Origin of the sequence: Flavobacterium sp. SH_e (assembly GCF_025717045.1) — a bacterium.
GTDB lineage: Bacteria > Bacteroidota > Bacteroidia > Flavobacteriales > Flavobacteriaceae > Flavobacterium.
This window is the reverse complement of the sequence record NZ_JAOVZN010000005.1, coordinates 1-115343: the sequence shown is the minus strand read 5'-3', so window position 1 is coordinate 115343 and position 115343 is coordinate 1. Positions and strand designations below refer to the sequence as shown.

Sequence of the window (115343 nt, the reverse complement as noted above, 5' to 3'; positions counted from 1 at the left end):
AAATGCAATGAATATTTTAATACCTTAGATTTAAAAATGACATTCTTTAAACAATCTTAAATAACTAATTATATGGAAAATAATTCAAATGAAATTACGCCAAAAGTCACAGGAATTGGCGGAATTTTCTTTTTTCTTGACAATCCAAAAGAAACTAAAGATTGGTATGCCAAAAATTTAGGACTGGAAATAAACGATTGGGGTTCTGCAAGTTTTGAATCTCGAAATCTTGAAAATCCAGAACAAATCGAATCAACACAATGGTGTCCTTTTAAGAAAGGTGATGAATATTTTTCTCCATCTAAAAAAGATTTTATGGTCAATTACCGTGTCCAAAATATTGAAGGACTTGTGGTGCAATTGAAAGCAAATGGAGTTACAGTTTTAGACGATATCGAAACGTATGATTACGGAAAATTTGTTCATATAATGGATACAGAAGGCAATAAAATTGAACTTTGGGAGCCAGCTTAATGGTTAATGGTTAATGGTTGATGGTTTGGGTTGATTGAAAAAATGCAAGAAAATCGATATGTTTAAAAATATAAAAGCTCCATTTTTTTCTAATGGAGCTTTTATATTATATTTTTTCTTAATTCCAAATTTCATTCATTTCGGTCAGAATAATTGGTTTTCCTTCTGTAACCACAATCGTATGTTCGTGCTGCGCCATAAATCCGCCTTTATTTCCGACCATTGTCCAGCCGTCTTGCAACGTTTCCGCATAAGTTGAAGTTGTAGAAATAAAAGTTTCAATGGCAACAACAGAATTCTTTTTAAATCTTGTCTGATTAAAACGATCTCTATAATTTGCTATTTCGTGTGGCGCTTCGTGAAGACTTCTCCCTACTCCATGTCCAGTTAAATTCTTTATCACTTTATAGCCACGTTTTTTAGCTTCAGTTTCAATTAGAAATCCAATATCTGAAATACGAACACCACCTTTGATGTTATAAATAGCTTTGTGCAAAATATCTTTTGAAGCTTCAACTAATTTTTGATGCTCGTTTACATCAGATCCAATAACAAAAGAACCGCCGTTATCTGACCAAAAACCGCCTAATTCTGCAGAAACATCAATGTTGATTAAATCTCCCTCTTGCAAAATTCTTTTATCAGATGGAATTCCGTGACAAAATTCGTTATCCACACTTATACAAGTCCAACCTGGAAATCCGTAAGTCAAGTAAGGCGCAGATTTAGCTCCTAAATCGTTGAGGATTTGTCCCCCATAATCGTCTAATTCTTTTGTAGAAATTCCGGGCTTGGCAAATTTTCTCATTTCTTTTAGAGTAAAAGCAACAGCTTCACTCGCTTTTTTCATTCCTGCTAATTCGGCTTCTGTTGTAATGGACATAATTAAAGTTTTGCAATTAAACACTGGACTAATGTACAGTTTTTTGCTTTTAATTAATTGCTATTGTAAAAACTTTGAGAATAAAATAACTAATATATTAAAAATCTGACTTTTTTCTCTAAATTTGAAAACACCAAAACTATTAATTCAAAACCATTTGTATGTTAAAATTTCAAAGCAATCTTGTAGTTCTTTTAGGAGTATTACTGTCAATCGTGAGTTGTCAAAATGATGAAACGCCTGGAGAAGAAACTGAAGCAAATTCAAAAACTTTATTTTCTGTAGATTATAAAAGCGATCGATTTTCTGGAAATGGTAAAGTCTATATTGCTGCATATAGTAAAGATGGTAAATTACTGAATTATGGATCTTTATCAGATTCAACTAAATGGGAACTAAAAGGAAAATACAATGAGAATAAATTTGATGTTTTATATTTTAATATTTCTGAAGGAAAAACTATAAATGTGCATCATATAAAAAATATTGAAGTAGGTCAGATTTTTTCTGAAATGGGCTTAGTTGAAAAAACATATTATCCATCAAAAATTAGTAAATACAGCGTAAAGGTTGAAGATTTTGGTAATTATGCTGGCAATAACACAATAGGAGATTTCATATATATGTCTGTGCCTTACATTCGTCAACCTGGATATGCTTATTGGGGAGACTTTAATTGGGAAAAGATAGAAAATGGATATACTTATAAGACTTTTACTTGTTCAGATAATGACGATCCCGACTATCCTGAGAATGGATTTGAGCTTATTATTTTCGAAAAAGGCACAAATACGCCTTATATTAAATATATTGATTTGAAAGATAAAAAGATAGATGATCTAATTACTTTAAACAAAAGCGATTTTACAAAGGCTAAAACAAATATTTTAAAAGTTAATGCAAAAAATAGTGAATTTTGGAACACTTTTATGTACACTTATAATTCAACGCCGGGTAGAGAAGATATAATTACCTCTTTTAATGACATGTCTGAAGTTGGAGATAAAACATTTTATATAGATAGTGATGCTGTTTTACCAATGAGTTATTGGAAATTTATTTATAGCGCAAAAAAGACTTATACTTCATATTCTATTTTTTCAAACAAAGCGATTCCTTCAGAAATAGATGTTCAGCCTTTAACTGGTTTAGAAGTAACTAAAGATGGAAACGATTTTACATTAAAGCATGCTGATATTTTCTCAGGAAGAGAAATTAAAAGATCTTACATATCATTTCAAAAATACGCTCAAGATATTGCATTTTATTATAATTTTCACTTTGATGGAACTGAAAGCTCGGGATCAACAAAACTTAAGCTTTTTACACTTCCTGAAGAAGTTTTAAAAACCATTAATAATTTTGACACTACAAACAGTGTAGATTGGAAAGCTGTAAGATATAGCCAAACTTATACTGATGTTCCAAAAAACTCTGTTTTAGATTATTTAAAATACAGTTTATTGATGAATGTTGACAATATAAAGATTTCAGATGCGCAGTACTACTATGAAACTTTCAGTAAAGATTTTTAATAAAAAAAGCCTCCAAAATTGGAGGCTTTTTTATATTACCACGGGCTTTCCTCGCTTACATCTTCAATATCATTACTAAAGAATTTCCCTGTTGGTCCATTTTCGTCTAATAAAGTATGTTTTATAATGAAACTTGCAGCGCTTTCAACACTTCCTGGGCCACTATGATGATTAAAATCGGTTGCGGTATAACCTGGATCGATTGAATTTACCTTAAACGGCAAATCTTTTAATTCGTGAGCCAAAGTAACTGTAAAAGCATTTAAAGCTGTTTTTGAAGAAACATACGAAATGGCTTTTATAGCATAATATTTCCAAGTGGGATCACTATGTAACGTCAGTGAACCAAGACCAGATGTAATATTGCTAATTCTTGGGCTATCAGATTTTTTCAATAAATCAAGAAAAGTCTGCGTAACAGTGATTACTCCGAAGAAATTCGTGTCAAAAACTTTTTGAATATTTTCTATAGAAGTCGTAGAAGGATCTTGTGGAACATCTCCCAAAATTCCTGCATTATTAATTAAAATATCCAATTTACCCTGCTCCTTCTCAATTATTTCCTTTGCCGCTAAAACACTTTCTGCATTTGTAACATCAATTTGAATGGCTTGAATGTTTTGAAATCCTTTTGCTTTTAATTCTTTTACAACTTCCTCACCATTTGCAAGATTGCGAGTGCCTAAATAAACAAATAATCCTTTTTCTGAAAGCTGTTTGGCTGTTTCTAAACCAATGCTTCTATTTGCGCCTGTAATTAATACTGTTTTCATTTTCGTTTTTTTAAATTATCTGAAGCAAAGTTCTGTCGATAAAAAACAAAAACATTTGCCATATGACAAAAAGCGATTTAACGAATGTTTTTTCTAATCCTGCTTAAAGAAGATTGTGTAATTCCGAGGTAAGATGCCAAATAAGAAAGCGGAACACGATTGATTACTTTTGGAAACATTTCCATAAATGATAAATAACGAGTTGTAGCGTCTTCTGAAACGAGCGGACTTCTTCTAGCTACTTTCTGAATCAATGCTTTGGAAATTATTTTGTGCACAATTGTATCCCAACCTACAATTGTGTCGAGCAATTCCTGCCAATCGGCTTTAGAGAACACGATAATTTTGCAGTCTGTCACAGCTTGAACATAGGCAGATGAACAAATATTATTATCAAAACTTTCTAAATCTACAACCAGATTATTTTCGTCAATAAAATATTTTGTGATTTCCTCTCCTTTGTTGTTATAGTAACAAACGCGCATTATTCCGTCAACGATAAATCCAACTTCAGCAGCAATTTTTCCAGCTTCAGAAAAATATTCTTCTTTTTTGATTTCCCTTTCTTGAGCTTTAGATAAAATCAAATCAATCTGCTGTTGATTTAAATTGCCAAATTGCAATATGTAATTTACTAATTCTTTCATGCACGAAAGTTAGTCATAAGTTTTTATAGAGAATTTGTCATATGGCAAAAAAATACTTTATATATATTTATATTAGCAGACAGAAAAAGAAAAAAATGAAATTAATTCTACAGCTTCTATTTGTATTTTTTATTAATCTAGGATTTAGCCAGGATTATAGAGAAGCATCTATAATTTTTAATGACAGCAGTTCCATTCAAGGCTTTGCTGAAATTAAAGATAATGCCATTTATTTTAAAGTTAAACAAGAAGATAAAGCAGATAAATGGAGTTATGATTTTGCAAAAGGTCTAGTTTTTTCTGCTTACGGATATTCTGAAAAATATGAATATGTTGAATTTGAGCATTCAAAACCAAAGTTGCTTCAGGTTGTTGAAGAAGGAAATGTTAATCTTTATCGTGATGCTAAAATATATTTTAAAGGCGGAAATACAAATTTTGGTGCAAACAACCTCCCAACAAATACTGGCGGTAGCTGGGAAATGTCTGAAGCTTTTTATGTAAAACGTAAAACTGAATTATATGTAACAGATATTAAGTTTAGTTTTAATTTGAGAGCCAAAAAATACTTTGGGGATTGTAAAAAAGTGATAGAAAAAATCGATAATAAGAAATTTACCAAAAAGAATATCAAAGATATGGTCTTCTTCTATAATGAATATTGTGGTTCTGACGACCAATAAAATATTAAAACTACATTCCTGGCCAGTACAAAAAATTGAATTTATGACCATCAGGATCTGAAAACCCAAATGTGTAACCAACTTCAAAATTTTCTGGTTCAGAGAAAATAGTTCCGCCGATTTCTTTTATTTTTTTATACCAAAGATCGACCTCCTCTACACTATTTGCGGATAAAGAAAATATAATTTCATTTTCGTTATTAGCATCTACAAGTTTTCCTTTTACAGCATCTTCTAATCTTTTGCGAGCGAAAAAGTTAATTACAAAGTCATTTTCGCCAAAAACAAAACTGACCAATTCTTTTGTTTCCTGTCCGTTTTGTTTGAAACCCAGATCTGTATAAAACTGAATCGTTTTTTGTAAATCACGAGAAACCAAGTTGCCCCATATCATTTTAGTTTTCATAAACTTCATCTTTAATTGATTTTTATCTAAGTTAATCAATTAATTTATAAGTGATTGAACTTAATGTCTTAAAAAGCAATTCCAAACTGAAAACCAACCGTAAAACTGGCTGGATGATCATTACCAAAGCGAACTGGCAAAGGCACAGCAACATAATAACTACAGCTGTTGTTTTTAATTATAGTTTTATTAAAAACCGGTGTAAAACCATATCGGCCGTTACTTTCAAAAGCAGCTCTTCCTGCAAAAGTGTAGCCCTTTCCTAAAGCTACTAAAACCCCAGGATGAAACAATAAGCCCGTTACTTTGCTTGTTCCTTGATCGTCTTTTATATTTGGAACCATTTCAAAAGAGAATCCGATTTTTTCGTTTTTCCAAATATTGATTCCAGTAGGAAATCCAACAGCGTAATAATCTCTAAAATTTACCGTTGTCTCATCTTTATTAACCGTAACAATTGGATGCATTATACCAAAATATCCAGTTATTTTTGGATATATTGATTGGGAGAAAGCTGAGAAACTCGAGAATAATATTGTAATAAAGAAAGTGTATTTAAGAAACATTGTTTTTGCCTTTTTTGTTTATAAAAGCAAAATTAGAAGCATCTAAAACCAAAAAATAGTATCTCGTTTACCTTTTGTATTTTGTTTACTTTTTTACCTTCTTTCTATAAGAAGACGGATTCTTTCCTGTGTGAAGTTTAAAAATTCGAGTAAAATGACTTTGGTCTGAAAACCCCGTCATATAAGCTATTTCGGTTAACGTATGCGACGAATTTTCAATAAGATTGATTGCTTTTTCGATACGAAGTTTTCTAACATAGTCACCAAAATTTAAATCTTCAAAATGTTTGGAAAATTCTCGTGATAAATAGGAAGGATTTAAATCAAGTTCGCTTGAAATTTTCTTTAAATCAAAAGTAAATTGTGCATCTATTTGATCTTGAATAATATTCTTTAAATCTTTAACCCAAGAAGGCGTTTTTCCAGAAGTCTTTTTGTCTTTTAAGAACTTGCTATAAACTTCATGCAATAATTTCTCAAACGGGCTATTCTGTAAATGATTCTGCTGATACAAATGTGTTGCCCAGCTATACAAAGCATCATAAAGAATCATGCCTTTTTCTAAAAGCTCGTAATCGTCTTTAATGTTATAAGCTAACCCAGCAGAAATTGCCCAAAGTCCAGCCGATTCTTTTGCAATTTCATGTCGATCAGTGTCTGCGCCTCGTATAATTCCGGCAATAATTGAAACAGCGGGATCATTAATTTTATATTTTTTTACGATATAATCAAAAGTACATTCTTCATTGTAGTGTGTAAACTCAACATTTGGGATATCAAATGGAATTGCATCTAATTCTTTTGCTTTAGAAACTATATCATCAAAAGGAACATAAATGAACTGAGCTTCGTGGTCAACAAATTTTCTAATCAACCAAGGGCAGGCTATTCGGTCAATTTTTGGTCTTTCTCTCGTAATCCATTTCATTTTAATGCAGTTTTGGATTTGTTTTTTTTAAATAATAGCTAAGCTACATTTATTTCAGAAGCTTTCAAAAACTGATTTTTTTTTAAATGTTTAATCTGATTTAGAAGTATATAAAAACTGTTTCTGAAAGTTTTTAATTAATTGCTAAAGATCACACGATTTCCTTGTAAGGTTTTTCTATATTAGCTAAAATTAAAATATTTTAACCAAATGATCTTAGCTTTTGATACTTACTACTTTGACGATAAAGCAAAAACAATCTGTCTCGAATTTGCTGAATGGAACGAAGACAAAAACTTCAAAATTCATTCTGAAATAATTGGCAATATAGAAGAATATATTCCTGGCGAATTTTATAAAAGAGAATTGCCTTGTATTTTAAGTTTATTAAAACAAATTGATTTATCGACAATTGAAGCTATTGTCGTTGATGGATTTGTTTATTTGGATGATGAAGAGAAATACGGTTTAGGCGGTTACTTATACGAAAAACTGAATAAAAAAATTCCAATTATTGGAGTTGCCAAAACAAATTTTGCTTCTATAGAAAAAAATAAAAAAGCTTTATTTAGAGGCGACAGCAAGAAACCATTATACATCACTTCTATCGGAATTGATCTGGAAGAAGCTTATAAAAAAGTAGAAAGCATGCACGGAGAATTTAGAATGCCAACTTTGTTGAAAGAATTAGATAGGCTGACGAAAGAAAATCTTTAATTAAATTGAACTAGAAAAAACAACTTTATAATTTTATTGAAATGATTATATTTTCTACTTTAATTATACTTTTGGGCATTATGCTTATTGTAGTTTATGCAATAAAAAATAATGAAAACCCTAGTAAAAATCGTACTGTTCTTAGAAGTTACAACTTTTCAGAAGATAAAAATGAAAAAAATTTCAGAAATAACCCCGAATATCAGGAATGTTTGTTCTCCGATTATCAAGATGATAGTAATTTAATTGTTGCAATTCATTTTAATAAAAATAATAGATATATATATCAGTTACTATCAAAGGACTATTCATACCACTTAGTAATTTATGATGAACAATTTACTCTTTTAAAAGATATTAATTTGAAACTTCTGCATTCTCCTGAAGTGACTAGCAGTGCTATCTTAAATACATTTTCAGAAAATGGGGAAGATTTTGTAATATTATCCCTTATTGATAGTGATAATATCTATTATTATCATTTTAATTCTGATGGATTAAATATTTTCAAAAAACATTTTTTGAGAGCTAGAAATCAAATATTCTTGATTCATCATAAAGAAGATGAGTTTATTTCAATTTCAGATGAAGACTATACTCATAAGCCTATTAAAGCATTTTGGATAAAAGACGAAACTACTTTTGAAGCTTTATTAAGTGATGATCAACTATATCCCGAAAAAGAATGGTCTGGTTATGAATATATTGAATCAGTGACTAAAACGAATATTACGAATCAATTTGCTTTTATAGCTCATCATGCCAATTATGGAGTTCAAGGCGTTAAAATTTTTAAGTTTAATCAGTCAAAAAAGATTGATTTGATTTATGATATGGATGATCTTGATTTTAATGGCGCTTTTCATAATTTAAGTTTTAACTCAAAAGGAGATCGATTTGTAGTGTTACTTTATAACAGAGATAAATTTCAAAATGATAGTTTTTCTATTTGCGAATATTCTGTTTTAGAGAATAAAAGACCGTTAAGAGTAATTAAAACTAAATTTGCTTATTGGAAATTTGGCGCATTACATACTTTTTATATTACTGACAGATTGGTTTGCATCGTAAGAAATTCTGATATAATAATCTACAATTTAGAATTTGAAAAGTTAAAAGAAACCCTAAAAAGAGATTTTAGATCTGCCTTTTATGCTGGCAACAATGTCTTAATTTATCAATATGAAGATGAAGTTATTAGCTTGTCTTACTAAGAATTCGAAATTTTATTTAAACTTTAGTAAAATTTATTTTCTACAAAAAACTCCCGAATCTAATTGTTTGGTTTTTTTTGGTGTTTTATAATAGGTTAGCAGTGCTAAGAAAACGATTGTACTCTCTAATTTTATTCTTTAATCTTTCTGCTAAATACACGTTTCCATCTTTAAGTTCGCTATGTATAATTTCGGCTTCTTCAATATATTTTAGCTTTTTTTCGTCGTTCCAATAATATGGAGGCTCGTACAAATTGCATATTCTATCCGCCATTTTAACAGCCCAAACTTCTATTGGCTGCTGTTTAATTCTATTTAAACTGTCAAGCATTTTTTCGAGAGAATTGCTAATTTCATCACTCTTGGTTAATGCTAAAACTCCAGATGCTACTTCGTTTCCAAATAAATCATTAACTTTTTCATAATTAAATGCCGTATCTTCTATAGTATCATGAAGCATAGCGCATTTTACAGCCAAATCGGCATTCATATTTTCTGTAAATCGGCTGGCATTTAAAACTTCAAAAACAACACTTCCGATATGATTAATGTATTCTACCCTTTCGCCTTCATTGCTTCCGCCATATTTTTGTCCGTCGTGAAGTTTTGAAACTAATTGCCAAGTATTTTGAATTTCGTCTATTGACCAGTCTTTTTGCTGTTTCAAATCGTTATAATGATTTTTTGATTGATTCTAATGTATGGCTTTTAATGAAGATTTGCAAGGATTAATAATCTGTAATCAGTATTTACGGATATATTCTTGTTCGAGGCATTTTTGCTTTCAAATGCTCTAAATCTTCCTTTTTGTACACTCCTGTACCGCTAAAATTAATTTCTTTTAAGTTTTGCGGAAATAAACTAATGCTGAAATCTGTAAGTACAGTGTCTGAAAGTCCCAGAATTTTCAAGTTTTTCATTTGGTTTAATGTTTTCGGAATTCTATTTAACTTACAATTTTCAACTCTAAGCGTTTTCAATTTTTCCAATCGATATATTGAATCAGGAATTTCGGTAATATCTGTTCCTCGAAGCATTAAGTATTGTAAAGATTTAATTTCAAAAATCCATTCAGGAAAAAACTTTAGCGGAAAATTCAAAACTGAAATTTTCTTAAGTTTTTTAAGGTTTCTTATTTCAGATGGAATTTCAAAATCATCCAAATAATAAATTGAAGGATCTGCTTGCATTTCTAATACTTCCAGATTTACAAACTTTGAAAATATCTCACCCTTATCTTTCAAGTTCTGATCATAAAAATGTAAGCTTAACTTTATGCAGTTTTTAGGCTTTTTTGAAGCTTCAGCCAAAGACGAAAATTTAGTTTTTCTAAAGAAATACATGTGTCATTGTTTTATAAAAAAAGAGACCTAAAGCCTCTTTTTCTTTTTATATGTTTAAAAATTATTTCTCTTTAACTACTTTTTCTAAAGCTTTAATATGTTCATCTTTAGCTTTTAAAAGCTCAGTATTTAAACGTTTAATTTCTTCTAAAGCTTCAATCCATTTTTCTACAGGATTAACATTAAATATTGCGCCATTGCCAGTATTTAAGAATGCGCCATTATCAAAGGTATTAGAAATAATATTTATAGCCTGTTCCTCATCAAAATTCTGAAAAGCTTCTACAGGAATTCTCAAAGAATTAGAGATTTGTTTGAGCAGATTGTCTTCAATTACATCTTTCTGTTCCAGCATAGAAATTTTCTTCTGCGTCCATTCTTCTCCCAAATCATAAGCTAGAGCTTCTTGTTTTACGCCTAACATTTCTCTGAAACGTTTTACGTTTCTCCCCTGATGAATTTTCTGTTCCATAACGAATATTGATTTCTAAAGTTTCAAAGATAAAAAAAAACTCTAAAATCAAATGACTTTAGAGTTTTTTGGAAGTTTGTGGGGAGAGCAGGATTCGAACCTGCGAAGTTCACACAGCAGATTTACAGTCTGCCCTCGTTGGCCGCTTGAGTATCTCCCCAAACTTGAGTGTTGATTGTAATCCATGTGCACTCAGAAAAGCGAAAAAAAAACTTCTTAATTTCTTAAGAAGTTTCTTGTGGGCGATGAGGGGTTCGAACCCCCGACCCCCTCGGTGTAAACGAGGTGCTCTGAACCAGCTGAGCTAATCGCCCTATTTTATTAGGTTGCTATCTTTGTGATAGCGAGTGCAAATATACACTTAGAATTTGTATTTGCAAGCCTTTTTGTGAAAAAATTTGTGGGCGATGAGGGGTTCGAACCCCCGACCCCCTCGGTGTAAACGAGGTGCTCTGAACCAGCTGAGCTAATCGCCCTATTTTACTAGGCAGCTATCTTTGTGATTGCGGGTGCAAAAATACGCTTAGATTTTGTATTTGCAAGCCTTTTTAGAAAAAAAAAATAAATATTTTTTCGTGTTTTTATTTAGATAGCTATTTTTCAAACCTTTAAAAAATAAACTTTTTTTACTCTTTCTTATAATTTCGTTAAAAACCCAAATTAAAAGCTCTAATTCTTAATATTCCTTTGTAGTGAATCGACTTAGTCATACCTTTGCATACCTTAATTGTATATTCAAATGGCAAGATTTCAAGAAAATGATTTACCGAAAGCTAAATTAAACTCTAATTCTCTTCAGAAAGCTCTAAGAATTTTTAAATATTCTAAAAATCACAAATGGAAATTTTTCCTAGGTTTGGTTTTTCTATTTCTAACAAGCGCCACTGCCCTTGCCTTTCCTAAATTAATGGGAATGCTTGTTGATTGTGTTACTAATAAAGATCTCTCTAAAGCCAACGAAATAGCGCTTGGTTTAATGGGAATTTTGGTGCTTCAGGCGATTTTTTCTTTTTTCAGAATTTCATTGTTTGTGAATTTTACAGAAAACTCTCTTTCTAATATTCGTTTTGCATTATATGAAAACCTGATAAAATTACCAATGTCGTTTTATTCTCAAAAACGTGTTGGAGAGCTTAATAGTAGAATTAGTGCTGATATTTCGCAGTTACAAGATACTTTTAGCACAACAATCGCTGAATTTTTACGCCAATTTATTTTAATTATTGGGGGTTTTGTAATCTTAGGAAGCATTAGTCCAAAATTAACTTTTATGATGCTTGCAATTGTGCCAGTTGTGGCAGTTGCAGCCGTAATCTTTGGAAGATTCATTCGTAAATACGGAAAAAAAACACAAGATAAAGTAGCCGAAAGCCAAGTTATTGTTGAAGAAACATTACAAGGAATTAGCAATGTAAAAGCATTTGCTAACGAATGGTACGAAATTCAGCGTTATAAAAATAAGATTAGAGAAATTGTAAAAATCGCCATAAAAGGTGGTCAATACAGAGGTTATTTTGCTTCATTTATTATTCTATGTCTTTTTGGTTGTGTTGTTGCTGTAGTTTGGTACGGAATAACATTGACAATTAAAGGAGAAGTTGAAGGTGTTGGAGATTTAATCTCTTTTGTATTATATACTACTTTCATTGGAGCTTCTTTTGGCGGAATCGCCGAGATGTATGCACAGATTCAAAAAGCTGTTGGTGCAACTGAGCGTGTTTTCGAATTATTAGAGGAAACTCCTGAAGAAATCAATGCTAAGCCTAGACTTACTGCTATTGAGAAAATAAAAGGAAATGTTGCTTTCAAAAATGTAGCTTTTAGTTATCCTTCAAGAAAAGAAGTTCAGGTTTTAAAAGACGTTAATTTTAATGCTGAATTTGGTCAAAAAATAGCAATTGTAGGACCAAGTGGTGCCGGAAAATCTACTATTTCATCTCTTCTATTGCGTTTTTATGACATAACTTCTGGAGAAATTTTAGTTGACGGAAAAAGTATTCACGATTATGATTTAGAAGAACTTCGTGGAAATATGAGTATTGTTCCTCAGGATGTAATTTTATTTGGAGGAACAATTAGAGAAAACATTGCTTACGGAAACCCAAATGCTAGCGAAGAAGAAATCATTGCAGCTGCAAAACAAGCAAATGCATTCAATTTTGTAGATAGTTTTCCAGAGAAATTCGAAACTTTGGTTGGAGAACGTGGAGTTAAACTTTCAGGCGGACAGCGCCAGCGTATTGCGATTGCTAGAGCTTTGCTTAAAAACCCAAGTATTTTAATCTTAGACGAAGCAACTTCTTCTTTAGATAGTGAAAGCGAAAAACTGGTTCAAGAAGCTTTAGAAGTTTTAATGGAAGGAAGAACAAGCATTATTATTGCTCACAGGCTATCTACAATTAGAAACGCAGATAAAATTTTGGTCTTGGATAATGGTAAAATTTCTGAAGAAGGAACACACCAAGAACTAATTAACTTAGAAAATGGAATTTATAAAAACTTAAGCAATTTACAATTTAGTAATTCTTAAAAATTTACAATTAAATATAATTAAACACAAAAAAGCTCCAATTTTAAGATTGGAGCTTTTTTGTGTGACAAACAGTTCTTGATATTGTAAACATTCACAATTTACAATTCAGAATTAACAATTAATTTATTTCCCTTTTCTACGTTTACGTTCTGCTTTAATCATAGATAATTCACGGCTTGTTTGACCCGCAACAGAAGTATTTTCTTCTGCACGACGAATTAAATATGGCATAACATCTTTTACTGGTCCGAAAGGCAAATATTTCGCAACATTATAGCCGTTTTCAGCTAAGTTGTAACTAATATTATCGCTCATTCCATATAATTGCCCGAACCATATTCTGTTATCGTTTTTAGCGATACCTCTCTTCTCCATCATTTCCATCAATTTATAGGAGCTCAATTCATTGTGAGTTCCTGCAAAAATGGCCATTTTATCAATATGATCTAACATATATTGCACAGCATTATCATAGTTTATGTCTGTAGCTTCTTTAGAAACGCAAATTGGAGAAACATAACCTTTTTCTTCAGCTCTTTTGTTTTCTTTCTCCATGTAAGCACCACGAACCAATTTCATTCCGATATAGAAACCTTCTGTTTTGGCTACTTCATGAAGTTTTTTTAAATAATCTAAACGATCCCAACGATACATCTGTAAAGTGTTAAAGACAATTGCTTTTTCTTTATTGTATTTACGCATCATATCGGTAACCAAATCATCTGCTGCATCTTGCATCCAGCTTTCTTCACCATCAATCAATAAAGCAACATCTTTTTTATGAGCTTCACTACAAACTTTATCAAAACGAGCTACTACTCTATCCCATTCTGCTTGTTCTGCAGGAGTAAAAGCTTGTTTTTCTCCTAATTTTTCGTATAATTCAAAACGCCCTAAACCAGTTGGCTTAAATACTGCGAATGGAATTGCAAGACGTTCTTTTGCAAAATCTACTGTTCGCAGTGTCATTTCCAAAGCTGCATCAAATTGCTCTTCTTCTTCTTTCCCTTCAACAGAATAATCCAAAACAGACGAAACTCCTTTTGTAAACATTTTGTCTACAACAGTAAGGCAATCATTTTCGTTTACACCACCGCAAAAGTGATCAAAAACAGTTGCACGAATTAATCCTTCTACTGGTAAATGAGCTTTAATCGCAAAATTAGTTACAGCAGTTCCAATTCTTACCAAAGGCTCGCTGTCAATCATTTTGAAAAGGAAATAAGCTCTATCAAGTTCTGTATCACTTTTAAGTGAAAATGCAACCTGAGTGTTATCGAATATCTTTTCCATTAAATTTATTTTTTATGCAAATATAGAGAGTGTTTTGAATATTGTTTACTAAAGAGCACCATATTTTTATATATCTTTAATAGGATGTATAAAAATGTAGCTTTACGAAGTAAATGTTTTACTATAGCACACTTTAAACACTTAAAAACAATTACTCGGATTTTTAAAACAAATTAGAACAGAAGTTTGAGGTTTATTTAGTTTAAAATACTTTATTTTTGCGCTTTCAATTAACTAAAGAATTATGCGATCTATTCAAGCCAACAATTATCTTGTGCATTTCAACCAGAATGCTTACGAAGCTTTAAATAAACATTTAAGAGAAAATAAATATTCTAATATATTTATAATTGTAGACGATCAAACCAATGAATATTGTTTGTCTAAATTTATTCCTCTTGTTGAAACTGATTTAGCAATTGAAATTATAGAATTTGAAGCTGGAGAAGCAAATAAGAATATTGAAACTTGTATTGAGATCTGGAATATTTTGACAGAACTTGGTGCCGATAGAAAATCTCTTATTATTAATTTAGGAGGAGGTGTTGTTACTGATTTAGGTGGTTTTGTGGCTTCTACATTTAAAAGAGGTGTAGATTTTATCAATATCCCAACTACTTTATTATCTATGGTTGATGCTTCTGTTGGAGGAAAGACAGGAGTCGATCTAGGAAATCTTAAAAATCAGATTGGAGTTATCAATGTGCCGCAAATGGTACTAATTGATACAAAATATTTAGAAACTTTGCCACAAACTGAAATGCGTTCAGGTTTAGCAGAAATGCTAAAACATGGTTTAATATATGATGCACCATATTGGAGACAGTTTTCAGATTTAAAATCAATTGTTTTTGATGAATTAGATCAATTAATTTATCGATCAGTAGAAATTAAAAATGAAATTGTGATTCAAGATCCAACGGAGAAAAATATCCGTAAAGCATTAAACTTTGGGCATACGCTAGGTCACGCTATTGAAGGATACTTTCTAGAAAGCGAAGAAAAAACAACTTTACTGCACGGAGAAGCTATTGCGGTCGGAATGATCTTAGAAAGTTATATTTCGCTTCAAAAAGGTTTAATTTCTCAGGAAGAATACAGAGAAATCAAAACCATAATTAAAGGTATTTATGAGGATATAATTTTTGAAGAAAATGACATCGATCCGATCTTAGAATTGTTAATTCACGACAAAAAAAATGAATACGGTTTAATTCAATTTGCATTAATTGAAGGAATCGGAAAAATAAAAATTAACCAATCCGTTGAAAATAAATTGATTCTAGAAGCGTTTCAAGATTATAAATCTTAAACTTTTTTTAATCAAAACCATTGCATTTGGTATATATTATTTTTTACATTTGCCCCATGAAAACAAACAATCAGCAAAGGCAATTTAGCTCTTACAGAAACAGACTCAACAGTTCTTTATTAAGAATGTTGAACCGTTTTTATAATAGTAAAAGCCCATTTTGCTTTGATGTTTTCCAATGTACAAAAGCCGAGCACGAAAAACTGCCAATTATATTTGCCAATATTAGAGTTTGAATTAGGATTTAGCACCGAAAATTTCTAAATTACAATTAAATTACAATCTCTAAAACGTTGACAAATAAATGAATACGAAATATTCTGATCTAATAAACCAAACATACTACTTTCCGCAAGAGGAATTTAAATTAAACAAAGACAACTTATTGTTTCACAACATCGATTTGATGAAATTGGTTGAACAATATGGCACACCGTTAAAGTTTACTTATTTACCTCAGATTTCTGAAAACATCAATAAAGCAAAAGCATGGTTCAGAAAGGCAATGGAAAAGAACAAATACGACGCAAAATACTACTATTGTTATTGTACAAAAAGCTCTCATTTTGAATATATCATGAATGAAGCTTTCAAGAATAATATTCATATAGAGACATCGTCTGCTTTTGATGTTAATATTGTTGAGAATTTATTGGAAAACGGTAAAATCAACAAAAGCACGTATGTAATTTGTAATGGTTTTAAAAGAGACGAATACATTACCAATATTGCTAGATTAATCAATAACGGACATAAAAATACTATTCCAATTATTGATAATTACGAAGAGTTAGATTTACTTCAGGCAGAAATTAAAGGGAAATTCAAAATTGGAATCCGTATTGCTGCCGAAGAAGAACCTAAATTTGAGTTCTATACTTCTAGATTAGGTATTGGATACAAAAACATAGTTTCTTTCTATAAAAAACAAATTCAGGAAAATGATAAATTAGAGCTAAAAATGCTTCACTTCTTTATCAATACTGGAATTAATGATACATCATACTACTGGAACGAGCTTGTAAAATGTATTAAAGTTTACATTGCTCTTAAAAAAGAGTGCCCTACTCTAGACGGTCTTAATATTGGTGGTGGTTTCCCAATTAAAAACTCACTTGCCTTTGAATATGATTATCAATATATGATTGATGAAATTATCAATCAAATTAAAATTGCTTGTGAAGAAGCCGAAGTAGATGTTCCAAATATTTTTACGGAATTTGGGTCATTTACAGTAGGTGAAAGCGGTGGTGCAATCTATCAGATTTTGTATCAAAAACAACAAAATGATAGAGAAAAATGGAATATGATTGATTCATCTTTCATTACCACTTTACCAGATACTTGGGCTATAAACAAACGTTTTATCATGCTGGCTATCAATCGCTGGAATGATACTTACGAACGGGTTCTGTTAGGAGGTCTTACTTGTGATAGTGACGATTATTACAATTCTGAACAAAACATGAACGCCATTTATTTACCTAAATACAACAAAGAGAAGCCTTTATATATCGGATTCTTTAATACTGGCGCTTATCAAGAAACAATTGGAGGATACGGCGGTCTGCACCACTGTTTGATTCCGCAGCCTAAACACATTTTAATTGATCGTGACGAAAACGGAATTCTGGCAACTGAAGTATTCTCGGAACAACAAACTTCAGACGATGTTTTAAAGATTTTAGGCTACAAAAAAAAGTTGTAAAAAAACGGCAGATTAAGTAAAAGAAATATCTTTAAAATTCTTAATTTGCATTAACATCCAAAAAGGTTAAACTTTTTAATTCAAAAAAAAACAAAAAAAATGAAAGGACCAATCAGTCAGTTTATTGAAAAACATTATTTGCATTTTAACTCTGCTTCATTAGTAGACGCTGCAAAAGCATACGAGCAGCAGTTAGCTGATGGTGCAAAGATGCTTGTAAGTATGGCTGGCGCAATGAGTACAGCAGAAATTGGTAAAATTTTTGCAGAAGTAATCAGACAAGACAAAGTGCATATTATTTCATGTACTGGAGCAAATCTAGAAGAAGATATCATGAATTTAGTGGCTCATTCTCACTACGAAAGAGTTCCTAATTACCGTGATTTAACACCAGAAGATGAGTGGGCTTTATTAGAAAGGGGATTAAATCGTGTTACAGACACTTGTATTCCTGAGCATGAAGCTTTCCGTCGTTTACAAAAACATATTTACAAAATTTGGAAAGATGCTGACGATAAAGGAGAACGTTACTTCCCACACGAATTTATGTACAAAATGTTGTTGTCTGGCGTTTTAGAAGAGTACTATGAAATTGATTTAAAAGATAGCTGGATGTATGCAGCTGCAGAGAAAAATTTACCGATCATCGTTCCAGGATGGGAAGATAGTACAATGGGAAATATCTTTGCTTCATACGTAATTAAAGGTGAATTGAAAGCATCTACCATGAAATCTGGAATTGAATACATGACTTTCCTTGCAGATTGGTATTCAAAAAACAGCTCTAAAGGAATTGGATTCTTCCAAATCGGTGGTGGTATTGCTGGTGACTTCCCTATCTGTGTAGTTCCAATGCTATATCAAGATATGGAAATGCACGATGTACCATTTTGGAGCTATTTCTGCCAAATTTCAGATTCAACAACTAGTTATGGTTCTTATTCTGGGGCAGTTCCAAATGAAAAAATCACTTGGGGTAAATTAGACATCAAAACCCCAAAATTTATTATTGAATCGGACGCTACAATTGTTGCTCCGTTAATTTTTGCATATTTATTAGATTTATAGAATAATTTATGAAAAGAGTTATAGTAGACTACGCCAAACTTACCAACGAAATTTTAAACCTTTTGGTAGAAAAATTTCCTGATGGTTATGATGATTCGGATGTAATCCGTTTTAGAAATGCTAAAAACGAATTGGTTGAAGCTGTTGAAGTTCGTACTGAAGACACAATTTATTTGGTGAAAATTAGTACTAAACTTGCCGACAGAATTGAAAACTACGATGAAGATGATGATTTAGATGTTGATGTAGATGCAATTGCACCAGTTAAAGGTATAGATTTAGATGATGATATTAGCAACGACGATGATGAAGATGATGATAATCTAGACAAACCTGATAACGATGGTGGTGATGACGATGATGACGATGACGATGATGACAAAGCCGACACTGATTATGATGAAGAGGAAGATGATGAAGATTAATTCATTTTCTTTAAAATAAGTAAAAGGAACTCGATTTGGGTTCCTTTTTTTTATATTTCAATTTAAAGTTTAAACGAAATTTATATTTTTGTATTTGTAAGATTATTTTTACTATTACTATCAAAAATTATATGCCTATGACTACAGAAATTTTACATACTACATTAAAAGAAAATTTTGGTTTTGAAAAGTTTAGACCCAACCAAGAATCTATTATTAATACAGTATTAGCAGGACAGGATGCCCTAGCTATTATGCCAACTGGTGGCGGTAAATCGGTCTGCTTTCAGCTTCCGGCCTTAATCTTACCAGGAATTACCATAGTGATCTCTCCTCTTATTGCATTAATGAAAGATCAAGTTGACAGTTTAAAAACTAACGGAATTTCTGCTTGCTATATAAATAGTTCACAATCGGCACAAGAACAGCAATACTATATAGAAAATTTAAAGTCTAATACCTTCAAACTGGTTTATATTGCACCTGAAAGCCTTTCGTATCTTGAAGTTGCATTTAACGAATTAACTATTAGCTTAATAGCGATTGATGAAGCTCATTGTATTTCTTCATGGGGACATGATTTCAGACCAGCATATACTAATTTAGGTTATTTAAAAAGTCGCTTCCCTTCCACTCCAATTTTAGCATTGACTGCAACGGCTGACAAAGCAACTCGTACAGACATAACAAAACAACTGAACTTACAAAAACCAAAGACTTTCATTGCTTCTTTTGATCGTAAAAATTTGAGTCTAGAAGTTCGCCCAGCTCTAGATCGTGTAAAACAAATAATTGATTTTATTGAAAATAAACCGAATGAATCTGGAATAATTTATTGTCTAAGCAGAAAAACTACTGAAGAACTAGCTGAAAAATTAAAGAAAAGCGGAATTACAGCGAAAGCTTATCATGCTGGTTTAGATAATAACACACGTGCTAAAACTCAAGATCAATTTATAAATGACGATTGTCAGGTTGTTTGCGCAACAATTGCTTTTGGAATGGGAATTGACAAATCGAATGTTCGTTGGGTAATTCATTATAATCTTCCAAAAAATATTGAAGGATATTATCAGGAAATTGGACGTGCGGGTCGAGATGGTCTTCCTGCAGAAACTGTTCTTTTTGAAAGTTATGCAGATGTGATTCAATTGCAGAAATTTGCTTCTGAAGGACTAAACTCAGACATTCAGCTTGCAAAATTGGATCGTATGAAACAATATGCCGATGCAGTGAGCTGTCGAAGAAAAATTTTATTATCGTATTTCGGAGAATTAGTAACTGAAAATTGCGGTAACTGCGATATTTGCAAAAATCCTCCAACTTTTTTCGATGGTACGATTCTCGCGCAAAAAGCACTGTCGGCGATTACGCGATTAAAAGAATCTGAACCGTTGGCTGTAATTGTAGATTTTTTAAGAGGCTCGAGAAACGCCTATATCTACGAAAAAAATTATCAAGAGCTAAAAACGTATGGAATTGGTGCTGATGTTTCTTGGTATGACTGGAATCAATATCTTATTCAGCTTATTAATTTAGGTTACTGCGAAATTGCCTTTCATCAGCATAATAAAATTCTTCTTACTCCTTTTGCAAAGAAAGTTTTATTTGAAGGAGAAAAAGTAAAACTGACGACTGTTGTTAAGAAAATAATTGATAAGAACGAAACCAAAGAGGCAAAACCAAAAGCAGCTAAAAATTCTTTATTCGAAACACTTCGCAAATTACGCTATGAAATTGCACAGAAAGAAGAAGTTCCTGCTTATGTTATTTTTAGTGATGCTTCATTAAGACAAATGGAAGTTTTAAGACCAATGACAGATGAAGATTTCCTTGCGGTTGAAGGTGTGGGTAAAGCCAAATTGGAAAAATATGGTTCTGAGTTCATTAATGCAATTGTAGAATTCCAAAGAAATAAATCGGTTGTAAAAAAAGAGAAAAAAGACAATACCTATAAAAAAACATTAGAATTATTTCAAAATGGACTTTCTGTACAGGAAATCGCTGAACAGCGAAATTTAGGTAAAACCACAATCATTTCACATTTGGCTAAATTATATGTTGACGGAAATGATATTGATTTAAATCAGTTTGTTTCTGAAGAAGAAATTCTTAAAATCGAAAAAGCACAGATAGAATTAGAAAATCCAAATGCATTAAGACCTTACTTTGATTATTTTGAAGAAAAAATGTCTTATGATAAAATTCGGTTTGGTTTGGCTTTTTTGGAAAGAAAGAATCAAAAGGTATAAAAAGAAAGACTTCAGCTTCGCTCAGTCTGACATTTGACATTTAAAACCAGTATTGTCAGACTGAGCGAAGTCGAAGCCCACGTTTTCCGAAATGCTAAAATTGTATACAATAGTAAACCCGACAGATTTTTAAAATCTGTCGGGTTTATTTATGTTTAAAAATGTAAGCTTTTACAAATACCTTTCTTCAAAAACTTTCTGATGATGTTTTTGATGTCCAATCATAACAAAACCTAAGGCGCGAACTGAAATTGGGTTATTTGAAGCAGTCCCAATACGTTTAAGCTGTTCTTGAGACAAGCTTTTATAAAACAATAAAGTTGAGTGCCTTACAGCTGAAAATTCAGTAAGTAAGTCTTGAATACTTCTATTATTTGAGTCTGTATTATCAGCGTAATCATTTTCTTCAAAACTTGGCAAAGGCGTTTTATCGTTTCTTGAGAAACGTAAAGCACGATAGGCAAAAATTCTCTCGGTATCTATTACGTGCTGAATAATATCTTTAATTGTCCACTTTCCTTCTGCATAACGATAATCAAATTTATCCATCGGAATATTTTGAACAAATCGAATGAATTCATGAAGAGAAATTTCTAATTCTTCAATTAAAATTCCGTCGCCAGCTGCTTTTATATAAGTGCCAAAGTGACCTGAATATTCATTTTCTAATAATTCTGCTGCTCTCATTTCATTTATTTTTTAAGCTGAATTTCTACTTGCATTCGTATTTCCAAATAAAGATCTTGTTACGATTTTCTCGTACACTTTTACTAATTCTTCGTCAGGAGCTTCTTCTTTATTCAACTCGTTGATCCTCAATAACGCATATTGCTGAATTGTCAATAAAGGTAAAACTATACGTTCTCTAATCTGAATTGAAGCAATACCGTCAGGATAATTTTCCATTAAAGTTTTATGATCAGCGATTTTTAATAAAAGACGTTTTGTTTCTGAAAACTCGTCATAAATAATCTGCCAGAATTCACCAAACTCAGGATCTTTTCTCATATAAGCTGTCAATGGCAAAAATGATTTAGCCAATGACATCATACTATTTTCAAGCAAAGTTTTGAAAAACAATGAATTGTGATACAAATTACTCACTTTATCCCATTGTCCTGTTTCTTCAAAATGTTTTAAAGCCGATCCCACACCAAAGAAACCTGGAACGTTTTGTTTTAACTGGCTCCATGAGCCAACAAATGGAATTGCTCTTAAATCAGCAAAATCTAATGATTCTGATTTACTTCTTTTTGAAGGTCGGCTTCCAATATTAGTTTTAGAATAATATTTCAGCGTACTCATTTTTTCTAAGTACGGAATAAACTTTGGATGATTTTTGAAGCTTAAGTATTTCTCATAACCTAAATTCGCTAAATCCGTTAAGATTTGAGTTTCATCAGCTGTTAATTCATTTTTCTCTTTACTAAATACTTGATTTGTAACACCAGCACTCAATAAGTTTTCAATATTATAACGACAAGAGTCTAAAGTCCCAAAATTAGAGCTAATAGTCTGACCTTGAACTGTTATTTGAATCTCATTGTTTTCAATTTTTGGACCTAAAGAAGCATAGAACTTATGTGTTTTTCCACCGCCACGAGCTGGAGGTCCACCACGTCCATCAAAGAAAATTGCTTTAATTCCGTATTCTCTAGAAATTTTAGTCAACGAAATTTTAGCTTGATAAATACTCCAGTTAGCCATTAAATAACCGCCATCTTTTGTTCCATCAGAGAATCCAAGCATAATTGTCTGTTTGTTTCCTCTTGCTTTCAAATGCTTAGAATATTCTGGATTTGTATACAATTGCTCCATAATAGAATGGGCATTTTGTAGATCGTCTACAGATTCAAAAAGCGGAATAATATCAACAGTTGGATTTTCCCAATTATTCAAACGAATCATTGCAAAAGTTTCCATCACGTTCAGTGCGCTTTCGTTATTACTAATAATATAACGATTAGCACCTTCTTCACCATTATTTTGCTGAATGGTTTTAATTGCTTGAATTGATTCTAAAGTATATCTAGTAATTTCATTTTCGAAATCACTTGGGTTTAAATTTCCTTTTACTTTCGATAAAACATCAATTTTTTCATTTTCTGTCAATTCGAAATAATTTTTCGGAAAAACTTCTGAACCAGAGTTCAAATAATAATTCACAACATCTTTGAAAACTGCATTATGAATTTTGCTATTTTGGCGAATATCTAAAGTCGCAAAATGGAATCCGAAAAGGTTAATTTTTACTAAAAGAGCTTCCAATTCATCTAAGTATAAAGACTGATGCTTTTCAATAATTATAGCTCGGATCTTATTTAATTGCGTCAATAATTCATCTAAAGTGATGAAAATATCACCTTTAGAATAAAATACAGAACGGTAAAGTTTATTTTCAAGTTCAGCTACTAAAGTATCTACACCTGAGAAAGTTAACTTACGTTTCAGATTTCTCATTTCTACATAATAACACTTTAAAATAGAAGTACGCAAACGGTCTGCAACTTTAAGAGTAATATCTGTAGTTACGAAAGGATTACCGTCACGGTCACCTCCTGGCCAGAAACCTAACTTGATTAATTGATTCTGAATTGGATTTCCATCTAGAATATTTTTTTGAAGGTAATGTACAATCTCTCCAGCTGTAGCATAAAATACATTTTCTAAGTACCAAATCAAACTGACTGCTTCATCATAGGGATTTGGTTTCTCTTTCTGAATAAAAGGGGTTTTTCCTAATTGAGCCAGTAATTGTTTTATTTGAAGTAGATTGTTTTGACGAATAGCTTCTGTCAAATCATTTATAATACCTAATACGGGGCCAGGATAAAACTGAGTTGGATGTGCTGTTAAAACAGTGCGAACATTGAAGTTTTCTAGAAATTCACTTAGTTCGTCATCTTTTTCTTTAGCATCCGATTTTTCTTTGATATCTCTTAAAGACCCACGTCCTTCCATGTTATTAACTTCTGGAAAAGCGGCATCTTCAATGGCGTCAAATAATACGATTTGGCGTTCTATATATTGAATAAATCGAAACATAAGGTCGATTTTTTCCGCCTCAGAAGTATTACTTAAAAATTTATTAGAGAAAAAATCAACAATTTCTTTTGGTGTTTCCTGTTTTTTAAAGCCTGTTTCGCAAGTTTCTGTAAATAAAGGAAGTAAAACTCCTGTATTATCTATAGAATCAAAAGGCAATGTTATGAAAACACTATTATAAATGTGATATTTTGAAAGAACGTCTTGATTAAAACGTTCAATTTTTGGCAACGTATACATAAAATCGTGTTATAGTTGGTTGGTTAATTAGTCATAAAAAAACCCCAAGAATAAACTTGAGGTTATATTTTAATATAGCATTCAAGAAAAGTTCTTACATATTTTTGAAAATAGTATGCATCAAACGCTTCTTATCGTTAATACTTTCCTCTAATGAGATCATTGTTTCTGTTCTGTAAACACCTTCAATATCGTCGATCATGAAGATAACTTCTTTCGCGTGTTTAGTATCTTTTGCTCTAATTTTGCAAAAGATGTTGAATTTTCCTGTAGTAACAGAAGCTACAGTTACGAATGGAATTTGATTGATTCTTTCTAATACAAATTTAGTTTGAGATGTATTATTAAGGAAAACCCCAACATAAGCAATAAATGAATAACCTAATTTATCGTAGTCTAAGGCTAATGAAGACCCCATGATAATACCGGCATCCTCCATCTTTTTTACTCTAACGTGTACTGTACCAGCAGATATCAATAGTTTTTTTGCAATGTCAGTAAACGGAACTCTCGTATTGTCTATTAACATATCTAAAATCTGGTGATCTACTTCATCTAAACGAAATTTACTCATAATTGTTTAATTAATATTACTAATTGCTATTACAAAGTATAAAATTATATATAAAAAACAACAAATTCACATAAAAATTAACTTTTTATTAATCCGTTAACAAATTTAACATTTTTATTTAAATAAAAATTTGCTTTCTGACCCGTTTTTGGAAAATTTTGGAAATCGTCCGAATATTCGGCTCCTTTTGCGTCGTATTCATAATGACCAAAATAATTTTCCAACTCGCCTACTTCAACTATATAAGCGTTAAAATGAATCTTATTTTCGATTAATTCTTCTTTGTATTGAGCGACAAAATTCGTAATAATTTCGATACCATCATAATTTATTTTGACATTTTTATACATAAAATCATAAAAAACCACGTTATTTTGTGAAATATTCAAATATTCACCAAATCTATTATCAACTAAATCGTTTTCGGAAATTAGTTTAAAGCTCAAAATTAACGCGAAAAATATGTATTTACGGGTAATTTCTCTTTCATAGTCCCCTGGATAATGACCAGCCTCAAATAAAATCGTAGGAACTCCTAAAAATTGAAAAGTGTCTCCAATACAATTAATATTGAAAGAATCATCAAAACGCCCAACTTGACCAGGAATATATTTTTGAAGCTCTTCATTTATTCCTGCAATTATATTTATTGCTTTCTGTCTCACCTCATTAACATCTCTTTCTTCATTATAAGATGGTGCTAAAAATGAAACAGTTGCTGGTTTTCCTGTAGTTCCTGCTCCAAATATAGTACGCTGATCATGAAGATTAAAACAAAAATCTGGCTTAAAAGTTTCGAAAACTTGTCTTAAAACATTGCTTTCCGGCTGTGTTAAATCTTGAGAATCTCTATTTAAATCAATTTCATTTGCATTTGCACGAGTATAGAGCCTAGCGCCATCTGGATTTAGAATTGGAATAGAATAAAATGTGAAGTTGTTAAGCAATTGTTTTGCTAAATCTGTATCGTCATTTAATAAATTAATGAAATCAAATAAAGCTTTTGTTGTTGTACTTTCATTTCCATGCATTTGTGACCAAAGATATACGCGTCTTTTTCCTGTACCAATTTGATAACTATATATAGGTTCGCCCAAAACAGATTTACCAATAACTTGCACTTGGTTGTCTGTATTTAGTTTATCTAAAAGAGGCTGAATATGGTCTAAAGTCAGATATCTTCCAGATATTGAGTTTTCTTTGTATTGTATAAAAAGTTGTTCTAAATTCATTGCGTTTTCGATTAGTTTACAAAAGTAAATATCTTTATTTTTACAATTGTAAACTACTAAAAAAGTACAGAATTTAAAATTGTAAACATTATTTTAAAGATTTTATTAGTTAAATGCATAACTCATTTCAATACAACCATTTAATTATATTATTATGTATTAAGCAATTCTTTTTCAACTCTTTAATGGTTATCATCTAATATATAAATTTAACATAAAAGTATACTATACTTAAAATTGAAACATTAAAACTGTACCGTATTATTTTTTTGTTTACATTTGTAAATACACTATTTTAAAACAAGAATTTACAATGGTAAACATAGATGATTTTGTAAAAAGACTTGAAACGGTATTAGATTATTATGGTTTAAATGCCTCTGCATTTGCCGATAAAATTGGTGTACAGCGTTCTAGTATGTCTCATCTTTTATCCGGAAGAAACAAGCCAAGTTTAGATTTTGTAATGAAAATTCTAGAAGTTTTTCCAGATGTAGACTTATATTGGATTTTGATAGGAAGAGGAAATTTTCCTAAAAATAATGATGACGAAATTCAAGAAAATTTAAAAGACTTAACTCCTATTCCATCTAATGAAAATTCTGGAGAAGATTTATTTTCAACTGCAGAAATAAACGAAGAAGGAAAAAGAGAAATAAAAAAATCATCGCTTCCAAAAAATGTAAATTTTAGTTTAGAAGACGATGATATTGATAAAATTGTGTTTTTCTATAAAAATGGCACTTTTAAAGCCTACTCTCCTTGATGCAAAAATTAGCGCATATTCGAATCTTTATCCAGAAAATTTTCAAATACGCGATTCTCACGCGTTTGGAAAAATTCTCAGAAATTACAGTTTTACACCATTTTCAGGGATTTTGCCTAAAACTCCTTGATAATGTTTTTTCAAGATTTCAAAATCGGCTTCATAATTTCCAGTTGGATAAAATGGTTTCCCAAGATTTACCTCTTTTTTACCCCAATCAAAAGCTACGGGAACGATTGGCACATTCGCTTTAAGCGCTATAAAATAAAATCCAGTTTTAATTTCCTTCACTTCTTTTCTAGTTCCTTCTGGCGCAACAGCCAAACGGAAGATTTCCTTTCTATTAAAAATAGCCGCAATAGAATCTACTTTGTTCAGTCCACCAGAACGATCTAAAGGTTCGCCTCCAACATTTCTAAAATAATAACCAAAAGGAAAACGAAATAATTCCTTCTTTCCTACCCAATTCATTTGCAGTCCAGAGATTCCTCGCGTAAAAAGTCCTATATAAAAATCGTGATTGCTTGTATGAGGCATCACCATAAGTATACATTTTTTCACTTCAGCATTTTCTATTCCTACTATTTTCCAGCCCATTAGCTTAAAAAATATGAATTTGTACAATAGTTTTTTCATTAAAAATTTAATATTTGGTGCAAATTAAAGATTTAATGGTAAATTTGAGTAAAAGCATTCAAAATGATTCGAAAATTTTTCAGTTATATAATCCCAATAAAAATATTTAAAAAGAAATCAGCCAGAAGTAAAATGATCGAAGTCACTTGGGCAAATGGAGAACTAGTTTTGGATACTGAAAACACAAATTATTCATACGGAAGTTTACAGCGCATATTAAGATACGGACTTCGAAATATCGGTTACAACAAAATTTTAGAAATGGAACACATTTTATTACTAGGAGTTGCCGGCGGAAGTGTTGTTAAAACATTAGTAAACGAAATAGAATATAACGGAAAAATAACGGGTGTAGAAATAGACCCAGATATGATTCAGGTTGCAAATGAGTATTTTAACCTTAATCAAATAAAACAATTAAAAGTTGTTATAGACGATGCATTTGAATTTGTTTTAAAAACAAAAGACAAATACGATCTCATAATAATTGATATTTTTGAAGATACTCATATGCCAAATTTTTTGTTCGAAAAGTTTTTTGTAGATAGAATATGTACTCTTTTAAAAGATGATGGTGTTGTATTGTTTAATACGATGATTTTAGATGAAGCGCACAATGTTAGAAATAGAAAATATATTTCTGAAGTAAATCCGAAAATGTTTAAAACCAAAATGTTGCCTCGCATTGAAGTTCACAACGAATTAATAATTATAAATAAAGTAGCTTAAATTTCATGAAACCCCTAACCTCCATTTTAAATGCCTTACCACCTACTAAAGTTATTGATGAAACAATTAGTATTTCAGAATATACTCCGTTAAATCTATCGGTTTCAAATCAAGATCTAATGAATTCTAAATTAGATACTTCTGAAGATTTTGAAAAGTACATTTCGAATTACCTAAAAGAAAACAATGCCAAAGTTGCTTTTGGCGGTTATATTGAAGGACGTTTTTTATACCAAAGAAGCCCCATTTTTTTGAACGCTACAAAACCTGAACGAAATATTCATATTGGTTTAGATTTATGGGCAGAAGCTGGAACAATAGTTCTTGCTGCATTAGACGGCAAAGTGCATAGCTTTAAAAACAATATTGGTTTAGGTGATTACGGCCCAACTATAATATTAGAGCATGAAGTGGAAAATGAGAAATTTTATACTTTATACGGACATTTATCGTTAGAAAGTATAGAGAATTTAAATATCGGAGACCATTTTAAAAAGGGCGAAAAGATTGCAACTTTAGGAAATGCCTCAGTCAATGGAGATTATGCACCCCATGTCCATTTTCAAATCATCCATAAAATAGAGGATTACTGGGGAGATTATCCTGGTGTCTGCAATACAAAAGACCTAAATTTTTACATTGAAAATTGTCCCGATCCTAACTTATTATTAAAAATTACTTAAATAGTTATGAAGAAAGCAGGATTGATTATATGTTTGTTAATATTATTATTAATTGGATGTAAATCGAAAACAGTAAGTAGAGATACAGAAGATTTAAAAATAAAAAAAGTTTCTGGAGCAGAAGTAAATGCAAATCAGCAGCGTAAAGCGTACGATTTAGGAAAGAGAGTTTTAGAAACGTGTAATACTTCAAAATTTAAACCTTTTAATGAAACTGAAGTAACTAAATCGGTTATGGAAAACACTACGGAAGAACGTTTAACCAAAACCTGCCAAAGATTTAGACAGTATTACGGAAGTTTTATAGATTTAAAATTAGATGGAGTGTACAAAACCAAACATGAAGTCATTTACCGCTACCACGCATTCTACAGTAAAAAAGTTGCCAATAAGGAATTGCGAATTTTTGTAAATGAAGACAATCTCATTTCTGCCATAAAATCAATGGATTGGGATGAAAAATTTGACGCCAAATTAGCCGATCAATAAATACTATATATATGAATTTTAAACTACCACTACTTCTGTTATTATTTATTTCAACTTTTGCTTCAGCACAGCAAACTATAAGTGTAAAAGGTTCAGCTCCTTATCCAGCGACACAAGAATATACTTTTATATGCGAAAAATATGCTTACTCCGGCGAAATCAATGTTCAAATAGCTAAAACGGAAAAAGGAGGTGTTTTAAAACTAACCGTTTCTACAGCAAGTGACAAAGCAAAAATTGCTGGTGGCGTTTATGTCGATTTGACAAATGCTGATGTTATTGCATGTACAGATAAAAATGTAAAAGAATCTGCAGATGGAAAAACAACTGCTTACTATTATTTTACACCTGCAGAATGGCTGAAGCTTAAAAAGACAGATATTTATGCAATAAGATTCATAATTGCTGGTGGACCAGATATTTCAGGAAATCTAACAGGGCACTTTACAGCTTATAGTAAAGTGAAATATTTCTCAACAGCATTTGACAAGTCTAAAAAAACATTTGATACAGCTAAAGAAATTAGTGTTTTATAATGATTTTTTAATCTAATAAATCTTATATTTAACATAAATATTTTTTTATGAACGCAAATGAAGCCTTAATCACAAAGTTTTATACCGCTTTCGCTAACGCTGATGCAAAAACGATGAGCGAATGTTATCATCCAAAAGTTCATTTTATTGATCCCGCTTTTGGTTTATTAAAAGAAAAACAGGTTTCAAAAATGTGGGAAATGCTGCTTTTAAAAAGTAAAGGAAATTTAAAAATTGAATTTTTCAATGTAAAAGCAGATGATTCAACTGGTTCTGCAAATTGGACGGCTACTTATAATTTTAGTAAAACCAACAGAAAAGTGATCAATAAAATAAGCGCCGAATTTGTTTTTCAAGATGGCCTAATTATCAAGCATACAGACAATTTTGATGTATGGAAATGGTCAAAGCAAGCCTTTGGAACAACAGGTTATTTACTTGGCTGGACAGGATTTTTCCAGAAAAAAATACAGACTCAGGCTTTATTATCACTTCAAAAGTTTCAAGAAACCAAATAATATCCTTAAGTTGAAAACCCCTAATTACATTAAAGTATAAAAGGGTTTACAATTTAATATCCGCCTTTTGCCCGATTATAATTATTTGTTGCTCATTGTTTTGTACTAAAGTGTCAATTCAAAATACTGATGAAAGAAATCGTACACAAAAAATTAAATCAATTACAGGCAACTGCAATCTGCGGAAACGATATTAGTTCTTCTTGTCTATACGTTTCAGCTTTAACCATATTATATGCTGGCCAATATGCTTGGATTTCACTTTTAATTGTTGCTGTTGTATTATTTCTTTTCAGAAAAATTTATGGTGAAGTTGTTGGAGCAATTCCTTTAAATGGAGGTGCTTACAATGTTTTATTAAACACTTCTACTAAACGTTTAGCTTCTTTAGCCGCAACTTTAACAGTTTTGTCATACATGGCAACTGCTGTAATCTCGGCATCCGAAGGAATGCACTATTTGCACGGAATATTTGACGGACTAAATGTTACAATTGCAACTGTCGTCGTTTTAGTTTTATTTACTGGATTAGCCATTTTAGGAATTGGAGAATCTGCTTTTGTCGCCGTTATCATTTTCATGACTCATATTGCGACTTTGACCTTGTTGGTTTTAGCATCAGTATGGTTTGTATTAATGAATGGCTTAGATATTTTTTATATCAATTGGCAAACTCCAATAACTTCTGGAAGTATTAGAACAGCACTTTTCTTAGGATTCTCTGCCGCAATGCTCGGAATATCTGGTTTTGAAAGTTCTGCCAATTTTGTCGAAGAACAAGAACATGGCGTTTTTCCTAAAACACTCCGAAACATGTGGGGAATTGTTAGCTTCTTCAATCCCATAATTGCTATTTTATTGATTAGTGTAATTCCGTTAACTGAAGTTGGAGAAAATAAAGAATCACTTTTAGCTTATTTAGGGCAAACAACTGGCGGAGCATGGCTTGCTTGGCTAATTTCTATTGATGCTGTTATGGTACTTTGTGGAGCAGTTTTAACTTCATTTGTTGGTGTTTCGGGACTTTTAAACCGAATGACATTAGATCGAATTCTACCAAATTATTTTCTTAAACAAAATAAAAGAGGTTCTCATTACAGAATCGTTATAAGCTTTTTAATTCTCTGTATTTCAGTTCTTTTCGCAACAAACGGACATCTAGAATCATTGGCTGGAGTTTATACTTTTTCATTCTTAGCTGTAATGGCACTTTTTGGAATTGGAAACTTACTTCTTAAATACAAACGCAGAAAACTTCCAAGACCTGAACGCGCTCGAGGAATTGCCGTCGTTCTTGCAGTAACTTTTGTTATTACAGCTTTTATCGGGAACATGCATCTTAACATCAATTCGTTTTACACATTCTTGCAATATCTTATTCCAGCTTTAATTTTTATTGGTATCATGCTAAACCGTGTGTTTTTAATCCGATTATTGATTGAAGCTTTAGAATATTTTTACCAGCCATTACGAAAAATGGTGATTATAAGTAACCGTTATCTTCAAAATTTAAGTTCAGAAATCAATTCGCAAGAGTTTGTCTTCTTTACTAAAGGTGACGATATCACTATCTTGAACAAAGTCCTGCAATATGTTGAAGACAATGAAACAACCAAAAAACTTAAAATAGTTCACGTAAAAAGTGATACTGTAAATAACGAAGGGCTCAAAAAAGACTTAGAAGTTTTAGACCGTGCTTACGACGGTTTAGATATTGAATATATAGAAATTGAAGGAACATTTGGTCCAGAAATTATAGACGAACTTTCTCAAAAATGGAAAATCCCTAAAAACTTTATGTTCATAGGGTCTCCAGGAAATAGATTTTCATACCGAGTTGCAGATCTAGGAGGCGTCAGATTGATAATGTAATTTTTTAGAAGCAGACGAATTCGTGTTTTCATGAACACTCGTCCCGCTATCCGTTTCAATCTTTTGCGCCGAACCCCGGCACAAAAGGATTTCCACTTCTATCGGGGCTAGACTAGAAATATCATTTTCATAAAAGAACAAAATTAATTGTCTTAGAAGTCCTTTGTCAAAGTTTAAAACTTTGACAAAGGTCCATACGTAAAATTGACAAACCCGACAGATTTGAAAACCTGTCGGGTTTAATAATTTATCTTTGTCAAATTTTAAATTTTGAAAAAAATCTTTTAAAAGCAAGCTTTGCGATCTCAACAGGAACTAATATTTAGCTCAAAAAAACTTCCAAAACGCCGCGAATCCTTTGAGAACTCTGCGTTAAGAAAACAATCAAAAGTTAAGACTTAAACCAACTCTCAACTAATTCATCTTCAAAAGAATTCGCATCTTTATGAATAAACTCATTACGGTTTTTATCATAAGAATAATCCAAAGCCCATTCTTTATGATTTGCCGCTAATTCTTTTATGCTGTTACAAACAAAAGCAATTTCTTTATCTGTAGTCGTTGGGTGAATAGACATTCTAATCCATCCTGGTTTTTTGATCAAATCACCAATTGTAATTTCATTTACCAATTTATTAGAAGTTTCTTGATCAACATGCAATAAATAATGGCCGTAAGTTCCTGCACAGCTGCATCCTCCTCTAGTCTGAATTCCAAAACGATCGTTTAAGATTTTAACTCCTAAATTAAAATGAAGATCATCAATAAAAAACGAAATTACACCAAGACGCTCTTTGTGCTGTCCTGCTAAAATTTTAATATTATCAATTGGATCTAATTCAGAGAAAACATAATCTACAATTTCGTGTTCACGCTGCATAATGTTTTCAATCCCCATTTCTTCTTTCAATTCAATGGCAAGAGCAGTTTTTATAACCTGAAGAAAACCAGGCGTTCCGCCATCTTCACGATCTTCAATATTATCAATATATTTATGTTCTCCCCAAGGATTTGTCCAGCTTACTGTTCCTCCGCCTGGGCAATCTGGAATCATATTATTGTATAGCTTTTTATTAAAAATCAAAACCCCAGAAGTTCCTGGACCGCCCAAAAATTTATGAGGCGACATAAAAACAGCGTCTAAATAAGCTTCTGGATCAGCAGGATGCATATCAATTTCAACATAAGGTCCTGAACAAGCAAAATCAACAAAACAAACACCATTATATTGATGCATTAATTTTGCCGCTTCATGAAAAGGAGTTCTTAATCCCGTAACATTCGAACAAGCAGTAATAGAAGCAATTTTCAACGTTCTATCCTTATATTTTTCCAATAAAACTTCCAGATTCTCTAAGTTAAAAAGCCCTTTTTCGCAAGACGGAATAATCTCTACATCTGCAATAGTTTCTAACCAAGAAGTTTGATTAGAATGATGTTCCATGTGTGAAATAAAAACAATTGGCTTTTTCTCAGCAGGAACATTGGTGAAACTTTTTAAGTTTTCAGGGATTTTCAATCCTAAAATACGCTGGAATTTATTGATAACTCCAGTCATTCCGGTTCCATCTGTAATTAAAACATCATCATTGCTTGCATTTGCATGACGCTTAATAATATGTCTTGCATGATGATATGCTTTTGTCATTGCAGTACCTGAGACAGTAGTTTCAGTATGAGTATTGGCAACAAACGGTCCAAATTGATTTAAGAGTTTCTCTTCAATCGGGCGATACAATCTTCCGCTGGCAGTCCAGTCAGTGTAAATAATTGATTTTCTGCCATAAGGAGAGGTAAATTCTTGATTTATTCCGACAATATTCTGCCTAAATTCCTGAAAATAAGTTTCCAGTGTCATGGTACTATTTTTGCTATTCATTAGTTGTGCCTTGTGTTGGATTGCAAATATATAGTTTTTTTATAAAATTGCGAATTTATCAATAGTAAACTTCAAACACTATATTACTGTTTAGTATTTTTAGTTAAAAGAACTTTTTTTTTAATAAATTATCATAATATCCTATCGAATTAATAGGCATTAAACTTATAGAAAGTAATTACTTATGGGAAATTTATCAGTTGCTACTTTTGGTGGCGGATGTTTTTGGTGTATTGAAGCTGTAATTCAGCGTTTAAAAGGTGTAGAATCAATAAAATCGGGTTATTCAGACGGGTTTATCAAAAATCCAGCTTATCGCGAAGTTTGTACTGGAAGAACAGGACATGCAGAAGTGATTCAAGTGACATTTAACCCTGACATAATTTCATATCATGACTTAATTTTCATTTTCATGACAAGTCATGATCCAACAACTCTAAACCGTCAAGGTGGCGACAGTGGAACACAATATCGTTCTATTATTTTGTATCATAACGATGAACAAAAAGAAATTGCTGAGAAAGTATTTGAAGAGGTACAGCCAGCTTATGCAGATCCAATTGTAACACAATTAAAACCTTTTGAAGTTTTTTACGAGGCAGAAGATTATCATCAAAACTATTATAATGAAAATCAAGAAGCTGGATATTGTCAAGTTGTAATTGATCCAAAAATCCAAAAACTTAAAAAAATGTATGCCGACATGTTAATTGACTAATTTTAAGTTTGACACAAATTATACAGATTAAAAAGATTTTATTTATTGTCTATTTGCTACCAATTACTCGAATTCTCACGAATGTTATTTTAACTAAACCTAAAAATTAGTGGAGACTTGTGTTATTCGTGGCAAACAAAAAAATCCATTAATCTGTGTAATCTGTGGCAAAAAAGAAAAATCAACAAAATGAAAAATCTTAAAATAAATAATCGCTTTACAGCAGAATTACCAGCAGATCCAGACTTGGCAAATGAAGTTCGTCAGGTTAAAAATACGCTATTTTCATACGTAAATCCGATTAAACCTTCAAATCCTAAACTAATTCACGCTTCTGAAGAAGTTGCTGAACTAGTTGGCATTAACAAAGATGAAATTCAATCAGAAGAATTTCTAAATACTTTTTCTGGAAAAGAAGTTCTTCCAGAAACTCAACCATTTGCCATGTGTTATGCTGGCCATCAATTTGGAAATTGGGCAGGACAATTAGGTGACGGCCGCGCCATTAATTTAACGGAAGTTGAAAACAATAATCAGTTTTATACCCTTCAATTAAAAGGTGCCGGTAAAACGCCATATTCTAGAACAGCAGATGGTTTAGCTGTTTTGCGCTCTTCTATTAGAGAATATTTATGTGCTGAAGCCATGTATAATTTAGGAGTTCCCACTACCCGATCACTTTCGCTTATTCTTTCTGGAGATCAGGTTTTAAGAGATATTTTATATAACGGAAATCCTGCTTATGAAAAAGGCGCAATTGTTTGTCGAGTTGCGCCTTCATTTATTCGTTTTGGAAGTTTTGAAATGTTGACGGCGAGAAACGAGCTAAAAAACCTTAAACAATTTGTAGAGTTTACAATTCAGCATTATTTCCCTGAAATTAAAGGCGAACCAAAAGAGCAATATTTACAGTTCTTCCAAAAAGTTGCAGATACAACTCGAGAAATGATTTTGCATTGGCAACGTGTCGGATTTGTTCATGGTGTAATGAATACAGATAATATGTCGATTCATGGAATCACGATTGATTATGGTCCATATGGCTGGCTGGAAAATTATGATCCAGATTGGACGCCAAATACAACTGACAGTCAAAATAGAAGATATCGTTTCGGAAATCAGCCTCAGGTTGCACAGTGGAATTTGTTTCAATTGGCAAATGCGCTTTATCCTTTAGTTAATGAAGCTGCACCTTTAGAAAAAATTCTAGATACATTTATCAATGATTATGAAAATGATTACAAATCAATGTTTTTAAGCAAATTAGGGATATTTACTTCAAGTGAAGCTGATGATAAAATCATTAAAGGTTTAGAAGAAATTCTGCAATTATCAGAAACCGATATGACGATATTTTTTAGAAATCTTAGTAAAATTAAAAAAGATGATTCTGTAGAACAAGCATTCGAAAAAATAGAATTTTCATTTTATATTCCTGAGGAAATAAGAGAAAATATTTTAGATGCTTGGCAAAAATGGTTCACAGTTTATTTGAAAAGACTAAACACCGAAACACTTTCAGATGAAGAAAGAGCTTCAAAAATGAATCAAATTAATCCAAAATATGTATTGCGAAATTATATGGCTCAATTAGCCATTGATGCTGCGGATAAAGAAGATTATTCTCTAGTTGATGAATTATTTCAACTTTTGAAAAATCCATACGATGAACAGCCAGGATCTGAAAAATGGTTTGCAAAACGCCCAGAATGGGCAAGAACTAAAGTTGGCTGTTCGATGCTTTCTTGTAGTTCTTAATTTTTTTTGCCACAGATTAAAAAGATTTCAATGATTAATCCTTTTGAACCCTTTAATCTGTGGCAAACTTTTTTTATTTAGAGCTAATATAATCCATAATTAGATTAGCATGAATTCTCGAGTTTTCAATAAACCATTTATGCGTCTGCATTCCTCCACACACAACACCAGCGAGAAATAAACCTTCAATATTCGTTTCCATCGTTTCTGGATTGTAAGACGGAATTTTTAATTCATCCTCAGAAAGCTTAATTCCCATTTTTTGAAGAAAATTTAAATCTGGTTTGTAGCCAGTTAAGGCTAGGACGAAATCATTTTCAATCGTAATTTTTCCGTCTGGAGTTTCAATTTCTACTTCGTCTTCTCGAATTTCAGTAATATTTGATTGAAAAAAAGCTTTAATACTTCCTTCGGCAATACGATTTTCAATATCAGGTTTTACCCAATATTTAACACGGCTATTGATTTCGTTTTTACGAATTACCATTGTTACATCTGCTCCTTTTCGCCAGCATTCTAAAGCCGCATCTACAGAAGAATTATTAGCCCCAACAATCAAAACTTTTCTAAAAGCATATTCGTGTGCTTCTTTGTAATAATGTCGAACTTTTGGAAGATTTTCCCCTAAAACACCCATTTCAATTGGGATATCATAGAAACCTGTTGCAACTATAACATTCTTAGATTCGTAATTTTGTTTATCGGTAGTGATTTTGAAAATTCCGTTATTTTTCTGAACATCAGTTACTTTTTCAAATAAATTAATATTGAATTTAAAGTAACGATGAATATTTCTATAGTATTCCAAAGCCTCTTGACGTCCAGGTTTTGGTGCTAAACAATTAAACGGAATTTCACCAATTTCTAATCTTTCTGCAGTAGAGAAAAAGGTCATGTAAAGAGGATAATTAAAAATACTATTTACAATCGCGCCTTTTTCTATAATTAAATATTTTAATTTCTTCTTTTCGGCTTCTATTGCACAGGCAAGACCAATTGGACCGCCACCAACAATAATAAGGTCATATATTTCTTCTGTCATTTTATTTTTGCCAGTCTTTAAAAGGATTTTTACTTAAATAGGCGTTATAGTATCTCTCGTCGTTTGTAACTTCTTCACCAAGCCATTCTGGTTTTTCAAAAGCTTCGTCTTCCGAATTTAATTCGATTTCAGCCATAACTAAGCCTTCGTTTTCTCCATAAAATTCATCAACCTCAAATACGTGATCACCAGATTTTATTTCATAACGAGTTTTTTCAATTTTACCTTTTTCGCACAATTTCAATAATTCCTGAGCTTCATCTAGCGGAATTTCATTTTCCCATTCAAAACGGGACATACCACCACTATGGCTAATTCCTTTGATTGTGATAAAGCCTTTATGTCCTTTAATTCTAACCCTAACTGTACGCTCAGGAGCAGAACTCAAGTAACCCTGAGCGATCTTATTTTGAGCAAAAGCTTGATTCTTGAAGTCGTTAGATTTTACAAGAAATTTTCTTTCTATTTCGACCATATTAAATGTACATTATTTTTTATGCAAGTTACTCATTTTAATCAAGCTACTGAAATTATAGAAAATCAAAAATTTGTTAATTGATCACAATACAAACAAATTTAAAATATTAAAATAACTGATTATTAACACATTACACATTGTTATTTTAACTAAATTTGATAAAATCTTAATTTCATCATCTATGTCTAAAAAAGCACTCTATCTATTAGGCATTGCTGTAACGATTATTTTAGGTACTTTTTTATATCTAAAATTTTGCTGCAACTGCTGTGAGAAAACAACAACGGATGATACTCCAAAAACAGCTTCCCCTACTGTTCAAGAGCCCAATTTTGTTCCGTTTGTATTAAATGGCTCGGGAATTGAATATCGTACAAATGATAATCTCAAGTTCCTCAAAAACAGCGCAAGGCTTATTATGCCTGTAAGTGACTCGATTACAACTGGTATAGACAAATTAAAAGCATTTTTGCAAGCAAATCCTAAGCAGAAATTAACGATTACTGGTTATGCAACCTCTGATGAAACAAATTCAACTACTTTTGAAAATTTAGGTTTAGCAAGAGCGAATGATATCAGAAATTATTTTGTTTCAAAAGGAATACCTGAAAGTCAGTTTGATACAAAAGGAGAAATTTTAGATAAATGGAAAATGAACGCAGATACTCTTCTAGGACCTGCAGATTATTCATTTGAAACTGTCGATTCTACTTCTACTGCAAATGATGAATGGAACGCATTAAAGACTAAAATTAATGCAGATCCTCTGATTCTCCATTTCAATACAAATCAATCCCGACAAACATTAAGCGATACCGAGAAACAAAAAGTTGCTGATATTGCTAAATATATTGAAAATGTAAAAGATGCTGTAGTTCTAGTTGTCGGTCATTCTGATAATGTTGGAAATCGTGATTCTAATATTGTTCTAGGCCAAAAAAGAGCCGAATTCTCTAAAGATTATCTTTCTAAAAACGGAATTGATAGTGCCAAAATTGAAACAAACTCTAAAGGTCCAGACGATCCAATTGGTGATAATAGTACTCCAGAAGGGAAAGCAGAAAACCGAAGAACAGTAATTACAATCAAATAATTAATCAAAAATATACGATCATGAATATACCTTGTATCTTAATACCAATACTAGTTGGCTTAATTTGTGGAATTTTGGGTTACTTACTAGGAAAAATGAACTCAAGAAATGATGATTCACTTTCAGCATCGCTTCAAGCCGATTTAGACGCGTGCAAAGCTAATACGCGAAATTTAAATGCAAGAATCTCTACCTTAGAAGCTGATCTTGCAGCAAAACCTAAAGCAACAGCACAATCATTTACTGCTACAGCTCCTGTAATTATTCCTTTTGATGCGGCATTGGCTGAAAATGTATTAGGCAAAAAAATAAAAGAAAATGATTTGAAAATAGTTGAAGGAATTGGCCCTAAAATCGAAGCTTTATTTAATGACGCAGGAATAAAAACTTGGCACGAACTATCTCTAACTTCAACAGAAAGACTGCAATCTATCCTAGATGCTGGTGGCGAAAACTTCGCTATGCATAACCCGAGTACATGGGCTAAACAAGCATCAATGGCTTATCAAGGAAAATGGAAAGAATTAAAAGACTGGCAGGATAATCTTTTGGGAGGGAAAGAGTAAAAAAAAGGTTCAAAGGTACAAAGTTGCAAAGGATCAGAGGTTTTCTGCTTTGCTCTCTTATACCTTTGAACCTTTGTTACTTTGTACCTTTGGCAACTCAAAAAATGGATTCCCATTCTTTTGAGTTACTATACCATAAGTGTCCATTTTTTACTTCTAGCGGACAATCTATATTATTAGTATATAATGCTCCAGTTCCTAAACCTTGTGGCATATCTGAATTTAAAGTATATGTCCATTGCGCAATAGCATTTAAACCAATATTACTTTCTAACGCTGATGTAATCCACCAGCCTATATTATACCTTTCTGCTAAAGTGATCCATTCTTGAGTACCTTTAAAACCACCAATAAAACTTGGTTTTAAAATAATGTACTGAGGCATAATTTCTTGAAGTAATTTTTCTTTTTCGTCGAATGAAAATACACCAATTAATTCTTCGTCTAAAGCAATAGGAAAAGGTGTTTGTTTACACAATTCGGCCATTTCTAAAATATTACCTTTTTTAATAGGCTGCTCTATACTATGAAGCTGAAATTGATCTAATTGATTCAGTTTATCTAAAGCTTCTAATGAAGAAAAAGCACCGTTTGCATCAACTCTAATTTCGATTTGCTCTGCCGAAAAATGACTTCTAATAAATTGCAATAATTCCAGTTCCTTATCGAAATCAATAGCTCCAATTTTAAGTTTTATACAGTTAAAACCATCTGCTAATTTTTCTTCGATTTGCTGTTTCATAAAAGCAGATTCGCCCATCCAAACTAATCCGTTTATCGCAATTGATTTTAAATTATGTGTAAAATCTGAAGGAAATAAAAGATATGGATTCTTGCTCTTAAGAGATAAAAAAGCCATTTCAATTCCGAATTGGATTGAAGGAAATTCTAATAAGGCGTTCCAAAGTGCAGCTTCTCCTAAATGAATATTATCGCAAGCCCATTTTAGTTTTTCTTCATAATCTGCGCGGTCATCTGCGCTTAAGCCACGCAGTATACCGCACTCTCCTATTCCTCTTTTGCTGTTTTCTTCCAAGATTATAAACCAAGTTTCTTTCTCGGTCATAATTCCTCTGGAAGTTCCAGACGGACGTTTAAATTCTAGTAAATATTTATGATAAGATGCTTTCATTTTTTAAGATACTAAGGTGCTAAGATACTGAGGTGCTAAGCTTAAAAAAAACTTCGAGAAGCACTCCATATCTAAGAATCTTAATTGTATAATTTTAAGATTTTTTCAAAATCTTTCGATGGCAAACCTGCTTTTTCAAATGCGGCAAAATCTAATTTGGTTTTTGCAACCCAACTTAAACTGTCCGTTACATTTTGAGTCTGATATTTTTTGTAAATCGCCTTAGCTGCACTGTAATCATCACTTACCAAATACGTATGTGCTAAATTTAATTTGACTAATAATTCTGTGTCGTCCAATTTTTCGCCTTCTTGAAGCGCTTTTAAGGCTTTTGCATATTGTTTGGTCAAAATATAGCAGTATCCAAGTGAACTATAATCTAATGCCGTTGCTTTTCCTTCGTTTACAATTGTATTTAATTGCGGAATTGCTTCGTTATACTTTTGAGCTTTAATTAAAGAGGCAACTTGTGTTCTTAAATCATTGAATACATTTTTAGAAATATCAGCATCTTTGTAGCAGCTGTTTCCAAAATCTTTGTACACTTTTGTTTTTTCTACAGCCAATAATTTTTGAAACTCATCATAGCGATATTGCTTCATGATTTTGTTTAAGATACAAACGCAAAAATCATCAGAATTGGCCATTTTTTGTGCCATTGTAGAAGTTTTGCACAAACTTATGATTTCGTTTTTGTTATCTTGATTCCAACCTCGGTTCAATTTTGTATCTACCCAAGGCACAACTTCTAAGACTACTTTTTGACTTAATAGCCAGTTTTTGCTTTCGAAGCCAAACCAAATCGTGCTAATATTCTCTTTTAAACAAGATGATTTATTGACAGATAATCTTTTAGCATCTTTGCTTACAGGCTCTGCCTGAGAATAGCAAGCTTGATCAATTTTGCCATCTGCTACATATTTCTTAGCGTTTTCGTTGGATGTGAAAATTGAATAAGTGCATTCGTCATCACCTGAAATTTTTGACATTAGAAAAACTGCACCTGCAGAACCTTGGCTTACTCCTGTTGGATCTGGAATAGCTTTTAATAAAGAAACCAAGCTATTTGCCATTTCTTGGTTTTTATCTAAAAGTGTGATTCTGTATACAATTTCTGTGGTTCCAACTGGTAAGTCTTCTGTTGGTATAGAAATTCTATCACGCGCAGGAACCATAATTTCTTTGGTTGTAGCTCGCTCTTTGTCCCAATAGCCGTCTTTTTGAGCAAACGCATTAAAGGAAAGAGTAATTAAAAGAGATAGAATTATTTTTTTGAAAGTTGAATTTTGTGAGGATGTTTTAATTGCCACAGATTTCACAGATTAAAATGATTTTTATTTTAAAAACTTCACTAAATGAATAACATAGATTATGCCAAATAACTTTCTTATGGAATTGAGTGTCTTAGCCCCCGATAGTAGCGATATCCTTTTGTGGTGTCCCGACAACTATCGGGAGCCACAAAAGATATAGCGTACAGCGGGATTAGCTCCTAATTATAATTCAATAGAATCTCCTATTGGTAAAAGCATTAAATCTTTCCCTTTATCGAAAAATTTGCGAATTGCTTCTTCATGATTAATTTCTATATAACCAAAAGTATCGAAATGATATCCTAAAACTTTATCGCATTCTACAAAATCTGAAGCAATAATAGCATCTTCAACATCCATTGTAAAGTTATTTCCGATTGGAAGAATTGCTAAATCCAATTTTGTACGAAGCGGAATCAATTTCATATCGTATGTCAACGCAGTATCTCCAGCGATGTATATGTTTTTGTGCTCACCTTCGATTACAAAACCTCCAGGGTTTCCTCCATAAGAACCATCCGGAAAACTGCTTGAGTGAATTGCATTTACATACTTCACTTTTCCGAAATCAAATTTCCAGCTTCCACCATGATTCATTGGATGAGAGTTGAATCCTTTTTTTGCATAATAACTTGCAATTTCTGCATTAGAAACAATAACTGCATTTGTATTTTTAGCAATTGCTTCAACATCCAAAACGTGATCAGCGTGCGCATGAGTTAATAAAATATAATCGGCTCTGATAGTGCTTAAGTTGATTGCTGCTGCTTGTGGGTTTCCGGTAATGAATGGATCCACAATAATGTGTTTTCCCCCTACTTCAATTCCTAATGAAGCGTGTCCGTAGTATGTAATTTTCATTTTGTTAAGTTTTAAGTTTAACGTAGTTTTATCTTCCTCCTAAAAATAGGTTTACAATAATGTCTGAAATCAATGAAATCATACAGACTGTAAGCAATATTGAAAGCAGGAATGTACTTAATGCCAGTTTTTTTAATTCTGGGTCTAATAATTTTGGATCTTGGTTTTTGTAAACCGTGATTAAATGCTTTGTTAATGGAATATAAGCCAATACAAATAGATATTGATCGAAGTTATAATCACTTAAAATAGCGAAAATAACCACCAAAAGCATTGCGCCTACAATCAAAGTATAATGGTAAATCTTAGCTTTTTCGGCTCCCATTTGCACTACGATTGTATTTTTACCTGCTTTTTTATCTGATTCTTGATCGCGCATATTATTCAAATTCAAAACACCAACGCTCAATAATCCGATTGCTACTGCTGGAAGAATTAAAAGCGGATCAACTTCTTTTGCATAAAGAAAGTTTACTCCTAATGTGCTCACTAATCCGAAGAAAATGAAAACAAATAAATCCCCAAATCCTCTGTAACCGTAAGCTGAATTACCAACTGTATAACGAATTGCAGAAATAATAGCGGCAATTCCTAACAATAGAAAAAAGATAGAGTATCCAAAATTGTCTTTTCCGAAAGCGAAATAAATCAATATAATTGAAGACAATAAAGTCAATAATGATGTAATGATAATAGCCTTTTTCATTGCCTGAGGCGTAATAACACCACTTTGAATAGCACGTTGTGGCCCAACTCTGTCTGCATTATCGGTACCTTTTACTCCGTCACCATAATCATTTGCGAAATTGGATAAAACCTGTAATCCTAATGTTGTCAATAATGCAAAACCAAATACTTTCCAGCTGAAAACTTCTGTTGGAGTATTAATAGTTTCTGTTGGATTTGACAAGGCATATATACTTCCAACTATAATTCCGGAAACTGATAAAGGTAATGTGCGCAGTCTTGCGGCTTCAATCCAATGTTTCATTTATATTTTGTTTAGTTTTTAATTTTGTTTCAGTTTTCAAGTTTCACGTTTTGTGTTGAATTTTGCAACTTGAAACCTGAAACTTTAAACAATTTTAACTTTTTATGGTAACCACTTATTTTCGCCGAAATTTGGTTTTCTTTTCTCTAAGAAAGCATTTCTACCTTCTTTAGCTTCTTCGGTCATGTAAGCTAGACGAGTTGCTTCTCCTGCAAAAACTTGCTGTCCAACCATTCCATCGTCTGTTAAATTCATTGCAAATTTCAGCATTTTTATAGATGTTGGCGATTTTTGAAGAATTTCCTGCGCCCATTCGTAAGCAGTTGCTTCTAATTCATCGTGTGGAATTACAGCATTTACCATTCCCATTTCAAAAGCTTCTTGTGCAGAATAATTTCTACCTAAAAAGAAAATTTCACGAGCTTTTTTCTGACCCACCATTTTAGCCAAATATGCAGATCCGTAACCTCCATCAAAGCTTGTTACATCTGCATCTGTTTGTTTAAAAATGGCGTGTTCTTTACTTGCAAGCGTCATATCGCAAACTACATGCAAACTATGTCCGCCACCTACAGCCCAACCTGGAACTACTGCAATAACTACTTTAGGCATAAAGCGAATTAAACGCTGTACTTCTAAAATATTTAAACGGTGCTGACCATCATCTCCAACGTATCCTTGGTGTCCGCGTGCATTTTGATCTCCACCACTACAAAAAGAATAAACTCCATCTTTTGTTGAAGGTCCTTCAGCAGAAAGTAAAACAACTCCAATTGAAGTGTCTTCTTGAGCATCGTAAAAAGCTTGGTATAATTCTGAAGTAGTTTTAGGACGGAAAGCATTTCTAACATTTGGTCTGTTAAAGGCTATTCTCGCTACTCCATTGCATTTTTTATAGGTTATATCTTCAAATTCTCTGGCTGTAATCCAATCCATTTTGATTTTCTTGTTTAATAATTATACGGTAAAAATAAGGCATTTTTACTATTTTACCTACTCAATTTACCTTAAGTCTTTGTGAAATTGACTTACAATGTTAACAATTGGTATTTACTTACAAAAAATAACATTTTTTAACATTAGTTTAGAAAAATAATAATTAATTTTACACCCTAGAAATCAATGAGATACATTTTATTTCAATGATTTCAGATTGATTTTCTTTCACTGATTTATTAACCTAAAAAATGATTTTTTTGAGAAAATTTAAAAAATTTGTCGCTCATTTTTTTAGGGTTTTAAGTAACAAACCTCAATTAAAAGAGCAAATGATTTATGTGTTTGTCGAAACTTCAAAAAGAAAAAAGTAACACCTAAGGTTAAATGTTAGAATTGTATCTATAATTAGTATAGAAATGATAACGAAAAGAGGAAAAAAGTACTAATTCACACTTTCTAAAAGTTATTTTATACAACCAATGGATTGAGCCGTGAAATTCTTTTTTTGCTTTTAAGATAGGTACATTGATTATTTAAAAGACATACCCATCAATGGAATGATTTCTAAAATTCGTAAAGCTGTTATTCTGAGATGGATTCGAATTATTTTATTTCTGTTTTTTTTTAATTACAATTTTTTTTAAAACTAGAATAAAAAGCGAAAGGCTGCTCGTAATGGGCAGCCTTTTGTGTTATAATAATTTTACTAACGCAAAATAAATTCCAAAAATTATAGATTTCAATTATCAATTGGAATTTGGAATTTTAATCTTGGAATTTTTAAGTTTTTACTCTTTCACCAGATAAATCCCGTCTTCTTTTATTTCAATCAGTTTTTCTTTGTACAAAGATCCAATTGCTTTTTTAAACGATTTTTTACTCATTTTCAAAACAGTCTTAATATCTTCTGGATGAGAATTATCGTTTAGACGAAGAAAACCTCTGCTTGCTCTTAATTCGCTTAATATCTTCTCTGCATTTGGTTCAATACTTTCAAAACCTTGTGCCTGAACTGCAACATCAATTTTATTATCAGGACGAATATTTTTAATATAACCACGCATTCTGTCTCCAGTTCTTATAGAATCGTCGTAAACTTCATCTTTATACAAAAGACCTTTGTGACGTTCATTTATAATTACATTGATTCCCATATCTGTAATATGAGAAACAATCAAATCAACTTCTTCGCCTTTTTCAACCGTTAAATTGTCATTATTCAAAAACTGATTTGTTTTACTCGAAGCAACTAAACGATTGGTTTGTTTGTCCATGTACAAGTAAACCAAGTAGCGTTTTCCTTTTTCCATTGGGCGTGCTTGTTCTTTAAACGGAACAAGAATGTCTTTTTCCATTCCCCAATCCATAAAAGCACCTACATTATTGATGTAATTTACTCTTAAAAGCGCAAATTCATTCAATAAAATATAAGGGACCAAAGTCGTGGCAACTGGTCTCTGTTCATGATCTAAGTAAACAAAAACGATTAATTCTTCACCAATTTCAAATTCTTTTGGAACGTATTTATTTGGAAGTAAAACATCGTGAATTCCTTCTGGATCGTTTTCAGGATCTCCTAAAAACAAACCAACTTTGGTATCACGTAATATAGTTAGGGTATTGTATTTTCCTATTTCTAGCATTTTCATATGTTTCTAAGCAGTAGAACTGCTAAGTTTCTAAGTCGCAAAGGTACGAAGTTTGACGCGGTAGAAAGAAATTAATTTTAACAAAACTTAGTTTGTAGGTAAAAATTAAAAAATCCCTTTAAAGGCAATTGCTATAAAGGGATTTTAAGTTATGTCAAATGTACATTATTTGTAAACACTTTCTTTTTTAAAATGAATTGTCAATAAATAATACACAACAGCTCTGTATTTGTGTTTATTAGATTTTCCGTACTTTTCTAATACAGCGTGAATTGCTCCGAACAATTCTGGACTATCTTTTAAACCAAGCTTTTTAACTAAAAAGTTCTTTTTTACAGTTTCTAATTCAGATTCCTGAGTTCCAGCAACTACAGAAGCATCATCGTTATATATCGCAGGTCCACAGCCAATTGTAACCTTAGTTAACAAATCCATGTTTGGAGTCACTCCGCATTTTTCTTTTAAATCTGATGCATACTTTTTAATTAATTCTTCTCTCTTGCTCATAAACTATATAATTAATTTGGTGAATAATACACCAAAGTTATAGCTAAAGCAACAACGAAGCAATAATTTTAACAAATATTTTCTTTCAAATTTAATATAAGTATTTGAAATACTGTTTCAAAATCTGATCATTCTCAAATGTTGGTGTAAAGACTTCCAAAATTGCTGGAACTTCATCCGAACTATATAATGATTGTATTCCGCTTTCTAAAGACTCATTGTCTTTTGCAGTATAATAATTAAAATTATACATCTTAGCCAAATGTTCGGCTGTAAGATTATGAGATGTTTCGAAATAGGTATTGAAAACAGGTTTTTCTTCATGTCCCGGCAAAATTCTGAAGATTCCTCCTCCTCCATTATTTATTAAAATAATCTTGAAGTTTTTTGGAATATACGAATTCCATAAAGCATTGCTATCGTACAAGAAACTAATGTCTCCAGTTAAAAAAACAGTTTGCTTTTCGTTTCCTACCGCCGCACCAATTGCGGTAGAAGTACTTCCGTCAATTCCGCTTGTTCCGCGATTACAGAAAACTTCGATAGAATCATCAATATCGATTAATTGTGCATAACGAATTGCAGAACTATTGCTAATTTGCAATAAACTATTTTTTGGAAGAGATTCGATTATTTTTTCGAAAACTTTAAAATCAGAAAATCCAATTTTGTTTAAATATTCTTTTCTTCGTTCTAATCTCGTTTGGTAAACAGTATCAACATTATTAAAATAGTTACTTTTTACAAAAGACGTTTTTGAAAGAAGATCTTTAAAGAAATCATTTGGCTGCATTTCAAAATGTTTTGTGAGTGCTCCAAATGTATCATAAGCTCTTAAAGTATCAATATGCCAATGTTCTTTTGGTTTGTATTTTCGCAAAAATCCTTTAATTCTTTTTGAAACAACCATTCCTCCAAAAGTTAGTAAAACTTCGGGGTTAAATTTCTTAAAATCAAAATCATCAAAAGGCGTAATTAAAGTATCTATTGAATTAATGAAACTAGCGTGATGTAGATTTGATGATGTTTCTGTCAAAACAACAATTGACGGATCTGAAGCTAAATTTTCAATAACTTCTTTATCAATTGCATTTGCTTCGTTAACTCCAACCAAGATTAATTTTCGTTTTGAAGTGTTCCAAACAGAAACTACTTCTTCATTATTTTCTATTGTTAATGAAAAAACTTCTGGCTTTGGATTTGTAATTTTTGGCTGGACAGAAAGTTCTTCTGTAGTTTCGTATAAAGGTTCTTCAAAAGGCGCATTAATATGAACTGGACCTTTCTTTTGAATTGCAGTTTCAATTGCTAAATTGATTTTCAAATCATTTTCTTCTGAAGCTTCTTCAGTCAAATTTGCATTGAAAACGGAATGATTTGAGAAAACATTTTCCTGACGAATGGTTTGTCCGTCACCGATATCAATTTTACTCTGTGGACGATCAGCAGAAATTACAATTAAAGGAATTTGGCTGTAAAATGCTTCCGCGAAAGCGGGATAATAATTCAATAAAGCTGATCCTGAAGTACAAACAATTGCGGTTGGCTGTTTCGTTTGTTGTGCAATTCCTAAAGCAAAAAAAGCAGCACAACGCTCGTCTGCAATGCTATAACAAGTGAAATTTGGATTTTGAGCAAATCCGATCGTTAACGGCGCATTTCTAGATCCTGGAGAAATTATAATATTAACAATGCCTTTGGCAGATAAAATTTCGATAATGCTTTGTGCAAGCGCTATTTTGGGGTAAATCATTCCGGTCGTATATTATTTTTTTAAAGAAAATCGTCAACTAGACTTTTCTTCGTCGTGGGCACAAAGTTACAAACTTCGCAGTTGATTTATATTATAATTAGGAATATATTAAGGGTCTTTCTCAAAAAAGGAAATATATTTGTAAAATCGAATAATTAATAAAAAGCTAGACTTGATATGCGTTTCTTATTTATACTTTTTTTATCTGTTACTTTTCAAAGTGTAATATCTCAAAATCAATTTATTCCAGTTGATATTCCGTATAAAACAGCTTTAGAAACTGCTAAAAAAGAAAACAAACCACTTTTCGTGATGCTTTACGCAGATTGGTGTCCGCATTGTAATTTGATGAAAACGGAAGTCTTGAGCGATCCTGCCGTAATTGATTTTTTAAATAAGAATTTTGTCTGCACTTACAAAAACATTGAAAAAGATGAAGGCATTGTTTTAAAGAACAAATTCAATACAAAATCACTTCCAACTTTTTTATTTATCGATAGCAATGAAACGTTGATTTATGCTTTAAAAGGCGAAATGAAAAAGGCTGAATTTCAAAACGAACTCCGTTATGCTTTAAATCCGAAAATGCAATTGCCTTATTTAGAAAAGGAATTTCTTGCAGATCCAAGCAATTCAGATAAATTCTTTATTTATTTAAACACTTTAAAAAAAGGAAAAGACAGAACAGAATTATCGCCAGCAACACATACGTATTTAAATACACAATCTGATGCGCAATTGGTTAGTGAATTAAATTGGAGAGTTATTGCAAATGGCGTTACAGACATTAATTCGAGAGAATTTCAATATGTTTTAAAGCACCAAAAAGAATTTGCAACTGTGGCTTCTCAAAATCGTGTTGACCGAAAAATAGAAAGTATTGTAAACGAATTGCTTCGTCCTTTGGTGGATAATTTAGATACGATAAACTATTATAAACAAAGAGAAGTTGCAAAGTCGATTCGTTTGCAAAAGACAGATTCTTTAGTTTTTAAATACGATCTATCTTTGGCAGAAAGAACTGAAAAATGGGATTTTTATAAAAAAGTTACGCTTGAAGACACTCAGAAATTAGTTTGGAATGATGCTAGTTTTCTAAAAGATATTGGAAATACTTATTTGAAACATATAAACGATACTGAAAGTTTAAAGAAAGCTATTTTTTGGGTTAATCATTCCTTAGAATTAAATGATTCTTATGATGGAAATCTCCTGGAAGCTAAACTTTATAACAAGATAAAAGACAAGAAAAAGGCTTTAGAATATGCTAAAAATGCCAAAGCCATTGCAAAAGAAATGGATTGGAATTCTAAAGAAGTAGATGTTTTATTAGCTGAATTGAATACAAAACAACCGAAATAATTACCAATGAGCATTATATTAAGACCTGCAACAAGAGAAGATTTGCAAAAAATTCTAGAAATTGTAAATCATTCTATTTTACATACAACTGCAAACTACAGTTATGAAACTCAAACCTTAGAAGTTCAGCAAAAGTGGTTTGAAGATAAAACTGCTAAAAATCTCCCGGTTATTGTGGCTGATTTAGATGGCGAAGTTGTTGGTTTTGGAAGTTACGGTCAGTTTCGAGAAAAAATTGGTTACCAATATACTGTAGAACATTCTGTTTATGTGGTTGATAATATTATTGGAAAAGGAATTGGTTCTAAACTTTTAACAGAATTAATCCGTTTGGCAAAAGAACAAGGCTATCACGTTATGATTGGTGCGATTGATGCTGATAACGCTGGAAGTATTGCTTTTCACGAAAAGTTTGGATTTGTAGCAACGGGAACTATTCGTGAAGTGGGCTACAAATTTGATCATTGGCTGGATTTGGTTTTTATGCAGCTTATTTTAGTTTAAACGCAAAGTACGCTAAGCATTACGCAAAGTTCGCCAAGTATTTAAAAACTCTGTCCCTTTGCCTCTTTGTACCTTTGAAACTAAAAAAACTCAAATTTGAATATTCAAATTTGAGTTTTTTTATGCTTTTTAACTTTTAATCCAATTAATCACTTCAGGTTCTGTTACTAAAGTTTTTGGTTTGATTACTTTAACTAATTCTCCTTTTTCGTTAATTAGGTATTTTTGAAAATTCCATTCTACTTCAGAGTCCTGTAAACCGTTTCTTGATTTCTCAGTTAAGAATTTATAAACTTCACACATATCACTTCCTTTTACTGAAACCTTATTCATCATCGGGAAAGTTACACCGTAATTTTGCTGGCAGAAAGTTTCGATTTCTTTAGCCGTTCCAGGTTCTTGTGAAGCAAAATTATTTGCCGGAAATCCAACAATTACGAAACCTTTATCTTTATATTCTTTGTAAACCGCTTCTAAATCTTTGTATTGCGGAGTTAAACCGCATTTTGAAGCAGTATTGACAATCAAGATTTTTTTGCCTTTTAAAGACGCAAAATCAAAAGTGTCTCCTGATAAATCTTCTACTTTAAATTGATAAATTGTTTCTTTTGCCATGACTTTATCTTTTTTAGATAATTTGTTCTTACTTGTTTGAGCATTTGTCTGCGCACCGCACAATAAAGCTGCTCCAAATAGTATAAATAATATTTTTTTCATCTGATAATTTTTTATAAAATTAGCTAAAATCCATTTCATTAAAACTATTTTCAGTCTTTAAATTTTCCCAATCAAAAGTTAAATAAAAAATGAAGCCTAACGTTAATCAGACGTTAGGCTTCCCCCCATACAAACAAATCAAACCATGAATTAACTATTATGTAACCTTTTATAAATTATAGTTGATGACTCGGTTGTTTCGAAATTTTTTTTAACCCCCTGATGTCTCACGAACTTTCAAAATATTTTCAAATGGCTTGTATTGTGTAATCTTAATTCCTAAATCATCGTTTAGACATCTTTAAAAAAAACTTGAATTTGGAAGTCCGAGTACATCAACTATTTTATATCTTATATTATTAATTTAAATATTTCTATTGTTTATAGAGCAGTATAAACAATAGTGCGAAAATGAGCAGAACGAATAATTTTAAAAATTTCATAATCGATTCTCTGTTATAAACACTTAAGATTTATTCCACTCTCACTTTTATTACGTCTTCTAAAAAAGCCTTTTCATTAAAAATGGTCAATGTCAAAACTGTTGTTAATCCAACTATTAATATTTTGACTAAAATTGTGCTATCCATAATGCCTTTTTTTTAAATAATTTTTATAACAACAGTTTTTCTCTGAATTAGTTTGTTTTGACAATTTTTTAAGATCATTCTGACGTTTATAAAAACATTTACGTAATTGGATTATTTTTGGTTTTAAAAAAAATCAAAAAAAATGACTTTTTTTTAAGAAGCCCTTATTTTATGAGGGTTTAGAGCATTAAAAAAAATAAGAAAAATCACAAAAAAATAATTTATCTTTATAAAAGGTTACCTATATAATGTCTTAGCTTTTAATATTTAAACTTAAAAATCCCAATCTATGAGTCAAGAAGAACTATTAGTTTTAATTTACAAAAAGGACGAAAAGGCGTTTACACATTTGTACGACATGTACTCGAAAAGTCTTTTTTCTGTCATTCATGTACTAATTAAAAATCGAGAAGAAGCAGAAGATGTTCTGCAAGATGTTTTTGTCAAAATCTGGAAAAACATTGATTCTTATAACGAAAGTAAAGGTCGTTTTTACACCTGGATCATTAATATTGCCAGAAATACATCGATCGATAAACTTCGTTCTAAAGATTATAATAACACTCAAAAAAACCTTTCCTCAGATAATTTCGTAAATCTGTTAGATGAGAGTAATAAATTAAGTCACAAACTCGATGCAATTGGAATTCAAGAATTCGTGAAAAAACTAAAACCAAAATGTATCGAAATAATTAATCTGTTATTCTTTAAAGGATATACCCAACAAGAAGCTTCAGAAGAATTGGCAATGCCACTGGGAACTATCAAAACACAAAACAGAAACTGTATTAACGATTTACGTAATTATTTAAAAATATAATGGAAGCACAAGAATATATAGAATCAGGAATTTTAGAGCTGTACGTTTACGGCCTACTGAGCGAAAAAGAAAATCTAGAAATAGCTGAACTTGCCAAAAAAGCGCCTGAAGTTGATCAGGAAATTATTTCGATAGAAAAAGCCATAATTGCCCTTTCGTCTAGCTTCTCTCCGTTCCATTCAGTAGAAAATTTCGAGAAAATTAAAGCTCGTTTGGAACTAAAACATGGAAAAGTAGTTGACATGAAGCCAGCTTCAAACTGGTCTCAATATGTGGGCTGGGCAGCGACAATACTTTTATTACTCGGCTTAGGATATCAAACTTTAGAATTAACAAAAACCAAGGAAGCAATTTCTACTGTTGGAAATGAGAAAAATAAAATCCAGCGAGAATATGCCTTTTTAGATCAACAGAATAAACAAACTGAGAAAAACTTAAGTATTGTAAGAGATATTAAAAATACAGGAGTAACTCTTGGCGGTCAGGCTGTTTCACCATCTTCTTTTGCTAAAGTATACTGGAATAAGCAGACTAAAACAACTTATATTGATGCTGCAGGTTTACCAACTCCTCCAAAAGGAATGGTTTATCAAGTTTGGTCACTTAAATTGACTCCAGTTCTTACACCAACAAGTATTGGTTTACTGGATAATTTTGAAGGCAATTCGCAAAAAATCTTTGCTGTTAGTCAAACAGATTCGGCTGAAGCATTTGGAATTACTTTGGAACCAGCTGGCGGAAGCCCTACTCCAACAATGACACAGCTTTATACTTTAGGAAAAGTTTAAATTTAATCTGTTTTAAAAAGTTAAAACGCATATTCATAGCAATATGCGTTTTTTTATTATTTTTAATTGACCAAAAACCAATTTATGAATGCAAACTTACTTTTGAGAATCGCTATCGCGATTATTCTCCTTACTCATTCCGTTTTTGGAATGTTCAATAATGGAATAAATGATTTCGGCAATCTTTTTCTAAATCAAATCGGTTTTGCTCCTTATGGCGTTTTTCTTGCCTGGAGCATCAAATTATCTCATGTTGTTACTGCGATTCTTTTATTAGCCAATAAATACATTAAACTTGCTGGTTATGTCACCATTTTTGTCCTTATTATGGGAATCATTTTAGTGCATTTTAAAGAAGGCTGGTTTGTTGTAGGTGGCGGAAGAAATGGTGTTGAGTATAATTTTCTTCTGATAATAGTTTTATTGGCAATTATGTATCCTGATGGCATCATAAAAAAGTAAATTCATAAATCAAATATTGTACTGAAATGGAAATCATTTGCAAAAATTGTCATCAAGTTTTTAAAGGTCATTATTGCAATAATTGCGGGCAGTCTGCAGAAACACATAAAATTAATGTTCATTTTTTGTGGCACGACATTCAGCATGGTTTATTGCATTTTGATAAAGGAATTTTGTATTCTTTAAAACAGCTTTTTACAAGACCAGGACATTCTGTTCGTGAGTTTATAGAGGGAAAACGAGCTCGTCATTTTAAACCTTTATCACTAGTTGTCGTTTTAGCTACTTTATATGGCTTTTTAATTCATTACTTCCATATAAGTTACTTTAAGGGAGAATCTAACGAATATTTGAATTATGAAAATTTAAATGAATGGATTCCTTCTCATTTTTCTTGGGTCACTATTGCTACGATTCCCCTATATACAATCGGGACTTATGCAGTATTTAGAAACCAAGGCTACAATTTTATTGAATTTTTTGTATTAAATACTTTCAAAGCATCTCAAAGACTTTTTGTTCAGATTTTGACATTTCCAATTCTGCTTTATTTAAACAAAACAGATCATATGCAGTTATTTTCATCATTTACATATATAATTGGATTGATTTTAATTTTCTGGACTAATATTCAGTTTTTTGATAAAATACCAACAGCAAAAGCCTTTTTATTATCAATCTTAAGTCATATTATATTTTTGATTTCATTCTTTATTATTCTGACTATTATACTTTTACTAAGCGGAAGATTTTCAGGATGAAATTAAATCTATACAACAAAAAAAGGTTCAACGTGATGTTGAACCTTTTTTTTATATCTAAAAATAATCGTTTAAGATTTTTTATTCTTTACTTTTTTAGTCTTATAGTATTTTCTGTATTTCGGATAAGTAACTGCACCGATTAAAGAAATAACAATTAAACAGTAATAAATCCAGTTTAATGAATGTGCTTCTCCGCTTGCGTAAGAGTGTAAACCTACTAAGTGGAAGTTTACTCCATAATAGGTAAACAAAATCGAAATAAAAGCATACATACTCATTAAGTTAAAGAACCATTTTCCTCTTAAAGCTGGAACAAAACGAGCGTGAATTACAAAGGCATAAACCATAATAGAGATTAAAGCCCAAGTTTCTTTTGGATCCCAACCCCAGTAACGTCCCCAACTTTCATTTGCCCATTGTCCTCCAAGGAAGTTTCCAATAGTTAACATAATAAGACCAATTGTCAAAGCCATTTCGTTAATGTAGCTTACTTCTTTTATATGTAAATCCATTTTGGCTTTGTTTTTATCATTTGTAAAGAAAATCAATAAAAGAGCCACAAAACCTAAAATCATTCCTAAAGCAGTTGGACCATAACTTGCTACAATTACAGCAACGTGAATCATTAACCAATAAGAGTTCAAAACAGGCTGTAAATTTGCAATTTCTGGATCGATCCAGTTCATATATGCCGCCATTAAAATCATTGCTGTAACAAATGCAGATGAAGCAATTGTTAATTTTGATTTTCTATCGAAAGCCAATCCGAAGAACATTGTCGACCAAGCAACATAGACTATAGATTCATAAGCATTACTCCACGGTGCGTGCCCAGAAATATACCATCGCGCAATTAATCCTAAAGTATGAAGAACAAATAGTAAACCTACGAAAACATGAAAGACATTTACGGTGATTCGAAGCCATTTTTTCTCAAAGAAAATATTTAAAATCGTAAACATAAGCATCAAAATTGCTACCGTAATGTACCAATAAGGCAATACTTTGAAAACATCATATTTGTTGTAAGCAATCTCAGCGTCGATTTTTTCTTCGCTTGGTCGTACTTTAGCTCCAAATTTCTTTTGGAAACCATTAATGCTTTCAACCAAATTATCAGCTGTGTCAAAGTTTTTCTCAATAGAACCATTATTTAAAGCACTAAAATATAATGGAAGAATTTGCTTCACATAAGTAGAATCCATTCCTTTAAAACCAGCACCCTCACGTTCTAAATAAGAAACCCATTTATGGTTTGGATCATTCGGAATTGGGAAAATTTTCAAAATGCTTCCACTTAATGCTGATTCCATTAAGTTTACTTTCTTATCAGTTTCAACAAAATCTTTTTCGAAATTATTTGGATTTGCTGCTTTATAAGCTGCATCTAAATAAGGAGATAATTTATAATTTCCTTGTTCATCAAAGAATTTTACAAATGGTGCGTATTGATCTTTTGAATCAATTCCGATAATTTTACGAATACTATCGTTTCCAGATTTAATATAGATCAATGGAATCTGAATCCAAACCTGCGCATATTGCGTCATAGATAAGAAAACCTGATCAGAATTCATTCCATTGTAAGTGTCCTTGTGGCTCACTTTTCTCAATAATTCAGATGAAAACGTATTAATTGGCTTCATTCTTCCTCCAGCATCCTGAATAATTAAACGGCCAAATTTGGCAGCATGAGACTCTGGCGCTTTGTATATAGTCAATAACGAATCTAATTGTTTCTGACTAGGTGGAGCTGTAACGTGATTAGCATGATCGTTTGGATCTGCAGAATGTGCATGATCGTGTTCATGATCGTGAGAATGTACATGAGGCGTTTGCTGAGCAAAACCGTTCAAACCAATTAATAAAACTAATATTGTGATTAGTTTTTGTTTTTTCTTTTGAATATTCTCTAATTTTCTTTTTAAATCTCCAAAACGAGAATGTTTAGTAAACATAATTGCCATTAAACCAATGTATAATAGAAAATATCCTAAATATGTAATGTTTGTTCCCCAGAAATCATGGTTTACAGATAAAACTGTTCCTTTTTCATCTGGATCAAATGAAGACTGGAAGAAACGGTATCCTTTATAATCTAAAACGTGGTTCATAAAGATATCAGCATCAAATGTTTCTGTCGAATCTTGAACGGTTACTTTACTTTTAAAAGCAGAATAACTTTTTTCTGTGCCAGGATATTTATCAGCAATAAAATCATTCAGTTTAACTTTAAAAGGTAAAATATAAGCTTTACTTCCAAAGAAAATAGAATATTCAATATTGCCGATTTTAACTGTTTTAGCTTCTCCAACTTGACCTTTAGAACCAAAAACCATTACTTCTTTTTCTTGTCCTTCGGCTTTTACTTTTACCACAACGGCATCTGTATGAGATTTTGCTTTGTAGTCATTATTTGATTCATAATCTACTTTCCCTTTCATTGGAGGCTCTGGAAATACAATTCTAATGTCGCCAATACTGTATAAAGAACGCATCATTAAAGGCTGAACGTTATCTTTTGTAACTTTTCCTTTAAACTGATCTGCCATTCGCATAAATTCACCTTCAAAAGGAGTTTGAATTGTGTATTCTTTACCAGTAGTATTAATGTTGATTGCACCGTCAGTTTGCTTATTTAAGGCAAATAAAACATTATGAATGTTCTGAACTTCACCTTCTTTTAGGTAGTGTTCTTCTCTTCCTCCCGCTCCTGCTTCAACTAATTTTAAGTACAAAGTTCCGTTCGGATCTGGTTTAACCACTTCTTTAGCTCCCATGATGTAGTTTGAGTACGAAACTTCAAAAGGAGTCTGGTCAAATTTTCCAGCAATTGTAAAATCGTTATTGGTTGCAGGAGAAAGCAAAAGGCTTTTTTCAAAAACTCTTCTTTTCATTTCACCCTTATATTCACCGTCAACAAAAACAGTCAAAAAGGTTTTATCTGAGTAGACTTGGTTTTCTGCTGCTCCTTCGCGAATAGGCATCATTCCTTCGTAACTAATATAACGTGTAATAAAAGCCCCTAAAATGATAAAAACAAAGGCAAGGTGTAATAACAAAGTTGCCCATTTTTCTTTTTTATGCAATTGGTATTTTTTGATATTTCCGAAGAAATTAATCATAAAGATGGCCATAATTGCTTCAAACCACCAAGTATTGTAAATTAGTATTCTGGCTGTATCGGTATTGTATTTACTTTCGATAAAAGTTCCAACACCCATTGCAATTGCGAATGTTAAAAAAAGAACGGCCATTAATCGTGTAGAAAACAAAAAAGAGAATATTTTTTTATCCATTTCTTAGGAATTACATTGTATAAAAGTGCGACAAAAGTACTTAAAAATGTTGATTAGCTGTCTTTGGCTTTTGTTAATAAAAACCAAAAATAAGGACTATTTTTCAAACAAATTGATAATTTAGAAAGTTTAAACCTACAAAATAAAGATAGTTTTATTAAACAATGCTTTTTATCAAAAAACTATTAGAATTCAAACAAAAAATATAGAACGATAAAAACTTTAAAAATCCATTATCAATAATTTGACAGACCCTTTGCATTAAAAAAATAATATTAATTTTGCTCCTATGATTCAGATAACAATAATTGGTTCCGGCAATGTTGCACAGCATTTAATAAAGGCTTTCACAGCAAATAAAATTGTTGAAATCAAACAGGTTTTTTCTAGAAAGAAAGAAACTTTACTTCATTTAATTGATTCTGAAAAGATTATTACAAATTTTAACGAATTACAGCCAGCAGATTTGTATATTATTTCTGTATCAGATAATGCAATCAGAGAGGTCTCAGAACAAATTCCTTTCAACAATCAATTTGTAGTGCATACTTCTGGAACATCTTCAATTGAATTTTTGGATCCAAAAAATCGACGAGGTGTTTTTTATCCGTTGCAGACTTTTTCTAAGAATAAAAATATCGACTTTTCAATTGTTCCTTTTTGCTTGGAAGCAGAAAATACAGCCGATTTTAAGCTTTTGGAAACCGTTGCTAAAAGTGTTTCAACTGCGGTTTATTCCATAAGTTCTGAACAGCGAAAAGCGCTTCATGTTGCTGCAGTTTTTGTTAGCAATTTCACGAATCATTTATACCAAATTGGACATGAAATTTGTGAAGAAAATCAGCTTCCTTTTGCGATCTTAAGACCTTTAATTCAGGAAACGGCTGATAAAATCAATACGTTAGATCCAATTGATGCGCAAACTGGACCAGCTATTCGTCACGATTCGAATACTATCGACGCTCATTTGGCATTTTTACAAAACGAAAACAAAAAAAATATCTATAAAATCCTAACACAATCTATACAGCATAATGGCAAAAAGTTATAAAGAATTAATGAATGACATCACAACGTTTGTTTTTGATGTAGACGGCGTACTTACAGACGGTTCTGTTTTAGTAACCAATGAAGGCGAAATGTTGAGAACTATGAACATTCGCGATGGTTATGCAATGAAAGCAGCAATTGAAAGCGGTTATCACGTGTGCATTATTTCTGGAGGAAGCAATGAAGGTGTTCGTGTTCGTCTTCGCAATTTGGGTATTTCAGACATTCATTTAGGAACTCCTGACAAAGTAAAAACTTTTAACGAATATATTGAAAGACAAAATATTAAGCCTGAAAACGTGTTGTATATGGGAGATGATATTCCTGATTTTCATGTCATGAAATTGACAGGACTTCCAACTTGTCCGCAAGATGCAAGTCCTGAAATAAAAAAAATCTGCCGTTATATTTCGCACGTAAAGGGCGGACGTGGAGCCGTAAGAGACGTTATCGAACAAGTAATGAAAGTACAGGGAAAATGGATGGAATATTTTAACGGACAGCACGATTAAGTTTAATTGTGAATTGTTAATAATAAATTGTTAATTTAAAAAAACTTAGAACCTTAGCATCTTAGCCTCTCAGAACCTCAAAAAATGAAATTCCTAAAACTTATACGTTATCAAAACCTTTTAATGCTTGCTTTTATGCAGCTTCTTTTTCGTTATGCTTTTTTAAAACAGCAAGATGTTCCGCTTGCATTAGCCGATTGGCAATATGGATTACTTGTTTTAAGCACCGTTTTACTCGCTGCGGCAGGTTATGTTATTAATAATATTTATGATGTAGGAACAGATAGCATTAACAAACCAAATGATGTTGTCGTTGGAAAAGGAATCAGCGAAACAGCTGCTTACAACATTTATATTGGCTTAAACGTTTCTGGGGTTGCAATAGGATTTATTTTATCTAATATTATTCAAAGACCAACTTTTGCATCACTTTTCATTTTAATTGCTTCACTATTGTATTTCTACGCAACAACGTTAAAACAAATCATGATTGTAGGAAACTTTGTTGTAGCATTACTTTTAGCTGTAAGTGTTTTAATCATTGGTGTTTTTGATCTTTTTCCTGCCACAACTCATGAAAATCAAGCGCAAATGGCAAGTCTTTTTTCAATTCTAACCGACTATGCTTTATTTGCTTTCATGATTAATTTTATACGTGAAATTGTTAAAGATATTGAAGACGTAAATGGCGATTACAATATGGGAATGAATACACTTCCAGTTGCAATTGGCGTAAACAGAGCAGCAAAAATCGCTTTAGGTTTTGCAATTGTTGCTTTTGTTTTACTTGCCCTTTATAGTAATACCTATTTCATGCAGAATAAGCTTTATATTACTATATTTTATGCTTTTGCAACAGTTTTAGCTCCTTTATTATACTTTATCGTAAAAATATTTAGTGCAAAAACACAAAAAGATTTCCAGCATTTAAGCACTATTTTAAAACTTATTTTATTCTTCGGAATCTTATCAATCCTGGTTATTGCCTTAAATATCAAATACAATGCTTAAAGAAAAACTAAAAAATTATAAAATCATTTTAGCTTCGGGATCTCCTCGCAGACAACAGTTTTTTAAGGATTTAGATCTTGATTTTGAAATTCGCTTAAAGGATGTCGAAGAAATTTATCCCCCAGAATTAAAAGCAGTCGAAATCACTGATTATCTTGCCGAACTAAAAGCCAATGCATTTGAAGGCGAATTGAAAGAAAATGAAATTTTAGTTACCAGCGACACTATTGTATGGCATCAGAATAAAGCTTTAGGGAAGCCAAAAAGCGCAGAAGAAGCTTTCTCAATGATTAAATCGATGTCTAACACTACACACGATGTAATTACATCTGTTTGCTTTAAAACTAAGAACTCTTCTACTCTATTGCACGATATTACTAAAGTAACTTTCAATGATTTATCAGATGAAGCTATTTTATATTATATAGAAAATTACAAACCTTATGATAAAGCTGGTGCATACGGAATTCAGGAATGGTTTGGTTTCATGGCAGTTGCAAAAGTTGAAGGTTCTTATACAAATGTTATGGGACTTCCGACAGCCAAAGTTTATGATTTTTTGACTACTTTAGTGTAAAAATTTATTTATGTTTTCTTTTAAAGAGTATAGCCGCGAAATAATAGCAACAATAGTTCTTATTGGAGTTTTGATTGTATTGCGAATGGTAATCGCTAAATTAATAAGACGTTTCGCCTATACAAGTCAATTATTTGAACACCGCACAAATCTAGTTATCAAATACATTAATATTTTAATGAACATTCTTGTAGTAACAACTTTAATTGTTATTTGGGGAGTTCAGACAGAAGATATTTTTATTACAATTTCTTCTATCGCAACCGTTATTGGTGTTGCAATGTTTGCTCAATGGTCTATTTTGAGCAATATAACTTCTGGAATGGTTTTGTTTTTCTCGTTTCCTTTTAGAATTGGAGACACAATCAAAATCCATGATAAAGATTTTCCAATAGAAGCTGAAATTGAGGACATCAATACTTTTCACGTAAGTCTAAAAACGAAAGAAGGTGAAAAAATAGTTTTCCCGAACAATTTACTACTGCAAAAAGGAATTTCGATAATTCCAGCAAAATATGAAGAAAGGGAATTTTTCGATTAAAATTGTAATGGGAATTTTATAACGGGCACAAGAAAAGCTGCAACGAAAAAAGGCAAATTAATTGTAATATTTGTTTTATAATTCAGCTAAATAAAATAAAAATGACTCGGCCCATAACTTTACCATTTTATGCAAAACTTTCTTTTATTCTTGTTACCTTAATCTGTTTTGCATTTATTTTTTGCATCGGAAAAGATATTTTAACACCAGTTTTAATGGCATTTCTATTTGCCGTATTATTACTGCCTATTTTTACTTTTTTCAATACAAAATTGAAATTCCCAAGGCATCTTGCAGCAATGACCTGTCTCGTAATTTTTCTATCCTTTATTGTTGGAATCTTGATTTTCATTTCTTATCAAGTTACCTATATGGCTAATGATTTTGAGACCATAAAGAAGAATGCCAATTCTTTTATAATCGAAATTCATAAATTCATTAGAGAAAATTTTCAGGTAAGTATTGGAGAACAAAAAAAATATTTAGATTCGGTTACCAAAGATTCAGTAAAAACCGGTCAAGCAAAACTGGGATCTTTTATAATATCTGTAAGCGACGTTCTATTAGACAGTATGATTATTATTGTCTATACTTTTTTGTTTTTAATTTATAAAGAACATTTTAAGCTGTTCTTAGCAAAATTAATTAAAAAAGAAAACCATCCCGCTTTAATGGATATTCTTTCTCAGATAAAAGTTTCTATTAACAATTATATCGTAAGTTTAATTATCGAAATGCTTGTAGTTTCTGTCTTAACAAGTTTAGGATTATGGATTATTGGCATCAAATATTTCATATTGTTAGGATTAATTACGGGTATCTTGAACCTTATTCCTTATATTGGAATTACAATCGCTGGAATTATAACTGTTTTAGCTTCTCTAACAGGATCTGGCGAAACCTCTGTGATTCTTGGAATTTTGATTGTGAATATTATTGTACAATTCATTGATAATAACCTTCTTGTGCCATTAATTATAAATTCTAAAGTAGAAATAAATGCCTTTGTTTCGATTATGGGAATTATTGTTGGAGGCGCGGCGGCTGGAGTTTCTGGAATGTTTTTAGCCATTCCGCTTCTTGCTATTTTAAAAATTATTTTTGATCGAATTGAATCTCTTTCCGCATGGGGTTATCTCATGGGAAATCATGTTCCGCGGAAATTTAGATGGCGAACACGAAAAGTTACAACAGAAAATTAAAAATGGCGTTATGCTATAACACTTCTATAATATTACCTATATTCATAAAACTTAAATCTATTAGCAGAAAAACTACCGAATGTCTTTAAACAAAAAAATACTATTTTTTATTTTGTTATGCTTTTGCTTACAGAGCGGATATTCTCAGGTAGATACAACTAAAAAAGAGCCAAAAACTCAAAAAGACACAACAGAAATCTATACTAAAATTCGAAATTATTCTAAGAAAAATAAATTTACGCAAGCCATGCATAAATTGTTTTTTAGATCTAAAAAGCCACAGAAAAACAAAGAATTGCTAGTTCCTATAGATTCTACTCATTATGATGGAAAGATTATTCGAAAAATAAACATCATTACCTTAGATCCTTTTGGACATTCTGTTGCCGATACCACGCAAATGCCTAAAAACTGGGGAGAAAGAATGGGTAACAGACTTCATTTGAAAACAAAAAAAATAGCGATTTATAATTTATTGCTTTTTAAGAGAAATACTCCTTATAACACTTATAAAGTTCTAGAAACAGAGCGTTTAATACGTGCACAACGCTATGTTACCGCTGTTCGAATTTCAAATCAGACTGTTGGTGTCGCTTCCGATTCTGTAGATGTTACGATTCGTGTTTTAGATTCGTGGAGTACAATTCCTAGATTTTCTATTTCTAGCAATCAAGTTTCGGTTGGATTTAAAGAAAAAGATTTTTTTGGTTCTGGACAGCAATTAGAATATCGTTTTACCAATCGATTTAGCGATGGACAAAATGGAAATGACGTAACCTATACAGTTCCAAATATTAAGAATACTTATATTGGTACTGTTCTCCATTACAATATGGATTTAGATAATAATTATCTTAAAAGTATAGATATCGAGCGAGATTTCTACTCTCCATTAACCAAATGGGCAGGCGGAATTTACGTTGACGAAAGCTTCAGAAAAGATACTTTACAAGCCCTACAAGGTCCTGATCCAGCTTTTGCTTATCAGCCAAAAAAATATACTTCTCAGGATTTATGGGCTGGACACGCTACCAAAATGTATGAAGATGAAAATAAGGCAATAACAAATTTGATTACTACTGCCCGATTTTTGAATGTCAATTATAGCGAATCGCCATCAGAGATTTATGATCCAAATCATTTTTATTCTTCTGAAAAACTAATTTTAAGCGGAATTGGGTTAAATACGCGAAAGTTTATTAAAGACAGTTATATTTTTAGAAATGGACAAACCGAAGACGTTCCGATAGGACGCATTTATGGCGTAACCTTTGGCTATCAATACAAAAATACTTTTTGGAGGCCTTATGTTGGTGCCCAATTTTCATTTGGGAATTATTATCGATTAGGCTTTTTGAGTATGAATTTTGAAGCTGGAACTTTTTTTCATCAATCTAAAACCTATCAAACTTCTTTTCTGTTTGAATCTAATTATTTTACAAAATTGTTTAGCGTAGGAAATTGGAAAATCAGACAATTCGTGAATCCTAAAGTGGTTGTTGGAATAAATAGAGATGATATTATTGGAGATCAATTAAACATAAATGAAGAGAATGGCTTGGCAGGATTTAACAGTTATTTGTATGGAACAAGTAAAGCCGTTTTGTCATTACAAACACAAACCTATTCTCCGCATTCTTTATTGGGTTTTCGTTTAAATCCTTTCTTTAATTATTCTATTGCAGTTTTAGGAAGCCCAGAAATCGCAATGACTAAAAATAAACCGTATTCCAAACTTACTATTGGTTTATTGGTAAGTAATGATTATCTGGTTTTTAGCTCGTTTCAACTATCACTTTCATATTACCCAAGCATTCCTCAACAGGGAGATAATGTTTTCAAAACTAATACATTTGAAACCACCGATTATGGACTTCAAAGTTTTGAACTTGCAAAGCCTAGAGTTGTCAATTATAAATAATTTTTTTGTTTTTTTTTCTAAATTTCAAAAGCAGGGCAAAATTCCTCAATATCAACAAATTATACGCTTTGCAGATTAAAACACATTCGTTGAAATGCATTTTTATCCGATAAAATACATCTCATTTATTTTTTTGGCACAGTATATGAATATCCCTATTCAAGATTAACATTTAAAAAATAAAAAAAGATGAAAACGATAAAGTTAGCAATCGCCGGATTATTTCTAATGGTTGCAAATGCCACGCAAGCCCAAGTATCGATCAACGTTAATATTGGAACTCCACCAGCTTGGGGACCAGTGGGATATACAGAAATGGAATATTACTATCTTCCAGATATTGAAGCTTATTACGATGTTCGTGCATCGCAATTCATCTATTTCGGAGGAGGAAGATGGGTAAGAACAACTTACTTACCTAGACAATATAGAAACTATGATTTGTATGGAGGTTATAAAGTAGTTTTGACAGATTACCACGGTAGAACTCCTTATACATATTTTGATCGCCATAGAGTAAAATATTATAAAGGATATCATGGAGCTCCGCAAAGACCTTATAAACCAAGACCTGTATATGGTTACAATGACCGTCGTTACGATCGTAAAGATTACAAACATTACGACAAACACGACAAACATGATAAACACCATGACAGACATGATCACGACGATCACGATCATGGACACGGTCACGGAAGAAGATAATGCTAAATCATTAGCAATCAATACAAGAGAGTATCATTTATTTGATACTCTCTTTTTTTTATGATTTGTTTAATGGGCTCTTTTGTTAAATCGTTGTATATTTAATATAAATCACTGTATTGCAATAAGTTTAACAACAGAAATGCCTTACATTAATTTATTTATACTTTATCTTTGCGCCGAATTTTATAATCCAAAAAAGAAATTTATGAAAAAGAATGTTTATTTACTTTCATTTTTAGCAATGTCACTTCTAATTGGTTGTGACGATAACAATGACAAAAACGACAACCAATCGTTAAATAACATTACAATTACTACTGATCAAACTGCCTTAAATCAAAGACTTGACCTTACAAATTCTGGTGTTGTCTCGGTTGACAATGTTTCTGCTACAGGAAAAACGACAGAAACAACGAACACTACTTTCCCTTTAGTTCAAATTGCTGAAGTAAAACCTCCAGTTGATGCTAATGGAAAAACGCTTCAAGCGAGTCATGTAACTGTGAACGGAAATTATGCTTATGTTTCTTATATCACAAGAGGCGATGTTTATTCGGGAGCAATTGATGTTATTGATGTTTCTGATCCTTATAAACCAAAATTGGTTACTTCTGCTTTAATTCCAAATACAGATATTACATCTCTTACTTACGCAAATGGAAATTTAATTATCGGAGCTGCAAAGGATGTTGATAAAGATTCTCAGCTTGCAGGAAATCCGGCAATTGTATTCAATATGGATTTAAGTTCTGGATTGCTTACCAATACTTTAAAAACAAATTATTTGGAAAGCAGAGTTACAACAGATGTTGCTGCTAATACTTCAAATTATTTTGCAGTTACAGGAGATAACGGAAGTTTATTCAAATTAAGCACTTCAACAAAAGCAATTACAGGAAAAGTCGCAATGGCCGACTTACGTTCTATTGCTCTTACAAGTGATAAAGTTGTGACTTTGAGCGGAACTAAAGGAGTTAATATCTACAATCAATCGACTCTTGCATTACAAAAAAGCTTTACAACATCTTCAGATGTAAGCGGGGCGAAAAGAACAATGGATATTGACGGAACAAAATTATTAGTTTCTGAAGGTCCTAACGGTCTTGGTGTTTATGATATTAACAGCGGATCAAAACTGCAAACCATAGGGATTCCAGCTGCTGCTGAAGACAATGTAACAAATGCTGTTTCTGTAAACGATGGATATGCTTTTGTTGCAAATGGAGCTCTTGGGCTTAACGTCTATCAATCTGCAACACAACTTACTTTATTGGGTTCTGTTGGAATTGCGGGTTCTTCAAACTATGTAAAATCTAGCGGTGATTATATTTATGTTGCCAGCGGAACAGGCGGTTTGAAAATCATTAAAATGGAAAAGCCAAATACAACATTTGCAAGCTGTTTAACTTACGGTTTATATAATCAAGGTAGAGATTTGATCTTGAATTCTAATGAGATTAAATCATACCAAGGAGCAACTGCTATTAATTCGGCAATTATCAATTCTGGTGCAGTTTTAACACATTGTGGTTCGATCGCGGTTCTAAGCAATTTGACTTTAAATAGCCAAGGAACTTTCAATATGAGAGGAACTTTATCTCAAGGTAAATACCAGCAAACGAATCCAACAGAGCTTATTATTAACGACAAATCGGTTTTAAATATTGAAGGTTCTGTTGTTATTTGGGGGGATTTAAGATTGAACAGCGGTGCTAAAATCAATTTTATAGGCAGCACTTCTTCAATTACAATTTATGGTAAGGTTACTAAAGGAAGCAACGTAACTATTACAGGAAATTATGTTGATACAGAAAACAAACTGAAATAATTAAGAGCAATTCGCAAAGATAATTTCAAAAGCTGTCAGATTATTTCTGGCAGCTTTTTTGCTTTCTCTAATTCAAATATTGATCAAATTATTAATCATTAACATTTCATTTAAATACTGTTCCGTAAAATAATTAGTACTTTTGAGGCACTTTCAAAAAAACAATTAACCACAATATGCGAAAAATACAGGTTCATATCTTTCTTTTATTTTTTATAGGTTTTCAAATTTCATTTGCACAGCAGCCACAAAAACCAAATTCAGTAGAAATTTACAATCAAATCAAAAAATTAAACTTTCTAGGTTCTGTATTGTATGTTGCAGCGCATCCAGATGATGAAAATACTAGAATGATTTCGTATTTAGCAAATGAAATGAATGCTAGAACTGGCTATTTATCACTTACACGTGGAGATGGAGGCCAAAATTTAATTGGACCGCAATTGCGTGAATTACTTGGCGTTATTAGAACTCAAGAATTAATTGAAGCTAGAAAAATTGATGGAGGTGAACAATTCTTTTCAAGAGCAAATGATTTTGGCTTTTCAAAAAATCCTGATGAAACTTTAGACATTTGGGACAAAAATAAAGTCCTTGCTGATGTAGTTTGGACAATCAGAAAATTTCAACCAGATATTATTATCAATAGATTTGACCACCGTTCTCCAGGCACGACACACGGACATCACACGTCTTCTGCAATGTTGAGCGTTGAGAGTTTCAAATTAACAAATGATCCAAAAGTTTATCCTGAACAATTAAAATACGTTAAACCTTGGCAAGTAAAACGTCAATTTTTTAATCCGTCATGGTGGTTTTATGGAAGCCAAGAAAAATTTAATGCTGCAAATAAATCTAAATTTACAAAGCTAGAGACAGGTGTTTACTACACTGGAATAGGAAAATCGAATCAGGAAATTGCAGCTTTAAGCCGAAGCCGTCACCAATCTCAAGGTTTTGGAAGCACAGGGGTTCGCGGTGAAGAAACTGAATACTTAGAGCTTATAAATGGTGAAACTCCAAAAGAACGTGATAATTTATTTGACGGAATCGATACAAGCTGGAATCGTGTTAAAAACGGAAAACCAGTTGGCGATTTAATTGCTTCGATCGTTTCAAAATATAACTTCAGTAATCCATCTGCAAGTATTCCAGATTTAGTTAAAGCCTATTCCATGATCGAATCTTTAGACGATACACATTGGAAAACAATTAAACTAGCTGCTATAAAAAATATTATCGCCTCTTGTTCAGGTTTGTATCTTGAAGCGGTTTCAAATGAACAGGAAGCAACTCCAGGAAGCACTATTAAACTAACGCTTGAAGCTATCAATAGATGTTCTGTTGACATGCAGTTAGTTAGTGTAACAACACTTCCAGATAATAAAACGACAACTCAAAATAGCATTTTAAAAAACAATAGCGATCAAAAGATCAATTTACAGTTACAGCTTCCAAATGATATAGAATATACACAGCCATATTGGTTAAAAGAAAAAGCAACTGTTGGAATGTACACTGTTTCTAATCAGGAAATTATTGGAACTCCAGATATTATTCGTGATGCAAAAGTTGTTTTTAATGTAAAAATCAATAATGTTGAAATTCCGTTTGAGCGTACTGTTGTTTTCAAATACAATGATGGCGTAAAAGGCGAAATGTATAATTTCCTTGATATTGTTCCAGAAGTTACAACTTCAATTTTAGAAAGAGTTTTACTTTTTACCAATACTAAAAGTAAAATGATTCCGGTAAAAGTTCGTGCAGGAAAAGATGATGTTAAAGGAAATCTACAATTAGAATTACCAAAAAGCTGGTCTGTTTCTCCTAAAGAAATTCCGTTTACTTTAGACAAAAAAGGAAATGAACAAGTATTTTATTTTGAAGTGACGCCTCCTGTAAATCCAGAAGAAGTTATGGCGAAGAGTGTCGCTATTGTAGACAATAAACGTTTTGACAAAGATGAAACTATTATAGATTTCAGCCATATTACAAAACAAATGGTTCTAAAACCAGCTGAATCAAAGTGCATTAGAATAGATCTAAAAACTTCTGGCGATGCAATTGCTTATATCATGGGCGCTGGAGACGAAGTCCCTGAAAGTTTAACTCAAATGGGATACAAAGTTACTATTATAAAACCTGAAGAAATTACGCCTCAAAAGCTAGATTCTTTCAGCACTGTTATTACAGGAATTCGTGCTTACAATACCGTTAATGCCTTGGCAAACAAACAAAATATACTTTTCAATTTTGTAAAAAGCGGAAAAAACATGATTGTTCAGTACAACACAAACGGAAAATTAGTAACTGATAAAATTGCTCCATATCCGTTAAAATTGTCAAATGATCGTGTTACAGAAGAAAATGCTAAAATTACTTTCTTAGCGCCAAATCATCCTGTTTTAAATACGCCAAATAAAATCTCTGAAAAAGATTTTCAAGGATGGACACAAGAGCAAGGTTTGTATTACCCAAATGAATACGATGCTGCCTTCACTCCTATTATTTCCTCGCATGATAAAGGAGAATCTGCTAAAGACGGAGCTTTACTTGTCGCGCCATACGGAAAAGGATATTATATTTACACTGGTTTGAGTTTCTTTAGAGAATTGCCAGAAGGCGTTTCTGGAGCATATCGATTATTATCGAATATTATTTCTCTAAAACAGCCAATTGAAGCTCCTAAACAAGATTTAAAGCAATAAAAATGGACGCTAAAAAAACAAAAAAATGGAAAAAAAGCTACACTTATGTTTTAGTAGCTAATGCAATTTATATTGCTATCTTTTTCTTAATCATGCAATTATACTCATAACCTATGCAGCTATTTGACTGGATCGTACTTATTGTCACATTATTATTCATTGTTGGATATGGCTCTTGGAAAACCCGAGGCAGTAAAAACGTAGAGGATTTCATTTTAGGGAACAATGAAACACCTTGGTACACTGTAGGACTTTCTGTAATGGCAACACAAGCCAGCGCAATTACATTTTTATCTACGCCTGGACAAGCATATCATGACGGAATGGGTTTTGTGCAATTCTATTTTGGTTTGCCAATTGCCATGATTGTGATTTGTTTGACCTTTATTCCGCTATATCATAAAAGTAAAGTTTATACCGCTTACGAATTTTTAGAAAGAAGATTTGACGTTAAAACCCGTTCACTTGCTGCAATTTTGTTTTTAGTTCAACGAGGTTTAGGAACTGGTTTAACCATTTATGCCCCAGCCATCATCTTGTCTGCACTTTTAGGGTGGAACTTAACGATAATGAATATCATTATTGGAGTTATGGTAATTATTTATACTTTTTCTGGTGGTACAAAAGCGGTAAACGTAACCCAAAAACAACAGATGTTTGTAATCATGTCTGGAATGTTTATCACGTTTTTCTTGATTTTGCATTACCTTCCAAATGATATGACTTTCAATAGTGCGCTGCATATTGCTGGAGCAAATGATAAAATGAATATCGTTGATTTTTCTTTTGATCCCGAAGAAAAATACACATTTTGGAGCGGTATAACCGGAGGTTTCTTTCTAGCTCTCGCCTATTTTGGTACAGATCAATCTCAGGTTGGGCGTTATTTGTCTGGAAAATCGGTTCGTGAAAGCCAAATGGGATTAATCATGAACGGACTTTTAAAAGTTCCAATGCAGTTCTTTATTCTTTTGACAGGAGTTATGGTATTTGTATTTTTTCAATTCAATCCAGTGCCACTAAATTTTAATCCGAATAATAAAATTGCGATTGAAAAATCGGCTTTTAAAAATGAATATCACGCTTTAGAGGAAAAGTTAGTCAAACTTTCTGAAGACAAAAAAGTAATCAATTTATTGTACATCGATCAGTTGAATCAGGATTACGACAATCCAATTTTAAGAAAAGAATTGGTTGCTTTGTCCAATAAAGAAAAAGATCTTCGCGATAAAGCGAAAGAAATAATTTCAAGAGCAGATAGCCATACTGAAACAAACGATAAAGATTATGTATTTTTTCATTTTATCCTGAACTATTTGCCAAAAGGCCTTATCGGATTGTTATTGGCCGTTATCCTTTCGGCTGCAATGTCTTCAACGGCTTCTGGGCTTACTGCATTGGCTTCTACAACTGCAATTGATATTTATAAACGAAACCAGAAAGAAGAAAAATCAGAGAAACACTATTTACATGTTACTAAGTTTTTCACTCTTTTTTGGGGAGTTATAGCGATACTTTTTGCTTGCGTTGGAACTTTGTTTGAAAATTTAATTCAGCTTGTAAATATTATTGGTTCTATTTTTTACGGAACAGTTTTAGGAATCTTCCTTGTAGCTTTTTATACTAAAAGAGTTCAGGCAAAGCCAATGTTTATCAGTGCTATTATAAGTCAGCTTACCATTTTTGTCATTTATTATTTTATGATTTACAGCCAAGAAAAACTAGGTTATTTGTGGCTTAATTTTATTGGAGCAATTTTAACGATTGTGTTGGCAGTTGTTTTGCAGTTTTTATTTTTCAGAGGGAAATCAGATGATAATGAAGTGATTTTGGAATAGCAAATTACTCTTTCTGATTTTCATTAAATAAAAAAATCTCTTGCCCTAGCCCTGATGGAAGCGGCATCCTTTTGTGCCGGGGTTCGGCACAAAAGATATAGCGGACAGCAGGAAATAGCTCCTATAAAATATATAAATTAGACACATAATTTCTTTAAAGTATAATTCTCCTTTTTTGTAAGTAAAAAATATTATTTTAGTAAGTTGTAAAACGGACCACTAACTAATTTAAAACTGGAGAAATTAAATGAAAATTTCGAGCGATATTGAAAAGTTACTTCCATTAGGCTATGTATTTCTTATCATGATGGGAATACTTAAAGACAGTATTTACTATTATCAATTGGGAATAAATATCTTGAAATTCTCCACAATTACAGATATTTTAATGAGTCCGATTGCATATTTGAGTTCAAATCCGATAGTTTTATTTGCCGTAATTTCATTATTCGTCAGCCATTATTATCTTCCAAAATTTCTTTTGAAGAATAACCAAAAAACCTTTGTGCAAAGAATGTTCGAATTGAAATCTGTTGAAGGATTTTCTTTAGAAGAAAAAACAAGTTATTATAATGGTATTGCTCTACGAACATTGGCAGTTGTGCTTTTGTCTTTCTTTTTAGGAACTGGTATTGCCGACGGTTATTATACCTCAGAACGCATCGACAAGCAAACTTTAGATTATAATTATAAAATTAATTTTAACGACGAAGAACCGCAGGAAGTTAGTCTTCTCGGTACAAATAGCTTATATTATTTTTATGTTGCAATTGGACAAAAACATATTAAAATTGCTCCAATTGGCTCAATTAAAAATGTAGAACTCATGTATAAAACAGCAAATCGATAAAACTGAAATAAGTAAGTTACTCCTAAAAAAATAAGCTTTATGAAAGATCAAAAAAAGTATAGCAACAAAACCAAAGCTGCTTTTATATTACTCATTGTAATGCTTATTATTCTTCTTGGAAATTTTAATACGCTTCGAAATTCCAAAAATGTAAATGATAACATTAATGCAATCTACAAAGACAGGTTGGTTGTAGCGCATTATATTTTTCAATATTCTAAAGAACTTCATTTTATAAAAGCAGAAGCTGAAAAGCTAAATTTAAGCGACAACATTAAAAAAAATGAAATTATTCATACGCTCGATATTATTCATGATATAGATGATTTGTACGCGAAAACAGTTTTAACAAATAAGGAAAAACAATATTTCGATGCGTTTTTGGGATCATGCAAAGAAATCAACAAACAGGTTGAAAACAAAAATTGGAATCAAATTGCTAATTCTAGCGCAAAAGCTTTAAAAACACTCGAAGCTTTATCGCAAATTCAAATTGAAGAAGGAAAAGCGAAACTTGCCGCCGCAAACGCGATGTATAATAGAAATAATGTACTTGGCCAGCTCCAAATTGCGTTGCTGATTGTTTTGGGCGGAATTACTTTTTATCTTCTTATTAAGAAAATCAAGAAAACGGTTAGGATTCCTGAGCCACCAAGTTTGAATTGAAATTCTTTTTTTGTTTCAAGTTCAAGGTTTTTATGTTTCTTCTTACGGTTTTAGAATTCTCTCAACGCTAAATTAAGCTTAAAAAAAGACAAAAAAAATTCCAAAACTCGTCAGTTTTGGAATTTGATATTTTAAAAATTAGAATTTAAAATCTTATCTGCTCCATTCAGCAATACTATCTTTATTCAATTTTACGTAATCTGCATTGTTTGCAGCTTCAGCAGATGCTAAAGAAGCTTTTGCAGTTTCAATTGCTCCTTTTTTATCGCCTTGTTTTGCTTGGATCAAAGATTTTAATCTTGAAACATAATATGGTTTATCAGAACTCATATCAAGAGCTTTGTCAACGTAAGTTCTTGCTGTATCAATATTTCCGTTTGATTGAAATAAATATTGAGAAGCAGCAAAATAATCGTTCCAAGTTGGACCAGCTAAAGCTTTGTCAATACTTGCCACAGCAATTTTAGCTGTAGGAACTTCAAACTTTAAAGCAACATGAGAGTTTTCCCAAGCAATATCTAAATAACCAAAATTTGGATCTAAACCATTAATTCCGATTGTGAATGTTTCAACAGGCGTTGGTAATGCATCCTCTTTTACAGTAGTTTTCAAAACTACATAAGAATCGTTCCAATTTTCTGGCAATCCCCAGTTATCTGTAGAAAGATAAAAAATGATATCCCAGCTTTCGATTCTAGGAACTGTATAAATTGCATATTTTCCTTTCTTCAGCGTTTTACCGTCAATAATTACGTCATCGCTAAAGTTGATAATTGTATTTTCATTCGCTCCTGTTCTCCATAGTTTTCCAAATGGAACTAAATTACCAAACACAGCTCTCCCTCTTGCTCCCGGTCTTGAATACGTAACTTCAACATCCGTTAAACCAACAGTTTGCTTAATGTATCCTTTTGGACTTGCTTGCGGCGTTTTTACTTGTGCTTCTGATGCTAATGGCGCTAAGATCAGGGCTAAAGCAATAAGTAGTTTCTTCATTATTTTAAGTTTAATTTTTTTCAAATTTACAAATTCAAACAGGGAACAAATGTTAAATTTTATATAATTCAAGCCTTAAGCTGTGATATTTTTTCTGCATTTAATTCACTAAAATGATCGATAACCAAGTCTGCTTCAGACAAATCCTGAAGATGTGAATGTTCGCTTCTATAGCCTACACAATAAATTCCTGCTCCTTTTGCAGCCTTAACACCATTTGTACTGTCTTCGATTATAATACATTCTTCTTTTGCCGCAACAGATAATGAAGCAGCATGAATGAATATTGCCGGATTTGGTTTCGATTGCGGAAAATCTTCTCCACTAACAATATGTGTAAAATACTGATGCAAATTGAATCTTGTAAAAACACGATCAATAGTTACTTTTGAAGCCGAAGAAGCCAAAATTAATTGTAATCCGTTATTGTACAAATCTTTAATTAGTTCTTCAACACCATCCAAAAGATACAAATCTTCCTTAGTATCAAAAGCATCATTAAAAATAGTTCTCTTTCTTTGAATCAAATCTTCCACTTCCTGCTCTACAGTTGGAAAATAGCTTTTTAAAGTTTGAAATGTATTTCGAGTAGAAAATCCTGTAAATGTGGTGTACATTTCTTCAGGAACTTCTATATTCAATTCCGAAAATTGTAAATAATAAGCATAACGATGAACAGGCTCTGTGTCAACAATTACGCCGTCCATATCAAAAATTACTGTTTTAATCATTTTTTTTAAAGGCTCTAAGGTTCTGAGGTTTCTATTTTTTGCACACTTAACTTTGTCAAAGCTGACTATCAGCTTTATTTAAAAGTTCAAGAAATTAAGATTCTGTGTTTCAGCTACAAAAAAAACTTAGCACCTTAGAATCTTAGCATCTTAGAACCTTATTTTTTAAGTAGATGTCTAATCACTGTTTCGGCTGCGTGTAAGCCAAATAATCCTGGCATATAGCTGTTTGTTCCGTAGAATGATTTTTTGAAGTTTTTACCGTCTGTTAGCTTTAAGCTTTTTTCGTCTTGAATTTCAGAAGAAAAAACTACTTTAAGTTTATTGATTTTTGCTTCTTTTAAACGCTTGCGAATTGTTTTAGAGAAATAGCAGTTTATCGTTTTAGAAATATCTGTCACTTTTACTTTAGATGCCAACATTTTTCCTCCAGCTCCCATACTGCTTATGATTTTTACTCTTTTGCGTTTTGCAGCAATAATCAGATTTAATTTTGGAGTAATACTGTCAATACAATCTAAAACATAATCAAATTCTGGAGATACAATCTCAAAAGCACGTTCTGGAGAAAGAAATTCCTGAACACGAGTTAAATTCAATTCTGGATTAATATCCATCAAACGATCGCCAACAATTTTAATTTTTGGCTGACCAACTGTGGAGTGCAAAGCCGGCAATTGACGGTTAATATTGGTAATATCCACTACGTCTCCATCTACAATTGTCATGTTTCCTACTCCTGCTCTTGCCAAAAATTCAGCTGCAAAAGATCCAACTCCTCCTAGTCCAACAACTAAAACATTAGATTTTTGTAAATTTTCTAATCCTTCTTTAGTAAACAAAAGCTCTGCTCTTTCTGTCCATTCTGCCATATATTCTTTATTTTTTTACTTTTTATTTTTTTTGTTTCAAGTTTCAAGTTCTTCCCAGTTGTCAGGGTGACAAACTTTGAACTCAAATACTGCTTATTTTTTATTCTTATTATTGGTTAAATATACTTTTATAATTACTTAAAATAACTCCTTGCAACTCTTTTAAATCTAACCTTTTATACTCACAAGCTAATTCATAAACTTGTTGAATTGATTCTTCAATTGTATCGGTTTCAAGAAAAAAACGGTCATTTGGAACATTTTGAAAAACCGTTTTCAAATCTGGATTTTTCAATAAATATTTTCCAAATGAAAGATAAAACCCTGCCGAAATTAATTGTTCTGCTAACTGATTATTTTTTGAAAAACCATGACTAATCATTGGAACATTTATCTTCATTCTTTTCTTGATAGCCATTACTTCCTGAAAAGCAGCAACACAATGAATAACTACAGGTTTCTTAAATTTTTCTGCTAATTCTAACTGTTTTTCAAAAACAGAAATTTGTAAATCAAACGGAACCTCAATTCTTTTATCCAAACCGCATTCTCCTATTGCTAGACAATTTCGAGTTTGCAATTTTTCTTCTATAATTTTCAAATCTTCATCAATACGATTTTCATCGATATACCAAGGATGAATCCCGATGGAATAAAACGGAATCGCGGCATCAAAATCTTTTGGATACTGATTAACCAATTCTAAAACATTAGGTTGATTGGTAAATTGATGTGTATGAAAATTGAAATATTCCATTAATGAAAAGCTTTAACTCCTGCTTTAATTTCAATTTTCAAATCATTTTCCTGAGGCACAAGCGGGCAAGAATACTTATAATTATAAGCACAATACGGATTATAAGCTTGGTTAAAATCGATTGCTATTGTATTTCCTTTCGGAATTTCTAAATCAATATAACGGCCTCCAATGTAGCTTTGTTTTCCGCTTGTTAAATCTGAAAAAGGTAAAAAGAGATGGTTTTTATATTTTTCCTGAACGATTAGCTCTAAACTTTGATAAACCGCCAATTTAAAGGCTTTTCCATTTATTTTAAAGTTTAAAGTTCCATATTTAATATACTTTGGAGTATAATTTCCTGAAGTTTTCATTTCAAAAACTTTTCCGCCTTTAGCTTTCACCAAAGTTGCATTCACAAAATAAGTTTCAGAAATAGGAAAAAAATCTAAGCTTTTAAACGTTTTTAGATCTTCAGCCATCAACGGACTTGCCTTAGGATCAGCAAATTCTGAATTAATTCTCTTTTGGAATTTTTGAACATCAGCTTTATTAAACTTTTTTTGGGCAAAAGCAAAATTAAAAACCAACAATAAAGCAATGGCGTTTATAGTTTTCATCTTAGAAATTTTCTGCAAAAATAGTTCAAAAGTAACAAAACAACAACCACTTAACGAGACAAAGTTTCCTAACTTTGTGACGATAATTTATCAAACAAAATGCTTAAAACTGCTTTAACCCACTACATTAACAACTTTCGAGGTTTCACCAGAGAAGTTTGGATTCTTGCCATCATCACTTTTATCAACCGCGCCGGAACAATGGTTCTTCCTTTTTTATCCAAATATTTAAAAGAAGATCTTCATTTTTCGTACAATCAAGTTGGGTGGATTATGGTTTCATTTGGTTTTGGATCAATGCTGGGTTCTTGGCTTGGCGGTAAACTTTCAGATAAAATCGGATTCTATAAAATCATGATTTTTAGCTTATTTACTAGTGGAGTTTCTCTTTTCTTTGTGCAATATATTACAACTTTCTGGGCTCTTTGTGCTGCAATGTTTGTTCTTATGACAATTGCCGATATGTTTAGACCCGCGATGTTTGTTTCTCTTGGAGCTTATGCAAAACCAGAAAACAGAACTCGCGCGCTAACACTTGTGCGCCTTGCTGTAAATTTAGGTTTTGCTGCAGGGCCAGCTCTTGGAGGTTTAATTATTATGGGAATGGGATATTCAGGATTATTTTGGGTTGACGGAGCTTCTTGTATTATTTCGATCTCGATTTTTGCTTTACTGGTAAAAGAAAAGAAAAAGGCAGCCCACGATGATAAAGCAGAAAGCGCTTCTGATGTAAAGTCGGTTTTTCATGATAAAATATTCTGGGTTTTCTTATTTGTAAGCTTTATTACAGCTATGATTTTCTTCCAGTTATTTACTACTCTTCCATTATATCATAATGAAAAATTTGGTTTAAGCGAATTCCAAACTGGTTTACTAATGACCTTAAACGGATTATTAATATTTTCTCTAGAAATGCCAACAGTTGGATTTTTAGAACGAAAAGCCTTTCCGAAGATTCGAATCATTATTATAGGTTCTTTTGTATTGGCTTCTAGTTTCTTTTTGCTTCTTATTAATTTCTGGGCTGGAATATTGGTTGTAAGTATGGTTTGTATTTCGATTGGTGAAGTTCTTACTTTTCCATTTTCTAATGCTTTTGCCTTAAGCCGTGCTCCACGCGGACAAGAAGGCCGATATATGGCTCTTTATACAATGAGTTTTAGTCTTGCACATATTGTCAGTTCAAAACTTGGCTTTGAGATTATTACCAGATTTGGTTACCAAATTAACTGGTTTTTTATGGCAAGTATTGGTGTGGTTGCAACTGGATGCTGTATTTGGATTAAAAATGCTTTAACCAACGAGAAAGCTTCATAAAAACTTTAACTTCTTAAATCCTTAAAATTCAATTTATTACCATTAAATTTGAATGGCTTTTTTGCGCTCTAAATTCAAATACAACTTAATTTTTAGTTAAATAACTACTTTTATAGTTGTGTAACTAAAAAAATAGTTGTAGGTTTGAATTAAAATTAGAGAAGATGCAGAAGTTAACAAACAAAGAAGAAGAAATTATGATGATTTTATGGAAGCTTAAAAAAGCTTTTGTAAAAGAAATTCAAGCTGAAATCACAGAAGATCAGCCACATTATAACACATTGTCGACAATTGTTCGTAATCTGGAAGAAAAAGGATATGTTGGACACAATGCTTTTGGAAACACACATCAATACTTTCCAGTTGTAGCAATTGAAGATTACAGAAAAGGATTTATGAAAACCGCAATTGATAATTACTTTAATAGTTCTTATAAAAGTATGGTTTCCTTTTTTGCCAAAGAAGAAAAAATTTCAGCAGATGAATTGCGTGAAATTTTATCTATGATCGAAAATAAAAACGACGAAAAATAATCGGTTTATGGAAGCAGTTTTCATTTATATCGCCAAATCAAGCAGCTTAATGCTTTTGTTTTATTGTGTTTACTTTTTCTTACTTCGCAAAGAAACATTTTTTAATAGCAACAGATGGTTTTTATTGTCTGGATTAATTGTTTCTTCAATTTTACCATTAGTAAGTTACACAAAGGTTATATGGATTGATACTACAAACGATTTAAATACAAATATTTCAACATCGTTAGTAAATGTTTCACAAGAAGAAGCTGTCGATTTTAATTGGACGTTTCTAATTCTTGGCCTTTACGCAATCGGATTTTTAGTGTTCTTCATAAAACTAGGAATTGATTTCTATAGTTTGAATACCATTATTAAAGGAAAAAAAGTAAAACAGCAAGCCGATTTTAAATTTATCGACATAAACGAAAACATTGCGCCTTTCTCCTATTTTGAATATATCGTTTACAACTCATCACTATACACGCCTTCAGAATTAGAGAATATTATTGAACATGAAAAAGTACATAGCGATCAAAATCACACCATAGACGTACTGATTTCTAGAGCATTCAGCATCATTTTCTGGTTCAATCCAATTGTTTGGCTTTATAAAAAAGCAATAATGCAAAATTTAGAATTTATTGCTGATAAAGAAGCTGCAAAAAAAATTTTAGATAAAAAAGCCTATCAATACACGCTTTTAAAAATAACAACACACGAAACTTGTGTTGCAATCACCAATCATTTTTATCAATCATTAATCAAAAAACGAATCGTCATGTTAAACAAAAATCAATCAAAAAAGAGGAATTCATGGAAGTATTATGTTGTAATTCCTGCGCTTGCAGCATTTGTATTATTATTTCAAATTGAAGTAATTGCAAAAGAAAGACAGCAGAATTTAAAAGCGGTTTCGACAGGAACTGAATCTGTAAATGTTTACAAAATCACGAAAAACTCTACAGATGCAGAATTAAAAGAACTTAAAGCGAACTTAAAATCAATTCACAATATTGATTTTAAAGTTTCTGAAATCAAAAGAAACTCGCAAAATCTATTGACATCTATTAAAGTTGATGTAATTAATGGTAGCGAGAAAACACAATCAATACAAGTTGGAGATAAAACCATCAAAGATTTTGGAATAGTCGTTATTACAGATAAAGATGGAAGCAAAAAAGCTGGCATACAAACATCAGACGAAAAAATTGTTGTTAGCAAAAAAGTAAGTTCGAACGACAAAGTGAAAGTTACTGCAAAAACAATAGAAAACAAAAATATAACTACTAATACAGAAACCCATGTTAACACTAATTCTATTACTAGTACAAAAACTAACAGTGATACTAATACAAATATTAGCACTATTGTAACGACAAATAAAGACAACAATGTTACCACAATAACAACATCTGAAAATGGGCCAAAAATTGTCGTTTCAAGTTCAAGTAAAGTTTCTCTTAACGGAAAAAAACTTATAATCGTGGATGGAAATGTAATGCCAAGCAATTTTAATCTAGAAGATATACAACCTCGTGATATTAAAACTATGCACATATATAAAGGTATAGATGCAATTGCTCAATTTGGCGAAGCTGGTGCAAATGGCGTTATTGAAATTGAAACTCGTGAGTAATCATTTAAAATATAAAGGATGCAAAAACTAACCAACAAAGAAGAAGAAATCATGCATATCTTATGGAAGTTGAAAAAGGCTTTTGTAAAAGAAATTCAAGCAGAGATTTTAGAAGATCAGCCGCATTACAATACTTTGTCTACCATTGTTCGTAATTTGGAAGAGAAAGGTTATGTTGCTCACAATGCTTTTGGAAATACACATCAATATTATCCAGCTGTAAGTATTGAAGATTATCGAAAAGGCTTTATGAGTACTGCAATTGACAATTATTTTAATAGTTCTTATAAAAGCATGGTTTCGTTTTTTGCTAAAGAAGAAAAAATTTCGGCAGATGAGTTACGCGAAATCTTAGATATGATCGAAAATCCAAAAGAAGGTAAATAATCAAAATATTATGGAAGCACTTTTCATTTTTATCTTAAAATCAAGCGGGTTGTTGGCAATGTTCTATTTTGCTTACATTTTTTTACTTCGCAAAGAAACTTTTTTTAACAGCAGCCGCTGGTTTTTAATCGCTGGATTAATTACTTCTGTTGTACTTCCTTTTGTCGTTTATACCAAAGTAATTTGGATTGAAGCGCCGCCTACACTGGCTCCAGATCCTGTTATTGTGAGAAATACGGTTGAAAATATTCCAACTTCAAATCATGATGTTATTGCATATGAACCTCAGTATAGACCGACAACAGTAAATGCCGTTGAGGAAGAAAGTTTTGAGATCAATTGGAATTTAGTTTTAGGTCTTGCATACGGAATTGGTTTCTTGGCTTTCATGACCAAATTTGCACTTGATTTTTACAGCTTAAACTCTGTCTTAAAAGGAAAAAAAGTAAAACAGCAAGATGATTTTAAATTTATTGACGTCAATGAAAATATTGCTCCTTTTTCTTATTTCGATTACATCGTGTATAACTCATCACTATACACGGCAGCAGAACTAGAAAATATTCTAGAACATGAAAAAGTACACAGTGATCAAAAACATACCGTTGATGTTTTAATTTCTAGAATATTCTGTATCCTATTTTGGTTTAACCCAATTGTATGGCTTTACAAAAAAGCTATTTTACAAAATCTTGAATTTATTGCTGATAGTGAAGCAGCGAAGAAAATTTCAGACAAAAAAGCGTATCAATACACGCTTTTAAAAATAACAACACATGAAACTTGTGTTGCAATCACCAATCATTTTTATCAATCATTAATCAAAAAACGAATTGTTATGTTAAACAAAAATCAATCAAACAAAAGAAATTACTGGAAATATTCGGCAGTAATTCCTGCTCTTGGTGCATTTGTCCTTTTATTTCAAATAAAGACAATTGCTCAGGAAAAAAAACAAGATGATATCGCTATCATAAAAAGAGACACCGTTAAAGATTCTGACGAAACTATCAAGATAACAAAAAATACAACTGATAAAGAGTTAAACGAATTACCAGGAAAATTAAAAGCAAATCATAATCTTGATGTTGAAATTTCTGACGTAAAAAGAAATACGAAAGAAGAGTTAACTGCAATTCAGATCAAAGTAAAATCAGATTCTGGTAAAAAACAAACGATCAAAATTGACGGAGACCAAGCTATAAAAGATTGCGAGCTTGCAATAGGTACTGACGAAAATGGAACAAAAGCTATTGTTATCAATACTGATAAAAACTTTAGAACACCGATAATTATCAGAAATGAGAGAGTAATTGTTCGTAACGGAGATATTGTTCCTCCAACACCTCCAACTCCACCTTCATTTCCTTCAGGACCACTGCCTCCTGCTCCAGCAATAGACATGTCAAAAATGCCAAAACCTCCAGTTGCACCAAAGAATCCGAATGATAAAGTTGCAATGAGTAAGTTTGAAAAAGAAATGGAAGCGTTCGAAAAGCAGATGGAATCATTTGAACCACAAATGGATGCCTATGAAAAGCAAATTGAAGCTATCATGTCTCAAAGATCAGCTGATTATGAAAAAGAAATGGCGAAATATGAAATCGCGATGGAAAAATTCAGTGCTAATATGGAGAAATTCAATTATGACTTTAAATTCAAATTTGGAGATAACTCTCAAGATTATGAAAATAGCATGAAGCAATACGAGCAAGACATGAAGCAGTATGAACTTGATATGAAACAGCACGAAAAAGATATGAAACAACATGCTAAAGATATGAAGCAACACGCTAAAGACATGAAACAGCATGAAAAAGACATGAAAGCTTGGGAAAAAGAAAATAAAAAAGCTTAATTATTTAATTCTCAACAGAAAAACCAGTGCTTATACCACTGGTTTTTCTATTTATTATTTCAGTAAAAACAAAAATCTGACGCATGAAAAAAAATATTTCAATTTTATTTTTGTGTTTAAGTTTTTCTATACTAGCACAGAAAAACACCATTGATAAAAGTATTTTTATTGCAATGGATAAAACTGCTTCGATACTTTCTAATAAATCAAAAGCGAATTCTATCTCAATTGGCGTTGTTAAAAATGGAAAAACATACACCAGACATTACGGAGAAATTGACAAAGGAAAAGAAAATATAGCCAACAATAATACCATTTTTGAAGTTGCGTCCATTACTAAATTATTCACTGGATTACTTGCTGCTCAGGCAGTTTTAGAAGGAAAACTAAATCCAGATGATGATATTAGAAAATACATTACCGGTTCTTACCCGAACTTAGAATATAATGGAATACCAATTACAATTAAAGATTTGGTTTCTTTTAGAACTGGTTTTGACAAAGATCTTCCAGACAATTCAGAGTTAAGAAAAAACAGAAACGACAGCAGTTATTTAGCATTCAAAAAAATGGATGAGAATTATACTCGCGAAAACTTCTTTGAGGATCTTAAAACCGTTAAATTAGACACTTTACCTGGAACTAAATTTAAATACAGCAATGGAAGCCTTAATTTGACGGCACATATTCTAGAAAATGTTTATCAGAAAAGTTACGAAACGCTTTTAAAGGAAAATATTTTTTCAAAGTTGAATATGCAATCAAGTGGTATAAATGTAAGTCCTAATACTGTAATTGCTAATGGCTATAATTTGAAAGGAGTTTTAATGCCAACGATTTCAGATAATCTTTGGGGAGCTGCAGGAAGATTAAAATCTACTTTAAGTGACTTGACCAAATTTATTAGTTATGAATTAAATACAAAAAATAAAATTGTTCAAGAATCTCAGCGAAATCTATTAAACAGTCCAACAACTTGGAACGGTTATTTTTGGGATTATATTCAAGTCGACGAAAACGGAAAAAACTGTTGGAAACATGGAGGTGCATTTGGAACTCAAAATATGCTAATTATTTATCCAGAACGTCAATTAGGAATTTCAATTATTGTAAATATAAGTGACGAAAGTACTGCAAATGCTTTAGGCGAAGCAATTGTTAGACTTTCTAATGATTTATTGACTGAAAACAAAAAACAAACTGGAATTTATGGTTACAAAATCATAGACGATAATGTTGTGTTTGTTTATGAACATGATAAAAACTTAGATCCTAATTTAGTTAAAAGTGTCTCTATCGCAGGTTCTTTTGACAAGTGGAATCCAAATGACAGTAATTTTCAAATGATTCAGAAAAGCAAAAACAAATTTGAACTATCAGTTCCTAAATCACAATTTGAAAAAGACAAAACGCATCTTTTTAAGTTTGTCATTAATAAAACAGGTTGGATGGAAGCTCCAAAAAATGCTATAAATAGACAAACTGAAGGAGACGAAAACCTCATTCTAAAAATCTAGATGTTTTTTACATTTTACTGCATAAAAGACTTTGTTTCAAACACAAAGTCTTTTTTATATCTTTGACGAAACAAATCTACTATGTATAAATTATTAGCTAAACTAAACAAACTACTTTTGCCAAGCTTTACCAAACAAGGTTTAGATATTTCTAAAGCAAAAAAATGGCAGATGGCTATTATTGGTTATCGCGCTTACGTCACTAAAAAAGCTTTAGGCAATTAATTTAGAATACATTTTATTTATCCGACAGAAATAAAGCGTTTTATGATTCTGTCTTACTTTTTATGAAAAACAGAGAAATCAGTCTGCCACCTGTTCCTGCAGTATTATTAGCAATTATCAGTGTGCAATGCGGAGCAGCAATTGCAAAAACTTTATTTCCTGCAATCGGCGCTGCGGGCACAGCATCTATGCGTATCGGCATTTCTGCATTAATTTTATTATTAGCTTACAGACCTAATTTTAAGGCTGTAACAGCAAAACAATGGAAAATTGTAATTCCGTATGGCTTGTCTCTAGGTGCAATGAATTTGATTTTTTACTTCGCTATAGAAAAAATCCCAATCGGACTTGCTGTTACACTTGAATTTGTTGGTCCATTACTATTGGCAATAGCGGGTTCAAAACGTTTAATTGATTATTGCTGGGTTTTATTGGCCGCAATCGGAATTTTACTAATTGCTCCTTGGACAAATGATAGTTTGAATCCGATAGGAATTATCTGTGCACTTTTAGCTGGAGCATTTTGGAGTGCTTATATAGTTTTAGGCGGAAAGATTTCTCAAATAATGAATGATGGTGATGCTGTTTCAACAGGAATGTTGTTTGCCGCACTTTTAGTTTTACCATTTGGCTTTCTAGAAAATGGCTTAGCCAATCTAACTTCAAAACTTTTCGGAATGGGTGTCGCTCTTGCTCTTTTATCTAGCGCAATTCCGTTTACACTAGAAATGAAAGCATTAGGAAAACTTCCTCCACGTACTTTTAGTATTTTGATGAGTTTAGAACCTGCCGCAGCTTCTATCTGTGCATTTATTTTCCTTCATGAAAATTTGAATTTCAACGAAATTTTGGCTGTAGTTTGTGTCATAATTGCTTCAGCAGGAAGTACATTAACCGCAAAAAAATAACTATCCAAATGAAAAATAATTTTCTGCAATTTATTAAAGTTACAAACGGAATATTTTTCATTTCTATTCTGATCTGGTTATTATTCTGCCTTAAAACTGATGGAATTGGTGACTTAAGAAATCTAACTATTATACTTTATTTTTTATTTGCTTCTCTGCTTTTTATTTTGATTTGCAGTACTATTTTCTACTTTCTTACAAAAAATATACTTACATTAAAAGAGCAAATAAAATACACTTTAATAATTTTAATTTTCGTTATAGATTTCTTCTGTTTAGCACAAGGCGCGGTAATAGATAGATCGGTTCTTGTCTTTTTGTTTGCCATCAATGCCTTTTCAATTTTATACATCTTAAAAGATAGATTTTTATAAAAAAAGCCCTCTAGAGAATCTAAAGGACTTTTTATTGTAGGCAACTATTATGGAGATATTAATTATTTTTTAGGAAGCAACACAGCATCAATTACATGTATCACACCATTTGATTGATTTACATCTGCAATAGTAACTTTTGATTTATTACCATTTTCATCCGTAATATATAAATCTTTTCCTTTCATCCAAACTGTCAATGTTCCGCCATTTACCGCTTTTATAGTTGCTTTTCCTTTACCCTCTTTTATTGCTTTTGCAATATCAGAAGCATTCCATTTCCCTGCCACAACATGATAAGTCAGAATGTTTTGAAGCATTTTTTTATTCTCTGGTTTTAATAATGTTTCTACTGTTCCTTTTGGCAATTTATCAAAGGCTTCATTTGTTGGAGCAAAAACAGTAAAAGGGCCTTTTCCTTTTAAAGTCTCAACCAAATCGGCTGCTTTTACTGCGGCAACCAATGTTGTATGATCTTTTGAATTTACAGCGTTTTCAATAATGTTTTTATTTGGATACATCGCTGCACCGCCAACCATTACTGATTTTTGTGCATTTGATGTAAATGCAAATCCTAAAGCTAAAACTGCAAGGGCTAAAATTTTTTTAGTTTTCATATTTAAATGATTTTAAGTTATAAGCTCATTTACGGTGATAAACTTGTTTTGGTTTTCGCTTGAAACCAGTCTTATGTCAAAAAGCGCAAATTCTCTCTTAAATTTCCAGCAAAACAAGGCATTAACTTAATTTAATTTTTCTTTAAAAAAACCCAAAAAATTTACTTTTTGCATTTCTTTTATTGTTAAATTTAAAAACAAAAATCATCAATTATGAAAAATTTAGCTCAAAAATTCAGAGATAGAAAATTAAATTCAGGAGTTGATTTAACTGCAATGGTTAGTATTTCTTTTTTACTTATTGCATTTTTTATGGTTGTTAACGAATTATCAAAGCCTCCAAAAATGAATCTGTATTTGCCAGAGAAATATGCATGTCTAGAGAATATTGGATGTTTTAAAGCTGATCAACTGTTTACAATATTGTTAGATAAAAATGGCAAAATGATTACTTATTCAGGTTTACTAGAATTTCCATTGGAGAAACCAAAAGAATTTAAATTTCAAAAAAATGAGATAAGACAAGAGGTGTTCCGCAAAAAGAAAGAAGTTCAAGATTATATGATTTCTGAAGGAAAACCAATGAGTGGAGTAATTGTTATTATAAAGCCGAGTAAGCACTCGAACTATGGCAGTTTAGTAAATATCGTAGATGAAATGAAAATTGCTAAAATTGAAACCTATTCAATAGTTGACGATCTTACTGCAGAAGAATCAAAATTACTAGCCTCTAATTAATATAAATTGTTACATATGAAAAATTTACCTCAAAAAGTCAGAAGCAGAAAGTTAAATTCAAGAGTAGATTTAACAGCAATGGTTAGCGTTTCTTTTTTACTGATTATATTTTTTATGGTCACAATTGAATTGCGAAAAAATAAAATCATGGATTTAAGTCTACCAGATTATGATCCGCATACATGCAAGTGGACTGGTGGCTGTGGAGAAAACCGTTCTTACACAATTTTACTAGGAGATGATGATAAATTAGTGTCTTATATGGGATTCCTAGAAGTACCCAAAATTGCTCCGAAAAAATTTGAATACGGAAAAGACGGAATAAGACAAGAACTTTTAAAACAAAATAAAAACATGCTTAATTATTCTGCTCAATTAGGAAGACCTGGAAGAGGAATGGTTGTGATCATTAAACCAAGTAAAAAAAGTAACTTTAAAAATCTTGTAGATATTTTGGATGAAATGGCAATTGCAAAAATTGATACTTATGCAATAGTAAATGATTTCAGTCCAGAAGAATCCAAATTACTAGCTTCAAATTAAATATAAAGTCTATGAAAAATTTACCTCAAAAAGTTAGAAGCAGAAAGTTAAATTCAAGAGTAGATTTAACTGCAATGGTTAGTGTCTCTTTTTTGTTGATTATATTTTTTATGCTGGTTGGTGAATTGGCTAAACCTAAGGTTATGGATTTATCTCTTCCGGAAAAATATCAGTATCCAGAAGGTACTATTATATGCGGTTTTGGTAATAACAATCGTACCATAACAGTTTTATTAGACGAAAATAATAAAATAGTAACTTATTCAGGATTAATATTTGCTCCTATACAAGCTCCAAAAAAAATAGATTATGGAAAAAATGGAATACGTCAAGAATTAAAAATCAGAAAACAAAAAATCCTTGAATATTCAGCCGCTTTAGGAAAACCCAAAAATGGACCAGTAGTAATAATTAAGCCAAGTAATAAATCTAATTTCAAAAATTTAATTGATATACTTGACGAAATGGCAATTACAGGAATTGATACTTATGCTATTGTAAATGATTTTACTCCTGAAGAATCAGAATTATTGGCTTCAAAATAACTCTTCTGTATTAAATATAAAACTTATGAAAAATCTGCCTCAAAAAGTTAGAAGTAGAAAATTAACCTCCAGAGTTGATTTAACAGCAATGGTCAGCGTTTCTTTTTTGTTGATTATATTTTTTATGTTGGTTGGTGAATTGGCTAAACCTAAAGTTATGGATCTAAATTTACCAGACAGATTTAGAGGATGCGGTGGAGAACCCATTGCAAGCTGTTTTATAGCTGACCGTTTTTACACTGTTATATTAGGAGACAACGATAAAATCATAACATATTCAGGTATATTATCTCCAGATCCATTGGAAAAGCCTACAGAAACTGAGTTTAGCAAAAATAAATTTAGAACTGAATTAACCGCTTTCAATAATAAAATGCTAAAATATTCAGCTTCTATAGGAAAACCAAACCGAGGTGCAATTGTTTTTATAAAACCATCCACCAAAAGTAATTATGGAAATTTAGTAGATATTTTAGAAGAAATGAGACTGGCAAATATAAACACCTACACTATCGTAGATGATTTTACACCAGAAGAATCAAAATTGTTAGCATCAAATTAATACTAAGTAAATATCGTTTTCAAAAAGTTCTCAACTCCGCTCGAACTCGCAATTGAGGAGCAACTTGAAAACTGAAACAATTATAAACAAAAAACTCCCGCATTTCTGCGGGACTTTCTATTTAGATGAAACTAAGAATTATTTTTTCTCAGTTTTTTCCATTTTAGCTTTTAAAGCAGCTAATACATCATTGTTATCACCTAAAGTCGCAGCTGGCGCGTTTGTAGATGCAGATGCAGTAGTTTCAGCAGCAGCTTTCACGTTTTTCTCTTCTTCTTCACGGAAGATAGCAGTGTGAGAAGCAACTACTCTTTTGAATTCTTTGTTGAACTCGATTACTTTGAAATCAGCAGTATCACCTTTTTTCAATTTCTTTCCGTCTTCTTTTTCAAGGTGACGAGTAGGAATGAAAGCAACGATATCATCTCCGAATTCTACAGTAGCTCCTTTGTCAACGATTTCAGAAATCTCACCATTGTGGATAGTTCCTACAGCGAAAGAATCTTCGTATTGATCCCAAGGATTAGCAGTAGTTTGTTTGTGACCTAAAGATAATTTACGTCCTTCAACATCTAACTCTAATACTACAACATCAAGTTTTTCACCAACGTTTACAAACTCAGATGGGTGTTTGATTTTCTTAGTCCAAGAAAGGTCAGAAATGTAGATTAATCCATCAATTCCTTCTTCTAATTCTACGAAAATACCAAAGTTTGTGAAGTTTCTAACGATACCTGTATGTTTAGAACCTACTGGGTATTTAGAAGTAATGTCAGTCCATGGATCTTGAGTCAATTGTTTGATACCTAATGACATTTTACGGTCATCTCTATCTAAAGTTAAGATAACAGCTTCAACAACATCTCCAACTTTTACGAAATCTTGAGCAGAACGTAAATGAGTTGACCATGACATTTCAGAAACGTGGATTAAACCTTCAACACCTTCAGCAACTTCGATGAAAGCACCGTAATCAGCGATTACAACTACTTTACCTTTAACTTTATCACCAACAGTTAAGTTAGCATCTAAAGCATCCCATGGGTGAGCGTTTAATTGTTTCAATCCTAATTGAATTCTTGTTTTCTCATCATCGAAATCAAGGATTACAACGTTTAATTTTTGATCTAATTCAAGAACTTCACTTGGGTGGTTGATTCTACTCCAAGAAAGGTCAGTAATGTGAATTAATCCGTCAACACCACCTAAGTCAATGAACACACCATAAGAAGTAATGTTTTTAACAACACCTTCTAATACTTGTCCTTTTTGTAATTGACCGATGATCTCTTTTTTCTGTACTTCAATATCAGCCTCGATAAGAGCTTTATGAGATACAACAACGTTTTTGAATTCGTGGTTGATTTTTACCACTTTGAATTCCATCATTTTGTTTACATATACATCGTAGTCTCTAATTGGCTTAACGTCAATTTGAGATCCAGGTAAGAACGCTTCGATACCGAATACGTCAACAATCATACCTCCTTTAGTTCTACATTTAACAAAACCGTTAACGATTTCTCCAGTTTCATTAGCTGCAATAACTCTATCCCAAGATTTGATAGTACGTGCTTTTCTGTGAGATAATACTAATTGACCTGTTTTATCCTCACGGATGTCGATTAATACTTCTACTTTGTCACCTACTTTTAAATTTGGGTTGTAACGAAATTCGTTTAAAGAAATAACACCTTCAGATTTAGCATTGATATCAACGATAACGTCTCTATCTGTAATTCTAACTACAACTCCTTCAACTACTTCTTCTTGATCTGTAGCGATGAAAGTTTTAGATACTAGTTCCTCAAACTCTTGTAAGTTTTTTTCATCTACTGCATCGATTCCTTCTTGGAAGTTGTGCCAGTTAAAATTTGCTAAAAACTCTTCTTGTGATTTTGTTTGTTCAGACATGCTGATAAAAAAATTTGTATTCTGTTTTTCTCGAGTTTCTCTATGCGATAGAAAATACAGAAGTTGTTTTACATAAATGGTTGATACCTAAAGGAAACTCTTCTCTGCCAAAAGGTCTGCAAAATTACTACAAATATTTGGATTTACAAAATATTTCCAGATTGATTGTCAGTTGATTATTAAGAAGCAGAAGATTTTAGGTTTTTTCAAGACGTTTAGTCCCGCTTTCGCTCCTATCTTTTATGGCGAACCCCGCCATAAAAGGATATCCGCTCTATCGGGGCTAGGTTATAACTTTTTATTTCCATAAGGTCTTTACAAACGTAAACCCAACAGGTTAAAAAAACTGTCGGGTTTACTATGTGTAACTATCTTTGTCATATCTTTAAAATTTGACAAAGATTATTTCTAATCTTAGTGACTCAAATTCTCAATCTCTTTTGGATCATGTTTATGCTTAAATAAAACAGCAAAAGCAATTGCAATTACTAAGGCATAAAGTGCAAATGACAACCAGATTGTATGCCAGTCTTTCATTAAAACTGGATTTGCAAAAATTCCATCAACAGAAATTGAATTTCCTTGTCCTTTTACAAATTCCACCATTTTCTCATTAGTAGCATCTGTTTGTAAAAATCCAGCTAACTCAGTTGTATTAGCGAACGATTTTGTAAAAAAACGATCAATCGCCCATCCAGAAGTTAAACTTCCCAAAACCGCTCCTACTCCATTTGTCATCATCATAAACAAACCTTGTGCAGAAGAACGAATTTTAGAATCGGTATTGCTTTCTACGAATAAAGAACCTGAAATATTAAAGAAATCAAATGCCATTCCGTATACAATACAAGACAGAATAATCATCCATAAACCTCCAACAGGATCACCAAAAGCAAATAATCCGAAACGTAAAACCCAAGCCAACATACTGATTAACATAACTTGTTTGATTCCGAAACGTCTTAAGAAAAACGGAATCGCAAGAATAAACAACGTCTCAGAAACTTGAGAAATCGACATAATAATAGTCGAATAACGAATTACAAAAGAATCTGCATATTTTGGAAAATGTTTAAATTCATCTAAAAACACATCACCATAAGCATTTGTTAACTGTAATGCTCCTCCTAAAAACATAGAAAAAACAAAAAACAAAGCCATTTTATAATTTGCAAACAATTTAAAAGACTCTAATCCAAAAGTTTCTATCCAAGTAGCATTTTCTTTAATCAAGCGCTGTGGTTCACATTTTGGTAAAGTAAAGGCATAAATCCCAAGAATTAAAGCACCAATTCCAGCAATATAGAATTGATATTCTGTCGCTTTACTCCCACTTAAATTAGTAATCCACATTGCGACAATAAACCCAATTGTTCCCCAAACACGAATTGGCGGAAAATCTTTAACGATGTTTTTATTGTTTAATTTAAGCGAAGTATAAGAAATAGAGTTACTCAAAGCAATTGTTGGCATATAACAGCACATTGCCAAAAGCATTACAACAATAAAGGTATCTGGTGTTGTAACTTGCGTAATTCCGAATAAAACTGCAGCATATAAAATATGAAGGACTCCGTAAAGCTTTTCAGCATTTACCCATCTGTCGGCAATAATACCTGTTAGAGTTGGCATAAAAAGAGAAGCGATTCCCATAGTTCCAAAAACTAGTCCAAATTGAGTTCCTTCCCAGTTTTTTGTGCCAAACCAATAATTTCCAATTGTTATAAGCCAGGCTCCCCAAACAAAAAATTGAAGAAAGCTCATTAAGATCAATCTGTTTTTAATCCCCATATAATAAATTTGTCTTTAGTAAAAATGAAGCGGTAAAACTACCATTTAAAATGAAATCTGCAAAAAATTACGCTGTTTTAACAACATCATTCACTAATTCTAAAACAGCTGCAAATTGTTCTTCTTTATTTAAGTAAGAATTATCGATCTCAATTGCATCTTCAGCAATTACTAAAGGAGAATCCTCTCGATGTGTATCCATATGATCTCTTTCTACAACATTTTTCAAAACTTCTTCATAAGAGACATTATCTCCTTTTTGCTGTAATTCATCAAAACGCCTTTGAGCCCGTGTTTCTGCGCTAGCTGTCATGAATATTTTAAGTTCTGCGTCAGGAAAAACAACAGTTCCAATATCTCTTCCATCCATAACAATGGCTTTGTTTTTCCCCATTTCTTGCTGTTGTTCTACTAATTTAGCACGAACTTCTGATACTGCAGCAACTTTACTAACAAAATTAGAAACTTCGATAGTTCTAATTTGTTTTTCAACATTATCACCGTTTAAATACATTTCAGCAAAACCTAAATCAGAATTGAATTTAAATTCTAACTGAATTTTAGACAAATTTTCAATAAGAGCATTTTTATCAAAAAAATCAGCTCCTATAAAATTATGCTGCATAGCAAAATAAGCTACAGCACGATACATAGCACCAGTATCTACATAAACATATTCCAATTCTTTTGCTAATTGTTTTGCAAGAGTGCTTTTGCCTGTAGATGAAAATCCGTCGATTGCAATGGTAATTTTTTTCAATTCTTTATTTTTAAATTTTTATTTTTTTAATGACTGCTTATTCAGTTAACAACAAAAGCGTCGCCAAAACTTCTACAAATGTAGCCATCTTTCTTTTTATTTGGAACACCTATATTAATTAATGAAAAATGAAATATTATTTATTTTCTCATTAATTAATGAACTAAAAAAAACTTTTCATCATCGAAAACAAATCATTCCGACAATAAAAAGTTCTATTTATTATTTCTGGATTAAGAAGTTTTTTTTTAATAGTAAATATCCATAATGATATTCGATTTTGAACCATCAATTATTTTTTCTATTCTTTTGAAGAATTGCTCATTAACCATTGGACATCCGTGACTATTGCTAATATAATAATCTTGTTCATCATAAGGAACTGCAGAATAATGATGAAGTACAATTGCTCTTTTCAAAGCATTATTATTAGTTTCCTCTAAACCAGCCAATCTATATGCTTTTCCAAAAATACCTTTGTATGTTTTGCCTACTGAATACCTTCCTAATGCGGTGCAATTAGAATTAGGCATATTGCTAAATTTTAAAATTCCTTTCACACCAGTTTCAGAACCAGAACCATGAGCTACAAGACCTTGATCTACAACTTCATTTTTCTGTAAATCGTAAACAAAAAAGCGATTTTTCCCAGAAGGAACTTTCATATCAATTAGAAAAGCAATCTTTTGATTGTATTTAGAATCAATACTAATCATGTTTTTTATATCAGCAATTCTGCTATTAATTCGTTCCATTTCTATTGTAGAAATAGCATCATCCTCTTCTTTGAAAGCAAGTTTTGAACCAGAAAAAAAACTTACAGTCACAAACAAAACCAAATAAAATAGTTTCATGTATTTATTGAAAATTTAATGTTAAACCAAAAAGGCTTGTGTTAGCTGCCAATGTATATCTCGAATACGAATAGTTAAATCTTAACTTATTTAATTTTAAACCGAAACCTAATGAAACTCCTGAAAAATTACGCTGTTCATCTACTCGCAACTCTTCTCCTCTTCTGAAATTATATCCTATTCGAAAATTAAATGCCTTTTTAGGAAAAAGTTCCACACCAAATGCAACGTGTCTTAAAGTATTATTAAAAAAAGAAACTTTCTCTGGACTTGTTGATCCATCAATATTAGTTTCACCACGATTAGGGTTAGAAAAAGAAATATTCCATTGCTGTAGATTCTCTAATGTAAGATGCCAGCGAATTGGCACGTGTTCTAATTCTTGAGAAATACCTGCAACGATTTCAAACGGTAAATTCTCTTTGATTCCTGAATATGTAGTAAACTGCGTACCAATGTTGCGAAATACCAATCCAAAATTTAAATTTTTCTCTTCAATTAGATATAAAAAACCTAAATCAACTGCACCTCCTATTGAGTTGTAAGTTTCTAATGAAGAAGTAATTAACTTACCGCTTGCACCTATAAAAAAATCTGTATAAGGAACATTGTAGGCATATCCGAAAGAAAGCGCGCCTTCGCTTCCGCTAAAGTTTGATGTAGCTTGGCCATTTTCATCATAACCTTCAAATGTACCATAGTTCACATAAGTAACACCAGCATAGAAAGTTTGATAATGCCTGTCATAAGTATAAGCATACGAAGCCGTACCGTAAGATGCCTCTCCGTAATAACTTCCGTAATTCATTGCCAAGTGATTGTCCATGTCTGCGTTTATAAGTGCTGGATTAGACATAGCCTGATTAACATCTTCATCATATATTGTAATAATATCCCCTCCTAACGCCGCCTGCCTTGGTGAAGTAGTCAAATTTAAAAATTGATAGGTGTAACGCCCGCCAACTTGTCCGAAAGAAAACGAACAAATTAAAATTGTAAAAAATAAAATAACTTTCTTAAACATTTTGTTTTGGGCGCTCCAATATGGGAATAACGCAAATACAAAGATAAAATTATATAACTTAAAAAATAATTTTTATAACTATATGAATTTAATATTTACGTCAGGTTTTAAAACCAAAATCTTAAACATAAAAGCATAAAAAAATCCAAATCCCAATCTGTAAATTGGAATTTGGATTTTTAAAATTTGAAGTAAAAAAAACTTATTTTAATTCTTTAGCATTTTTAACTTTTTGATCTGTCAAAGCTAGCGCTAATACTTCGCTCATTTCCTTCACATAATGAAAAGTCAAACCTTCTAAATATTCTTCTTTAATTTCATCAATGTCACTTTTATTTTCATGACATAAAATAATCTCCTTGATACCTGCTCTTTTTGCAGCTAAGATTTTCTCTTTAATACCGCCAACTGGCAATACTTTTCCTCTAAGAGTGATTTCGCCTGTCATAGCAAGGCTTTTCTTAACTTTCTTTTGAGTTAAAAGAGAAACTAAAGACGTCAGCATTGCAATACCAGCACTTGGTCCATCTTTTGGAGTTGCACCTTCTGGAACGTGTAAGTGAATATTGTATTTTTGGAAAAGATCTGTGCTAATACCTAATTTCTTAGCATTTGCTTTAATGTATTCTAAGGCAATAGTCGCAGATTCTTTCATTACAGTTCCTAAATTCCCTGTAATAGTCAAAGCACCTTTTCCTTCAGAAATTAAAGATTCGATAAACAAAATATCACCTCCAACACTTGTCCAGGCCAAACCAGTTACAACACCAGCAACATCATTATTTTCATATTTATCACGCTCTAATCTTGGCACTCCTAAAATCGCTATAATATCTTCATCTGTAACTTTTTTGTTATACTCCTCCTCCATTGCAACAGATTTTGCTGCATTTCTAATTACTTGAGCAATTTTAGTTTCTAAATTACGAACACCTGATTCTCTGGTATATCCTTCAACGATTTTTTCTAATTGTTTTTTACCAATAGTCAAATCTTTTGCAGTTAACCCGTGAGCTTCCAATTGTTTTGGGAATAAATGTCTTTTAGCAATTTCAACTTTTTCTTCAATTGTATAGCCTGACATTTTAATTACTTCCATTCTGTCGCGCAACGCAGGCTGAATAGCTGCCATATTATTTGAAGTTGCAATAAACATTACTTTAGACAAGTCATATCCCATTTCAAGGAAATTATCGTAAAAAGCACTATTTTGCTCTGGATCTAAAACTTCTAATAAAGCTGAAGATGGATCACCGCTATTACCATTTGATAATTTATCGATCTCATCTAAAATAAATACTGGATTTGAAGTCCCTGCTTTTTTCAAACTCTGAATAATACGTCCAGGCATTGCTCCAATATAGGTTTTTCTATGTCCGCGAATTTCTGCTTCGTCACGTAAACCTCCTAAAGAAATACGAACATATTCGCGCCCTAAAGCCTCTGCTACAGAACGACCAATAGAAGTTTTACCAACTCCTGGAGGCCCTGTTAAACATATAATTGGTGATTTCATGTCATTTCGCAATTTTAAAACTGCCAAATGTTCAATCATTCTTTTCTTTACTTCATCAAGCCCAAAATGATCTTTATCTAATATTTTCTGAGCGTGTTTCAAATCGAATTTATCTTTAGAATATTCGCCCCAAGGCAATTCTAAAAACAGCTCTAAATAATTACGCTGAATTCCAAAATCTGGAGATTGTGGATTCATACGACGCATTTTAGACAATTCTTTCTCGAAATGTTTCTGCGTTTTTTCGTCCCATTTTTTGGTTTTGGCTTTAAGCCCCATTTCGTCCATTTCCTCTTCTTGCGAAACGCCTCCCAATTCTTCTTGAATGGTTTTCATTTGCTGGTGAAGGAAATATTCTCTTTGTTGCTGGTCTAAGTCAAAACGAACTTTTGACTGAATATCATTCTTCAACTCTAATTTTTGAAGTTCGACATTCATATAACGTAAAGTCTCTAAAGCGCGTTCTTTTAATCCGTTTATCGATAAAAGTCCTTGTTTTTCTTTTACAGATAAATTCATATTTGAAGAAACAAAATTGATTAAAAACGATTGGCTTTCAATGTTTTTAATGGCAAATGTAGCTTCAGATGGAATGTTTGGGCTTTCTTTAATTATCTGAATTGCTAATTCTTTTACAGAATCTAAAATAGCGGTAAATTCAGAATCATTTTCTTCAGGACGTTCTTCTGCAACTTCTTTAATAGTTGCTGTCATGTAAGGTTCTTCTAAAACAACTTCGTCAATTTCGAAACGTTTTTTTCCTTGAAGGATAACTGTTACATTCCCGTCAGGCATTTTTAAAACACGTAAAATACGTGCTACAGTTCCTATTTTATGAATATCGTCTTTTGACGGATCTTCGTCTTCTTCGTTAATTTGAGATACAACGCCAATGATTTTACCACCAGCATTTGCATCATTAATCAATTTAATAGATTTATCTCTTCCTGCAGAAATTGGAATTACAACCCCAGGAAATAAAACAGTATTACGTAAAGGTAAAATTGGAAGCGAAATAGGAAGCTCTTCATTATTCATTTCCTCCTCGTCTTCCGGCGTCAATAATGGAATTAATTCTGCCTCTGAGTCAAATTCTTGAAGTGACAGATTGTCAATAGTAAGTATTTTATGGTTTGACATAATAAAATATAAGTCGTTTTGTCATTAAAAATTTTATACTATCTGTAAAAAGAGTATGACTTATTGTAGTTTTTACTGAAAACACGTTCCGTATTTCAATTACAAGATAGGGCATAAAAATAGACAATCATTATGCCAAAACAAACTTAAAGTACAAATAATTCGAATTAACTATTTTTAGAAAAATAATAGAGTGTAGAGTTTAGAAAACAAAAAACCCGAAAAAGACTTTTCGGGTTTTAAAAATGTGTTTTTTTTAGAATTATTTTACAGAATATGAAACTAATTCTGAAGTACTTCCTGCTGATTCAAATTTAACGATTCCAACATCTTTAGCGATCCAATAGTAAGAATCAGATGAAGACGTTTGGCCTTGCATTGAAGCATCCAAATGAAATTTAAATTTAACAACATTATCATAAGTCACCTCTTTCACTTTTATACTTGTTCCTTTTTCTAAAATAGTTCCTGTATAATTTACCGTCATTTTAATAGCTGGAAAATTAGCTATGTTAAAAGTTGTTTCTTGAGAATAACTTCCTGTCCATGTTTGGTTAACTTCTAGATAATCTTTAAAAAGGATGAATTCATAACCAGTCATTTTACCAGTTATTCCTTCTGCATCATAAGTAACTTCATCAATACTTACATAATAATCTCCTTTAACCTTTTTTAATGAAGCGCCTGCTGTACCAGAAATTTCATCATTTCCTCCAAATAGCTGATTGAATTTATAATACGTATTGCCATCTTTATTTGATGAGCTTAGGATTTTTATCGTGCTTTCAGATCCATCTTGATCAAAAACCCATTGATTTCCTATTTTAGAAGGCCAGTAATCTCCTGTTGATTCGCCAGCCGTTTCGCCAGAATCACTACTGCATGAAGTTAACATAAATCCTGTCATAACAAACAGGATTGCAAAGCATTTGTTTAGTTTTCTCATAATTGAATTTGTTTTTGGTATTAAAATTTTATGTGAAATTATAGCAATGAATTTATTATACCTTACGGCATTACGTAAAATCAAAAAATATTCTTTATTTTTTTTATCAAAACTGTAACAAACAAAAAAAAGCCAAGTCTATATTAAAAACCAAAAGCCACTACTTGAATATAAAAAACCAAAATATCGAAGATCTAATTGTGCTTTGCAAAAACAACAACCAGAAAGCGCAGTTTGAAATATACAATCGCTATTGTAAAGCGATGTATAATGTGGCTTTTCGTATTGTAAAAGACGAACATTTTGCACAAGACGTCATGCAAGAAGGTTTCTTAAAAGCTTTTACAAAAATCAATGACTATAAACAAGAAGTGGCTTTTGGTGCATGGTTAAAAAAAATAATCATCAATTATAGTATCGATTTTTATAAAAAAAACAACTCTTTTCAAGTAGAAGATATTAGTAAACAGCTTTATAAAATTGAAGAAAATGACGGAATTATTTCTGAAAATATTGACTTAAACAGTCTAAAAGTAAAACAGGTTTTAGATACAATTCTACAGCTAAAAGACAATTACAGAATGGTATTGACGCTTTTTTACATTGAAGGTTATGATCAAGAAGAAATCTGTGAAATTTTAAACATTACTTATGCAAATTGCAGAACAACTTTGAGCAGAGCTAAAGACAGTTTGAGAAAAAAATTGGAAGAGATATAAAATGAATTGGAATTATGAAAAATGAAAAAGACAATTTAGACGAATTATTCAACAGATTTGAAAACGAATGGGATATTCAGGAATTAAACCCTGATCATCAAATGGATTTTCTGCAAAAATTAGAAAAGAAAGAACCTAAGAAAAGATATTGGTTCGTAACGGCTATTGCCGCTTCGATTGTATTAATGATTGGAATATCTCTTTTTTACAAAAACGAAAAACCAAAAGAATTCAAATTTGCCTCTAAAGAAACTAAACGTACCGATTCTATTTTCAATATTCTGATTGATAACGAACTGGTTAAATTAAAAGAAAAAAGTTCACCTGAAAATGAGCAGATCATTAATGACGCCTTGAATCAGATGAAAACTTTTGATGCTGATTATCAAAAAATCATAAATGAATTGCAGAAAAATGGCGAGAACAAACAGATTATTTATGCAATGATAAACAATCTCCAAACGCGTATTTCTTTTTTACAAACCGTTTTGAAAAGAATTGAAGACAATGAAAAACTAAAAAACACCTCTAATGAAAAAACACTATAACTTACTAATCTTATTTCTTTTGATTCCATTTTTAGGATTTTCAAATGATGACACTTTTATAACTAAACAAAAAAACATAAAGAAAACTTATATAGTAAACTCGAACGCAGGAATTGATGTTGATAATAAATATGGAAATATCACGGTGACCACTTGGGACGAAGATAAAATCGATCTGGATATAACCATAAAAGTAAATGGACCAAATGAAAATTGGGTAAACGAACGATTAAATAGCATAGATGTAGATATTACAGCGCTAAAAGGGCTAGTTTCTGCAGTTACTAAACTCGGAAGTTCTAACCTCAAAAGCAAAGGAAGCAACAACAGTTTTGAAATTAATTATTTAATTAAAATTCCAAAAAATGGATCTATAAAATTGGTTAATAAATACGGTAATATTTTTGTTCCAAATGCAGAATCTTCAACAGATATTGACTGCAAATACGGAAAAGTTATTTTAGGAAAATTAAATGGAACTAACAATCAAGTTTCAATTCAATATTGCCAAAATTCAAGTATTGATTATATAAAAACAGGAAACGTCGATGCTAGATATTCTGGACTTAAAATTAGTGATTCTGGAAATTTAAATATAAGCGCAAATTATACAGATGTTAATCTTGGCGATGGACAAAACATCAAAATGGATTGCAATTATGGAACTCTTAAATTTGATAAAGTCAATTCTTTAAACGGTTCAGGAAATTATTTAACAATTATTATTGGAGAAATCTCAAGCAATTTCAGTTATGATACTAATTACAGTAAAATCAAAATTGAAACAATGAATGAAAAAGCTGGAAATATCAATATAAACTCTGGATATACAGATATTTCGATTGGTTATGTGCCCAATTATGCTTTTGACTTTGATATTTCTGCAAGATATTCGAATATCAAACATGACAATAGTTTAGATATTTCTGTTTCTGAAGTTAAAAGTAACAGTAAAAGAATTGCCGGCTTCTACAAGAAAAAAGGTCAGAATAAAATCAATATAAATTCGAACTACGGAAATATTTCACTAACAAAGAATTAATCATCTAAAAATCAAAACAATGAAAAAATCAATTTTACTATTAGCATTATCGGTACTTTTCATAAACTGTACTATTAATGCACAAGAAAACAACAAATTAAAAGGAAATGGAAATGTTGTAACGGAAACGAGAACAACTGGAGAGTATGATGGAATTAAAATTTCCGGCTTTTTTGATGTGGATTTGGTTGCAGGAAAAGAGGGAAAAATTACTTTAAAAGGCGAAGAGAATTTATTGTCTGCCATTAAAGTTGAAGTTGAGGATAATTCGCTAAAAATTTATGTTGAAAAATTTACGAATATAAAACCAACTAAAAATATTCAGATTACAGTTCCTTTTGAAAAAATATCTGAATTGAGTTTAGCGGGTTCTGGAAATATTCAGTCAAAAGACGTAATTAAAACTGACAAATTTGTCGTAAAATTATCTGGCTCTGGAAATTTTACTTTACCAGTTGATGCTAATAATTTGGAATTAAACGTAAGCGGTTCTGGAAATGTGCATTTAAAAGGAATTGCAGATAATTTTTCGACAAAACTTTCTGGTTCGGGTGACATCGATGCAGCAGATTTAAAATCAAAAATTGTTGAAGCAAACGTTTCAGGTTCTGGAAATAGTAAAGTTTCTTGTAACGAAAGTTTAACTGCACGAGTTTCAGGCTCTGGAAACATCAGATATATTGGAAATCCAGAAAAGAAAGATGTAAAAGTTTCAGGATCAGGAAGCATTTCAAAAAGCTGATTATAGAAGAAAAAAAATCACGAATTACAAAACTATCATCAATCAAATAATTATTGCAATTCGTGATTTAGCTATTTCAAAGGCGTTTCAGTTAATTTGAAACGTCTTTTTTATGCACCCTTCTAAGAAGGAATATTGCTGTAATAAAGAAAATTGCTAAAATTACAATTGCCGCACGCGGACTTCCTGTAATCTGATCAATAATTCCGTAAACACACATTCCAATTACAATTCCGATTTTTTCTGCAACATCATAAAAACTAAAAAATGAAGTTGTGTCTTCTGTTTCTGGAAGTAATTTCGAATACGTAGATCTTGATAAAGCCTGAATTCCTCCCATTACCAAACCAATCACAGTTGCCATAACGTAAAAATGAATTGGAAGCGTGATAAAGAAAGCTAAAGCACAGAAAACAGCCCATAAAGTATTAATAAATATTAAAGTTGGGATATTTCCCCATTTTGCAGAAGCTCTGGATGTTAAAACTGCGCCCGCAACAGCAACCAATTGTATCAATAAAATACAAATAATTAATCCTATTGTACTTTCTTCTTTGTTAGTCCATTGAATTTCTTGCGCTCCAAAGTAAGTGGCTACTAACATCACTGTTTGAACTGCCATACTTGAAACAAAGAAACCTCCTAAATAACGTTTTAATGGAGTTATATTCTGTAATGCCGCCCAAACCTTTTTTAATTCTCTAAAACCGTTAAAAACGACATCTTTTGTCAATTTCTGACTTTTTTCTTTACTTCCTTTTGGCAAATAATAATATGTGTACTGACTAAAAAGAATCCACCATACTCCGACCATTACAAATGAATAACGCATTGCTTTCATTGCAGCTTCTCCATCTGTACCAGTAATACCAAAAAGTTTTGGTTTCATGATCATTGCTAAATTGATAATCAGTAAAATCACACTTCCTATATATCCTAAAGAATATCCTTTTGCGCTAATTTTATCCTGTTGATCTTCAAATGCAATATCTGGAAGGTAAGAATTATAAAAAACTAAGCTTCCCCAGAAACCTAATAATCCTAAAAAGTAAAATAATAAACCAACATAAATATTATCCAAATCAAACCAATACAATCCCATACATGACAAAGCTCCCATGTAACAGAAAAATTTCATGAAAGATTTTTTATTTCCAACATAATCAGCAATTCCTGATAATAGTGGAGAAATAAATGAAACAACTAAAAATGCAGCAGCCGTAATAAAACTAATTAAAGCTGAATTTTTAAGATGCATTCCGAAAACATCAATATAATGATCACGATCGGAAAATAAAGCTTCATAGAAAATCGGAAATACAGCGGAAGCGATTGTTAAGGTATAAACTGAGTTAGCCCAATCGTAAAATGCCCAAGCATTTAAGAGCTTCTTATCTCCTTTTTGTAGGTTTTTCATAGAAATGATTTTATTAATAGGCTACGAATTTATCTAATTTTTATCATAATCAGATATAAATTATTCAATTCGTGCATTATTAAATCATCAACTCTTCCTGAAAGAAAAAAGCTACTCGAAATCGAATAGCTTTTTTTGTATTATATAAAAATAAGTTTGTCTTACTTTATTGTTCCAACTTTTAGAGCAATTGCTTTTGCTTCAGGAATTAAAGCTTTAATATTCGCAATTCTTGTAGCGTCAGACGGGTGCGTACTCATAAACTCAGGAGTTCCAGATCCGCCAGATTTAGCAGCCATTCTACTCCAGAAAGTAACGGCATCGTCTGGATTATATCCTGCTATTGCCATTAGAGTTAAACCTATTTTATCGGCTTCGCTTTCATTACTTCTGCTAAATGGAAGCATTACTCCCACTTCAGAACCAATTCCGTAAGCTTGAGAAAATATTTGTCTCGTTGATTCCGATTTATTGCTTGTTGCTGCATCAAGTGCTACACCTCCTATTTGCTGTAATTGTGCTGCAGACATTCTTTGCGCCCCATGATTTGCAAGTGCGTGAGAAACTTCGTGCCCCATTACTGTTGCTAAACCAGATTCGTCTTGTGTAATTGGCAAAATACCAGAATACACCACAATTTTTCCTCCAGGAAGACACCAAGCGTTTACTTCTTTATTATCAACAAGTTTGTATTCCCAACGGTAATCTTTTAAATATTGAGATTGTCCTAAATAATTGAGGTATTTCTCAGCTGCCGCTTTAATTTTATAACCAACAGTCTCTACACGTTTTGCATCTGCAGTTCCAGTTATCACTTTGTTCTCTGATAAAAACTGACTGTATTGCTGGAATGAAGATGGAAATAGTTCACTATTTGAAACAAAATTCAAATTTTGTTTTCCTGTAATTGGATTTGTTGCACATGCCACAACAAGTGCTCCAAAAATTCCTAAAAACACATATTTTTTCATAATTCACGCGATTTTTATATCAAAAATACAATTAAAAAAAATAAAATATTTTATACAATTAGGAAAAAAAATATCAGAATTAAACTATTCTCCAACAATATGAAGCTCATTAAACTCTTTATCAACAATTAAGAAATTATTTTGTTCAAAGCTGATTTTATCAAATTCAATTTTTTCGTTGTCTATTTCAATCTCAGAAACTTTAAATGGCAAACCAATTAAGTTGATTTTGTATTTTGTATATGGAGTTATGTATTTTCCTTCTTTATGAAGCTGGATAATCAATTCTTTCTCCTTTCCAATATTTCTTAATGACAAGAAGCTGTAACGTCCTTTTTTATAATCGTAACCATCTTGTGCATCTTCATAAACTGCTGATTGTTCTTTGCCATTTTTGTAATAAACATCAAACGTTAATTCATCAAATTCTAACTCGCCAACATATTGTTGAACCGGGTATTTCGGAATAATTGCGCCCGCTTTTACAAAAACCGGAATCTCATCAAATTTACTGTCAACCCAAATTTCTCTACCACCTATAAAAAGTTCATTTGTCCAGTAATTATACCATTCTCCTCTAGGTATATACATACGTCTGCCTACAGCATTAGGTTCAAGTATAGGACAGACCAAAATCTGATTTCCAAAGATAAATTCATCATTGCGATAATGTGTTTGTGTATCATCTTGATCAAAGTAAACCAAAGGTTTCAGCATCGGAATTCCTTCTTCAATATACTGCCAAAACATTGTGTATAAATAGGGCAATAATTGATATCGAAGACTAACAAATTTTCTTGTTATATTAATTACTTCTTCATCGAAAGCCCACGGTTCTTGATTTCCGTGATCTCCAGATGAATGCGTTCTACAAAACGGATGAAAAACACCTAACTGAATCCAGCGGGCATATAATTCGCCCGTTGGCTGTTCTGCAAATCCTCCAATATCAGAACCTGTAAATCCCATTCCTGAAATTGACATTCTCTGTACCTGAATATTAGCTAGCCAAAGATGTTCCCAAGTTGCGACATTATCACCTGTCCAAGAAGATGTATAGCGTTGCGCTCCAGAATATGCTGATCTTGTAATTACAAATGGGCGTTTTGGATATGCAAATCGTTTAACTCCATGATAAGTTGCTCTTGCCATTTGCGTTCCGTAAATATTATGCGCTTTTCTATGACTACAAGGGTTTCCATCATAAATATGACGAACATCCATAGGGAAAGTCTTATTTGGAACTTCCATTACTGCCGGTTCGTTCATATCATTCCAAACTCCTTTAACTCCTATATCTGCAACTAATTCTTTAAATAATCCCGCCCACCATTCTCTAACTACGGGATTTGTGTAATCAGGAAAATTACATTCTCCCGGCCAAACTTTTCCTTTCATATAAGGCCCGTCGGCTCTTTTGCAGAAATAATCTTTTTCTAAAGCTTCTTTATAAACCCAATAATCTTTATCGATTTTAATTCCAGGATCTATAATGACAACCGTTTTAAAACCATCTTCAGCTAGTTCGGCAACCATTCTTTTCGGATCAGGAAAATAGTTTTTATTCCAGGTAAAGCATCTAAATCCCTCCATATAATCAATATCGAGATAAATGGCATCACAAGGAATTTGAAGTTCTCTAAATTTCGATGTAATTTCTTTCACCTTACTTTCAGGATAATAGCTCCACTTACATTGGTGATATCCTAAAACCCAAAGTGGCGGTAATTCTGGTTTTCCTGTCAAATCGGTGTAAGTAGTCACAACATCTTGCATTTGCGGACCGTAAACGAAATAATAATTCATCTCGCCTCCTTCTGCCCAAAAACTAGTTACATTTCTTCTTTCGTGACAAAAGTCAAAGAAAGTTCTAAATGTATTATCGAAGAAGATTCCGTAAGATTGTTTATTATGAAGACCAATATAAAACGGAACTACTTTATAAAGAGGATCTTGATCTTTTTGATAAGCATATTGATCTGTGGCAAAATTTTCGACTCTCTTACCTTTAAGATTCATTTGAGTAGCCTTATCGCCAAGTCCGTAATAACATTCGCCATCTTTAGAATATTTACTCATTTTTACGATATTTCCACCGTATTCATAGCTTTCTTCCCAATGAAAACCAAGTTCATCTTCAAGAATTAGAAAATCATTTAAATCGTAAATCGAAAGACGCACATCAGCTTTCTGAATTTTACATTTTACTTTGCTCGTTCTAATTTGATAGTATGTTTCTTCCTCTGTAACTTCTAAAAAATTATAACCATGAAGCTGTGTTTTATCAATAGCATAAGAAAAGTCATTGCTAAAATATCCTTTTGTAGTAAAACGAAAACGAATTAAACTATCACGAAGAATTGTGACTTTTAAGATTACTTTATTATCTGTATTAAAGAAAATCGAATCTCCTTCATGTTCATAAGAGACAATTTTTGATGGATATAAATCGCCTTTGTATTCTAATGATGTGTTTGTAATCATATCTCGAATGAATTAATTTATAACTTTGTCTTTCTTTCAAACATACAAAAAAAGTTCGTAAACCTCTATGAATAAAAGGTTTATTCACGAAAACGTTTTTTCTGACTGAGTCTTAAATTACTGATCAAAAAATCGATAAATCGGTAATTTTAACACGATATAATAACAAAATCTTACCAGTAAAAACGATTGTAAGATTTTTATTAAACCAAAGAATATACGGTTACACTAAGTGGCGGCAAAATTAATTCAGCAGAAAAATCCCTTCCATCATAAGAAATTGATTCAACATTTAATGGATTCGAGCTCTCAACTCCGCTTCCGCCATATATTTTGGCATCACTATTAAAAATCTCTTTTAATTTGCCTTTTTTCGGAATTCCAATCCTGTAGTTCTCTCGAACGACTTGGGTAAAGTTGCAAGCCACAATTATATTTTCATCTGGATTATTCCCCTTTCTGATATAGGATAAAATCGCATTTTGATGATCGGAATAATTAATCCATTCAAAGCCATCTCCTCTAAATTGCTTTTCATACAATGCGGGCTGTGACTTATACAATTGATTTAAGTCTGTAATTAGCCTTTTTATTCCAGAATGAAAATCATATTGAAGTAAATGCCAATCTAAACTTTGTTCAAAATTCCATTCAGATGTTTGTCCGAACTCAGCTCCCATAAACAAAAGTTTCGTTCCTGGATGCGTAAACATATAGCCGTATAATAATCTCAAATTTGCAAAACGCTGCCATTCGTCTCCTGGCATTTTATAAATAAGAGAGTTTTTGCCATACACGACTTCGTCATGAGAAAACGGAAGCATGAAATTTTCAGTAAAGGCATAAGTCATCGAAAAAGTCAATTCATTCTGATGGTATTTTCTATAGACCGTTTCTTTTTGAAAATACTTTAAAGTATCGTGCATCCAACCCATCATCCATTTCATACCAAAACCTAAACCTCCAACAGAAGTTGGTCTTGAGACCATTGAAAACGAAGTACTTTCTTCAGCAATAGTCTGTACACCATTGAAATTAGAATAAATTACTTCATTAAATTCTTTAAGAAAACTAATGGAGTCCAAATTCTCTCTTCCTCCAAAAATATTAGCTTCCCACTCGCCATCTTTTCTAGAATAATCCAAATAAAGCATCGAAGCTACGGCATCGACACGAAGTCCATCAATATGATAATTTTGAAGCCAAAAAACAGCATTACTTATTAGAAAAGCTCGAACTTCATTTCTTCCATAATTAAAAACTAAACTTTTCCAATCTGGATGATAGCCTTTCCTTCTATCTGGATGTTCGTATAAATGCGAACCGTCAAAATAACCTAAACCGTGTGCATCGTCGGGAAAATGCGATGGAACCCAATCTAAAATCACCCCAATTCCCTCTTGATGAAGTCGATCTACTAAAACCATGAAATCCTGCGGTTTTCCAAAACGAGAAGTAGGAGCAAAATATCCTGTCAACTGATAGCCCCACGAAGGATCATAAGGATATTCCATAATTGGCATAAATTCGACATGCGTAAAACCTGTTTCCTTTACATATTTTACTAAATCATCAGCAAGTTCAAGATAAGTCAAAAAACGATTATGATCTGCTCTTTTCCAAGATCCTAAATGTACTTCGTAAACCGAATAAGGTTTATCTAAAGCATTAAAATCCTGACGTGTCTGCATCCAGTTTTCGTCCTTCCAATTATAATCTAAATCCCAAACAACAGAAGCTGTATGAGGCGGTTTTTCGCAATAACGTGCAAAGGGATCTGCTTTTTCTGTAATTACACCATTTATATTAGATTGGATTTTATATTTATAAAGTGCTCCTTTTGAAATATCTGGAATAAATCCTTCCCAAATTCCAGAAGAATCCCAGCGAACATTTAAAGCATGTTCGCCTTGTGTCCAATAATTAAAATCGCCAACAACCGAAACTGAATGAGCTGTTGGTGCCCAAACTGCGAAATAAACACCTTTTACTCCATTAACTTCAATTAAATGAGCTCCAAGCTTTTCATATAGTTTGAAGTGTTTTCCAGCTTTGAACAAATCTATATCAAAATCAGTAAAAAGAGAATGTGGGATTACTTTGCTCATATTAGTTTAGAGAATAATTGGGTTTGGAATTTGGGACTTTTATATTGGCTTTTTTGAAATTTATTCTATTCTAAAATTATCTGAAAGTGTAACTCCTTTTTTGATAACAACAATTCCGTCTTTTATACTGTACAATTCATTGGTAAAATTATCTAAATGCTTTCCTCCGCTAATATGTACATTATTTCCTATTCGTACATTCTTATCGACCAAAGCATTTTTGATATAACAATTTTCGCCAATACCAACGTGAATTTTATTTATACTGCTTTCATGGTTCATTTCCTCAAGATCTTGGTAGAAATCATTACCCATAACATAACAGTTTTCTAAGACCGTTCCTTCACCAATTCTTGAACGAATACCAATTACAGAGCTTTTAATTTCTTTCGCATTAATAATACAGCCTTCCGAAATTAAAGATTGATTAATAATTGAATTTCTAAACTTTGAAGGAGGTAATAATCTTGGTCTTGTAAAAATTTTATTTTCGTTATCGAATAAATTAAACTCTGGAATATCATCTGTTAAACCAATGTTTGCCTCAAAAAAGGACTCAATATTTCCAATATCTGTCCAATATCCTTCATATTGGTAACTTAATATTTTATGTTTTCCAACGGCTTGCGGAATAATCTCTTTTCCAAAATCTTTTGTTTCTGGATCAGCCATTAATTCTTGTAGCAATGATTTATTAAAAATATAAATTCCCATTGAGGCAAGGTATTTTTTACCCTTTTCCTGCATTTGTTCACTAACTTCAGATTCCCATTCGGGCAATAATGACGCATGAGGTTTTTCAATGAAAGCATGAATATTATTTTCGTGATCTGTTTTAAGAATTCCAAATTCTGGAGCATCTTTAGCATTTACTGGCAATGTTGCAATAGAAATTTCGGCATCAGCAGCAATATGAGCTTCCAACATTTCATTGAAATCCATTTGATACAATTGATCTCCTGATAAAATTAAAGCGTGGTCGAAATCATGTTTCAAAAAATGTGACATACATTGTCTTACAGCATCTGCCGTTCCTTGAAACCAAGTTGGATTATCCGGAGTTTGTTCAGCCGCCAAAATATCTACAAAAGACTGACTTAAAATACTAAAATTAAAAGTGTTTTTGATGTGAGCATTTAAGGATGCTGAATTAAATTGCGTCAAAACAAATATTTTAAAAATATCAGAATTGATACAATTAGAAATCGGAATATCTACCAAACGGTATTTCCCTCCAATCGGAACTGCAGGTTTCGATCTTGTTTCTGTCAATGGAAATAAACGTGAACCTTGTCCACCTCCTAAAATAATGGCAACTACATTTTTCTTTTTAAATTTCATTTTGCTGAATTATTAAGTTGTATATTTCGATATATTCTTGGCAAACTCTTTCCCAGGAATGATCTGCTGACATTCCTCTTTTTAAAACTTTATTGAAATTTATTTTATCCTCATACAACCTAACCGCACGGTTTATTGAATAGCAAATATCAGCAACCGAAGCCTGATCATGGCAAACTCCATTTCCTTCGTCTCCAAAATCAATAACCGTATCTCGCAATCCTCCAGTTCTTCTAACAATTGGTATTGTTCCATAACGCATCGCGTACATTTGATTTAAACCACATGGTTCAACCCGCGAAGGCATTAAAATATAATCTGAGCCAGCATAAATCAAATGTGCCAAATCTTCATTATAACCTATAAAAACATTATAATTCCCTTTATAATCATTTCGTAACTGAGTTAACTGCGATTCAATTTCTGAATTTCCTGATCCTAAAATCAAAATATTAATTTCTTCGAAATGCTCAGATAAAGCCAAAGCAGAAGCATGCGGAAGCAAATCACCGCCTTTCTCTTCAAACAGCCGGCCAATAAAACTGAATAAAGGCTTTGATGGATCTAATTCAAATTGCTCACACAACTTTTCTTTATTTTTTCTTTTTCCTATTTCAAAATCTTGGATCGAATAATTCTCCTCAATCATTGGATCTTTCAGCGGGTTCCAGACTTCAATATCAATTCCATTTAAAATTCCTTTAGATTTACTTCTAACAGAATTAAACAACGATTCTAAACCATTTGCTGAAATATTAATTTCGTTTAAATAGCTTGGAGAAACTGTAGTTACAGCATTAGCACATTTTATACCTACCGCCAAAGAATTTATAGAATTACTCCATTCTAAAAATCCAATATGTCTTAAATCAAACTCAGGTAAATAATACAGTTTATCAAAACCGAACCAGCCTTGATATAAACCATTATGAATTGTGATAACTGTTTTTACATCTTTTAAAATCTCATACTTATAAGCAAATTGAAGCAAAAACGGAATAACACCTGTATGGTGATCATGGCAATTAATAATATCTGGAATTTTATTTCGTGCTATAATCCAATCGAGCGTAGCAATTTGAAATGACAAAAATCTTTCTATATCATCTTCGTAACCATACACATTTGGGCGATTAAATAATTCATTAATTTCTATTAGGTACAATTCATAACCTAATTTATCTGTTGTTTCTTTTAAAACACTAAATTGAAAATTAAAATTTCCCAATTTAACTGTTCCCCAGTGAACACACTCAAAATTATTTTCATTTCTAAATTTAGTATCATAACTAGGAACAACAACCCTAACATCATGCCCAGCAGATTGTTGATATTTTGGCAATGCCCCTACCACATCTGCCAAACCACCTACTTTTGCCATAGGATAACATTCTGCACTAATATGAAATATTTCCATTCCAGAAATTAATTTATAATTATTTATAAGAAGCAAATCAATTAAGTGTTACTTTTATGCTTTTTTAAATTTAGCAAAAAAAAAAGCAAAATTCTTCATTTAAATAAGTTTTATTGAAATGGCAAAAAAGGCAATTAATCCTACTAAATCATTAAAAATTCCTAAGATTATTATAATTTCTGCGAAAATTTGCGAATTTATATCCACAAAATTAGTTACAAAATTTGCTGCAAAAATATTTACGACTCCTATAAAGCATAAAGTTCCGAAACGTGAATTAGAAATGGATCGTAAAAGTTTGCAAGAATTAATTTCTATACCTGCAATCGATAAAAGCGTTGTTACTTATACTTATGGACAAAGTCAACGCAAAGTTTTGTTGGTCCATGGCTGGTCTGGAAGAGGAACTCAACTTTTTAAAATAGCTGACGAACTTTTAGAAAACGGATATTCAACGGTAAGTTTTGATGCTCCAGCACATGGAAAATCAAAAGGAAAAACGACAATAATGTCTGAGTTTATAGCATCTATTTTAGAAATTGAAAAACAATTTGGGCCTTTTGAAATTGCAATTGGACATTCTTTAGGAGGAATGTCTGTTTTAAATGCGATTAAAGACGGACTTAAAGTAGAAAAAGCAGTAATAATTGGAAGTGGCGATATTGTTCAAGATATTTTGGATGAATTTACTTTTAAACTTGGATTAAAAAAAGAGATTAGTACGCATTTGAAGGAATCTTTTGAAAATAAACACCAAGTTAAAATGGATGATTTTTCAGCTTTCAGAGCGGCTCAAAAAGTAAAAATTCCAGTTTTAGTAATGCATGACAAAGATGATCCTGAAGTCCCAGTAAAAGCCGGTATACATATTAATGAAAATCTTCAAAATGGATCTTTATATCTAACAGAAGGTCTTGGCCATAGAAAAATTTTAGGAAGTCATAATGTCATTAAAAAGATTTTAAGTTTTATTAAAAATTCGTAAATTTATAATTACAAAACACTAATTACCAATGTTTTAAACTCAAATTAAAATGAATTTATTTGGAGAAAATACGGATTGGGAAACGAAATTAAAACCTATATTAAAAGAATATAAAGGACGAAAACACCCTTTAGATTATCAAAATCCATATCAGTTATTGGTTATGGTTGTTTTATCAGCTCAGGATTCTGATGCCAATATCAATTCAATTGCACCAGCTTTATTTGATAAATTCCCCACACTTAAAAGCTTATCAAAAACCGATTTAGAGACTTTCTTGCCATACATAACTAAAGTTCGAAATTACGGAACTAAAGCACAATGGATTCTGGATATTGCAAAAACAATTCAAAATGATAATGAAATTCCTTTAACAATGTCAGGGCTAACTGCATTAAAAGGTATTGGAAGAAAATCTGCAAATGTAATTTTAAGAGAAACAGGTAAGCCATCTGAAGGAATTATATCAGATTTACACGTTATTCGTGTTGCACCAAGAATTGGAATTATTAAAGAAAGTAAAGACGGGAATAAAGTCGAAAAAGATTTAATGCAAGCTTTGCCTAAAAATATTTGGTCTGAAATAGGAATGGCAATTTCATTTTTAGGCCGTGAAATCTGCCGGCCCAAACCAAAATGCCCTGAATGTCTTATAAATGATATTTGCTTGTATTATAACACTGAAATTCTCAAAAATTAATTATTTTCTTCTGGTGTCAATTAAATAAATAATCTTCCAAGAATCTTTTTCTTTGAATAAAGTAAAAGCATTAACCCCCGAATGACTAAGCTTATCATTTATATAAAATTCATACGGTGACCAAACGTGAGCCATCACTCCGTCAATTTGAATATTGTAGCTCAATATTTTTTCTTTAAATTTCATATTTGAAGGAATTGATGCAATAGATTTATAAAATTCCTTGCTACTCTCATTAGACAGTTTATTCGCTTTATTAGTATTTTCGCTAATCGACTGCAATATCATTGTTTCAGAACAAACTAATTTTATCTTTGTTGAATCTCTTTGATGAAACCCTTCAAAAAATGATTCGATACATTTTTGAACTTCTTGCTTTTGAGCATTAGAAGACAATCCGAAAAGAAGAAAAAAGATAAGGATATAGATTCTCATAGCCATAGTTATTATCTTTATTTAAACTCCAAATTGAGAAAAATGATGGTCTAGATGTTTTGCAAACATATTATTCCATTCTTTAGAAGATAATTTACCAAAAGAAAGAGATTCTTTTCCTTCAAAATTATTTTTACCTAATTCTAAAGTTTTATTGATATAAGAAATAAGTCTTTCTTTTTCAAGTTCAAAATTTCGATAGCCTTTTATAATAAACTGCGGAGCCGTTCTTATATTTTTTGGATATGGAGATTCATCTACTACTTTATTTTTTACAAACGATTTTAAAATAAATCTCATAAATGCATTAGGTTTTTGATGAATATCATCATATACCATTTCATAAGTAACGTTACAATGAGCCAACATTTGATCAACAGACATCTTGCCCCAAAGCGGCTGTGTATTTGATTTAAGCTGATTAATTCTACTTATATATTGATCACAATCTTCTTTAAGAAAAACATTTTGCATACTTTAGAAAAATTTGAGCTAAATAATGAAGTAAAAATATAAAATTTAGTGACTGAGCTCAATTTTATGCAAAAAAAAACTTCAATTAGCAAAAGCTAATTGAAGTTTTAGTACTCAGAGCGGGACTTGAACCCGCACGAACATTGCTGTTCACTGGATTTTAAGTCCAGCGTGTCTACCAATTTCACCATCCGAGCATTATGTGGTACCTCCAGGGATCGAACCAGGGACACATGGATTTTCAGTCCATTGCTCTACCATCTGAGCTAAGGTACCTTATTTACTTATATTTCTATAAGTAAAAGTTAGAATAAAAAACCCCGTTTATGAAACAGGGTTTTCAAAAGAAAGGCGACGACATAC

Annotated in this window: 108 protein-coding genes and 5 tRNA genes; 59 read left to right on the top strand and 54 right to left on the bottom strand. The window is 31.7% G+C overall.

The features are described from left to right. Nucleotides 1–72: 72 nt before the first annotated feature. A complete protein-coding gene (locus OD917_RS08370) occupies nt 73–474 on the top strand; it encodes a VOC family protein (RefSeq protein ID WP_263523100.1) in 402 nt (133 codons plus the stop codon). A 118-nt stretch (nt 475–592) separates the two neighbouring features. Here OD917_RS08370 and map read toward each other — a convergent pair whose 3' ends face one another. Further along, nucleotides 593–1357, bottom strand: coding sequence for a type I methionyl aminopeptidase (gene map / locus OD917_RS08365; RefSeq protein ID WP_263523099.1), 765 nt, complete (start codon nt 1355–1357; stop codon nt 593–595). Between the two features lie 161 nt (nt 1358–1518). Here map and OD917_RS08360 point away from each other — a divergent pair, with 161 nt between their 5' ends. Continuing rightward, nucleotides 1519–2892 carry a hypothetical protein gene (locus tag OD917_RS08360; RefSeq protein ID WP_263523098.1) on the top strand — a complete coding sequence of 458 codons (1374 nt, stop codon included), beginning with the start codon at nt 1519–1521 and terminating at the stop codon, nt 2890–2892. A 35-nt stretch (nt 2893–2927) separates the two neighbouring features. On the opposite strand, the gene OD917_RS08355 is transcribed toward OD917_RS08360, so the two are convergent. Next, entirely contained in the window at nt 2928–3665 is a 738-nt protein-coding gene (locus OD917_RS08355) for an SDR family oxidoreductase (protein WP_263523097.1), read from the bottom strand. Nucleotides 3666–3742: 77 nt separating this feature from the next. Then, nucleotides 3743–4312 (bottom strand): Crp/Fnr family transcriptional regulator, encoded by a 570-nt coding sequence (locus tag OD917_RS08350; protein WP_263523096.1) that lies wholly within the window; start codon nt 4310–4312, stop codon nt 3743–3745. A gap of 95 nt (nt 4313–4407) precedes the next feature. Between OD917_RS08350 and OD917_RS08345 the strand changes: the two genes are divergently transcribed. Beyond that, nucleotides 4408–4995: a hypothetical protein gene (locus OD917_RS08345; RefSeq protein WP_263523095.1), complete on the top strand. Its 588-nt coding sequence runs from the start codon at nt 4408–4410 to the stop codon at nt 4993–4995. Between the two features lie 10 nt (nt 4996–5005). Here OD917_RS08345 and OD917_RS08340 read toward each other — a convergent pair whose 3' ends face one another. From OD917_RS08340 to OD917_RS08330, 3 genes are all read right to left on the bottom strand, one after another. Beyond that, nucleotides 5006–5401 carry a VOC family protein gene (locus OD917_RS08340; protein ID WP_263523094.1) on the bottom strand — a complete coding sequence of 132 codons (396 nt, stop codon included), beginning with the start codon at nt 5399–5401 and terminating at the stop codon, nt 5006–5008. 68 nt (nt 5402–5469) lie between these two features. After that, on the bottom strand, nt 5470–5967 hold the full coding sequence (locus OD917_RS08335; RefSeq protein WP_263523093.1) for a hypothetical protein: 498 nt from the start codon (nt 5965–5967) through the stop codon (nt 5470–5472). An 85-nt stretch (nt 5968–6052) separates the two neighbouring features. Further along, nucleotides 6053–6895, bottom strand: coding sequence for a chromate resistance protein ChrB domain-containing protein (locus OD917_RS08330; RefSeq protein ID WP_263523092.1), 843 nt, complete (start codon nt 6893–6895; stop codon nt 6053–6055). Between the two features lie 210 nt (nt 6896–7105). Between OD917_RS08330 and OD917_RS08325 the strand changes: the two genes are divergently transcribed. Continuing rightward, on the top strand, nt 7106–7612 hold the full coding sequence (locus OD917_RS08325; protein WP_263523091.1) for an endonuclease V: 507 nt from the start codon (nt 7106–7108) through the stop codon (nt 7610–7612). 41 nt (nt 7613–7653) lie between these two features. After that, complete coding sequence (locus OD917_RS08320) at nt 7654–8826, top strand: hypothetical protein (RefSeq protein WP_263523090.1); 1173 nt, start codon at nt 7654–7656, stop codon at nt 8824–8826. Nucleotides 8827–8911: 85 nt separating this feature from the next. Here OD917_RS08320 and OD917_RS08315 read toward each other — a convergent pair whose 3' ends face one another. The 6 genes from OD917_RS08315 to OD917_RS08290 form a co-directional block, all read right to left on the bottom strand. Then, nucleotides 8912–9493 carry an HD domain-containing protein gene (locus tag OD917_RS08315; RefSeq protein WP_263523089.1) on the bottom strand — a complete coding sequence of 194 codons (582 nt, stop codon included), beginning with the start codon at nt 9491–9493 and terminating at the stop codon, nt 8912–8914. Nucleotides 9494–9575: 82 nt separating this feature from the next. Beyond that, entirely contained in the window at nt 9576–10169 is a 594-nt protein-coding gene (locus OD917_RS08310) for a leucine-rich repeat domain-containing protein (protein ID WP_263523088.1), read from the bottom strand. Between the two features lie 61 nt (nt 10170–10230). Continuing rightward, complete coding sequence (locus OD917_RS08305) at nt 10231–10641, bottom strand: XRE family transcriptional regulator (protein WP_263523087.1); 411 nt, start codon at nt 10639–10641, stop codon at nt 10231–10233. A 79-nt stretch (nt 10642–10720) separates the two neighbouring features. Beyond that, nucleotides 10721–10801 (bottom strand) — tRNA-Tyr (locus OD917_RS08300). Between the two features lie 79 nt (nt 10802–10880). Next, nucleotides 10881–10955, bottom strand: a tRNA-Val gene (locus tag OD917_RS08295). An 87-nt stretch (nt 10956–11042) separates the two neighbouring features. Beyond that, nucleotides 11043–11117, bottom strand: a tRNA-Val gene (locus OD917_RS08290). Between the two features lie 263 nt (nt 11118–11380). On the opposite strand from OD917_RS08290, the gene OD917_RS08285 reads away from it, so the two are divergent. After that, entirely contained in the window at nt 11381–13171 is a 1791-nt protein-coding gene (locus OD917_RS08285) for an ABC transporter ATP-binding protein (RefSeq protein ID WP_263523086.1), read from the top strand. 126 nt (nt 13172–13297) lie between these two features. Here the strand turns inward: OD917_RS08285 and OD917_RS08280 are convergent, their stop codons facing one another. Continuing rightward, nucleotides 13298–14467: a proline dehydrogenase family protein gene (locus OD917_RS08280; protein WP_263523085.1), complete on the bottom strand. Its 1170-nt coding sequence runs from the start codon at nt 14465–14467 to the stop codon at nt 13298–13300. A gap of 244 nt (nt 14468–14711) precedes the next feature. On the opposite strand from OD917_RS08280, the gene aroB reads away from it, so the two are divergent. The 5 genes from aroB (at nt 14712) to recQ (ending at nt 21232) form a co-directional block, all read left to right on the top strand. Then, nucleotides 14712–15779 carry a 3-dehydroquinate synthase gene (gene aroB, locus OD917_RS08275; RefSeq protein WP_263523084.1) on the top strand — a complete coding sequence of 356 codons (1068 nt, stop codon included), beginning with the start codon at nt 14712–14714 and terminating at the stop codon, nt 15777–15779. A gap of 304 nt (nt 15780–16083) precedes the next feature. Continuing rightward, nucleotides 16084–17487, top strand: coding sequence for an arginine decarboxylase (locus OD917_RS08270; protein ID WP_263523083.1), 1404 nt, complete (start codon nt 16084–16086; stop codon nt 17485–17487). Nucleotides 17488–17586: 99 nt separating this feature from the next. Further along, the gene (locus OD917_RS08265; protein WP_095951163.1) at nt 17587–18555 is read left to right on the top strand and encodes a deoxyhypusine synthase family protein; all 969 of its coding nucleotides are present in this window, start codon (nt 17587–17589) and stop codon (nt 18553–18555) included. Nucleotides 18556–18563: 8 nt separating this feature from the next. Beyond that, the gene (locus OD917_RS08260; protein WP_263523082.1) at nt 18564–18980 is read left to right on the top strand and encodes a DNA primase; all 417 of its coding nucleotides are present in this window, start codon (nt 18564–18566) and stop codon (nt 18978–18980) included. A 137-nt stretch (nt 18981–19117) separates the two neighbouring features. Continuing rightward, nucleotides 19118–21232: a DNA helicase RecQ gene (recQ, locus tag OD917_RS08255; protein WP_263523081.1), complete on the top strand. Its 2115-nt coding sequence runs from the start codon at nt 19118–19120 to the stop codon at nt 21230–21232. Between the two features lie 171 nt (nt 21233–21403). Here recQ and OD917_RS08250 read toward each other — a convergent pair whose 3' ends face one another. The 4 genes from OD917_RS08250 to OD917_RS08235 form a co-directional block, all read right to left on the bottom strand. Further along, the gene (locus OD917_RS08250) at nt 21404–21919 is read right to left on the bottom strand and encodes a DinB family protein (RefSeq protein ID WP_263523080.1); all 516 of its coding nucleotides are present in this window, start codon (nt 21917–21919) and stop codon (nt 21404–21406) included. 12 nt (nt 21920–21931) lie between these two features. Continuing rightward, nucleotides 21932–24517 (bottom strand): phosphoenolpyruvate carboxylase, encoded by a 2586-nt coding sequence (locus OD917_RS08245; protein WP_263523079.1) that lies wholly within the window; start codon nt 24515–24517, stop codon nt 21932–21934. A gap of 94 nt (nt 24518–24611) precedes the next feature. Further along, complete coding sequence (locus OD917_RS08240) at nt 24612–25091, bottom strand: Lrp/AsnC family transcriptional regulator (protein ID WP_007805990.1); 480 nt, start codon at nt 25089–25091, stop codon at nt 24612–24614. 77 nt (nt 25092–25168) lie between these two features. After that, nucleotides 25169–26323 carry a M14 metallopeptidase family protein gene (locus OD917_RS08235; protein WP_263523078.1) on the bottom strand — a complete coding sequence of 385 codons (1155 nt, stop codon included), beginning with the start codon at nt 26321–26323 and terminating at the stop codon, nt 25169–25171. A gap of 313 nt (nt 26324–26636) precedes the next feature. Here OD917_RS08235 and OD917_RS08230 point away from each other — a divergent pair, with 313 nt between their 5' ends. Next, on the top strand, nt 26637–27089 hold the full coding sequence (locus tag OD917_RS08230; protein ID WP_263523077.1) for a helix-turn-helix domain-containing protein: 453 nt from the start codon (nt 26637–26639) through the stop codon (nt 27087–27089). 84 nt (nt 27090–27173) lie between these two features. On the opposite strand, the gene OD917_RS08225 is transcribed toward OD917_RS08230, so the two are convergent. After that, nucleotides 27174–27725: a 1-acyl-sn-glycerol-3-phosphate acyltransferase gene (locus OD917_RS08225; RefSeq protein ID WP_263523076.1), complete on the bottom strand. Its 552-nt coding sequence runs from the start codon at nt 27723–27725 to the stop codon at nt 27174–27176. Nucleotides 27726–27788: 63 nt separating this feature from the next. On the opposite strand from OD917_RS08225, the gene OD917_RS08220 reads away from it, so the two are divergent. The 6 genes from OD917_RS08220 to OD917_RS08195 all read left to right on the top strand — a co-directional run bounded on the left by OD917_RS08220 (nt 27789) and on the right by OD917_RS08195 (nt 32552). Then, nucleotides 27789–28454, top strand: coding sequence for a spermidine synthase (locus OD917_RS08220; protein ID WP_263523075.1), 666 nt, complete (start codon nt 27789–27791; stop codon nt 28452–28454). 5 nt (nt 28455–28459) lie between these two features. After that, nucleotides 28460–29137, top strand: coding sequence for a peptidoglycan DD-metalloendopeptidase family protein (locus OD917_RS08215; RefSeq protein WP_263523074.1), 678 nt, complete (start codon nt 28460–28462; stop codon nt 29135–29137). A gap of 6 nt (nt 29138–29143) precedes the next feature. Further along, the gene (locus tag OD917_RS08210) at nt 29144–29626 is read left to right on the top strand and encodes a hypothetical protein (RefSeq protein WP_263523073.1); all 483 of its coding nucleotides are present in this window, start codon (nt 29144–29146) and stop codon (nt 29624–29626) included. A gap of 11 nt (nt 29627–29637) precedes the next feature. Further along, the gene (locus OD917_RS08205) at nt 29638–30162 is read left to right on the top strand and encodes a hypothetical protein (RefSeq protein WP_111283925.1); all 525 of its coding nucleotides are present in this window, start codon (nt 29638–29640) and stop codon (nt 30160–30162) included. Between the two features lie 47 nt (nt 30163–30209). Beyond that, a complete protein-coding gene (locus OD917_RS08200) occupies nt 30210–30680 on the top strand; it encodes a nuclear transport factor 2 family protein (RefSeq protein ID WP_263523072.1) in 471 nt (156 codons plus the stop codon). 129 nt (nt 30681–30809) lie between these two features. Then, nucleotides 30810–32552: an APC family permease gene (locus OD917_RS08195; protein WP_263523071.1), complete on the top strand. Its 1743-nt coding sequence runs from the start codon at nt 30810–30812 to the stop codon at nt 32550–32552. 391 nt (nt 32553–32943) lie between these two features. On the opposite strand, the gene OD917_RS08190 is transcribed toward OD917_RS08195, so the two are convergent. Next, nucleotides 32944–34431 (bottom strand): aminotransferase class V-fold PLP-dependent enzyme, encoded by a 1488-nt coding sequence (locus OD917_RS08190; RefSeq protein ID WP_263523070.1) that lies wholly within the window; start codon nt 34429–34431, stop codon nt 32944–32946. A 184-nt stretch (nt 34432–34615) separates the two neighbouring features. Here OD917_RS08190 and msrA point away from each other — a divergent pair, with 184 nt between their 5' ends. Together msrA and OD917_RS08180 are read left to right on the top strand one after the other, a co-directional pair. Further along, nucleotides 34616–35149 (top strand): peptide-methionine (S)-S-oxide reductase MsrA, encoded by a 534-nt coding sequence (gene msrA, locus OD917_RS08185; RefSeq protein WP_263523069.1) that lies wholly within the window; start codon nt 34616–34618, stop codon nt 35147–35149. 189 nt (nt 35150–35338) lie between these two features. Next, nucleotides 35339–36907, top strand: coding sequence for a protein adenylyltransferase SelO (locus tag OD917_RS08180; RefSeq protein ID WP_263523068.1), 1569 nt, complete (start codon nt 35339–35341; stop codon nt 36905–36907). Between the two features lie 73 nt (nt 36908–36980). Here OD917_RS08180 and OD917_RS08175 read toward each other — a convergent pair whose 3' ends face one another. Together OD917_RS08175 and OD917_RS08170 are read right to left on the bottom strand one after the other, a co-directional pair. Continuing rightward, nucleotides 36981–37949 carry a YpdA family putative bacillithiol disulfide reductase gene (locus OD917_RS08175; RefSeq protein WP_263523067.1) on the bottom strand — a complete coding sequence of 323 codons (969 nt, stop codon included), beginning with the start codon at nt 37947–37949 and terminating at the stop codon, nt 36981–36983. Between the two features lies 1 nt (nt 37950). Beyond that, a complete protein-coding gene (locus tag OD917_RS08170) occupies nt 37951–38424 on the bottom strand; it encodes a CYTH domain-containing protein (protein WP_263523066.1) in 474 nt (157 codons plus the stop codon). Nucleotides 38425–38608: 184 nt separating this feature from the next. Between OD917_RS08170 and OD917_RS08165 the strand changes: the two genes are divergently transcribed. After that, nucleotides 38609–39520: an OmpA family protein gene (locus tag OD917_RS08165; RefSeq protein WP_263523065.1), complete on the top strand. Its 912-nt coding sequence runs from the start codon at nt 38609–38611 to the stop codon at nt 39518–39520. Between the two features lie 20 nt (nt 39521–39540). Then, nucleotides 39541–40086 (top strand): hypothetical protein, encoded by a 546-nt coding sequence (locus OD917_RS08160; RefSeq protein ID WP_263523064.1) that lies wholly within the window; start codon nt 39541–39543, stop codon nt 40084–40086. Nucleotides 40087–40183: 97 nt separating this feature from the next. On the opposite strand, the gene OD917_RS08155 is transcribed toward OD917_RS08160, so the two are convergent. The 8 genes from OD917_RS08155 to menD all read right to left on the bottom strand — a co-directional run bounded on the left by OD917_RS08155 (nt 40184) and on the right by menD (nt 49231). Beyond that, nucleotides 40184–41218 (bottom strand): o-succinylbenzoate synthase, encoded by a 1035-nt coding sequence (locus OD917_RS08155; RefSeq protein ID WP_263523063.1) that lies wholly within the window; start codon nt 41216–41218, stop codon nt 40184–40186. Nucleotides 41219–41298: 80 nt separating this feature from the next. Continuing rightward, nucleotides 41299–42537: a tetratricopeptide repeat protein gene (locus tag OD917_RS08150; RefSeq protein ID WP_263523062.1), complete on the bottom strand. Its 1239-nt coding sequence runs from the start codon at nt 42535–42537 to the stop codon at nt 41299–41301. A 177-nt stretch (nt 42538–42714) separates the two neighbouring features. Then, on the bottom strand, nt 42715–43392 hold the full coding sequence (locus tag OD917_RS08145) for a metal-dependent hydrolase (RefSeq protein WP_263523061.1): 678 nt from the start codon (nt 43390–43392) through the stop codon (nt 42715–42717). Nucleotides 43393–43420: 28 nt separating this feature from the next. After that, nucleotides 43421–44383 (bottom strand): 1,4-dihydroxy-2-naphthoate octaprenyltransferase, encoded by a 963-nt coding sequence (gene menA, locus OD917_RS08140; RefSeq protein WP_263523060.1) that lies wholly within the window; start codon nt 44381–44383, stop codon nt 43421–43423. A 102-nt stretch (nt 44384–44485) separates the two neighbouring features. Beyond that, entirely contained in the window at nt 44486–45319 is an 834-nt protein-coding gene (locus OD917_RS08135; protein ID WP_012024845.1) for a 1,4-dihydroxy-2-naphthoyl-CoA synthase, read from the bottom strand. Between the two features lie 791 nt (nt 45320–46110). Continuing rightward, nucleotides 46111–46965: a S1 RNA-binding domain-containing protein gene (locus tag OD917_RS08130; RefSeq protein WP_263523059.1), complete on the bottom strand. Its 855-nt coding sequence runs from the start codon at nt 46963–46965 to the stop codon at nt 46111–46113. A gap of 171 nt (nt 46966–47136) precedes the next feature. After that, complete coding sequence (locus OD917_RS08125) at nt 47137–47478, bottom strand: DUF2853 family protein (RefSeq protein WP_111283949.1); 342 nt, start codon at nt 47476–47478, stop codon at nt 47137–47139. Nucleotides 47479–47569: 91 nt separating this feature from the next. Next, entirely contained in the window at nt 47570–49231 is a 1662-nt protein-coding gene (gene menD, locus OD917_RS08120) for a 2-succinyl-5-enolpyruvyl-6-hydroxy-3-cyclohexene-1-carboxylic-acid synthase (RefSeq protein WP_263523058.1), read from the bottom strand. A gap of 177 nt (nt 49232–49408) precedes the next feature. Here menD and OD917_RS08115 point away from each other — a divergent pair, with 177 nt between their 5' ends. Further along, nucleotides 49409–50593 carry a thioredoxin family protein gene (locus tag OD917_RS08115; protein ID WP_263523057.1) on the top strand — a complete coding sequence of 395 codons (1185 nt, stop codon included), beginning with the start codon at nt 49409–49411 and terminating at the stop codon, nt 50591–50593. 6 nt (nt 50594–50599) lie between these two features. Then, a complete protein-coding gene (locus tag OD917_RS08110) occupies nt 50600–51097 on the top strand; it encodes a GNAT family N-acetyltransferase (RefSeq protein ID WP_263523056.1) in 498 nt (165 codons plus the stop codon). A gap of 129 nt (nt 51098–51226) precedes the next feature. On the opposite strand, the gene OD917_RS08105 is transcribed toward OD917_RS08110, so the two are convergent. Next, nucleotides 51227–51814 carry a glutathione peroxidase gene (locus OD917_RS08105; RefSeq protein ID WP_263523055.1) on the bottom strand — a complete coding sequence of 196 codons (588 nt, stop codon included), beginning with the start codon at nt 51812–51814 and terminating at the stop codon, nt 51227–51229. A gap of 879 nt (nt 51815–52693) precedes the next feature. On the opposite strand from OD917_RS08105, the gene OD917_RS08100 reads away from it, so the two are divergent. From OD917_RS08100 to OD917_RS08085, 4 genes are all read left to right on the top strand, one after another. Then, entirely contained in the window at nt 52694–53224 is a 531-nt protein-coding gene (locus tag OD917_RS08100) for an RNA polymerase sigma factor (protein ID WP_263523054.1), read from the top strand. Then, nucleotides 53224–54012, top strand: coding sequence for an anti-sigma factor (locus tag OD917_RS08095; protein ID WP_263523053.1), 789 nt, complete (start codon nt 53224–53226; stop codon nt 54010–54012). The genes OD917_RS08100 and OD917_RS08095 overlap by 1 nt, the downstream gene beginning before the upstream one ends. Before the next feature lie 84 nt (nt 54013–54096). Continuing rightward, the gene (locus tag OD917_RS08090) at nt 54097–54474 is read left to right on the top strand and encodes a DoxX family protein (protein WP_263523052.1); all 378 of its coding nucleotides are present in this window, start codon (nt 54097–54099) and stop codon (nt 54472–54474) included. A gap of 26 nt (nt 54475–54500) precedes the next feature. Continuing rightward, nucleotides 54501–55235 (top strand): DUF3667 domain-containing protein, encoded by a 735-nt coding sequence (locus OD917_RS08085; protein ID WP_263523051.1) that lies wholly within the window; start codon nt 54501–54503, stop codon nt 55233–55235. Nucleotides 55236–55306: 71 nt separating this feature from the next. On the opposite strand, the gene ccsA is transcribed toward OD917_RS08085, so the two are convergent. Beyond that, complete coding sequence (gene ccsA / locus OD917_RS08080) at nt 55307–58537, bottom strand: cytochrome c biogenesis protein CcsA (protein ID WP_263523050.1); 3231 nt, start codon at nt 58535–58537, stop codon at nt 55307–55309. Nucleotides 58538–58826: 289 nt separating this feature from the next. On the opposite strand from ccsA, the gene OD917_RS08075 reads away from it, so the two are divergent. The 13 genes from OD917_RS08075 (at nt 58827) to OD917_RS08015 (ending at nt 73952) form a co-directional block, all read left to right on the top strand. Next, on the top strand, nt 58827–59588 hold the full coding sequence (locus OD917_RS08075) for a Rossmann-like and DUF2520 domain-containing protein (RefSeq protein WP_263523049.1): 762 nt from the start codon (nt 58827–58829) through the stop codon (nt 59586–59588). Further along, nucleotides 59572–60099, top strand: a complete 528-nt coding sequence (locus OD917_RS08070; protein ID WP_263523048.1) for a KdsC family phosphatase — start codon at nt 59572–59574, stop codon at nt 60097–60099. The genes OD917_RS08075 and OD917_RS08070 overlap by 17 nt, the downstream gene beginning before the upstream one ends. Before the next feature lie 84 nt (nt 60100–60183). Beyond that, entirely contained in the window at nt 60184–61110 is a 927-nt protein-coding gene (locus OD917_RS08065; protein ID WP_263523047.1) for a geranylgeranylglycerol-phosphate geranylgeranyltransferase, read from the top strand. Beyond that, complete coding sequence (locus OD917_RS08060) at nt 61103–61687, top strand: Maf-like protein (protein WP_263523046.1); 585 nt, start codon at nt 61103–61105, stop codon at nt 61685–61687. The genes OD917_RS08065 and OD917_RS08060 overlap by 8 nt, the downstream gene beginning before the upstream one ends. 10 nt (nt 61688–61697) lie before the next feature. Further along, nucleotides 61698–62228, top strand: coding sequence for a mechanosensitive ion channel family protein (locus tag OD917_RS08055; protein ID WP_263523045.1), 531 nt, complete (start codon nt 61698–61700; stop codon nt 62226–62228). Nucleotides 62229–62329: 101 nt separating this feature from the next. Further along, nucleotides 62330–63430: an AI-2E family transporter gene (locus tag OD917_RS08050; protein ID WP_263523044.1), complete on the top strand. Its 1101-nt coding sequence runs from the start codon at nt 62330–62332 to the stop codon at nt 63428–63430. A gap of 79 nt (nt 63431–63509) precedes the next feature. After that, a complete protein-coding gene (locus OD917_RS08045; protein WP_263523043.1) occupies nt 63510–65351 on the top strand; it encodes a hypothetical protein in 1842 nt (613 codons plus the stop codon). Nucleotides 65352–65540: 189 nt separating this feature from the next. Then, on the top strand, nt 65541–66059 hold the full coding sequence (locus tag OD917_RS08040) for a hypothetical protein (protein ID WP_263523042.1): 519 nt from the start codon (nt 65541–65543) through the stop codon (nt 66057–66059). A gap of 208 nt (nt 66060–66267) precedes the next feature. Continuing rightward, the gene (locus OD917_RS08035; protein ID WP_263523041.1) at nt 66268–67890 is read left to right on the top strand and encodes a hypothetical protein; all 1623 of its coding nucleotides are present in this window, start codon (nt 66268–66270) and stop codon (nt 67888–67890) included. Nucleotides 67891–68066: 176 nt separating this feature from the next. After that, on the top strand, nt 68067–70598 hold the full coding sequence (locus tag OD917_RS08030) for a PIG-L family deacetylase (protein ID WP_263523040.1): 2532 nt from the start codon (nt 68067–68069) through the stop codon (nt 70596–70598). A 113-nt stretch (nt 70599–70711) separates the two neighbouring features. Then, complete coding sequence (locus OD917_RS08025; protein ID WP_263523039.1) at nt 70712–72436, top strand: sodium:solute symporter; 1725 nt, start codon at nt 70712–70714, stop codon at nt 72434–72436. Nucleotides 72437–72683: 247 nt separating this feature from the next. Beyond that, the gene (locus tag OD917_RS08020) at nt 72684–73286 is read left to right on the top strand and encodes a hypothetical protein (protein WP_263523038.1); all 603 of its coding nucleotides are present in this window, start codon (nt 72684–72686) and stop codon (nt 73284–73286) included. A gap of 39 nt (nt 73287–73325) precedes the next feature. After that, nucleotides 73326–73952, top strand: coding sequence for an MCP four helix bundle domain-containing protein (locus OD917_RS08015; RefSeq protein WP_263523037.1), 627 nt, complete (start codon nt 73326–73328; stop codon nt 73950–73952). 153 nt (nt 73953–74105) lie between these two features. Here OD917_RS08015 and OD917_RS08010 read toward each other — a convergent pair whose 3' ends face one another. From OD917_RS08010 to OD917_RS07990, 5 genes are all read right to left on the bottom strand, one after another. After that, nucleotides 74106–74948, bottom strand: coding sequence for a DUF2911 domain-containing protein (locus tag OD917_RS08010; protein WP_263523036.1), 843 nt, complete (start codon nt 74946–74948; stop codon nt 74106–74108). 68 nt (nt 74949–75016) lie between these two features. Further along, a complete protein-coding gene (locus OD917_RS08005; RefSeq protein ID WP_263523035.1) occupies nt 75017–75679 on the bottom strand; it encodes an HAD family hydrolase in 663 nt (220 codons plus the stop codon). 158 nt (nt 75680–75837) lie between these two features. Then, a complete protein-coding gene (locus OD917_RS08000) occupies nt 75838–76551 on the bottom strand; it encodes a tRNA threonylcarbamoyladenosine dehydratase (protein ID WP_263523034.1) in 714 nt (237 codons plus the stop codon). 109 nt (nt 76552–76660) lie between these two features. Then, the gene (locus OD917_RS07995) at nt 76661–77308 is read right to left on the bottom strand and encodes a TatD family hydrolase (RefSeq protein WP_263523033.1); all 648 of its coding nucleotides are present in this window, start codon (nt 77306–77308) and stop codon (nt 76661–76663) included. After that, nucleotides 77308–77907, bottom strand: coding sequence for a DUF1684 domain-containing protein (locus tag OD917_RS07990; protein WP_263523032.1), 600 nt, complete (start codon nt 77905–77907; stop codon nt 77308–77310). Before OD917_RS07990 ends, OD917_RS07995 begins: the two co-directional genes overlap by 1 nt. 99 nt (nt 77908–78006) lie before the next feature. On the opposite strand from OD917_RS07990, the gene OD917_RS07985 reads away from it, so the two are divergent. The 8 genes from OD917_RS07985 (at nt 78007) to OD917_RS07950 (ending at nt 86273) form a co-directional block, all read left to right on the top strand. Further along, nucleotides 78007–79224: an MDR family MFS transporter gene (locus OD917_RS07985; RefSeq protein WP_263523031.1), complete on the top strand. Its 1218-nt coding sequence runs from the start codon at nt 78007–78009 to the stop codon at nt 79222–79224. Between the two features lie 164 nt (nt 79225–79388). Further along, nucleotides 79389–79757, top strand: a complete 369-nt coding sequence (locus OD917_RS07980) for a BlaI/MecI/CopY family transcriptional regulator (protein WP_263523030.1) — start codon at nt 79389–79391, stop codon at nt 79755–79757. A 7-nt stretch (nt 79758–79764) separates the two neighbouring features. Beyond that, entirely contained in the window at nt 79765–81378 is a 1614-nt protein-coding gene (locus tag OD917_RS07975) for a M56 family metallopeptidase (RefSeq protein ID WP_263523029.1), read from the top strand. Between the two features lie 18 nt (nt 81379–81396). Beyond that, entirely contained in the window at nt 81397–81765 is a 369-nt protein-coding gene (locus OD917_RS07970; RefSeq protein WP_008468912.1) for a BlaI/MecI/CopY family transcriptional regulator, read from the top strand. Between the two features lie 10 nt (nt 81766–81775). Then, nucleotides 81776–83623 (top strand): M56 family metallopeptidase, encoded by a 1848-nt coding sequence (locus OD917_RS07965; protein ID WP_263523028.1) that lies wholly within the window; start codon nt 81776–81778, stop codon nt 83621–83623. An 83-nt stretch (nt 83624–83706) separates the two neighbouring features. Beyond that, entirely contained in the window at nt 83707–85140 is a 1434-nt protein-coding gene (locus OD917_RS07960) for a serine hydrolase (RefSeq protein ID WP_263523027.1), read from the top strand. An 81-nt stretch (nt 85141–85221) separates the two neighbouring features. Further along, a complete protein-coding gene (locus OD917_RS07955) occupies nt 85222–85365 on the top strand; it encodes an SsrA-binding protein (RefSeq protein ID WP_111368963.1) in 144 nt (47 codons plus the stop codon). A gap of 62 nt (nt 85366–85427) precedes the next feature. Further along, entirely contained in the window at nt 85428–86273 is an 846-nt protein-coding gene (locus tag OD917_RS07950; RefSeq protein WP_263523026.1) for an EamA family transporter, read from the top strand. A gap of 436 nt (nt 86274–86709) precedes the next feature. Here the strand turns inward: OD917_RS07950 and OD917_RS07945 are convergent, their stop codons facing one another. After that, nucleotides 86710–87264: a fasciclin domain-containing protein gene (locus OD917_RS07945; RefSeq protein ID WP_263523025.1), complete on the bottom strand. Its 555-nt coding sequence runs from the start codon at nt 87262–87264 to the stop codon at nt 86710–86712. Nucleotides 87265–87477: 213 nt separating this feature from the next. On the opposite strand from OD917_RS07945, the gene OD917_RS07940 reads away from it, so the two are divergent. The 4 genes from OD917_RS07940 to OD917_RS07925 are packed head-to-tail and all read left to right on the top strand — an operon-like array spanning nt 87478 to nt 89652. Then, on the top strand, nt 87478–88002 hold the full coding sequence (locus OD917_RS07940) for an ExbD/TolR family protein (protein ID WP_263523024.1): 525 nt from the start codon (nt 87478–87480) through the stop codon (nt 88000–88002). 15 nt (nt 88003–88017) lie between these two features. Continuing rightward, on the top strand, nt 88018–88545 hold the full coding sequence (locus OD917_RS07935; RefSeq protein WP_263523022.1) for an ExbD/TolR family protein: 528 nt from the start codon (nt 88018–88020) through the stop codon (nt 88543–88545). Nucleotides 88546–88556: 11 nt separating this feature from the next. Next, the gene (locus OD917_RS07930; protein ID WP_263523021.1) at nt 88557–89090 is read left to right on the top strand and encodes an ExbD/TolR family protein; all 534 of its coding nucleotides are present in this window, start codon (nt 88557–88559) and stop codon (nt 89088–89090) included. A gap of 25 nt (nt 89091–89115) precedes the next feature. Next, nucleotides 89116–89652 (top strand): ExbD/TolR family protein, encoded by a 537-nt coding sequence (locus tag OD917_RS07925; protein ID WP_263523020.1) that lies wholly within the window; start codon nt 89116–89118, stop codon nt 89650–89652. Nucleotides 89653–89790: 138 nt separating this feature from the next. Here OD917_RS07925 and rpsA read toward each other — a convergent pair whose 3' ends face one another. The 7 genes from rpsA to OD917_RS07890 all read right to left on the bottom strand — a co-directional run bounded on the left by rpsA (nt 89791) and on the right by OD917_RS07890 (nt 99597). Next, complete coding sequence (gene rpsA, locus OD917_RS07920) at nt 89791–91566, bottom strand: 30S ribosomal protein S1 (RefSeq protein WP_026728756.1); 1776 nt, start codon at nt 91564–91566, stop codon at nt 89791–89793. 414 nt (nt 91567–91980) lie between these two features. Continuing rightward, nucleotides 91981–93357, bottom strand: coding sequence for a nucleoside permease (locus OD917_RS07915; protein ID WP_263523018.1), 1377 nt, complete (start codon nt 93355–93357; stop codon nt 91981–91983). A 67-nt stretch (nt 93358–93424) separates the two neighbouring features. Continuing rightward, a complete protein-coding gene (gene cmk, locus OD917_RS07910; RefSeq protein ID WP_263523017.1) occupies nt 93425–94117 on the bottom strand; it encodes a (d)CMP kinase in 693 nt (230 codons plus the stop codon). Nucleotides 94118–94365: 248 nt separating this feature from the next. After that, entirely contained in the window at nt 94366–94971 is a 606-nt protein-coding gene (locus tag OD917_RS07905) for a murein L,D-transpeptidase catalytic domain family protein (protein ID WP_263523016.1), read from the bottom strand. 4 nt (nt 94972–94975) lie between these two features. Beyond that, the gene (gene porQ / locus OD917_RS07900; RefSeq protein ID WP_263523015.1) at nt 94976–95995 is read right to left on the bottom strand and encodes a type IX secretion system protein PorQ; all 1020 of its coding nucleotides are present in this window, start codon (nt 95993–95995) and stop codon (nt 94976–94978) included. A gap of 202 nt (nt 95996–96197) precedes the next feature. Continuing rightward, entirely contained in the window at nt 96198–98651 is a 2454-nt protein-coding gene (gene lon / locus OD917_RS07895) for an endopeptidase La (protein WP_263523014.1), read from the bottom strand. Nucleotides 98652–98913: 262 nt separating this feature from the next. Beyond that, nucleotides 98914–99597: a hypothetical protein gene (locus OD917_RS07890; protein ID WP_263523013.1), complete on the bottom strand. Its 684-nt coding sequence runs from the start codon at nt 99595–99597 to the stop codon at nt 98914–98916. Nucleotides 99598–99761: 164 nt separating this feature from the next. Between OD917_RS07890 and OD917_RS07885 the strand changes: the two genes are divergently transcribed. From OD917_RS07885 to OD917_RS07870, 4 genes are read left to right on the top strand one after another with little or no spacing between them, the layout of a single operon-like run. Then, nucleotides 99762–100316 (top strand): RNA polymerase sigma factor, encoded by a 555-nt coding sequence (locus OD917_RS07885; RefSeq protein WP_263523012.1) that lies wholly within the window; start codon nt 99762–99764, stop codon nt 100314–100316. A gap of 14 nt (nt 100317–100330) precedes the next feature. After that, the gene (locus tag OD917_RS07880) at nt 100331–100864 is read left to right on the top strand and encodes an anti-sigma factor (RefSeq protein WP_263523011.1); all 534 of its coding nucleotides are present in this window, start codon (nt 100331–100333) and stop codon (nt 100862–100864) included. After that, nucleotides 100848–101906, top strand: coding sequence for a hypothetical protein (locus OD917_RS07875; RefSeq protein ID WP_263523010.1), 1059 nt, complete (start codon nt 100848–100850; stop codon nt 101904–101906). The genes OD917_RS07880 and OD917_RS07875 overlap by 17 nt, the downstream gene beginning before the upstream one ends. Before the next feature lie 19 nt (nt 101907–101925). Then, nucleotides 101926–102648 (top strand): head GIN domain-containing protein, encoded by a 723-nt coding sequence (locus OD917_RS07870; RefSeq protein WP_263523009.1) that lies wholly within the window; start codon nt 101926–101928, stop codon nt 102646–102648. A 91-nt stretch (nt 102649–102739) separates the two neighbouring features. Here OD917_RS07870 and OD917_RS07865 read toward each other — a convergent pair whose 3' ends face one another. The 6 genes from OD917_RS07865 to OD917_RS07840 all read right to left on the bottom strand — a co-directional run bounded on the left by OD917_RS07865 (nt 102740) and on the right by OD917_RS07840 (nt 112386). Then, the gene (locus tag OD917_RS07865; protein ID WP_263523008.1) at nt 102740–104065 is read right to left on the bottom strand and encodes an MFS transporter; all 1326 of its coding nucleotides are present in this window, start codon (nt 104063–104065) and stop codon (nt 102740–102742) included. Between the two features lie 161 nt (nt 104066–104226). Beyond that, on the bottom strand, nt 104227–105036 hold the full coding sequence (locus tag OD917_RS07860; protein ID WP_263523007.1) for a M48 family metallopeptidase: 810 nt from the start codon (nt 105034–105036) through the stop codon (nt 104227–104229). Nucleotides 105037–105120: 84 nt separating this feature from the next. Further along, nucleotides 105121–107520, bottom strand: a complete 2400-nt coding sequence (locus OD917_RS07855) for a glycoside hydrolase family 31 protein (protein WP_263523006.1) — start codon at nt 107518–107520, stop codon at nt 105121–105123. A 203-nt stretch (nt 107521–107723) separates the two neighbouring features. Beyond that, nucleotides 107724–109628, bottom strand: a complete 1905-nt coding sequence (glgB, locus tag OD917_RS07850) for a 1,4-alpha-glucan branching protein GlgB (RefSeq protein WP_263523005.1) — start codon at nt 109626–109628, stop codon at nt 107724–107726. A gap of 60 nt (nt 109629–109688) precedes the next feature. Then, nucleotides 109689–110969 (bottom strand): glucose-1-phosphate adenylyltransferase, encoded by a 1281-nt coding sequence (locus OD917_RS07845; protein ID WP_111284061.1) that lies wholly within the window; start codon nt 110967–110969, stop codon nt 109689–109691. Further along, complete coding sequence (locus OD917_RS07840; protein ID WP_263523004.1) at nt 110959–112386, bottom strand: glycogen synthase; 1428 nt, start codon at nt 112384–112386, stop codon at nt 110959–110961. The genes OD917_RS07845 and OD917_RS07840 overlap by 11 nt, the downstream gene beginning before the upstream one ends. A 118-nt stretch (nt 112387–112504) precedes the next feature. Between OD917_RS07840 and OD917_RS07835 the strand changes: the two genes are divergently transcribed. Next, the gene (locus OD917_RS07835) at nt 112505–113371 is read left to right on the top strand and encodes an alpha/beta hydrolase (protein ID WP_263523003.1); all 867 of its coding nucleotides are present in this window, start codon (nt 112505–112507) and stop codon (nt 113369–113371) included. A gap of 49 nt (nt 113372–113420) precedes the next feature. Then, a complete protein-coding gene (locus tag OD917_RS07830; RefSeq protein ID WP_263523002.1) occupies nt 113421–114071 on the top strand; it encodes an endonuclease III domain-containing protein in 651 nt (216 codons plus the stop codon). Here OD917_RS07830 and OD917_RS07825 read toward each other — a convergent pair whose 3' ends face one another. The 4 genes from OD917_RS07825 to OD917_RS07810 form a co-directional block, all read right to left on the bottom strand. Then, nucleotides 114072–114506 (bottom strand): nuclear transport factor 2 family protein, encoded by a 435-nt coding sequence (locus OD917_RS07825; RefSeq protein ID WP_263523001.1) that lies wholly within the window; start codon nt 114504–114506, stop codon nt 114072–114074. A gap of 21 nt (nt 114507–114527) precedes the next feature. Next, entirely contained in the window at nt 114528–114980 is a 453-nt protein-coding gene (locus OD917_RS07820) for a DUF1569 domain-containing protein (RefSeq protein ID WP_263523000.1), read from the bottom strand. Nucleotides 114981–115091: 111 nt separating this feature from the next. Beyond that, nucleotides 115092–115177, bottom strand: a tRNA-Leu gene (locus OD917_RS07815). A gap of 6 nt (nt 115178–115183) precedes the next feature. Further along, nucleotides 115184–115256 (bottom strand) — tRNA-Phe (locus tag OD917_RS07810). Nucleotides 115257–115343 lie beyond the last annotated feature (87 nt).

Coding starts and splice junctions, on each gene's coding strand:
- OD917_RS07930 (WP_263523021.1), top strand. CDS start 88,557: ATGAAAAATTTACCTCAAAAAGTTAGAAGCAGAAAGTTAAATTCAAGA.
- OD917_RS08285 (WP_263523086.1), top strand. CDS start 11,381: ATGGCAAGATTTCAAGAAAATGATTTACCGAAAGCTAAATTAAACTCT.
- OD917_RS08115 (WP_263523057.1), top strand. CDS start 49,409: ATGCGTTTCTTATTTATACTTTTTTTATCTGTTACTTTTCAAAGTGTA.
- OD917_RS07865 (WP_263523008.1), bottom strand. CDS start 104,065: ATGAAAAACCTACAAAAAGGAGATAAGAAGCTCTTAAATGCTTGGGCA.
- OD917_RS07985 (WP_263523031.1), top strand. CDS start 78,007: ATGCTTAAAACTGCTTTAACCCACTACATTAACAACTTTCGAGGTTTC.
- OD917_RS08110 (WP_263523056.1), top strand. CDS start 50,600: ATGAGCATTATATTAAGACCTGCAACAAGAGAAGATTTGCAAAAAATT.
- porQ (WP_263523015.1), bottom strand. CDS start 95,995: ATGTTTAAGAAAGTTATTTTATTTTTTACAATTTTAATTTGTTCGTTT.
- rpsA (WP_026728756.1), bottom strand. CDS start 91,566: ATGTCTGAACAAACAAAATCACAAGAAGAGTTTTTAGCAAATTTTAAC.
- OD917_RS08370 (WP_263523100.1), top strand. CDS start 73: ATGGAAAATAATTCAAATGAAATTACGCCAAAAGTCACAGGAATTGGC.
- OD917_RS08330 (WP_263523092.1), bottom strand. CDS start 6,895: ATGAAATGGATTACGAGAGAAAGACCAAAAATTGACCGAATAGCCTGC.
- OD917_RS07965 (WP_263523028.1), top strand. CDS start 81,776: ATGGAAGCACTTTTCATTTTTATCTTAAAATCAAGCGGGTTGTTGGCA.
- OD917_RS07940 (WP_263523024.1), top strand. CDS start 87,478: ATGAAAAATTTAGCTCAAAAATTCAGAGATAGAAAATTAAATTCAGGA.
- glgB (WP_263523005.1), bottom strand. CDS start 109,628: ATGAGCAAAGTAATCCCACATTCTCTTTTTACTGATTTTGATATAGAT.
- OD917_RS08200 (WP_263523072.1), top strand. CDS start 30,210: ATGAACGCAAATGAAGCCTTAATCACAAAGTTTTATACCGCTTTCGCT.
- OD917_RS08025 (WP_263523039.1), top strand. CDS start 70,712: ATGCAGCTATTTGACTGGATCGTACTTATTGTCACATTATTATTCATT.
- OD917_RS07990 (WP_263523032.1), bottom strand. CDS start 77,907: ATGAAAACTATAAACGCCATTGCTTTATTGTTGGTTTTTAATTTTGCT.
- OD917_RS08265 (WP_095951163.1), top strand. CDS start 17,587: ATGAAAGGACCAATCAGTCAGTTTATTGAAAAACATTATTTGCATTTT.
- OD917_RS07995 (WP_263523033.1), bottom strand. CDS start 77,308: ATGGAATATTTCAATTTTCATACACATCAATTTACCAATCAACCTAAT.
- OD917_RS08335 (WP_263523093.1), bottom strand. CDS start 5,967: ATGTTTCTTAAATACACTTTCTTTATTACAATATTATTCTCGAGTTTC.
- OD917_RS08205 (WP_111283925.1), top strand. CDS start 29,638: ATGAATTTTAAACTACCACTACTTCTGTTATTATTTATTTCAACTTTT.
- OD917_RS08345 (WP_263523095.1), top strand. CDS start 4,408: ATGAAATTAATTCTACAGCTTCTATTTGTATTTTTTATTAATCTAGGA.
- OD917_RS08125 (WP_111283949.1), bottom strand. CDS start 47,478: ATGAGCAAGAGAGAAGAATTAATTAAAAAGTATGCATCAGATTTAAAA.
- OD917_RS07840 (WP_263523004.1), bottom strand. CDS start 112,386: ATGGAAATATTTCATATTAGTGCAGAATGTTATCCTATGGCAAAAGTA.
- OD917_RS08170 (WP_263523066.1), bottom strand. CDS start 38,424: ATGGTCGAAATAGAAAGAAAATTTCTTGTAAAATCTAACGACTTCAAG.
- OD917_RS08270 (WP_263523083.1), top strand. CDS start 16,084: ATGAATACGAAATATTCTGATCTAATAAACCAAACATACTACTTTCCG.
- OD917_RS07890 (WP_263523013.1), bottom strand. CDS start 99,597: ATGAGAAAACTAAACAAATGCTTTGCAATCCTGTTTGTTATGACAGGA.
- OD917_RS08250 (WP_263523080.1), bottom strand. CDS start 21,919: ATGAGAGCAGCAGAATTATTAGAAAATGAATATTCAGGTCACTTTGGC.
- OD917_RS08210 (WP_263523073.1), top strand. CDS start 29,144: ATGAAGAAAGCAGGATTGATTATATGTTTGTTAATATTATTATTAATT.
- OD917_RS07950 (WP_263523026.1), top strand. CDS start 85,428: ATGAAAAACAGAGAAATCAGTCTGCCACCTGTTCCTGCAGTATTATTA.
- OD917_RS08130 (WP_263523059.1), bottom strand. CDS start 46,965: ATGCTAGAAATAGGAAAATACAATACCCTAACTATATTACGTGATACC.
- OD917_RS08040 (WP_263523042.1), top strand. CDS start 65,541: ATGAAAACGATAAAGTTAGCAATCGCCGGATTATTTCTAATGGTTGCA.
- OD917_RS08325 (WP_263523091.1), top strand. CDS start 7,106: ATGATCTTAGCTTTTGATACTTACTACTTTGACGATAAAGCAAAAACA.
- recQ (WP_263523081.1), top strand. CDS start 19,118: ATGACTACAGAAATTTTACATACTACATTAAAAGAAAATTTTGGTTTT.
- OD917_RS07905 (WP_263523016.1), bottom strand. CDS start 94,971: ATGAAACTATTTTATTTGGTTTTGTTTGTGACTGTAAGTTTTTTTTCT.
- OD917_RS08180 (WP_263523068.1), top strand. CDS start 35,339: ATGAAAAATCTTAAAATAAATAATCGCTTTACAGCAGAATTACCAGCA.
- aroB (WP_263523084.1), top strand. CDS start 14,712: ATGCGATCTATTCAAGCCAACAATTATCTTGTGCATTTCAACCAGAAT.
- OD917_RS08055 (WP_263523045.1), top strand. CDS start 61,698: ATGTTTTCTTTTAAAGAGTATAGCCGCGAAATAATAGCAACAATAGTT.
- OD917_RS08165 (WP_263523065.1), top strand. CDS start 38,609: ATGTCTAAAAAAGCACTCTATCTATTAGGCATTGCTGTAACGATTATT.
- OD917_RS07935 (WP_263523022.1), top strand. CDS start 88,018: ATGAAAAATTTACCTCAAAAAGTCAGAAGCAGAAAGTTAAATTCAAGA.
- OD917_RS07925 (WP_263523020.1), top strand. CDS start 89,116: ATGAAAAATCTGCCTCAAAAAGTTAGAAGTAGAAAATTAACCTCCAGA.
- OD917_RS08240 (WP_007805990.1), bottom strand. CDS start 25,091: ATGAGTAAATTTCGTTTAGATGAAGTAGATCACCAGATTTTAGATATG.
- OD917_RS08225 (WP_263523076.1), bottom strand. CDS start 27,725: ATGAAAAAACTATTGTACAAATTCATATTTTTTAAGCTAATGGGCTGG.
- OD917_RS08230 (WP_263523077.1), top strand. CDS start 26,637: ATGGTAAACATAGATGATTTTGTAAAAAGACTTGAAACGGTATTAGAT.
- OD917_RS08245 (WP_263523079.1), bottom strand. CDS start 24,517: ATGTATACGTTGCCAAAAATTGAACGTTTTAATCAAGACGTTCTTTCA.
- OD917_RS08310 (WP_263523088.1), bottom strand. CDS start 10,169: ATGTATTTCTTTAGAAAAACTAAATTTTCGTCTTTGGCTGAAGCTTCA.
- OD917_RS08190 (WP_263523070.1), bottom strand. CDS start 34,431: ATGAATAGCAAAAATAGTACCATGACACTGGAAACTTATTTTCAGGAA.
- OD917_RS08235 (WP_263523078.1), bottom strand. CDS start 26,323: ATGAATTTAGAACAACTTTTTATACAATACAAAGAAAACTCAATATCT.
- OD917_RS08160 (WP_263523064.1), top strand. CDS start 39,541: ATGAATATACCTTGTATCTTAATACCAATACTAGTTGGCTTAATTTGT.
- OD917_RS08020 (WP_263523038.1), top strand. CDS start 72,684: ATGAAAATTTCGAGCGATATTGAAAAGTTACTTCCATTAGGCTATGTA.
- OD917_RS08105 (WP_263523055.1), bottom strand. CDS start 51,814: ATGAAAAAAATATTATTTATACTATTTGGAGCAGCTTTATTGTGCGGT.
- OD917_RS08355 (WP_263523097.1), bottom strand. CDS start 3,665: ATGAAAACAGTATTAATTACAGGCGCAAATAGAAGCATTGGTTTAGAA.
- OD917_RS08280 (WP_263523085.1), bottom strand. CDS start 14,467: ATGGAAAAGATATTCGATAACACTCAGGTTGCATTTTCACTTAAAAGT.
- OD917_RS08135 (WP_012024845.1), bottom strand. CDS start 45,319: ATGGATTGGATTACAGCCAGAGAATTTGAAGATATAACCTATAAAAAA.
- menD (WP_263523058.1), bottom strand. CDS start 49,231: ATGATTTACCCCAAAATAGCGCTTGCACAAAGCATTATCGAAATTTTA.
- OD917_RS07960 (WP_263523027.1), top strand. CDS start 83,707: ATGAAAAAAAATATTTCAATTTTATTTTTGTGTTTAAGTTTTTCTATA.
- OD917_RS08360 (WP_263523098.1), top strand. CDS start 1,519: ATGTTAAAATTTCAAAGCAATCTTGTAGTTCTTTTAGGAGTATTACTG.
- OD917_RS08320 (WP_263523090.1), top strand. CDS start 7,654: ATGATTATATTTTCTACTTTAATTATACTTTTGGGCATTATGCTTATT.
- OD917_RS08090 (WP_263523052.1), top strand. CDS start 54,097: ATGAATGCAAACTTACTTTTGAGAATCGCTATCGCGATTATTCTCCTT.
- OD917_RS08215 (WP_263523074.1), top strand. CDS start 28,460: ATGAAACCCCTAACCTCCATTTTAAATGCCTTACCACCTACTAAAGTT.
- OD917_RS08100 (WP_263523054.1), top strand. CDS start 52,694: ATGAGTCAAGAAGAACTATTAGTTTTAATTTACAAAAAGGACGAAAAG.
- OD917_RS08260 (WP_263523082.1), top strand. CDS start 18,564: ATGAAAAGAGTTATAGTAGACTACGCCAAACTTACCAACGAAATTTTA.
- OD917_RS08035 (WP_263523041.1), top strand. CDS start 66,268: ATGAAAAAGAATGTTTATTTACTTTCATTTTTAGCAATGTCACTTCTA.
- OD917_RS08000 (WP_263523034.1), bottom strand. CDS start 76,551: ATGGCAGAATGGACAGAAAGAGCAGAGCTTTTGTTTACTAAAGAAGGA.
- OD917_RS07835 (WP_263523003.1), top strand. CDS start 112,505: ATGGCAAAAAAGGCAATTAATCCTACTAAATCATTAAAAATTCCTAAG.
- OD917_RS08060 (WP_263523046.1), top strand. CDS start 61,103: ATGCTTAAAGAAAAACTAAAAAATTATAAAATCATTTTAGCTTCGGGA.
- OD917_RS08085 (WP_263523051.1), top strand. CDS start 54,501: ATGGAAATCATTTGCAAAAATTGTCATCAAGTTTTTAAAGGTCATTAT.
- menA (WP_263523060.1), bottom strand. CDS start 44,383: ATGAAACATTGGATTGAAGCCGCAAGACTGCGCACATTACCTTTATCA.
- OD917_RS08050 (WP_263523044.1), top strand. CDS start 62,330: ATGACTCGGCCCATAACTTTACCATTTTATGCAAAACTTTCTTTTATT.
- OD917_RS07860 (WP_263523007.1), bottom strand. CDS start 105,036: ATGAAAAAATATGTGTTTTTAGGAATTTTTGGAGCACTTGTTGTGGCA.
- OD917_RS07975 (WP_263523029.1), top strand. CDS start 79,765: ATGGAAGCAGTTTTCATTTATATCGCCAAATCAAGCAGCTTAATGCTT.
- OD917_RS07945 (WP_263523025.1), bottom strand. CDS start 87,264: ATGAAAACTAAAAAAATTTTAGCCCTTGCAGTTTTAGCTTTAGGATTT.
- OD917_RS07970 (WP_008468912.1), top strand. CDS start 81,397: ATGCAAAAACTAACCAACAAAGAAGAAGAAATCATGCATATCTTATGG.
- msrA (WP_263523069.1), top strand. CDS start 34,616: ATGGGAAATTTATCAGTTGCTACTTTTGGTGGCGGATGTTTTTGGTGT.
- OD917_RS08220 (WP_263523075.1), top strand. CDS start 27,789: ATGATTCGAAAATTTTTCAGTTATATAATCCCAATAAAAATATTTAAA.
- OD917_RS08155 (WP_263523063.1), bottom strand. CDS start 41,218: ATGAAAGCATCTTATCATAAATATTTACTAGAATTTAAACGTCCGTCT.
- OD917_RS07845 (WP_111284061.1), bottom strand. CDS start 110,969: ATGAAATTTAAAAAGAAAAATGTAGTTGCCATTATTTTAGGAGGTGGA.
- OD917_RS08350 (WP_263523096.1), bottom strand. CDS start 4,312: ATGAAAGAATTAGTAAATTACATATTGCAATTTGGCAATTTAAATCAA.
- OD917_RS07875 (WP_263523010.1), top strand. CDS start 100,848: ATGAAAAAACACTATAACTTACTAATCTTATTTCTTTTGATTCCATTT.
- OD917_RS07820 (WP_263523000.1), bottom strand. CDS start 114,980: ATGCAAAATGTTTTTCTTAAAGAAGATTGTGATCAATATATAAGTAGA.
- OD917_RS07980 (WP_263523030.1), top strand. CDS start 79,389: ATGCAGAAGTTAACAAACAAAGAAGAAGAAATTATGATGATTTTATGG.
- OD917_RS07915 (WP_263523018.1), bottom strand. CDS start 93,357: ATGGGGATTAAAAACAGATTGATCTTAATGAGCTTTCTTCAATTTTTT.
- OD917_RS07855 (WP_263523006.1), bottom strand. CDS start 107,520: ATGATTACAAACACATCATTAGAATACAAAGGCGATTTATATCCATCA.
- OD917_RS08045 (WP_263523043.1), top strand. CDS start 63,510: ATGTCTTTAAACAAAAAAATACTATTTTTTATTTTGTTATGCTTTTGC.
- OD917_RS08010 (WP_263523036.1), bottom strand. CDS start 74,948: ATGAAGAAACTACTTATTGCTTTAGCCCTGATCTTAGCGCCATTAGCA.
- OD917_RS08030 (WP_263523040.1), top strand. CDS start 68,067: ATGCGAAAAATACAGGTTCATATCTTTCTTTTATTTTTTATAGGTTTT.
- OD917_RS07830 (WP_263523002.1), top strand. CDS start 113,421: ATGAATTTATTTGGAGAAAATACGGATTGGGAAACGAAATTAAAACCT.
- OD917_RS08075 (WP_263523049.1), top strand. CDS start 58,827: ATGATTCAGATAACAATAATTGGTTCCGGCAATGTTGCACAGCATTTA.
- OD917_RS08195 (WP_263523071.1), top strand. CDS start 30,810: ATGAAAGAAATCGTACACAAAAAATTAAATCAATTACAGGCAACTGCA.
- OD917_RS07870 (WP_263523009.1), top strand. CDS start 101,926: ATGAAAAAATCAATTTTACTATTAGCATTATCGGTACTTTTCATAAAC.
- ccsA (WP_263523050.1), bottom strand. CDS start 58,537: ATGGATAAAAAAATATTCTCTTTTTTGTTTTCTACACGATTAATGGCC.
- OD917_RS08175 (WP_263523067.1), bottom strand. CDS start 37,949: ATGACAGAAGAAATATATGACCTTATTATTGTTGGTGGCGGTCCAATT.
- OD917_RS08015 (WP_263523037.1), top strand. CDS start 73,326: ATGAAAGATCAAAAAAAGTATAGCAACAAAACCAAAGCTGCTTTTATA.
- OD917_RS07825 (WP_263523001.1), bottom strand. CDS start 114,506: ATGAGAATCTATATCCTTATCTTTTTTCTTCTTTTCGGATTGTCTTCT.
- OD917_RS08145 (WP_263523061.1), bottom strand. CDS start 43,392: ATGAAAATTACATACTACGGACACGCTTCATTAGGAATTGAAGTAGGG.
- map (WP_263523099.1), bottom strand. CDS start 1,357: ATGTCCATTACAACAGAAGCCGAATTAGCAGGAATGAAAAAAGCGAGT.
- OD917_RS08095 (WP_263523053.1), top strand. CDS start 53,224: ATGGAAGCACAAGAATATATAGAATCAGGAATTTTAGAGCTGTACGTT.
- OD917_RS08340 (WP_263523094.1), bottom strand. CDS start 5,401: ATGAAAACTAAAATGATATGGGGCAACTTGGTTTCTCGTGATTTACAA.
- OD917_RS08065 (WP_263523047.1), top strand. CDS start 60,184: ATGAAATTCCTAAAACTTATACGTTATCAAAACCTTTTAATGCTTGCT.
- OD917_RS08070 (WP_263523048.1), top strand. CDS start 59,572: ATGGCAAAAAGTTATAAAGAATTAATGAATGACATCACAACGTTTGTT.
- OD917_RS08005 (WP_263523035.1), bottom strand. CDS start 75,679: ATGATTAAAACAGTAATTTTTGATATGGACGGCGTAATTGTTGACACA.
- lon (WP_263523014.1), bottom strand. CDS start 98,651: ATGTCAAACCATAAAATACTTACTATTGACAATCTGTCACTTCAAGAA.
- OD917_RS08305 (WP_263523087.1), bottom strand. CDS start 10,641: ATGGAACAGAAAATTCATCAGGGGAGAAACGTAAAACGTTTCAGAGAA.
- OD917_RS07880 (WP_263523011.1), top strand. CDS start 100,331: ATGAAAAATGAAAAAGACAATTTAGACGAATTATTCAACAGATTTGAA.
- OD917_RS07955 (WP_111368963.1), top strand. CDS start 85,222: ATGTATAAATTATTAGCTAAACTAAACAAACTACTTTTGCCAAGCTTT.